This window comes from Shewanella sp. ECSMB14102 (genome assembly GCF_000813075.1).
Lineage (GTDB): Bacteria > Pseudomonadota > Gammaproteobacteria > Enterobacterales > Shewanellaceae > Shewanella > Shewanella indica.
This window is the reverse complement of record NZ_JWGX01000004.1, coordinates 1-115,343: the sequence shown is the minus strand read 5'-3', so window position 1 is coordinate 115,343 and position 115,343 is coordinate 1. Positions and strand designations below refer to the sequence as shown.

At 51.3% G+C, this 115,343-nt stretch carries 110 protein-coding genes, 2 tRNA genes and 1 pseudogene (1 of these 113 running past the window's edge); 60 read left to right on the top strand and 53 right to left on the bottom strand.

Annotation, left to right across the window (positions count from 1 at the left end):
• From fldA to RC73_RS01740, 4 genes are all read right to left on the bottom strand, one after another.
• Window positions 1-82, bottom strand: the beginning of a protein-coding gene (gene fldA / locus RC73_RS01755; protein ID WP_039033015.1) for a flavodoxin FldA. The gene continues 446 nt to the left of window position 1, outside the view; 82 of the gene's 528 nt are visible here — the first part of the coding sequence; it begins with the start codon at window positions 80-82; its stop codon lies beyond the left edge, outside the window.
• A gap of 54 nt (window positions 83-136) precedes the next feature.
• Window positions 137-406 carry a LexA regulated protein gene (ybfE, locus tag RC73_RS01750; RefSeq protein WP_025010403.1) on the bottom strand — a complete coding sequence of 90 codons (270 nt, stop codon included), beginning with the start codon at window positions 404-406 and terminating at the stop codon, window positions 137-139.
• A 14-nt stretch (window positions 407-420) separates the two neighbouring features.
• Window positions 421-642 (bottom strand): DUF2788 domain-containing protein, encoded by a 222-nt coding sequence (locus RC73_RS01745; RefSeq protein WP_039033014.1) that lies wholly within the window; start codon window positions 640-642, stop codon window positions 421-423.
• A 99-nt stretch (window positions 643-741) separates the two neighbouring features.
• Window positions 742-1,518, bottom strand: a complete 777-nt coding sequence (locus RC73_RS01740) for an alpha/beta fold hydrolase (RefSeq protein WP_039033013.1) — start codon at window positions 1,516-1,518, stop codon at window positions 742-744.
• Window positions 1,519-1,818: 300 nt separating this feature from the next.
• On the opposite strand from RC73_RS01740, the gene seqA reads away from it, so the two are divergent.
• Window positions 1,819-2,373, top strand: coding sequence for a replication initiation negative regulator SeqA (seqA, locus tag RC73_RS01735; protein WP_039033012.1), 555 nt, complete (start codon window positions 1,819-1,821; stop codon window positions 2,371-2,373).
• 37 nt (window positions 2,374-2,410) lie between these two features.
• Window positions 2,411-4,060 (top strand): phosphoglucomutase (alpha-D-glucose-1,6-bisphosphate-dependent), encoded by a 1,650-nt coding sequence (pgm, locus tag RC73_RS01730; RefSeq protein ID WP_039033011.1) that lies wholly within the window; start codon window positions 2,411-2,413, stop codon window positions 4,058-4,060.
• Between the two features lie 70 nt (window positions 4,061-4,130).
• Here pgm and msrA read toward each other — a convergent pair whose 3' ends face one another.
• Window positions 4,131-4,610, bottom strand: a complete 480-nt coding sequence (gene msrA / locus RC73_RS01725; RefSeq protein ID WP_039033010.1) for a peptide-methionine (S)-S-oxide reductase MsrA — start codon at window positions 4,608-4,610, stop codon at window positions 4,131-4,133.
• Window positions 4,611-4,940: 330 nt separating this feature from the next.
• Here msrA and astE point away from each other — a divergent pair, with 330 nt between their 5' ends.
• The 7 genes from astE (at window position 4,941) to RC73_RS01690 (ending at window position 13,567) form a co-directional block, all read left to right on the top strand.
• Window positions 4,941-5,978, top strand: a complete 1,038-nt coding sequence (gene astE, locus RC73_RS01720) for a succinylglutamate desuccinylase (protein WP_039033009.1) — start codon at window positions 4,941-4,943, stop codon at window positions 5,976-5,978.
• A 163-nt stretch (window positions 5,979-6,141) separates the two neighbouring features.
• Window positions 6,142-7,320: a thiamine pyrophosphate-dependent dehydrogenase E1 component subunit alpha gene (locus RC73_RS01715; RefSeq protein ID WP_039033008.1), complete on the top strand. Its 1,179-nt coding sequence runs from the start codon at window positions 6,142-6,144 to the stop codon at window positions 7,318-7,320.
• Window positions 7,321-7,322: 2 nt separating this feature from the next.
• The gene (locus RC73_RS01710; protein WP_039033007.1) at window positions 7,323-8,300 is read left to right on the top strand and encodes an alpha-ketoacid dehydrogenase subunit beta; all 978 of its coding nucleotides are present in this window, start codon (window positions 7,323-7,325) and stop codon (window positions 8,298-8,300) included.
• Between the two features lie 10 nt (window positions 8,301-8,310).
• Entirely contained in the window at window positions 8,311-9,915 is a 1,605-nt protein-coding gene (locus tag RC73_RS01705) for a dihydrolipoyllysine-residue acetyltransferase (protein ID WP_039033006.1), read from the top strand.
• 167 nt (window positions 9,916-10,082) lie between these two features.
• Window positions 10,083-11,150 (top strand): quinolinate synthase NadA, encoded by a 1,068-nt coding sequence (gene nadA, locus RC73_RS01700; protein WP_039033005.1) that lies wholly within the window; start codon window positions 10,083-10,085, stop codon window positions 11,148-11,150.
• A 162-nt stretch (window positions 11,151-11,312) separates the two neighbouring features.
• Entirely contained in the window at window positions 11,313-13,313 is a 2,001-nt protein-coding gene (locus RC73_RS01695; protein ID WP_039033004.1) for a methyl-accepting chemotaxis protein, read from the top strand.
• Window positions 13,314-13,479: 166 nt separating this feature from the next.
• A tRNA-Ser gene (locus tag RC73_RS01690) sits at window positions 13,480-13,567 on the top strand.
• Window positions 13,568-13,756: 189 nt separating this feature from the next.
• Here the strand turns inward: RC73_RS01690 and RC73_RS01685 are convergent.
• Complete coding sequence (locus RC73_RS01685) at window positions 13,757-14,389, bottom strand: YchE family NAAT transporter (RefSeq protein WP_039033003.1); 633 nt, start codon at window positions 14,387-14,389, stop codon at window positions 13,757-13,759.
• 342 nt (window positions 14,390-14,731) lie between these two features.
• Here RC73_RS01685 and adhE point away from each other — a divergent pair, with 342 nt between their 5' ends.
• The 6 genes from adhE to RC73_RS01655 all read left to right on the top strand — a co-directional run bounded on the left by adhE (window position 14,732) and on the right by RC73_RS01655 (window position 22,369).
• The gene (gene adhE, locus RC73_RS01680) at window positions 14,732-17,335 is read left to right on the top strand and encodes a bifunctional acetaldehyde-CoA/alcohol dehydrogenase (protein ID WP_039033002.1); all 2,604 of its coding nucleotides are present in this window, start codon (window positions 14,732-14,734) and stop codon (window positions 17,333-17,335) included.
• Between the two features lie 470 nt (window positions 17,336-17,805).
• Window positions 17,806-19,593 (top strand): DUF885 domain-containing protein, encoded by a 1,788-nt coding sequence (locus RC73_RS01675; protein WP_039033001.1) that lies wholly within the window; start codon window positions 17,806-17,808, stop codon window positions 19,591-19,593.
• A gap of 227 nt (window positions 19,594-19,820) precedes the next feature.
• On the top strand, window positions 19,821-20,501 hold the full coding sequence (locus tag RC73_RS01670; RefSeq protein WP_039033000.1) for a response regulator transcription factor: 681 nt from the start codon (window positions 19,821-19,823) through the stop codon (window positions 20,499-20,501).
• 135 nt (window positions 20,502-20,636) lie between these two features.
• On the top strand, window positions 20,637-21,764 hold the full coding sequence (locus tag RC73_RS01665) for a M14 family metallopeptidase (protein ID WP_039032999.1): 1,128 nt from the start codon (window positions 20,637-20,639) through the stop codon (window positions 21,762-21,764).
• 9 nt (window positions 21,765-21,773) lie between these two features.
• Window positions 21,774-22,091 carry a hypothetical protein gene (locus RC73_RS01660; RefSeq protein ID WP_039032998.1) on the top strand — a complete coding sequence of 106 codons (318 nt, stop codon included), beginning with the start codon at window positions 21,774-21,776 and terminating at the stop codon, window positions 22,089-22,091.
• Window positions 22,088-22,369, top strand: a complete 282-nt coding sequence (locus RC73_RS01655; RefSeq protein ID WP_039032997.1) for a YeaC family protein — start codon at window positions 22,088-22,090, stop codon at window positions 22,367-22,369. Before RC73_RS01660 ends, RC73_RS01655 begins: the two co-directional genes overlap by 4 nt.
• 66 nt (window positions 22,370-22,435) lie before the next feature.
• On the opposite strand, the gene ansA is transcribed toward RC73_RS01655, so the two are convergent.
• Window positions 22,436-23,452: an asparaginase gene (gene ansA / locus RC73_RS01650; protein WP_039032996.1), complete on the bottom strand. Its 1,017-nt coding sequence runs from the start codon at window positions 23,450-23,452 to the stop codon at window positions 22,436-22,438.
• 107 nt (window positions 23,453-23,559) lie between these two features.
• Window positions 23,560-25,413 (bottom strand): signal peptide peptidase SppA, encoded by a 1,854-nt coding sequence (gene sppA, locus RC73_RS01645; RefSeq protein ID WP_039032995.1) that lies wholly within the window; start codon window positions 25,411-25,413, stop codon window positions 23,560-23,562.
• 196 nt (window positions 25,414-25,609) lie between these two features.
• Between sppA and RC73_RS01640 the strand changes: the two genes are divergently transcribed.
• Both RC73_RS01640 and RC73_RS21355 read left to right on the top strand, forming a co-directional pair.
• Window positions 25,610-27,631, top strand: coding sequence for an oxidoreductase (locus RC73_RS01640; protein WP_039033038.1), 2,022 nt, complete (start codon window positions 25,610-25,612; stop codon window positions 27,629-27,631).
• Window positions 27,632-27,749: 118 nt separating this feature from the next.
• Window positions 27,750-27,941 carry a YciI family protein gene (locus RC73_RS21355; RefSeq protein ID WP_082014214.1) on the top strand — a complete coding sequence of 64 codons (192 nt, stop codon included), beginning with the start codon at window positions 27,750-27,752 and terminating at the stop codon, window positions 27,939-27,941.
• Between the two features lie 30 nt (window positions 27,942-27,971).
• On the opposite strand, the gene RC73_RS01635 is transcribed toward RC73_RS21355, so the two are convergent.
• The 10 genes from RC73_RS01635 to ubiG all read right to left on the bottom strand — a co-directional run bounded on the left by RC73_RS01635 (window position 27,972) and on the right by ubiG (window position 38,433).
• Window positions 27,972-28,937 carry a hypothetical protein gene (locus RC73_RS01635; protein WP_039032994.1) on the bottom strand — a complete coding sequence of 322 codons (966 nt, stop codon included), beginning with the start codon at window positions 28,935-28,937 and terminating at the stop codon, window positions 27,972-27,974.
• Window positions 28,937-30,157, bottom strand: coding sequence for a glycosyltransferase family 4 protein (locus RC73_RS01630; protein ID WP_052247923.1), 1,221 nt, complete (start codon window positions 30,155-30,157; stop codon window positions 28,937-28,939). The genes RC73_RS01635 and RC73_RS01630 overlap by 1 nt, the downstream gene beginning before the upstream one ends.
• Window positions 30,147-30,566 (bottom strand): hypothetical protein, encoded by a 420-nt coding sequence (locus tag RC73_RS01625; RefSeq protein WP_052247922.1) that lies wholly within the window; start codon window positions 30,564-30,566, stop codon window positions 30,147-30,149. Before RC73_RS01625 ends, RC73_RS01630 begins: the two co-directional genes overlap by 11 nt.
• 1 nt (window position 30,567) lies before the next feature.
• On the bottom strand, window positions 30,568-31,425 hold the full coding sequence (locus RC73_RS01620) for a hypothetical protein (RefSeq protein WP_039032992.1): 858 nt from the start codon (window positions 31,423-31,425) through the stop codon (window positions 30,568-30,570).
• 29 nt (window positions 31,426-31,454) lie between these two features.
• Window positions 31,455-32,684 carry a glycosyltransferase family 4 protein gene (locus tag RC73_RS01615; RefSeq protein WP_082014212.1) on the bottom strand — a complete coding sequence of 410 codons (1,230 nt, stop codon included), beginning with the start codon at window positions 32,682-32,684 and terminating at the stop codon, window positions 31,455-31,457.
• A 98-nt stretch (window positions 32,685-32,782) separates the two neighbouring features.
• A complete protein-coding gene (yfaE, locus tag RC73_RS01610) occupies window positions 32,783-33,118 on the bottom strand; it encodes a class I ribonucleotide reductase maintenance protein YfaE (protein ID WP_039032991.1) in 336 nt (111 codons plus the stop codon).
• On the bottom strand, window positions 33,087-34,217 hold the full coding sequence (nrdB, locus tag RC73_RS01605) for a class Ia ribonucleoside-diphosphate reductase subunit beta (RefSeq protein WP_025010421.1): 1,131 nt from the start codon (window positions 34,215-34,217) through the stop codon (window positions 33,087-33,089). Before nrdB ends, yfaE begins: the two co-directional genes overlap by 32 nt.
• Window positions 34,218-34,276: 59 nt before the next feature.
• A complete protein-coding gene (gene nrdA / locus RC73_RS01600; RefSeq protein WP_039032990.1) occupies window positions 34,277-36,565 on the bottom strand; it encodes a class 1a ribonucleoside-diphosphate reductase subunit alpha in 2,289 nt (762 codons plus the stop codon).
• Window positions 36,566-37,049: 484 nt separating this feature from the next.
• Window positions 37,050-37,718, bottom strand: a complete 669-nt coding sequence (locus tag RC73_RS01595) for an HAD family hydrolase (protein WP_039032989.1) — start codon at window positions 37,716-37,718, stop codon at window positions 37,050-37,052.
• A gap of 4 nt (window positions 37,719-37,722) precedes the next feature.
• Entirely contained in the window at window positions 37,723-38,433 is a 711-nt protein-coding gene (gene ubiG / locus RC73_RS01590; RefSeq protein WP_039032988.1) for a bifunctional 2-polyprenyl-6-hydroxyphenol methylase/3-demethylubiquinol 3-O-methyltransferase UbiG, read from the bottom strand.
• Window positions 38,434-38,791: 358 nt separating this feature from the next.
• On the opposite strand from ubiG, the gene gyrA reads away from it, so the two are divergent.
• A complete protein-coding gene (gyrA, locus tag RC73_RS01585; RefSeq protein WP_039032987.1) occupies window positions 38,792-41,431 on the top strand; it encodes a DNA topoisomerase (ATP-hydrolyzing) subunit A in 2,640 nt (879 codons plus the stop codon).
• Between the two features lie 60 nt (window positions 41,432-41,491).
• A complete protein-coding gene (serC, locus tag RC73_RS01580; protein ID WP_039033035.1) occupies window positions 41,492-42,586 on the top strand; it encodes a 3-phosphoserine/phosphohydroxythreonine transaminase in 1,095 nt (364 codons plus the stop codon).
• An 86-nt stretch (window positions 42,587-42,672) separates the two neighbouring features.
• Here the strand turns inward: serC and RC73_RS01575 are convergent, their stop codons facing one another.
• Window positions 42,673-43,869, bottom strand: coding sequence for an amino acid aminotransferase (locus RC73_RS01575; protein WP_039032986.1), 1,197 nt, complete (start codon window positions 43,867-43,869; stop codon window positions 42,673-42,675).
• A 462-nt stretch (window positions 43,870-44,331) separates the two neighbouring features.
• Here RC73_RS01575 and aroA point away from each other — a divergent pair, with 462 nt between their 5' ends.
• The 9 genes from aroA to RC73_RS01530 all read left to right on the top strand — a co-directional run bounded on the left by aroA (window position 44,332) and on the right by RC73_RS01530 (window position 52,313).
• Complete coding sequence (aroA, locus tag RC73_RS01570) at window positions 44,332-45,612, top strand: 3-phosphoshikimate 1-carboxyvinyltransferase (RefSeq protein WP_039032985.1); 1,281 nt, start codon at window positions 44,332-44,334, stop codon at window positions 45,610-45,612.
• A 155-nt stretch (window positions 45,613-45,767) separates the two neighbouring features.
• The gene (gene cmk, locus RC73_RS01565; protein ID WP_039033034.1) at window positions 45,768-46,463 is read left to right on the top strand and encodes a (d)CMP kinase; all 696 of its coding nucleotides are present in this window, start codon (window positions 45,768-45,770) and stop codon (window positions 46,461-46,463) included.
• 99 nt (window positions 46,464-46,562) lie between these two features.
• Entirely contained in the window at window positions 46,563-48,230 is a 1,668-nt protein-coding gene (gene rpsA / locus RC73_RS01560; RefSeq protein WP_025010414.1) for a 30S ribosomal protein S1, read from the top strand.
• A gap of 70 nt (window positions 48,231-48,300) precedes the next feature.
• Entirely contained in the window at window positions 48,301-48,588 is a 288-nt protein-coding gene (gene ihfB / locus RC73_RS01555; RefSeq protein ID WP_025887377.1) for an integration host factor subunit beta, read from the top strand.
• Window positions 48,589-48,710: 122 nt separating this feature from the next.
• Window positions 48,711-48,980 (top strand): LapA family protein, encoded by a 270-nt coding sequence (locus RC73_RS01550; RefSeq protein ID WP_039032984.1) that lies wholly within the window; start codon window positions 48,711-48,713, stop codon window positions 48,978-48,980.
• Between the two features lies 1 nt (window position 48,981).
• Complete coding sequence (lapB, locus tag RC73_RS01545) at window positions 48,982-50,142, top strand: lipopolysaccharide assembly protein LapB (protein WP_039032983.1); 1,161 nt, start codon at window positions 48,982-48,984, stop codon at window positions 50,140-50,142.
• A 21-nt stretch (window positions 50,143-50,163) separates the two neighbouring features.
• Window positions 50,164-50,859 (top strand): orotidine-5'-phosphate decarboxylase, encoded by a 696-nt coding sequence (gene pyrF / locus RC73_RS01540; RefSeq protein WP_039032982.1) that lies wholly within the window; start codon window positions 50,164-50,166, stop codon window positions 50,857-50,859.
• 71 nt (window positions 50,860-50,930) lie between these two features.
• The gene (locus tag RC73_RS01535; RefSeq protein WP_039032981.1) at window positions 50,931-51,749 is read left to right on the top strand and encodes an SDR family oxidoreductase; all 819 of its coding nucleotides are present in this window, start codon (window positions 50,931-50,933) and stop codon (window positions 51,747-51,749) included.
• An 18-nt stretch (window positions 51,750-51,767) separates the two neighbouring features.
• Window positions 51,768-52,313, top strand: coding sequence for a DUF2058 domain-containing protein (locus RC73_RS01530; protein ID WP_039032980.1), 546 nt, complete (start codon window positions 51,768-51,770; stop codon window positions 52,311-52,313).
• 3 nt (window positions 52,314-52,316) lie between these two features.
• Here RC73_RS01530 and RC73_RS01525 read toward each other — a convergent pair whose 3' ends face one another.
• Window positions 52,317-52,517, bottom strand: a complete 201-nt coding sequence (locus RC73_RS01525; protein WP_039032979.1) for a CPXCG motif-containing cysteine-rich protein — start codon at window positions 52,515-52,517, stop codon at window positions 52,317-52,319.
• A 271-nt stretch (window positions 52,518-52,788) separates the two neighbouring features.
• Between RC73_RS01525 and thrS the strand changes: the two genes are divergently transcribed.
• The 4 genes from thrS (at window position 52,789) to rplT (ending at window position 55,919) form a co-directional block, all read left to right on the top strand.
• Complete coding sequence (gene thrS, locus RC73_RS01520) at window positions 52,789-54,717, top strand: threonine--tRNA ligase (protein WP_039032978.1); 1,929 nt, start codon at window positions 52,789-52,791, stop codon at window positions 54,715-54,717.
• Between the two features lie 3 nt (window positions 54,718-54,720).
• Window positions 54,721-55,263, top strand: coding sequence for a translation initiation factor IF-3 (gene infC / locus RC73_RS01515; RefSeq protein WP_039032977.1), 543 nt, complete (start codon window positions 54,721-54,723; stop codon window positions 55,261-55,263).
• A gap of 84 nt (window positions 55,264-55,347) precedes the next feature.
• Window positions 55,348-55,542 (top strand): 50S ribosomal protein L35, encoded by a 195-nt coding sequence (gene rpmI, locus RC73_RS01510; RefSeq protein WP_025009728.1) that lies wholly within the window; start codon window positions 55,348-55,350, stop codon window positions 55,540-55,542.
• Between the two features lie 17 nt (window positions 55,543-55,559).
• Window positions 55,560-55,919, top strand: coding sequence for a 50S ribosomal protein L20 (gene rplT / locus RC73_RS01505; protein WP_025009729.1), 360 nt, complete (start codon window positions 55,560-55,562; stop codon window positions 55,917-55,919).
• Between the two features lie 141 nt (window positions 55,920-56,060).
• Here the strand turns inward: rplT and trxB are convergent, their stop codons facing one another.
• Together trxB and ald are read right to left on the bottom strand one after the other, a co-directional pair.
• Window positions 56,061-57,014 (bottom strand): thioredoxin-disulfide reductase, encoded by a 954-nt coding sequence (gene trxB, locus RC73_RS01500; RefSeq protein WP_039032976.1) that lies wholly within the window; start codon window positions 57,012-57,014, stop codon window positions 56,061-56,063.
• A 143-nt stretch (window positions 57,015-57,157) separates the two neighbouring features.
• A complete protein-coding gene (gene ald, locus RC73_RS01495; protein ID WP_039032975.1) occupies window positions 57,158-58,273 on the bottom strand; it encodes an alanine dehydrogenase in 1,116 nt (371 codons plus the stop codon).
• Between the two features lie 180 nt (window positions 58,274-58,453).
• Between ald and lrp the strand changes: the two genes are divergently transcribed.
• From lrp to RC73_RS21350, 7 genes are all read left to right on the top strand, one after another.
• On the top strand, window positions 58,454-58,957 hold the full coding sequence (gene lrp, locus RC73_RS01490; RefSeq protein ID WP_025009731.1) for a leucine-responsive transcriptional regulator Lrp: 504 nt from the start codon (window positions 58,454-58,456) through the stop codon (window positions 58,955-58,957).
• A 206-nt stretch (window positions 58,958-59,163) separates the two neighbouring features.
• On the top strand, window positions 59,164-61,737 hold the full coding sequence (locus RC73_RS01485) for a DNA translocase FtsK (protein ID WP_039032974.1): 2,574 nt from the start codon (window positions 59,164-59,166) through the stop codon (window positions 61,735-61,737).
• Window positions 61,738-61,754: 17 nt separating this feature from the next.
• Complete coding sequence (lolA, locus tag RC73_RS01480; RefSeq protein WP_039032973.1) at window positions 61,755-62,369, top strand: outer membrane lipoprotein chaperone LolA; 615 nt, start codon at window positions 61,755-61,757, stop codon at window positions 62,367-62,369.
• Window positions 62,370-62,371: 2 nt separating this feature from the next.
• A complete protein-coding gene (locus RC73_RS01475; protein WP_039032972.1) occupies window positions 62,372-63,703 on the top strand; it encodes a replication-associated recombination protein A in 1,332 nt (443 codons plus the stop codon).
• The gene (gene crcB, locus RC73_RS01470) at window positions 63,696-64,070 is read left to right on the top strand and encodes a fluoride efflux transporter CrcB (protein ID WP_039032971.1); all 375 of its coding nucleotides are present in this window, start codon (window positions 63,696-63,698) and stop codon (window positions 64,068-64,070) included. Before RC73_RS01475 ends, crcB begins: the two co-directional genes overlap by 8 nt.
• Window positions 64,071-64,088: 18 nt before the next feature.
• Window positions 64,089-65,375 carry a serine--tRNA ligase gene (gene serS, locus RC73_RS01465; protein WP_039032970.1) on the top strand — a complete coding sequence of 429 codons (1,287 nt, stop codon included), beginning with the start codon at window positions 64,089-64,091 and terminating at the stop codon, window positions 65,373-65,375.
• A 13-nt stretch (window positions 65,376-65,388) separates the two neighbouring features.
• On the top strand, window positions 65,389-65,511 hold the full coding sequence (locus RC73_RS21350) for a hypothetical protein (RefSeq protein WP_025009737.1): 123 nt from the start codon (window positions 65,389-65,391) through the stop codon (window positions 65,509-65,511).
• Between the two features lie 62 nt (window positions 65,512-65,573).
• Here RC73_RS21350 and RC73_RS01455 read toward each other — a convergent pair whose 3' ends face one another.
• The 6 genes from RC73_RS01455 to punR all read right to left on the bottom strand — a co-directional run bounded on the left by RC73_RS01455 (window position 65,574) and on the right by punR (window position 68,699).
• Window positions 65,574-65,912, bottom strand: coding sequence for a TusE/DsrC/DsvC family sulfur relay protein (locus RC73_RS01455; protein ID WP_039032969.1), 339 nt, complete (start codon window positions 65,910-65,912; stop codon window positions 65,574-65,576).
• Window positions 65,906-66,187, bottom strand: coding sequence for a sulfurtransferase complex subunit TusB (tusB, locus tag RC73_RS01450; RefSeq protein WP_025009739.1), 282 nt, complete (start codon window positions 66,185-66,187; stop codon window positions 65,906-65,908). Before tusB ends, RC73_RS01455 begins: the two co-directional genes overlap by 7 nt.
• Window positions 66,187-66,543 (bottom strand): sulfurtransferase complex subunit TusC, encoded by a 357-nt coding sequence (gene tusC, locus RC73_RS01445; RefSeq protein ID WP_039032968.1) that lies wholly within the window; start codon window positions 66,541-66,543, stop codon window positions 66,187-66,189. Before tusC ends, tusB begins: the two co-directional genes overlap by 1 nt.
• Entirely contained in the window at window positions 66,543-66,932 is a 390-nt protein-coding gene (tusD, locus tag RC73_RS01440; RefSeq protein WP_039032967.1) for a sulfurtransferase complex subunit TusD, read from the bottom strand. The genes tusC and tusD overlap by 1 nt, the downstream gene beginning before the upstream one ends.
• A 58-nt stretch (window positions 66,933-66,990) precedes the next feature.
• Window positions 66,991-67,650, bottom strand: coding sequence for a Bax inhibitor-1/YccA family protein (locus RC73_RS01435; protein WP_039033033.1), 660 nt, complete (start codon window positions 67,648-67,650; stop codon window positions 66,991-66,993).
• Window positions 67,651-67,796: 146 nt separating this feature from the next.
• Window positions 67,797-68,699, bottom strand: a complete 903-nt coding sequence (gene punR / locus RC73_RS01430; RefSeq protein ID WP_039032966.1) for a DNA-binding transcriptional activator PunR — start codon at window positions 68,697-68,699, stop codon at window positions 67,797-67,799.
• A 128-nt stretch (window positions 68,700-68,827) separates the two neighbouring features.
• Here punR and punC point away from each other — a divergent pair, with 128 nt between their 5' ends.
• On the top strand, window positions 68,828-70,069 hold the full coding sequence (punC, locus tag RC73_RS01425) for a purine nucleoside transporter PunC (protein WP_039032965.1): 1,242 nt from the start codon (window positions 68,828-68,830) through the stop codon (window positions 70,067-70,069).
• A gap of 81 nt (window positions 70,070-70,150) precedes the next feature.
• Window positions 70,151-70,241 (top strand) — tRNA-Ser (locus RC73_RS01420).
• Between the two features lie 503 nt (window positions 70,242-70,744).
• On the opposite strand, the gene bcp is transcribed toward RC73_RS01420, so the two are convergent.
• On the bottom strand, window positions 70,745-71,212 hold the full coding sequence (gene bcp, locus RC73_RS01415; protein WP_039032964.1) for a thioredoxin-dependent thiol peroxidase: 468 nt from the start codon (window positions 71,210-71,212) through the stop codon (window positions 70,745-70,747).
• 40 nt (window positions 71,213-71,252) lie between these two features.
• Window positions 71,253-71,801 carry a glycine cleavage system protein R gene (locus RC73_RS01410; RefSeq protein WP_025009712.1) on the bottom strand — a complete coding sequence of 183 codons (549 nt, stop codon included), beginning with the start codon at window positions 71,799-71,801 and terminating at the stop codon, window positions 71,253-71,255.
• A gap of 174 nt (window positions 71,802-71,975) precedes the next feature.
• Here RC73_RS01410 and dapA point away from each other — a divergent pair, with 174 nt between their 5' ends.
• The 4 genes from dapA to RC73_RS01390 all read left to right on the top strand — a co-directional run bounded on the left by dapA (window position 71,976) and on the right by RC73_RS01390 (window position 78,565).
• On the top strand, window positions 71,976-72,860 hold the full coding sequence (gene dapA / locus RC73_RS01405) for a 4-hydroxy-tetrahydrodipicolinate synthase (RefSeq protein WP_039032963.1): 885 nt from the start codon (window positions 71,976-71,978) through the stop codon (window positions 72,858-72,860).
• Between the two features lie 4 nt (window positions 72,861-72,864).
• Window positions 72,865-73,965, top strand: coding sequence for an outer membrane protein assembly factor BamC (gene bamC / locus RC73_RS01400; RefSeq protein ID WP_039032962.1), 1,101 nt, complete (start codon window positions 72,865-72,867; stop codon window positions 73,963-73,965).
• A 425-nt stretch (window positions 73,966-74,390) separates the two neighbouring features.
• Window positions 74,391-75,476, top strand: coding sequence for an efflux RND transporter periplasmic adaptor subunit (locus RC73_RS01395; RefSeq protein WP_039032961.1), 1,086 nt, complete (start codon window positions 74,391-74,393; stop codon window positions 75,474-75,476).
• Window positions 75,473-78,565, top strand: coding sequence for an efflux RND transporter permease subunit (locus RC73_RS01390; RefSeq protein ID WP_039032960.1), 3,093 nt, complete (start codon window positions 75,473-75,475; stop codon window positions 78,563-78,565). The genes RC73_RS01395 and RC73_RS01390 overlap by 4 nt, the downstream gene beginning before the upstream one ends.
• A gap of 55 nt (window positions 78,566-78,620) precedes the next feature.
• On the opposite strand, the gene RC73_RS01385 is transcribed toward RC73_RS01390, so the two are convergent.
• The gene (locus RC73_RS01385) at window positions 78,621-79,691 is read right to left on the bottom strand and encodes a hypothetical protein (protein WP_039032959.1); all 1,071 of its coding nucleotides are present in this window, start codon (window positions 79,689-79,691) and stop codon (window positions 78,621-78,623) included.
• 136 nt (window positions 79,692-79,827) lie between these two features.
• Entirely contained in the window at window positions 79,828-80,901 is a 1,074-nt protein-coding gene (locus RC73_RS01380) for a DUF3080 family protein (protein WP_082014211.1), read from the bottom strand.
• A 550-nt stretch (window positions 80,902-81,451) separates the two neighbouring features.
• On the opposite strand from RC73_RS01380, the gene RC73_RS01375 reads away from it, so the two are divergent.
• Both RC73_RS01375 and RC73_RS01370 read left to right on the top strand, forming a co-directional pair.
• A complete protein-coding gene (locus RC73_RS01375; RefSeq protein WP_052247918.1) occupies window positions 81,452-81,724 on the top strand; it encodes a hypothetical protein in 273 nt (90 codons plus the stop codon).
• A 125-nt stretch (window positions 81,725-81,849) separates the two neighbouring features.
• Window positions 81,850-83,316, top strand: coding sequence for a transporter substrate-binding domain-containing diguanylate cyclase (locus RC73_RS01370; RefSeq protein WP_082014210.1), 1,467 nt, complete (start codon window positions 81,850-81,852; stop codon window positions 83,314-83,316).
• Window positions 83,317-83,385: 69 nt separating this feature from the next.
• Here the strand turns inward: RC73_RS01370 and dgt are convergent, their stop codons facing one another.
• Window positions 83,386-84,843, bottom strand: a complete 1,458-nt coding sequence (dgt, locus tag RC73_RS01365; protein WP_268814483.1) for a dGTPase — start codon at window positions 84,841-84,843, stop codon at window positions 83,386-83,388.
• A gap of 190 nt (window positions 84,844-85,033) precedes the next feature.
• On the opposite strand from dgt, the gene RC73_RS01360 reads away from it, so the two are divergent.
• Entirely contained in the window at window positions 85,034-85,495 is a 462-nt protein-coding gene (locus RC73_RS01360) for a hypothetical protein (protein WP_152608403.1), read from the top strand.
• Between the two features lie 174 nt (window positions 85,496-85,669).
• Here the strand turns inward: RC73_RS01360 and ttcA are convergent, their stop codons facing one another.
• The 11 genes from ttcA to ccoN all read right to left on the bottom strand — a co-directional run bounded on the left by ttcA (window position 85,670) and on the right by ccoN (window position 95,656).
• On the bottom strand, window positions 85,670-86,632 hold the full coding sequence (gene ttcA / locus RC73_RS01355; RefSeq protein ID WP_039032956.1) for a tRNA 2-thiocytidine(32) synthetase TtcA: 963 nt from the start codon (window positions 86,630-86,632) through the stop codon (window positions 85,670-85,672).
• 77 nt (window positions 86,633-86,709) lie between these two features.
• Window positions 86,710-87,636, bottom strand: coding sequence for a universal stress protein UspE (gene uspE, locus RC73_RS01350; RefSeq protein ID WP_039032955.1), 927 nt, complete (start codon window positions 87,634-87,636; stop codon window positions 86,710-86,712).
• A gap of 89 nt (window positions 87,637-87,725) precedes the next feature.
• Window positions 87,726-88,478: an electron transport transcriptional regulator EtrA gene (gene etrA / locus RC73_RS01345; RefSeq protein WP_025010389.1), complete on the bottom strand. Its 753-nt coding sequence runs from the start codon at window positions 88,476-88,478 to the stop codon at window positions 87,726-87,728.
• Between the two features lie 55 nt (window positions 88,479-88,533).
• The gene (locus tag RC73_RS01340; RefSeq protein ID WP_039032954.1) at window positions 88,534-89,226 is read right to left on the bottom strand and encodes a sulfite exporter TauE/SafE family protein; all 693 of its coding nucleotides are present in this window, start codon (window positions 89,224-89,226) and stop codon (window positions 88,534-88,536) included.
• Window positions 89,216-89,443 carry a cbb3-type cytochrome oxidase assembly protein CcoS gene (gene ccoS / locus RC73_RS01335; RefSeq protein WP_039032953.1) on the bottom strand — a complete coding sequence of 76 codons (228 nt, stop codon included), beginning with the start codon at window positions 89,441-89,443 and terminating at the stop codon, window positions 89,216-89,218. Before ccoS ends, RC73_RS01340 begins: the two co-directional genes overlap by 11 nt.
• Window positions 89,440-91,836: a heavy metal translocating P-type ATPase gene (locus tag RC73_RS01330; RefSeq protein WP_039032952.1), complete on the bottom strand. Its 2,397-nt coding sequence runs from the start codon at window positions 91,834-91,836 to the stop codon at window positions 89,440-89,442. The genes ccoS and RC73_RS01330 overlap by 4 nt, the downstream gene beginning before the upstream one ends.
• 8 nt (window positions 91,837-91,844) lie before the next feature.
• The gene (locus RC73_RS01325) at window positions 91,845-92,324 is read right to left on the bottom strand and encodes a FixH family protein (RefSeq protein ID WP_039032951.1); all 480 of its coding nucleotides are present in this window, start codon (window positions 92,322-92,324) and stop codon (window positions 91,845-91,847) included.
• A 104-nt stretch (window positions 92,325-92,428) separates the two neighbouring features.
• Window positions 92,429-93,409 (bottom strand): cytochrome-c oxidase, cbb3-type subunit III, encoded by a 981-nt coding sequence (gene ccoP, locus RC73_RS01320; protein WP_039033029.1) that lies wholly within the window; start codon window positions 93,407-93,409, stop codon window positions 92,429-92,431.
• 5 nt (window positions 93,410-93,414) lie between these two features.
• The gene (locus RC73_RS01315) at window positions 93,415-93,591 is read right to left on the bottom strand and encodes a CcoQ/FixQ family Cbb3-type cytochrome c oxidase assembly chaperone (protein ID WP_039032950.1); all 177 of its coding nucleotides are present in this window, start codon (window positions 93,589-93,591) and stop codon (window positions 93,415-93,417) included.
• A 10-nt stretch (window positions 93,592-93,601) separates the two neighbouring features.
• Window positions 93,602-94,207 carry a cytochrome-c oxidase, cbb3-type subunit II gene (ccoO, locus tag RC73_RS01310; protein ID WP_025010382.1) on the bottom strand — a complete coding sequence of 202 codons (606 nt, stop codon included), beginning with the start codon at window positions 94,205-94,207 and terminating at the stop codon, window positions 93,602-93,604.
• Window positions 94,208-94,219: 12 nt separating this feature from the next.
• Window positions 94,220-95,656: a cytochrome-c oxidase, cbb3-type subunit I gene (ccoN, locus tag RC73_RS01305; RefSeq protein ID WP_028779894.1), complete on the bottom strand. Its 1,437-nt coding sequence runs from the start codon at window positions 95,654-95,656 to the stop codon at window positions 94,220-94,222.
• A 265-nt stretch (window positions 95,657-95,921) separates the two neighbouring features.
• Between ccoN and RC73_RS01300 the strand changes: the two genes are divergently transcribed.
• Window positions 95,922-96,383, top strand: a complete 462-nt coding sequence (locus RC73_RS01300) for a hypothetical protein (RefSeq protein ID WP_039032949.1) — start codon at window positions 95,922-95,924, stop codon at window positions 96,381-96,383.
• Window positions 96,384-96,419: 36 nt separating this feature from the next.
• On the opposite strand, the gene RC73_RS01295 is transcribed toward RC73_RS01300, so the two are convergent.
• Window positions 96,420-97,997, bottom strand: a complete 1,578-nt coding sequence (locus RC73_RS01295) for a response regulator (RefSeq protein ID WP_039033028.1) — start codon at window positions 97,995-97,997, stop codon at window positions 96,420-96,422.
• A gap of 225 nt (window positions 97,998-98,222) precedes the next feature.
• Between RC73_RS01295 and RC73_RS01290 the strand changes: the two genes are divergently transcribed.
• The 5 genes from RC73_RS01290 to RC73_RS01270 all read left to right on the top strand — a co-directional run bounded on the left by RC73_RS01290 (window position 98,223) and on the right by RC73_RS01270 (window position 102,919).
• Window positions 98,223-98,411 carry a hypothetical protein gene (locus RC73_RS01290; RefSeq protein ID WP_319619576.1) on the top strand — a complete coding sequence of 63 codons (189 nt, stop codon included), beginning with the start codon at window positions 98,223-98,225 and terminating at the stop codon, window positions 98,409-98,411.
• Between the two features lie 93 nt (window positions 98,412-98,504).
• On the top strand, window positions 98,505-99,782 hold the full coding sequence (locus RC73_RS01285) for a tyrosine-type recombinase/integrase (RefSeq protein ID WP_039032948.1): 1,278 nt from the start codon (window positions 98,505-98,507) through the stop codon (window positions 99,780-99,782).
• Window positions 99,783-100,775: 993 nt separating this feature from the next.
• Window positions 100,776-101,033 carry a hypothetical protein gene (locus tag RC73_RS01280; protein ID WP_039032947.1) on the top strand — a complete coding sequence of 86 codons (258 nt, stop codon included), beginning with the start codon at window positions 100,776-100,778 and terminating at the stop codon, window positions 101,031-101,033.
• Window positions 101,030-101,317, top strand: a complete 288-nt coding sequence (locus RC73_RS01275; protein ID WP_028779881.1) for a hypothetical protein — start codon at window positions 101,030-101,032, stop codon at window positions 101,315-101,317. The genes RC73_RS01280 and RC73_RS01275 overlap by 4 nt, the downstream gene beginning before the upstream one ends.
• A complete protein-coding gene (locus RC73_RS01270) occupies window positions 101,318-102,919 on the top strand; it encodes a PepSY-associated TM helix domain-containing protein (RefSeq protein WP_039032946.1) in 1,602 nt (533 codons plus the stop codon). It begins immediately after the preceding gene.
• 112 nt (window positions 102,920-103,031) lie between these two features.
• On the opposite strand, the gene RC73_RS01265 is transcribed toward RC73_RS01270, so the two are convergent.
• The gene (locus RC73_RS01265) at window positions 103,032-103,658 is read right to left on the bottom strand and encodes a LysE/ArgO family amino acid transporter (protein ID WP_039032945.1); all 627 of its coding nucleotides are present in this window, start codon (window positions 103,656-103,658) and stop codon (window positions 103,032-103,034) included.
• A 156-nt stretch (window positions 103,659-103,814) separates the two neighbouring features.
• Between RC73_RS01265 and RC73_RS01260 the strand changes: the two genes are divergently transcribed.
• Window positions 103,815-104,708: a LysR family transcriptional regulator ArgP gene (locus tag RC73_RS01260; RefSeq protein WP_039032944.1), complete on the top strand. Its 894-nt coding sequence runs from the start codon at window positions 103,815-103,817 to the stop codon at window positions 104,706-104,708.
• A 102-nt stretch (window positions 104,709-104,810) separates the two neighbouring features.
• On the opposite strand, the gene RC73_RS01255 is transcribed toward RC73_RS01260, so the two are convergent.
• Window positions 104,811-105,902, bottom strand: coding sequence for an AI-2E family transporter (locus RC73_RS01255; RefSeq protein WP_039032943.1), 1,092 nt, complete (start codon window positions 105,900-105,902; stop codon window positions 104,811-104,813).
• A 61-nt stretch (window positions 105,903-105,963) separates the two neighbouring features.
• Window positions 105,964-106,227: a sulfurtransferase TusA family protein gene (locus RC73_RS01250; protein WP_326490816.1), complete on the bottom strand. Its 264-nt coding sequence runs from the start codon at window positions 106,225-106,227 to the stop codon at window positions 105,964-105,966.
• Window positions 106,228-106,311: 84 nt separating this feature from the next.
• Between RC73_RS01250 and RC73_RS01245 the strand changes: the two genes are divergently transcribed.
• From RC73_RS01245 to RC73_RS01235, 3 genes are all read left to right on the top strand, one after another.
• On the top strand, window positions 106,312-107,781 hold the full coding sequence (locus RC73_RS01245) for a M48 family metalloprotease (protein ID WP_039032942.1): 1,470 nt from the start codon (window positions 106,312-106,314) through the stop codon (window positions 107,779-107,781).
• Window positions 107,782-107,903: 122 nt separating this feature from the next.
• A complete protein-coding gene (arsC, locus tag RC73_RS01240; RefSeq protein WP_039032941.1) occupies window positions 107,904-108,254 on the top strand; it encodes an arsenate reductase (glutaredoxin) in 351 nt (116 codons plus the stop codon).
• On the top strand, window positions 108,255-108,632 hold the full coding sequence (locus RC73_RS01235; protein ID WP_039032940.1) for a DUF2069 domain-containing protein: 378 nt from the start codon (window positions 108,255-108,257) through the stop codon (window positions 108,630-108,632).
• Between the two features lie 301 nt (window positions 108,633-108,933).
• Here RC73_RS01235 and RC73_RS01230 read toward each other — a convergent pair whose 3' ends face one another.
• The 5 genes from RC73_RS01230 to RC73_RS01210 all read right to left on the bottom strand — a co-directional run bounded on the left by RC73_RS01230 (window position 108,934) and on the right by RC73_RS01210 (window position 114,437).
• The gene (locus RC73_RS01230) at window positions 108,934-109,758 is read right to left on the bottom strand and encodes a DUF4198 domain-containing protein (protein WP_235369945.1); all 825 of its coding nucleotides are present in this window, start codon (window positions 109,756-109,758) and stop codon (window positions 108,934-108,936) included.
• Window positions 109,759-109,761: 3 nt separating this feature from the next.
• On the bottom strand, window positions 109,762-110,295 hold the full coding sequence (locus RC73_RS01225; protein ID WP_039032939.1) for a DUF2271 domain-containing protein: 534 nt from the start codon (window positions 110,293-110,295) through the stop codon (window positions 109,762-109,764).
• 69 nt (window positions 110,296-110,364) lie between these two features.
• The gene (locus RC73_RS01220; RefSeq protein WP_418355800.1) at window positions 110,365-110,898 is read right to left on the bottom strand and encodes a PepSY-associated TM helix domain-containing protein; all 534 of its coding nucleotides are present in this window, start codon (window positions 110,896-110,898) and stop codon (window positions 110,365-110,367) included.
• A 165-nt stretch (window positions 110,899-111,063) separates the two neighbouring features.
• Window positions 111,064-112,902, bottom strand: a complete 1,839-nt coding sequence (locus RC73_RS01215) for a VRR-NUC domain-containing protein (protein ID WP_160289553.1) — start codon at window positions 112,900-112,902, stop codon at window positions 111,064-111,066.
• A 29-nt stretch (window positions 112,903-112,931) separates the two neighbouring features.
• Window positions 112,932-114,437, bottom strand: coding sequence for an EAL domain-containing protein (locus tag RC73_RS01210; RefSeq protein WP_039032936.1), 1,506 nt, complete (start codon window positions 114,435-114,437; stop codon window positions 112,932-112,934).
• Window positions 114,438-114,693: 256 nt separating this feature from the next.
• Between RC73_RS01210 and RC73_RS01205 the strand changes: the two genes are divergently transcribed.
• Window positions 114,694-115,167 carry a mechanosensitive ion channel family protein gene (locus RC73_RS01205; protein WP_052247916.1) on the top strand — a complete coding sequence of 158 codons (474 nt, stop codon included), beginning with the start codon at window positions 114,694-114,696 and terminating at the stop codon, window positions 115,165-115,167.
• A pseudogene (locus RC73_RS01200) lies at window positions 115,164-115,343 on the top strand (class I SAM-dependent methyltransferase); the annotation flags it as partial. The gene RC73_RS01205 and the pseudogene RC73_RS01200, both read left to right, overlap by 4 nt.

Here is a 115,343-nt window from a genome sequence, read left to right as displayed (position 1 = left end):
TGCCCAGTTTCTTCTGGATCATCTTGGCTACAGCTTCGGTGTTACCTGTATCGCTACCGAAAAAAAGACCTACAGTTGCCATTGTCTTTCCTTTAATGTCTAGTTCGCTATCTACTTCGATCTTTCCTGACAGGGGCTAACCTAGCTGCTCCTGAAGGATCAATTCTATTAACTGGCTGCGGCTGATGTTACTGGCCAAAGCCTTCTCATTCAAGGCGTCATATAAATCTTGTGACACTTTTAACTCTATTCGTTTCAGACCTTTCGCCCGATCCCGCATGATCTGGTTACGTTTATTCACCTTGAGCTGCTGCTCGCGGGGCAGAGGGTTGCTTCTAGGCCGTCCGCGGCGCTTTTCAGTGGCAAAAAGGTCTATGGTTGTTCTATCTGTTGCTTCTTTTGCCATTTGAAATCTGATGTTTAACCTATACCTGAGCCTTCCCAGGTCATTTGAATTATCCCCTTGACGACAAAGCCTGCACAACCAAGGAAGAGTACCAACCAAACAATAAAGCGACCAAACTTAGGCACGTTACCCTGATTGAGTACATCCCTGATGGCCATACCGATAAAAAAGAAAATTGCTGCGAAAAACAGATCCAGTCCAACGGCTTCTATCTGTTGCATATACTGGTTCAACACGCTGCAGCCTCCCGGTGTTCCCTAGCCAAAAAGAGGCGCGAATATAGCATATTGGTTCGGGGGCTGCTACCGCCTTTACCCACGCCCTGGCCTTGGATTTTAATCGTTACTGTCAATGAAGTCGGACACTATACGGTTGAATATCGCAGGTTTCTGGGCGTGCAACCAATGTCCACACCCCTCAAGGGTCTTGGCTTTGACCTGAGGAAACTGAGTCACAATCTCTTTTTTGTAAGCGGCGGTCACATAATTTGACTCACTGCCGCGGATCATCAAGGTGGGCCCTTGATAGCTCAGTTGGCCGTCGCAGCGCTCAGGGCCGTTATGCCAACCTATGATAGCCGGATAACTGTCAATCAGCCCCGGTAAATTCATCTTCCACTCAAAGCCGGATTCGGTGCGGCGTAAGCTCTTGAGCAGAAACTGCGCCGTCGCCTCGTCGATGCCATGGTTCAAAAGATGTGCCAGCGCCTGACGTCTGTCTTTAATATCCAGCGGCATACTGCTTAGGCCGGCAAACACCTTTTCATGTCTCGGCAAATAGGCCACAGGCGCAATATCGGCGGCGGTCAAAGACTGTACCCGCTGCGGATAAGCCAGCGCCGTTGCCATGGCAATCTTGCCGCCCATGGAATGGCCCACCAGGTGCACCTTGTCTATCGCCAGTTTATCAAGCAGGGACACAAGCGCGTTTGCAAGCCCTGGATAATCCATTTGCGGCCAATGTTCGCTCTGGCCGTGATTGGGGCAATCGACTCTTATCACTTGGTGATTTTGCTCAAGCAGGGTCCCGAGCGATTTAAGATTATCCAAATCACCGAATAAGCCGTGGATCAGCAATACCGGACTACCGCTTCCGGTCGAGATAAAGTGCATACAGCCCCCTTCACAGTGAGTTTGTTGCCGGTATTTCAGCAGGGGGCAAATTCTGCGACAAAGGCCGGTATTTGACAAGGATGGATGCGGATTAAACATCGCTTTGATTGCTTTTTCAACAAATTGCAGTGCAAGTCTTAGGTTTGTAAGCCAATTATCTCATTTTGGCGCGATTCAGCCTTCCCCCGCAGGCGAGTTATGGCATACTTTGAGCCAAATCTCGTAGCCGCGACCACGGGCGCTGTGACGGCAATGTCATGATGGCTACATAGAACAAGTTGAAACTAAAGGAATCGGGCCATGAAATATATTGAGGTGGATGAGGAACTGTATCGCTTTATTGCCGGGAAAACCGAAAGGATAGGTGAAAGTGCATCGGACATTCTTCGTCGACTGCTGGGCTTGGATGCGACGGCTGTTGAACCCAAGGCACCGGCTGACATCAGCCAGCCAAGCATGGAGCAGGGTTATCGTCCCAATACATTACCCGAGGCCGAGTCAACCCTGGACTTTGACAATCTATTCAGCAGTGCGGCTATCGAAGCTCAAAAGGGGGCTGTTGGCCGTTTTTTGTTTGCCCTCGAATGCCTCTATAACCAGGACCCAAAAGGGTTTGAGCAGGTGCTGCAGGTTCAAGGGCGCGACCGTCTTTACTTTGCCACCTCGAAGGAAGCGCTATTGAAGGCCAGTAAATCGGCCAACCCCAAAGAAGTCGGCAGCAGTGGCTTTTGGGTAACCACCAATAACAACACTGCCAAGAAGCACACCATATTGACCGAAGTACTGGAAAAGATGGGCTGCGACGGCGACAAGGCCAAAGTGATAGCCGATCTGGCGCTGCCGATTAAAGCGTAAATCTGTTTATCAACATCTGTCATCAAGGAGTACTATTTTGGCTATTCATGAGCGGGCCGGTAAAAGGGCCATACAGAAGGATCTGGTTAATATTCCGCGGCTGATGAGCCATTATTATCGAATTGTCCCCAACTGTGATGACCCTGCCCAGAAAGTGAGCTTTGGCACCTCTGGGCACAGGGGCTGCTCCTTCAATGGCAGTTTCAATCAAAATCATATCTGGGCCATTACCCAGGCAGTGGTAGATTACCGCCAATCTCAGGGGATTGAAGGTTCGCTTTATTTGGGCATGGACACTCATGCCTTGTCCGAGGCTGCTTATATATCAGCCATTGAAGTCTTGCTGGCCAACGATGTTAAGGTGGTGGTGCAAGAGAGGCAGGGCTTTACGCCAACGCCTGTTATCTCCCATGCCATAGTTAGCGCAAACCGAAATGCCGCCGAGCTCAGTGATGGCATTATTATTACCCCGTCCCACAATCCACCGCAAGATGGTGGAATTAAGTACAATCCGCCCCATGGTGGGCCAGCTGAAGGTGAGATTACCGCCTGGATTGAGCAGCGAGCCAATGATTATCTCAAGGCGCAGCTGGAAGGGGTCAGGAAACTCAACTATGGCGTAGCCGCCAGTATCGGACTCATCAAAGAGACCGATCTTATTGAGCCCTATGTTACCGATCTCGCCTCTGTGGTGAATATGCAAGCCATCAAAGATGCCGGCGTTCGTATAGGTGTCGACCCCCTGGGCGGCTCAGGCATCCATTATTGGTCACATATTGCCGACCGTTATGGGCTGAATATCACAGTGGTCAACGATCGAGTCGATCCCAGTTTCGGCTTTATGCCACTGGATAAAGACGGCAAGATCCGTATGGACTGCTCGTCACCTTTTGCCATGGCAGGCTTGCTTAAGCACATGGATGAGTTTGATATCTGTCTTGGCAACGATCCTGACTACGACAGACACGGGATAGTCTGCCCAGAGACTGGGTTGATGGACCCCAACCACTTTTTGGCAGTGGCGATAGATTACCTGCTGGAACACAGACCCGATTGGCCACAGACGCTGCAAATAGGCAAGACCTTGGTTTCCAGTGGCATGATAGACAAGATTGTTGCCTCACACGGGCGCAAGCTTTGTGAAGTACCGGTTGGTTTCAAGTGGTTTGTCAGTGGCTTGAGTGAAGCCAGCCTGGCCTTTGGCGGCGAGGAGAGCGCCGGCGCCGCCTTCCTTCGCCGTAACGGTACAACTTGGTGCACGGACAAAGACGGTTTTATTCTCGGGCTGCTGGCCGCTGAAATCCTCGCCGTTACCGGCAAAAATCCAGCCGAGCGTTATGCAGAGCTGGCTGCCATACACGGTGATTGCTTCTACAAACGGATAGACAGCCCCATCAATCCCAAGCAAAAGGCGCGTTTTGCCACCCTCAATGCAGATACCTTGGGGGCAGAGACTTTGGCTGGAGACAAGATTGAGGCGGTACTGACCAAGGCTCCCGGCAATGATGGTGCCATTGGCGGTATTAAGGTGTTAACTGACAACGGCTGGTTTGCCGCCAGACCATCAGGCACTGAGGCACTCTATAAAATTTACGCCGAAAGCTTTGTCAGCGAGCAGCATCTGCAGCAGATATTGGAACAGGCGAGAGCGCTGATAACCAGCGCCCTAAAAGGCAAGCCGAACTGAGCTTAAGAGATTGCCAGTTCAGTAAAAAAGCGCAGCCGTGAACACAGCTGCGCTTTTTTATTCCCGGGGTTCAATATTCCAGATGGCAACTGGGCAGGTTATTCTTCTGGATATAATCCTGATGATATTCTTCCGCACGATGAAACTGTTTCACTGGAACAATTTCCGTCACTATGTGCCGCTGCCCCCACTTCCCACTACGAGCTAATGCCAGTTTTGAGGCCTCAGCCTGCTCCTTTTGCTCTTTGCTGTGAAAAAAAATCACGCTCCGATACTGAGTGCCGATATCGCCCCCTTGGCGATTTAGGCTGGTAGGGTTGTGATTACGCCAGAAAACTTGCAGCAACTCTGTAAATGAAACCTGGGCTTCATCGAACTCCACCTGAACCACTTCGGCATGGCCGCTGTTGCCCTGTTTTACCTCTTCATAGCGATTGATTCTATCATCACCGCCCATATAACCACTGCTGGCGTTTTTTACGCCGGGTACTTGGCGAAAGAAATACTCTACTCCCCAAAAACAACCGCCACCGAATGTTGCTACCGCCATTTAATTTACCTTCTAGATGTCCAGATGGCTAAAATTATGTGCAATAAGTTTTCCTGTCAAGTGTCGTGTTTGACTGATTTTGACTTGTGCATATAGCTAGCTCTCTTTTGAATAGGCCCTGGCCAGCTCGAGGTGGCTTTTGGCGACAGCCGTTTTGATAAAACTCCTGCGAAGCGAGGTATTTAGTCACATAGCCAACAGGTTAAGCTGTGATACTATGAAACCTTGCTCTCTGGCGCTGGTCTCAACAAGCAAACGCATTTTGACAAGTTCCCAGGAGGCAGCGTTAATGGAAACAACAGCCAAAGCGGCAATAAGAAGGAGTATTTCGTGTTACAAGCCTTGAAGGATAATCCTGACTTCCTGTCATTGACTCTGGATAACCCCAATTCTCTGGAAAGTGTTAGCGGCACGCTTGGCGACCACACCCGGATAGCGATTTGGGACACAGGAGTCTTGCTGTTCGAGCCTCTGGATAACCAAAGTGATAAAGATATTGTGCTGTCATCCGGGGTACACGGCAATGAAACTGCACCTATCGAGCTGTGCAATGGCATTATCAAGTCGCTGTTGAAGCAAGAGCTACGGGTAGGGCAGCGAGTACTTTTCATATTCGGTAACCCGGCGGCAATTAACCGTGGCACCCGTATTGCCGATGAAAACCTCAACCGACTGTTCAGTGGTGAGCATTCCAATCCCCCCGGGCTGGTGAACCCGGAGCGGATCCGCGCCAAGAAGCTGGAAACTTATGTCACACGTTTCTTCGAAGACGCACCACAAGGGGCAAGACAAAGGATCCATTACGATTTGCACACCGCCATTCGCGGCTCCAAACATGAAAAGTTTGCCATCTATCCCTATCGACCGGGTAAGGCTTACAGCCGTGAACAATTGATGTTCCTGGAGGCGGCCGGAGTCGATACCGTGTTGCTGCATCACGAACCCACAACCACTTTCAGCTATTTCTCGTCAAATCAGTTTGGCGCCGACGCCTTTACCATTGAGCTGGGCAAGGTTTACCCCATGGGACAAAACGATATGACACGTTTTATCGCTACCCGGGAGATGCTGAGTCGTTTGATCTGCAAACAATCGCTGGAACTCGAGGAGCAGGCGCTTGAGCGGGTCAATATCTATCAGGTCTGTAGGGTCATCAATAAGCAGGCCGACGACTTTGAATTTACCTTCGCCAGTGATGTGGAAAACTTCAGCGCTTTCCCCAAGGGTTATGTGCTGGCGCGGGAAGCGGGCAGGGATATTCGAGTAGAACAGGACTCGGAAGCCGTGGTGTTTCCCAACGCCAAGGTGCCCATTGGCCAACGTACAGTAATCTGCCTGGTTCAAGCCAAAGAGGTGCCATTGGCCTGAATTGTAAACCAATATATACGCGCCGATCCCATGCTAGTTGGCAAAGCACCCATGGTGGGAGTTGCTTGCTAGTTTACGTTAACGTAATGTTCGGGGCGCGTACTGAAAAAATCGGTAGGGCCGGTTTCGAGCCGGACAAACCCAGAGACAACAAGAGCACACTATGAGCAACGCAACAAATATGAACGAGACGGTGCATCGGGTGAGTTTTTTGAACAAGGACTCGCTGCATATCCCTGTACTCAAAATACTTCAGGCCGACGGCACCACCTATGAAGAGGCGGTATTGCCCGTCATAGATGAAGCCCTGTCACGCAAGATATTCGATACCTGTGTCTTTACCCGTGTCCTGGACGAACGTATGTTGGGCGCCCAGCGTCAGGGAAGGATCAGTTTTTACATGACCTGTATCGGTGAAGAAGCTGCCGTTATCGGCAGTGCCGCCGCGCTGGATGACAAGGATGTGATCCTTGCCCAGTACCGCGAACATGCCGCACTGCGTTATCGCGGCTTTAGCACAGAGCAGTTTATGAACCAGATGTTCAGCAATGAGAAAGATCTGGGCAAAGGCCGGCAGATGCCTATTCACTACGGCAGCCGTGAACTCAACTACCAAACCATCTCTTCACCGCTGGCGACTCAGATCCCGCAGGCATCCGGTGTAGGCTACTCGCTGAAGATGCAAGGCAAGCGTAATGTCGCCATCTGTTACTTCGGTGAAGGTGCTGCCTCTGAAGGCGATTTCCATGCCGGTCTCAATATGGCCGCAGTTCATAAAGCGCCGGTTATCTTCTTTTGCCGTAACAACGGCTACGCCATCTCAACCCCTACGGAAGAGCAGTACGCCGGTAACGGCATAGCCAGCCGCGGCGTTGGTTATGGCATGCACACCATCAGAGTCGACGGTAACGATATGTTGGCGGTTCTGGCCGCAACTCAGCAAGCCAGAGCTTACGCGCTTGAAAACAACGCGCCTGTGCTGATTGAAGCCATGACCTACCGCCTGGGTGCCCACTCATCTTCCGACGATCCATCCGGTTATCGCTCCAAAGAGGAAGAAGCCAAGTGGCAACAGCACGACCCTGTGAAACGCTTCAAGTTGTGGCTGATCAACAAAGGCTGGCTCAAGGAAAGCGACGAGACCGAGCTGTATGAGAAGTATCGTGAGGAAGTGCTGGCCGCGGTAAAAGTGGCCGAAAAGGTTCCGGCACCAGCCATAGAAGCCATCATAGAAGACGTTTTTGATCAGCCGACTGCGGCGCTCAAGCAGCAATTAACCGAGCTTAAGGCCCATGTTGCCAAGTATCCGAAAGCCTATCCTAAAACAGCAGGGAGATCATAAGCGTGGCACAGATGAATATGTTACAGGCCATCAATAATGCCCTGACCATAGCGATGGAAGCCGACGACAAGATGCTGGTTTTCGGTGAAGACGTAGGCCATTTCGGCGGTGTGTTCCGGGCAACTTCCGGTTTGCAGGAAAAGTTTGGCCGTGAGCGCTGCTTCAATACTCCACTTACCGAGCAGGGGATTGCCGGCTTTGCCAACGGCCTGGCTTCCAACGGCATGACGCCGGTAGCGGAAATCCAGTTTGCCGACTACATCTTCCCGGCGTTCGATCAAATCGTCAACGAAGCAGCCAAGTTCAGATACCGAAGCGGCAACGAGTTTGATGTCGGCGGCCTGACCTTCAGAACCCCCTATGGCGGCGGCATTGCCGGCGGTCATTACCACTCCCAGTCACCGGAAGCCTACTTTACCCAAACGCCCGGTCTCAAGGTGGTGGTTCCCCGTAACCCCTACCAAGCCAAGGGTTTGCTGCTGGCTGCCATTCGCGATAGCAACCCTGTGGTCTTCTTCGAGCCCAAGCGCTTGTACCGCGCCTCTGTCGGCGATGTGCCGGAAGGCGATTATCAACTGGAGCTGGGTAAAGCCGAAGTGGTTCGTGAAGGTAAAGATATCACTCTGCTGGCCTGGGGCGCGCAGATGGAAATCATAGAGAAAGCAGCCGATATGGCCAAAGAGGAAGGTATTGACTGCGAAGTCATCGACCTTCGTACTCTGGCCCCTTGGGATGTGGAAACCGTGGCCGAGTCGGTGAAAAAGACCGGCAGATTGCTTATCAACCACGAAGCGCCACTGACCGGTGGTTTTGCCGGTGAAATTGCCGCTACCATCCAACAGGAATGTTTCCTGTATCTGGAGTCGCCCATCAGCCGGGTTTGTGGTCTGGATACGCCATATCCCTTAATCCATGAAAAAGAATATATGCCGGATGCGCTTAAAACCTTTGAAGCCATCAAGGCCTCGGTGAATTTTTAGGAGAGCCAGGATGATTAAAGATTTTATTTTGCCCGACATAGGCGAAGGTGTTGTCGAGTGTGAACTGGTGGAATGGTTGGTGGCAGAGGGGGATACAGTCGCCGAAGATCAACCTGTTTGTGATGTGATGACAGACAAGGCACTGGTGCAAATTCCTGCGCCTTTCCCGGGTGTTATCAGTAAGCTTTATTACGCCAAGGGTGAAATTGCCAAGGTGCATGAGCCTTTGTATGCCGTGGAAGTGGATGTTGCAGACAGCGAAGCGCCTGTACCTGCAGCCAGCGCCGATACTGCCGCATCGTCTAGCACTAACACTACGGCTAGCGCCGGCAGCCAGGTGGAAGACTTTATGCTGCCGGATATCGGCGAGGGCATAGTCGAATGCGAACTGGTGGAGTGGCTGGTCGCAGAAGGCGACACTGTGGTTGAAGATCAACCTATCTGTGATGTAATGACTGATAAGGCGTTGGTGCAAATCCCGGCGATGAAGGCCGGTAAAATTGTCAAGCTGCACTACCGTAAGGGCCAGTTGGCCCAGGTGCATCAGCCACTGTTTGCCATTGAAGTTGCCGCTGAATCCGGTAGTGCAGCCGTGGCTCAAACCGCTGAAACAAGTGCTCCATCAGGCTCAGCATCTGCCGTCTCTCAAGCACAGGCTCAAGCCCAGAGCAGCTCGCAAACTGCCGCCTGCAGTATGGTGCCCCAGGGCAAGGCACTTGCAAGCCCAGCGGTAAGACGTATGGCTCGCAGTCTGGATGTCGATATCGCCAAAGTGCCTGGCAGCGGCAAAAATGGCCGGGTCTACAAAGAGGATATCGAACGTTTCCTTAAGGGGGCGACTCCTCAGGCACAAGCCCAAACCCAAACTTTGGCAGAGGGCCAAGTGCAAGCCAGCAAAGCGGCAACGGCAAGCGATAGGGTAGAGCCTATCAAGGGCGTTCGTGCCGTGATGGCGCGGATGATGACAGAGTCCGTCTCCAGCATTCCGCACTTTACTTATTGCGAAGAGCTGGACTTGACCGAGCTTATCGCCCTTCGTGAAGCGATGAAGGCCAAGTACTCCAATGACGAGCTCAAGCTGACCATGATGCCTTTCTTTATGAAGGCCATGTCGCTGGCGCTGACCGAGTTTCCGGTGATCAACAGCCGAGTGAACGCAGATTGTACCGAACTCACTTATCTTGGTCGTCACAACATAGGGATGGCCGTCGACTCCAAGGTCGGTTTGTTGGTGCCTAACGTCAAGGATGTACAGGATAAATCGATTCTGGATGTTGCTGCCGAAGTCACCCGTCTGACCCAGGCCGCGCGCTCAGGTAGAGTGGCGCCTGCCGATCTTAAAGATGGCAGCATCTCCATCTCCAACATAGGCGCGCTGGGCGGCACTGTGGCAACGCCCATTATCAATAAACCCGAGGTGGCGATTGTGGCCTTGGGTAAGGTGCAAACCCTGCCGCGCTTTAATGCCAAGGGTAAGGTGGAAGCTCGTAAACTGATGCAGGTCAGTTGGTCAGGCGATCACAGAGTGATAGATGGCGGCACCATTGCCCGCTTCTGTAATCTGTGGAAACAATATCTCGAGCAGCCGCAGGAAATGCTGTTGGCGATGAGATAAGATTGGAGGCCCCGCAATGCGGGGCCTTGTTTTAGGTGTGTTTCGGGAGCAAGATTACTCCTGCCTGCTTAAGGCAATGGCTTTATTTGATCCTGAGCACAAAGTGGTTACGATTTGATGGCAGATTTCGTATAATTGCCAACAGTATTAGTCGCATTGGGTCTGTTATGAGTCAGGTAGCACCAAGCATAGAAAATATTCAATATCCTTTCCCGCCAAAACCGGTTCCCTTGTCTGAACAGGAAAAAAGCGAATACAAAGCCAGGATCAAGCAACTGCTCAAAGAGCAGAATGCGGTGCTGGTTGCCCATTACTATACGGACCCTGAAATTCAGGCTCTGGCCGAGGAAACCGGTGGCTGCGTTTCCGACTCGCTCGAAATGGCGCGTTTTGGGCGTGATCATCCCGCCAAAACGCTCATCGTTGCCGGGGTTAAGTTTATGGGGGAAACCGCCAAGATCCTGAGCCCGGAAAAAACCATTCTGATGCCGACTCTGGAAGCCACCTGTTCTCTGGATGTTGGTTGTCCTATTGAGCAGTTTAGTGCTTTCTGCGACGCGCATCCGGATCACACGGTAGTGGTCTATGCCAATACTTCGGCTGCGGTCAAAGCCCGGGCCGATTGGGTAGTGACTTCCAGCATAGCGCTGGAGATCGTGGAACACCTGGACAGCGAAGGCAAGAAGATCATCTGGGGGCCGGATCGTCACTTGGGCAGTTATATTGCCAAGCAAACTGGTGCCGAGATGTTGATGTGGCAGGGCGAGTGTATTGTGCACGATGAATTCAAGGCCAACGCCTTGCGTCAATTAAAGGCGCTGCACCCGAACGCCGCCATTCTGGTTCACCCTGAATCTCCGGCGAGTGTTGTGGAAATGGCCGATGCCGTAGGTTCAACCAGTCAGTTGATCAAAGCTGCCCAGACCATGGACAATGATACCTTTATCGTGGCCACCGATAGAGGCATCTTCTATAAGATGCAACAGGCAGCGCCGGGCAAGACCCTGATTGAAGCCCCAACCGGCGGTGAAGGTGCCACTTGCCGCAGCTGTGCTCACTGCCCCTGGATGGCAATGAATGGTCTCAAGGCGATTGCCAGCGCGCTGGAAAACCAGGATAACAGTCAACATGAGATTTTCGTCGATGAAGCGCTGCGTCAAGGCGCTTTGGTGCCTCTGACTCGAATGTTGGATTTTGCCAAAACCCTCAACATGCAGGTCAAAGGCAACGCCTGAATAGCTTAAACTGTTTTTTATTCGACAAGCCAATAAAGAGCCTACATTTGTAGGCTCTTTTTCCATTGACATCCATTGGCATCGACTATACTTGCCAACGTATGCTGAAAAATAAATTTCATATTAATAAATGAATTAGTTAGCTGCTTAAAGGATGCATCAATGAAATGGCAATGGATTGAAAATCTTCCTCTGAAACACAAATTTCTCTTGGTTATCCTGCCGCCTTTTATCGCGGCAACCCTATTTGGTATTTTATTGTTCAGCGATCGACTGTCGCTCGCCAATGGTCTGGAAGAGGTGCTGGATCTCAGCGAGTTGGCGGTGGTCAACTCGGCGCTGGTACATGAACTGCAAAAAGAGCGCGGCATGAGCGCGGGTTATCTCGGTTCCAAGGGCAAGAGTTTTGCCGATAAACTACCGGGCCAGCGGCAACTCACAGATAAACAACTCCAGCAATTTAATGATTTCTTGAATAATCATCAGCTTCCCGCCGATTTTGCTACCGATTTAACGAAGGCAAGAAGTAGCATTGCCCGTTTGCAAGACATTCGCAATCTGGTAGATATACAAGGGATAAGCGTTGCCGAAGAAGTGGCATTTTACACTGAGCTGAATAAATTACTGCTGTCGATAGTCGATCTTAGTGTGCAGAAGGGCGGCGATCAACAGATTGCCATCAAGGCCGCCGCTTTTTCGGCGTTTTTGCAGATGAAGGAACGCGCAGGTATCGAGCGGGCGGTACTCAGTTCAACCTTCGGACAGAGTGAGTTCAAACCCGGTGTCTACCGTAAATTTATCACTTTGGTCTCTGAACAAAACGCTTACCAGGAAAGGTTTGTGGCCTTGGCTGATGAAACCGCTCGCAAGGATTTACAGGCATTGCAAACCCAAGCTGCTGTCGCCGAAGTCGCTCGCTTGAGGGAGTTGGCTTATGGCCAGAAAGCCGAGGATCTCAAGTCCCAATCTCCGGAGATTTGGTTTAATCAGTCGACAGCACGCATCAATCTGTTACATGAATTTGAGCAGAAGCTGTCGAATAAACTCCTGGCCGAGACCTTGAACAAACAGCAAAATGCTACTAACCAGACCTGGATAGTACTTGGGGTTATGGTGTTTGGTTTAATCATTGTCAGTCTGGTCTCCAGCATCATACTCAAATATCTGCATGGCAGCTTGCGGGAATTGCATCAGGGCGTTACCCGAGCCCGGGCTCACTATGACTTAAGTGTGCGTTTGCCCCATACGGGTAAAGATGAGTTTGGTGAGCTGGCCGAATCCTTCAATAGTATGATGGCCGACTTTGAGCTGGTGATACTGCGGGTTCGCTCCAGTAGCAAGACCTTGCTGGGAGTGGTACAACAGATGGAACAGCATTCTACTCAGATGCAGGCCGATGTAGCGGTTGGCTCCAGCGAGACAGAGCAAGTGGCATCTGCGATGACAGAGATGAGTTCAACCGTACAGGAAATTGCCTCCAACGCGGTACGGGCCTCTGAAGCATCCAATCAAGCCAGCACTGAGGCCAGGGAAGGGAGCCTGGAAGTGGGGCGCACGGCATCGGCCATCAATGAACTGGCTGAAGAAATTAGTTATGCCGCCGATGCAATATCCAAACTGGATAAAGATATTCACGGTATTGTCAGTGTGTTGGAGGTCATCAGTGGCATAGCCGAGCAGACCAATCTCCTGGCGCTTAATGCCGCCATCGAAGCCGCCCGGGCCGGCGAAATGGGCCGCGGCTTTGCCGTGGTGGCCGATGAGGTGCGCAATCTGGCGCAGCGGGCACAATCTTCCACTGAAGATATCCGTAATATGACAGAAAGGCTCAAACAGGGCGCCGAAGTAGCGGTAGCCGCTATCACCAAAGGTAAGGCTCAGGCCGGCATCAGTGTCGATGAGGCAAACCGCGCCGGTGAGGAGCTCAGGCGCATAGTTGAACACGTGGAAGTTATTGATAGCATGAATGAACAGATAGCTGCCGCAACCCATGAGCAGTCGGCCGTATCAGAAGAGGTGAATCGCAATGCGATGCAGATCAGTGATATCTACCGCAATACCCAAGATATAGCCAATGAGCTTGGCAAACTCAACGAACTGCTGATTAAAGACGCCAACAAAATGAGCGATGAGGTAAGTAAATTCCGCTTAAACGAACACTGATTGAAGTATTTTTCATCGCCTTTGCTCAGCAAACACGCAAACGGAGATTAAGGCGGATTTTTGCTTGACCGGCATTCGCCTTTTGCGTAAAGTACCGCTCCATCAAGGGGATAGAGATATTACTCCTGATAGATGTGTTGATACCCACAGTAAAAAGTATCGAAACGGTGAGGTGTCCGAGTGGCTGAAGGAGCACGCCTGGAAAGTGTGTATACGGCAACGTATCGAGGGTTCGAATCCCTCCTTCACCGCCAGATTAAAAAAACCCGACCATAAGGTCGGGTTTTTGCGTTTCTGAGCATAGTCCTTTGAATGATAGCGGCTGCGCGGTCAAGATTCCCAACCTTTCTGCAGCAAATTAGCTTTGTACGACTAATCCTGACGTATGCGGCACAGTTTGTGAGAGGGGTATCCATAATATCAACACATTAGCCGATTTGATTTTATCCCAGTAAGTTGGGAAACAGCCCCTTAAAACCTGCGGCTATTACCTCAATGCCAATGGATAGCATCAAGAGTCCCATCAGACGGGTGATCACGTTGATCCCTGTTTTACCGAGGAGCTTATTGATGACCGAAGCCATTCTGAACAATGCAAAGCTGAGCAGACCAAACAGCGCTACAGTCACCGACATGGCCAGCAGATTAGCCAGGCCTTTATGCTCGGCGGCAAAGACGATAACTGAGCTGATAGCCCCTGGGCCAGCCATTAGAGGCAAAGCCAGCGGTACCACAGCCACAGATTCCATCGCCGAGGCTTCTCTGTCTTCTTCCTGGTTGCGTTTCACCTCGCCAAGCTTTCCTTGCAACATGGACATGGCGATGATGGCAATCAGTGTACCGCCGGCAATTCGGAACGCCGACAGCGAAATACTGAACATATTCAATATATACTGACCCGCCACTGTGGTAATCAAGAGGATTACCACCACGGCAAAGTTGGATATTTTAGCGGTATGGTTACGCTCAGCCTCAGTCTGGTGACTGGTCAGGCTGACAAATACCGGCAACAGGCCCACCGGGTTGATGATAGCCACCAGTCCGAGGAAAAATTTAACGTACAGGGTCAAATCCAATTTCGTATCCTTCCAGTGTAGGGAACTCACCGGGAAACAGTAACTTGAGACGGTGCATACTCTACCCTAAGTTAACAAACCCCAGAAATGAGATTTTCTATACTTGGTCACAACTTCGAATAAATTTTCGTAATATCAGTGCAGTCAAAGCTGCAGTATAGTCGATTCTAATACAAAGATTTTTTCTATGCTTGAATCTGATTTAACGTTGTTGAATTACATAAAACGCCATGCCTGTGGCCAAGATCACAGATGTCCACCCGGTTTGGATGTAATTTTATTTCATGTGAGAGAGTTTAACCAAGATGAGCCTTTGTTAAATTTTTTTACGGGAAACTGATTATGAAAGTCACCAATACTCAGGAACTGGATCTGCTACTGGAAAGAGTCAGCCAGGCTCAGGCGAAATTCGCAGGTTTCAGTCAGCAGCAAGTCGATAAGATATTTCGCGCCGCCGCGCTGGCTGCCGCCGATGCCAGAATAGCGTTGGCAAAACAGGCCGCCGCCGAAACCTCCATGGGAGTGCTGGAGGATAAAGTGATTAAAAACCACTTTGCTTCCGAGTATATCTATAACAAGTACAAAGATGAAAAGACCTGCGGCATTCTGGAAGAAGACGACACCTTCGGCACCATCACAATTGCCGAACCCGTGGGGATCATCTGCGGCATAGTACCGACAACCAATCCTACTTCCACCGCTATCTTCAAGGCGCTTATCAGCCTGAAAACCCGTAATGCCATCGTCTTCTCCCCGCACCCCAGAGCCAAGGCATCCACAGTCGCAGCCGCCCGAATAGTACTGGATGCCGCCATTAAGGCCGGAGCTCCCGAGGACATTATAGGCTGGATAGATGAACCCAGCGTCGCACTTTCCAATCACCTGATGACCCACGAAAAGATAAATCTTATTCTGGCCACCGGCGGCCCGGGTATGGTGAAAGCCGCTTACTCTTCCGGGAAACCTGCCATAGGTGTCGGCGCAGGTAATACACCTGTGGTTATTGATGAAACCGCGGATATCAAACGCGCGGTGGCTTCCATATTGATGTCAAAAACCTTTGATAACGGTGTGGTATGCGCCTCTGAACAAGCGGTAGTGGTACTCGATAGCGTCTACCAAGCAGTACGGGAGCGTTTTGCTCATCATGGCGGTTACCTGCTCAATGACGAAGAATGCCTTGCCGTGAAACAGGTTATCCTCAAAGATGGCGCGCTCAATGCCGCCATTGTTGGCCAGGGTGCGGCGCGCATTGCCGAAATGGCCGGCTTCAGCGTACCGAGCTGGACCAAGGTACTGATCGGTGAGGTGGATGAAATCACCGAAGCCGAAGCCTTCGCCCATGAAAAGCTTTCGCCGCTGCTTGGTATGTACCGCGCCAACGACTTTGATGAGGCGCTGGATAAGGCCGATGCCTTGGTGAAACTCGGTGGTATCGGTCATACCTCTGGACTCTATACAGATCAAGATACCCAGGTGCAGCGGGTCAAGCGTTTCGGTGAGCGGATGAAAACAGCTCGAATTCTGATAAACACCCCGGCATCTCAAGGCGGGATTGGCGATCTCTATAACTTCAAGCTGGCACCTTCTCTCACTTTGGGCTGTGGCTCCTGGGGGGGGAACTCGATTTCGGAGAACGTGGGCCCGAGTCACCTTATCAACAAGAAAACTGTCGCCAAGAGGGCCGAGAATATGTTGTGGCACAAACTTCCATCCTCCATTTATTTCCGCCGCGGTAGTCTACCTATTGCCCTGGAGGAGTTGGCCGACAAACGCCGCGCCTTGATAGTGACAGACAAGTTCTTGTTCAATAATGGCTACTGTGATGAAACCGTCAAGATCCTCAAGGGCTTGGGGCTGGATACCGAAGTGTTTTATGAAGTGGAGGCCGATCCTACCTTAGCAGTAGTTCGCGCCGGCACCAAGGTGGCCGAGAGTTTCCAACCGGATGTGATCATCGCACTGGGCGGTGGCTCCCCTATGGACGCTGCCAAGATCATCTGGGTGATGTATGAACATCCTCAGGTGGACTTTGCCGATCTGGCGCTGCGTTTCATGGATATTCGTAAACGTATTTACAAGTTCCCCAAACTTGGGCGCAAGGCCAAGATGGTCGCTATCCCCACCACGTCGGGCACAGGCTCTGAAGTCACACCATTTGCCGTGGTGACTGATGAGCAGACAGGTGCCAAGTATCCTATCGCAGATTATGAACTGACCCCCAACATGGCGATTGTGGATCCCAACCTGGTGATGAACATGCCCAAGTCCTTAACCGCCTTTGGCGGGATAGATGCCATTACCCATGCCTTGGAAGCCTATGTCAGCGTGATGGCCAATGAGTACAGTGACGGCCAGGCATTGCAGGCCTTGGATCTTCTGGTTACGCACCTGCCCAAGGCCTACGAAGAGGGCGCCGCGGCGCCGATTGCCCGCGAAAAAGTGCACAACGGCGCCACCATTGCCGGTATCGCCTTTGCCAACGCTTTCCTGGGCATATGTCACTCTATGGCTCACAAACTGGGCGCCGAGTTCCATCTGCCACACGGCTTGGCCAATGCACTGCTCATAAGCAATGTCATCCGTTTCAACGCCACCGACCTGCCGACCAAGCAAGCCGCCTTCAGCCAGTATGACAGGCCCAAGGCGCTCTGCCGCTATGCTGCCATTGCTGATCATCTCAAGCTGACAGACGCCGAGCTGAGTGACACCGAAAAAGTCGAGCGTTTGATAGCCAAAATTGAGCAGTTGAAGCAGGCCTTGGGGATCCCGGGGTCGATTCAGGAAGCCGGTGTCACAGAAGCCGATTTTCTGGATAAGCTCGATGAACTGGCTGAAGATGCTTTTGATGATCAGTGTACAGGTGCCAACCCCAGGTATCCTCTGATCAGTGAGTTAAAAGCCCTGTTGCTGGCAAGCTTCTACGGCGAGGTTTACCGCGACTAACAATAGCCTTGTCCTAGAAGCAAAATACCGCTCACTTACAATGAGCGGTATTTTTTAGCGTGACACAGAATTTTGAACACTCTCTGTTCAACCTATCTGGAAGCACGGCGCCCTAGCACACAATCATCCTTTATATTCCGGTTGCCCAAAAAGTTAAAATTAAACAATATAAAAACTCGTTTAAGAAGCTTCTTTATGCCAGATACTCTTTGTTTTTCCGCGCGTGAAATGCTTCTTCTGTAATTAGTTACTTTTCCATAGCAGCTTGAAATGGCTTCACTATTGTCTTCACCGTTGTCTTCACTATGGTCACATGCAATTCATGCCAGCTTGCAAACTGTAACAAAGCATGTTTCTTTACTAACAATTGCTGAAAAGTTCCTGCTTCCATGATTTACTAGCAAACTATGCACCCGAAAAACCGATAAAAACTCAAATTTCCAACATACGGGTGCCGGGAAGGAAATCATATGAAAAAACTCACCCTGTGCCTGGCGGTGTCACTGGCGCTGACAGGTCTGTCCGCATGTCAAACCCAAAGCTCGCCAGAGGCGATGGCATCTAACGTTTCTGCTATCGTCAAACAAGATCAGAACCAAACCTTTACTGCATTCAGTCAAAGTTTTATCGATTCTTTGTGGCAAGTTGCACCGACTTGGGCGCTCTATAATGGTTTTCATCAATATGATGCCAAACTCCTGGTACCGGATGCGGCCAGCCGCACCGTGACGCTGAACTTTATTCAGCAGCAGCGTGCCAAGATGGCGAGCTTTGATTTTGCGGCGCTTACCGCAGCCAACCTGATTGACTATCGCTTGATTGAAAACGTCCTCGGCAGCATGGAGTGGGAAATCAAACGCTTCAAGTCCTGGCAGTGGGACCCATCCAGTTACAACGTGGCCGGAGGTTTTGCGCAAATCATCAATGAGGACTTTGCACCTCTGGATCAAAGGTTGCGCTCTGTATTGGGCCGATTGGAAAATGTGCCGGCCTATTACCGGGCGGCGCAGCAAAACATAGATAATCCCACTCTGGAGCACACAGAGTTGGCCATCATGCAAAATCAGGGTGCCTTTACGGTATTGTCCGATGAACTGCTCGTCAAGGTGAACGCCTCCGGCCTGAACGCTGATGAAAAGGCGTTGTTCAAGCAAAGACTGGCTAATGCCGTGGCAGCCATCGAAGGGCATATCCAGTTTCTAAAACAGCTTGAGCAGCAACTTAAGCGCGAAGGCAGCCGTAGCTTTCGGATAGGAGAAGCACTTTATGAGGAGAAGTTTGCCTTCGATATTCAGGCCGGTATGAGCGCCAAGGCCCTTTATGAAAAGGCGCTGGCCGATAAGGCCAGGGTTCAGGGCGAAATGGCGAAAATTACCGATAAGCTCTGGAGCAAGTATTTCCAAGAGCCCAAGCCGCAAGACGAGAAGAAGGCTATCAGACAGTTGATCGACAAGCTTTCGGCCCGGCATGTAAAGCGGGAAGATTTTGTGGACGAGGTGAGGGCGCAGATCCCCGAGCTGGTGAAGTTTGTCAATCAACACGATCTGGTGACTCTGGATCCGAAAAAGCCTTTGGTGGTCAGGGAAACACCTGAATATATGCGAGGTTTTGCCGGTGCTTCCATCAGTGCTCCCGGCCCTTATGAAAAGGGCGGCAACACCTATTATAACGTGACTCCCCTCGATGGTATGACTGACGAGCAGGCCGAAAGTTACTTGCGCGAGTACAACCACTGGATATTGCAGGTACTGAACATACATGAGGCTATCCCCGGCCATTACACCCAACTGGTGTACTCCAATGAATCACCGAGCCTGGTCAAGAGCCTGTTTGGTAACGGCGCCATGGTCGAAGGTTGGGCCGTTTATGCCGAGCGTATGATGTTGGAACAGGGCTATGGCAACTTTGAGCCGGAAATGTGGCTGATGTACTACAAGTGGAACCTCAGGGTGATTTGTAACACCATTCTGGACTACAGCATTCAGGTCAAGGGGATGACTGAAGAGCAGGCTATCAAATTGATGACTGAAGAAGCCTTCCAGCAGCAAGCCGAGGCGGAAGGTAAATGGCGCCGGGCAACGCTGAGCCAGGTACAGTTAACCAGCTATTACGCCGGATATCGTGAAATTTACGACCTCAGGGAAGAGCTTAAACAGCAGCAAGGTAAGGCGTTTGAGCTCAAGGCATTTCACGAAAACTTCCTCAGTTATGGCAGTGCTCCAGTCAAATACATCAGCCAGTTGATGCAAGACAAGTAAGGTGGACAGCAAAAGGCAGGGATAAAGTTTGCTGCCCAGTGGCGGTAAACTTAACTTATCCAGTTGACTATAGGGACAGTTTGACCGGCTGTCCCTTTTTCATAACTCGTTATATGTGACTCTGTGCACCTTACATCATTATAACCAGTGAATTTTTCTGGCTCGGTCAGGATAATTATGTTAACGTTAATGGTAATGGTTCTTATTTGAGAATTGTATTAACGAAAATGACGAAAATTTTATTGGTGGACGATGACCTGGAGTTCAGGGACTTGCTCAAGGAAGCACTGGAGGGCGAGGGGCACGATGTTGTTTGTGCCGCTGATGGTTTGGATGCACTGATGAGACTCGACACTTTTACCCCGGATGTTATCTTGCTCGACTTAATGATGCCCAAACTCAATGGTTTTGAAATGTTACTTGCCCGTAAGGACAGTACACCTGTGATAGTGATTTCGGCTGTCGATAGCGAAGAGGAAAGGATTAAAGGTTATGAGCTGGGGGCTGATGATTTTCTGAGTAAGCCATTTAGCGTCAAAGAGTTGTTGGTCCGTATTCAGGCGCTCATAAGAAGGATCAATATCAGCAAGGGGCAGGAACCTACCGATCTGGCGCTCAATAAGCATATTCAGTTTGATGAGACGGATTACACAGTAGCCATTGCCGATCAGCAATTGGCATTGACTCAGACAGAGTTTCGTTTGTTTAAATATCTGTTTGAGCGTAAGGGCCAGGTGGTTACCAAGCAGGAGCTACAGCGACGGGTGTTAAAAAAAGAGTTGGGGCGGTTTGACCGAAACCTGGATATGCATATCTCCAACACCCGACGTAAACTGGAGCAGACCCGTTTGCCAAGAAGCCTTATTAATACTGTGCGCGGCCAAGGATACAGTTTCAGCCTTTGGTAAACTCCACTGATTTTTCCCCGAATATCAAGCCAGAGTCGGCCGCGTTTTCAAGCGCGGCCGATTTGGTTTATCCTATAGCCCACTTGCGCGAGCCTTTCGGCTCCACACCCTATAAAAGCAATGAAGGAAAACATCATGCGGATCAGCGCGAATTTTGATGGTGGCAATATTCAGGTCATCAGTCTTGATAATAAGGACGACATCAGACTGGCGATCCGCCCGGATCAGGGCGGAGAGTTCTACCAGTGGTTCAATTTCCGTTTTGAAGGCCAGGTAGGAAACAGTTACACCCTCAATATCATCAACGCCGGCAGCGCTTCTTATCCCAAAGGCTGGGAAAACTACCAGGCGGTTGCCAGCTATGATCGCCAGCACTGGTTCCGCCTGCCGACCAAGTATGATGACGGCAAATTGAGTATCAATGTGGAATTGGACGCCGATGCGATTCAGATAGCCTATTTTGCACCTTACAGTTACGAGCGCCACCTGGATCTGCTCAGCGCTGTGCAAGTGCATCCTGAAGTGAGCCTGGAGCACCTGGGTCTGACCTTGGATGGTCGCGATCTGACGCTGGTCAAGGTGGGTGACGGCGATAACAGCAAGCGCAATATCTGGATCACAGCCCGTCAGCACCCAGGGGAAACCATGGCCGAATGGCTGGTGGAAGGTTTGCTGTATCGTTTGCTGGACTCGGATGACCCTGTCTCCAAACAGTTGCTGGATAAGGCCAACTTCTATGTTGTACCCAACATGAATCCCGACGGCAGCGCCCGCGGCCATCTGCGTACCAATGCCGCCGGTGTTAACCTAAATCGTGAGTGGCAAACGCCAAGCCTGGAGAAGAGCCCCGAGGTGTACCATGTGGTACAAAAGATGAAAGAAACCGGTGTGGACCTTTTCTATGACGTCCACGGTGATGAAGGTCTGCCTTATGTGTTCCTGGCAGGCTGTGAAGGCATTCCTTGTTGGGATGAGCGTTTGACTCAGCTGCAGCAGGAATTTGCCTCGGCGCTCTTGCTGGTTAGCCCAGATTTCCAAACCGAACATGGCTATGAAAAGGACGAGCCCGGCAAGGCCAACCTGACCATAGGTTCCAACTGGGTCGGCGAAACCTTCAACTGCCTGTCAAACACCTTGGAAATGCCATTTAAAGACAATGATAATCTGGCCGATCCGCTGGTGGGCTGGTCCCCCGAGCGTTGCCTGTACCTGGGTGAAGCCTCTTTGACCGCCATGCTGGCCGTCGTGGACAAACTCAGGTAAGGAGCAGTTATGGCACTGGTTGAATGCCCTTTATGCCGCAAGCGGATCTCCAGTAAGGCACCCAGTTGCCCGCACTGCAGTTCGAAATTGGGACCCAACACCGAGTCGCTGTCGAGGATTAGTCATATTCAGCAGTCGACCAAACTGATGAATCAGAGCTTTCTGGCCTTGACCCTGTTTATCGCCGGGGTGGTTATCTGGTTCTGGGGTGGCGAAGTCGCCGAAGGCAATCGAGCCATCGCCGGTGCGGTCTGCTTTACGCTCGGTTTCGTAGGTTACCTGATAACCCGGGTACGTATTATTTTGCACAAGCGGAAAAGTGTATGACAGATATCAACAAAGTGATTGAAGAGATGCCGGTTGAGGTCTATGAGAGACTGCGCAGCGCCGCCGAGATAGGTAAGTGGGAAGATGGCACTGTGCTGACCGAGGAACAGCGGGAAAACACGCTGCAACTGGTGATGCTCTATCAGGCCAGACGTTTGGAGCAAACCGAACACTTTACTATAGGTGCCGGTGGCCAACTCAACGAGTTGTCCAAGGCGCAGCTGAAAAAGCAGTTTCGCGGTGAGAGCATTGCTGAGTTCAAAGAATCTGATCTTTAATTAAGTTTCTGGATTCGAATGATAAAAAAGCCCTGTATAAACAGGGCTTTTTACTATCAATTAAATTCAATCCGAAGTGAGTTCGCCACAGAGGTTTTGTTGCATCTGCCGTCTTATCTCTTCTGTACTCAGCCCTTGGGAGAGCAGGTAATGCAACTTGGTCAAGGCGGCTTCCGTGGTCATATCGGCGCCGCTGATAACGCCGGCTTTTGCCAGGGCGTTGCCTGTGGCATAACCGCCCATATTGACTTTTCCCTGCAGGCACTGGGTCAGATTAATAAGCACTGTGCCCTTGTCGTTGGCCCGCTTGAGAGTTTCCAGCAATCCTGGGTCCTGCGGCGCGTTGCCGACACCATAGGTCAGTAATATCAGTGCTTTTACCGGCTGCTGCAATATGTTGTTGAATACCTCGGTGGAGATCCCGGGATACAAGGTAACCACACCAATAGGATGAGGGGTAATGGGCGCCACTTTCAGGGGCTTATCGCTGGGCGGAGCAATTTTACCGGCGCGCAGGCGAATCTTGATCCCGGCTTCCAGCAACAAGGGGAAATTCGGCGAAGCAAAGGCATCGAAGCCGTCGGCATGAGCCTTGGTGGTACGGTTGCCGCGGAACAACTTATTGTTGAAGAACAGGCAAACCTCGGCAACTGGGTAATTTGCCGCTATATACAGCGCATTAAGTAAGTTGGTTTGACCGTCTGAACGCAGCTGCGCCAATGGAATTTGCGAGCCGGTGACGATAACCGGCTTACCGAGATCTTGCAGCATGAAAGACAGCGCCGAGGCGGTAAACGCCATGGTGTCTGTGCCGTGAAGAATAACAAAGCCATCATACTTGTCATAGTTGGCCTGAATGTCGTCGGCTATCATCTGCCAGTGGCTGGGAGCCATGTTGGAGGAGTCTATCAGCGGACTATATTCCTGGATCACGAACGTCGGCATCTCTTCATGGAAAAACTCCGGCATGGAGTTGACGCATTCCGTCAGGAAACCGGCGACCGGGGCAAAGCCATTACTGGTTTTTTGCATCCCTATGGTGCCGCCCGTGTATGCGACATAGATGGACTTTTTTTTGTTCATAATCTGGCTTTATTTATCATTGGAGCAAAAGAGAGGCCGGATTATAGCAAATCAACCCCGACAGCATAAGGCACAAAAAAGCCCGGCGAACCGGGCTTTCAGGATTATCAGTAACTGCAGTTATCGCAGTAGAGATAGACGCCGTTGGGGTCGTCAAAGGCGGCAAACTCTTCCAGTACCTGGCTCCATTGAGTCAGCAGCTTTTCCAGTACGCTGGACTGCTTGACGCTGTGAGGCAGATAAGCTGAGACACTGGCGAACATCTCCTGAATGAAGAGTTGCTCAGGTGTCAGTTCCTGTTCTATCACTCGGCTGTCGAACTTATCGAGCTCGGCCAATTCGGCCGCTTTGGCGATAGCGTTATCGAGATCGCCAAGCTCATCCACCAGACCCAGCTCCAGCGCTTTCTTGCCGGACCAAACGCGGCCTTGGGCAATCTTATCCACCTGCTCGAGTGTCATATTGCGCTCGTTGGCCACCAGTGAGATAAAGTCTTTGTAGCCACGTTCGATATGGCGCTGGATCACCGCCTTGACGCCATCGGAAAGTGGCCGGGTAACAGAAAGACCGGCCCAGTCAGAGGTGGCCACCCCATCGGTATTGACGCCGATGGAAGACAGGGAGTCCTCGAAGGTGGTTATCATGCCGAAAATACCGATGGATCCGGTCAGGGTAGTGGGGTTGGCATAGATATAGTCGGCGCTGGCCGAAATCCAGTACCCGCCTGATGCAGCCATGCTGCTCATGCTGACCACCACAGGCTTACCGGCTTTCTTCAATGCCAGCACTTCCTGACGAATTTGCTCGGAAGCAAAGGCGCTACCGCCGGGGCTGTCGACCCTGAGTACTACGGCCTTGATAGTGTCGTCGAAGCGCGCCTTACGCAGCAGGGCGGAGGTACTTTCGCCGCCGATATCACCGGCCGGTTGACTGCCGTTGAGAATATTGCCCTTGGCCACTATAACGCCAATCTCTTCTGAGGGGACCAACTCGGGCAGCGGTGCCATCAACTTGGCGTAGTCATAGTAGCTGATCTGCTTGAAGCTATCGCCTTCCTTGCTTTTGCCCACCAAGTCCAACATCGCCAGGCGGAAGTCCTCGGCGCTGGCAAGTTTATCGACCCACTTGAGGTTAACTGCCATGGTGCCTGAATCGCCGTCGGCTTGCTCCAGCTCTGCCAAATAAGCGCTAGCATTAAGGCCTAGGTTGGATTTGTCTATGCCACGATTGGCTGCCACTGTGTCTGTATAGCTGCCCCAGATGTCGTTGAGCAGAACAGAGTTGGCTTCCTTGGCGGCTTCTGACATGTCGTCACGGATAAAAGGTTCAACCGCTGACTTGAAAGTACCAACACGGAAAATGTGCGCCTTGATTTTTAACTTATCCAGTGCCGACTTATAGTACTGACGGTAGCGGCTCAAGCCATCTACCGCCACCATACCCTCTGGGTTGAGGTAGACAGTATCGGCAAAACTCGCCAGGAAATACTGGTTCTGATCATAATAGTTACCTATGGCGACCACAGGCTTGCCACTATCCTTGAATTCATTGAGTGCCTGGCCTATGGCGCTCAGCTTACTCAGGCCGCCATATTGCAACTCGGACAGATCCAATACCAGGGCCTTAATTCGCTTGTCATTGGTAGCGCTGTTAATGGTATAGAGCACATCACTCAATAAGATTTCGCCGTTGACATCGGGTCCTTTGCCTTGGTTTAACATCGCCTCGAACGGGTCAATCTGGCGTTTCTGATCCACTATGCCGCCGGCCAGGTTCAATACCAACGCCGAGCCATCCTCAACTTGGATTTCATCACTGCTGACCATGGCGATGACCACGGCTATCAAAGCGATAAAGAACAGCGGGAAGAACACTAGGTTCAACACCAGCTTGCGAATGAAGTTGATCACATTCCAGATCAACATCAGGGTATTCTTGGTTGTCAGGGGTTTTGCGGACATAGCCACTCCATTTTTCCATGCATTCCGCTAATGCTAACTGAAAATAACAGCAACGGGAAAACACATTTGTAAGTGATTTTATACGCGTGCTTTTACCGGCTTAGCCGAAGGGAGATCGCAATGCATGCTTTATGTTGAGCTTGATGGCGGCTCAGGTTATGCTGATTTAAATCACTTGTTTAAAAAGGATGTTTTAATGTCGGGCTTTCCTCATTTATTAGAACCCTTGGATCTGGGGTTTACCCAGCTGAGAAACCGGGTACTCATGGGTTCCATGCATACCGGGTTGGAAGAAGAAAAGGGCGGTTTTGAGAAACTGGCACACTTCTACAAGGAGCGGGCGCTGGGTGGTGTGGGTTTGATTGTCACCGGCGGCATAGCGCCAAACTTTCGCGGCCGTTTGGCCCCCAACGCCTGTCAGCTGAGTTTTCCCTGGCAAGTGGGCAAACACCAAATCGTTACCCGCGCCGTGCATGAGGGCGGCGCCAAGATTTGTATGCAGATCCTTCATGCCGGTCGTTATGGCTATCATCCTTTTTCACTGGCACCGAGCAAGGTCAAGTCACCCATTACCCCATTTACGCCAAGCGCCATGTCTTTGCGGCAAATCCGTGGCACCATAAAGGATTATGCCACCTCTGCCGAATTGGCCAAACGGGCCGGTTATGATGGCGTGGAAGTGATGGGCTCTGAAGGCTATCTCATCAATCAGTTCATCTGTGAGCGGGTCAATCAGCGCAGCGATGAGTACGGCGGCAGTTTTGCCAACCGTATTCGCCTGCCACTGGAAATTGTTCGCGCCATCCGCGCCAAGGTCGGACCCGAGTTCATCATTATCTTTCGTTTGTCTATGCTGGATCTGGTTGACAAGGGCTCAAGCCTTGAGGAGGTCATAGAGCTCGGCAAAGCGCTGGAACAAGCCGGTGTCACTATCATCAATACCGGCATAGGTTGGCATGAGGCCAGGATCCCGACCATAGCCACCAGCGTACCCAGAGGCGCCTTTGCCTGGGTCACTGAACGTTTGAAAAAAGAACTCAGTGTTCCTTTGGTGGCCACCAACAGGATCAATACACCTGAGATAGCCGAGCAGATCCTCTCCTCGGGGCAGGCGGATATGGTTTCCATGGCCAGGCCTTTCCTGGCCGATCCTGAGTTTGTCAACAAAGCCGCGGCCAATCAAAGCGAAGCCATCAATACCTGCATCGGCTGTAATCAGGCTTGTCTCGATCATACCTTCTCGCTCAAGCGTGCTACTTGCCTGGTTAATCCAAGAGCCTGCTATGAGACAGAGATTAATTTCCCCAAGACTGAGTCACCCAAACGCCTGGCTGTGATGGGCGCGGGCCCGGCGGGGATGGCGTTTGCCGTCTACGCCGCTGAGCGGGGGCACAAGGTGACTTTGTTTGAAGCCCGAGATGAAGTCGGTGGCCAGTTTAACCTGGCGCGCAAGATCCCCGGCAAGGAGGAATTCAACGAAACCATACGCTATTTCAAGAATCGCCTCGCACACTTTAAGGTGGACCTGCGTTTGAATACGCCGCTCAACGCCTCTGTGCTCAGGGATGAGGCTTTTGATGAGTTGGTGGTCGCCAGTGGTGTTGTACCAAGAGAGCTCAACTTGCCCGGATTTGATTCTCCCAAGGTGGTCAGTTATCAACAGGTGCTGCGGGGAGAGGTGGAAGTCGGCCAGCGGGTGGCACTTATCGGCGCCGGTGGCATAGGTTTTGACTTGGCGCATTTCCTCGGCGAGCAGGAGTCCAGCACGCTGGAGCCGGAGCGCTGGTATCGTCAGTGGGGGATAGACACAAGTTACGCCGAGCGCGGCGGATTGGCCAAACAAGCCCAGGCGCATGCCCCGGCCAGAGAGCTGTATTTGCTGCAACGCAAGAAGAGCAAGCTGGGTAAAGGTTTAGGTAAGACCACGGGCTGGATCCATCGCATGGTGCTTAAGCAGCACAAGGTGACAGAGCTCAGTGGGGTCAGCTATGAGCGCTTTGACGACCAGGGATTGCACATACTGATTGATGATAAGCCGCAACTGCTGCCAGTGGATACTGTGGTGATCTGCGCAGGCCAGGAATCCAACCGTGTGCTGTTGCCGGAACTGGAAGAGTGCGGCTTGCCAATGCACCTCATTGGCGGCGTTGATGTCGCTGCCGAGTTGGATGCCAAACGCGCCATTCGTCAGGGTGCAGAATTGGCGATGCGGATCTAGTCTCTAACCGGGTTTAGGGAAGGTGCGAATAAGTCCTTTTGGCCTTCTCTTTTGTAGAGAGTGGCTTATTCAGCAATTGGCGTTCAAGGTATCTAACTGAAGGCATGCCGGGCCCTTTATCGATGGTGGCGAGTGGCGGGGGATTTATATCTTTGATGTCGCCAGTCTGGCTGAGGCTGAAGCCTTGACGGCCAGCGATCCTGCGGTTCGGGCCGGTAGCCTTATTATGGAACTTAAAGCTTGGTACGGCAGTGCAGCTTTGCTGGAGGTCAACCGTATTCACGCCCGGATAGCCGAGTCACAGCCTTGAGTGACAAGCTTTCAACACTAAATGAGCGTTTCAAAGCCGCTTGAGAATATCGTTTGGTACTGAGCTCAACCCGGGCGGCGGTAAAAAACCACCCAAGCCGCGGTCGATACGCAAATGCTGCAGATCCAGCGCCCGGGTCAGGGGCACGAAGAGGGCGCCTGGATGAAGGATATATTCGCTCACCAGGTTGAAGCCGCCGCCACAGATAACCCTTTGATAATGCCAGCCAATATCTGAGGCCGGGTACAGCTGCAGCCGGGTTAATCCAGGTTTGTGCTCTTTGTTGTTGCAGTTGTTGAACTCGCTCAGAGCACGCTTATCAAGGGATTTGCTATCAAGGGGTTTGTTATTAAAGCCTGCATCGGCGCTCGGGCGCGGCGGCGCAATAATATCTATCGCTTCTCCCGCCTTTGTGGCGTGTTCAAGCAGCAAAGCCTGCTCGGCAAGGCTTCCCGAGTGGATCACCAGAGTCTGTTTAGGCTTTTCAAGACCCTTTGGGGTTGCGCCTTTGGACTTGTCTTCGCCGAGTAACGGCAGCCAGAAGCGTTGGCCCGTTTGATTGGAGAGCGCCAGCTCTTGCTCCGGGGTCGGCCATTCACAAAACCAGATTTGCTGAAAACGGGGAATATGGGCAATACGCTGGCGATAGACATTCCAGTTGAGCAATCTGGCGATATAGACAAGTTTACCAGGCAAGGGGATATCACCAAGCTCGCCCCAAATGCCCCCGGGAAAGGCATCTATCAGCATGAGCCGACACGCTTGTTGCTTGTTGAGCGATGCCAGTAACTGCTTGAGCCAGGCGCTGAGTTCGGCTCGGCTTTGAAGCCCGGGCGGCAGGCTTATGTGTTGAATGCCCTTTGGTAGCAGCGCATCGACCGCTAACGGCAGTGGACTTGTGATCACCAACGCTTGCTGCGCCTTGATAAAGCCGAGCACTTTAAGTGCCCGGCTCAAGTGCCCGAGTCCGCCGCCGGGGGCGTAATAGATAAGCATCAGTGACTCGCCGTTTGAGCGACCAGAGACTTGATGACAGAAAAATAACGCTCGGCTTCAGCCTCGGCGCTGCACTGACTCAGTACTGTTTGGTACAAAGCCTGGCTCTTGGCGGCGCGAATCGAAGCGGTATCGGTTTGCCAACGCACCAACGCATCCAAAAGCGAATCCGCCGAAGTTGGATGAAACAGATAACCTGAGTCCGTTTGGCCGCGGAGATTATTTGCTGCGTCACTGTCAGTCAAACGGCCATCGAAGAGATGCTTTTCGCGCTCATGCAGGCTGTCGAAGATAAGATCGGCCATACCGCCGCAGCAGGCGCCGAGCACAGGGATGTTGAGCGCCGCCGCCTCCAGCAATACATTGGGGGTTCCCTCATAGAAAGAGGGAATGGCGATAAGGTCGCATACCAGATAACGGCTTATCAGTTGATACCTGTCAAGAAACGGCTCCAGGGTGTAACTGCCCTCGGGCAGGGTTTGCAATAGCTCGGCGGCGCTTTCATCCAGCTCGCCAATCAACAACAGATGGCAGTTGTGTACCAAGGGGCTGCGTTTGAAGGTCTCGATAAAAAAGGTCAAACCTTTTTTCTCTTTCAAATGGCCGAACAGGCCAATCACAGGCTGACTGGGATTTTCCAGGTTATTGGAACGCCAGGCTTTGGCTTGCTCTTTATCCAGCGGCAGTGGTCGCCAACGTTCGCTATCCAGGCCATTACTCATGTTGTGCACTCTGACTTGCGGCCACAGGGCTTTGACCCGTTTTGCCTTGTCGGCGCTGACGGTCAATACCAGCGCGCTGGCTTGCAGCGTATCCTGCAGCACTTGATAGCGACGATGATCGAGAATACTCAAGTCGAAGTCATTGCCGCGCAGCAATGTGATGAGCGGTAGCCCAAGCCAGACGGCAAAGACCCGCCCGGCATGCATGGAGAAGGGATAGCCATAGGCAACGACAGCATCATATTCACCTTCCAGCTTGTGCCACAGAAGATTGAGCGAGTGCGCCGGGTTTGTACCCATGGGAAAGCTGAGATCGCAACCCTGCTCAGCAAAATAGCCGGTCTCCTTTTCCAGGCCGCCGGAGCGTAAATGATAAAGGGTGATATGTACCCCGAGCCGCCGCAAATGGCGCACCAGTCTATCGCAGGACAATGCCATGCCGCCTTTGGCCGGCGGGTAGTGTTGAGTCAGCCACAGTAGCCTGGGGTTAGCTGTCATAGATATCCCGGTACTCGTAATCCGGCAACTGCTGATCATCTTCGTCGACAGGGAGCTCAAAAGCGGCAAAGTCCTCGGCATCAAACTCTTTATTGTAACTGCCGTGTTTGGTGTGCAGTTGGTACCAGGCACTGCCGAGATACAGTTGCTTGAGGGCGAAACCGGCAAGCGGATCCTCAGGTTTAACGCCTTGTAGGCTCAATTGCTCATACTTGGTGCCTGAGTGTGGATCTTCATAGACTTCCTTGCCGACCTTCAAGGGTTTGGCGGCGCACTGGAAACACAGACAGGTTTTGGGATCCAGATGATGCTCGCAGACACTGGCTTGGCACTCACTGCAACTGCCAACGGCAGGTTGGCCGCAAGGGCTGAGGGTGAAAAAACCGACTTTTAACTGACACTGACTCATATTATCCCCTGGCTCGAATACTGGTCTGTTGATAGGACTTGGCGATGGTTCTGAGAATATTCTCGGCATCCATCAAACGTGACTCACCGATAAATTTAAAGGTGGAGTTGGATTTCACCTTGGTGATGCCGTTTTGAGTCTGTGCCTTGCTCGTTGGTGCCAGTTTACCCTGGCGTAGATGATAATATTCAGCATTCAGCGTCAGGCAGCTGCGAATGCTGCGCCGTCCCTTATACTTGATCTTGGTTTTGACTTTGCCTCGGGCGTTGCGACGGGTGCGTTTACGACGACAGATAACATCATCCACCCGCAGTTGCAGCTCATTGCCGTCCTTGAGTTTGGCCCTGAATTGCAACAGTGGCACTTCAAAGTAGGCCAGTTGGGTATTTTTCTCAGGCTTTTCGGTTCGGGCCGGCTTACGCTTGTGTATGGAGTCGAGATCCAGTTTCAGTTGCACGCTGTTGGTCTCCATCGCCAGTACCTGCATCAATTTGATAAGGCCGGTGCGCACATTGTCGTTGACGTCCATATTGTTGCAGCTGTGAAGCAATAATATCGAGGCCAGAGTCAAACCCACCAAGGCATACACCACCAGGTGAGGTACGGGCAGGAATATGCTGACAATAGTGAAACCTATTAACCAATTGCGGCTGCGGCGAAACTGGCGTCTCAATGGGCTGCCCATACGATCCAATCGGGTCAGGCGCTTGAGAAACAGTAACCAGTGCTGGGTCGAATGGGTTGCATCCAACTTCCTGGTGCGGATAAATTCTTGCTCCACCGGGGTTAACTGCTTGAACACTTTGCGCATTCGCCAGTAGTGAAGCGGGGCGTTAAAAGGGTTTATGGCTGTTTCCATATCGTTTCCTTGACATTAAACAGGTGCTATTAAGCGGTAGCTTGCATGGGGCCTTGGCTCAGCTGTTGATACAAGTCGCTGAGTTGAGTGCAGATCTGTTGCCATTGGAACTGCTCTGTCACCCTTTGTTGGCCCTTGAGGCCCAAATCTTTGGCCTTGGCCGGTTGACTGAGCAGCTCAATACAGGCTCTGGCGAGCTCGGAGGGCCTGGAGGGGGGAACCAAGAGCCCATGCTCTTCATGGGTTACCAGTTCACGAATGACAGGTAGATCCGAGGCGATAACTGCGGTGCCACAAGCCATGGATTCGAGCACTTTCAAAGGGCAGCATCCCTGAAGCATGTTGCGCCTGCAGGGCGTGAGCGGCGCCAAAGATGCGCTCGCGGTCTGGATTTTTTGCCTGAGACTGGCTTGGTCCAACCCGAAATGCAGCGAAACACAATCTTCCAGTTCCATGGACTTGAGCCAGGCCTTTACCTGCCGGGCCTGGCGATTTTCGAGTGACAGGCAGAGATCCAGCTCGACCTCCAACTGCTGACGCACCAAGGCAAAGGCTTTGAGCAGATCCCTAAGCCCCTGCCAGCGCTGGGCGGCACCAAAATAGATGAGCCTGGGCAGACTCGCATCCTCTGCTTGCCTCAATGGCTCGGCAGGCGGCAACTCGGCGCCGTTTGGCAGATAGACTACTGGAGTGGTAGTGCGTTTTTCAAGGCCGGCAGCCGTGAGTTTTGAAGGCGTCACAATCAGATCGGCACCATCCAGGCAACGCTGCTCCCAGGCGCTGATTTTGGCCAGGGTTTTTCGCGGCAGCGACAGGTGAATAGGCAGCTCTATGCTGGGCAGGGCATTAACCTCATAGACAAGCTTGAGCGCTGGATTGTCCTTGCGATGATCCAGCAATGGCACCCCCGCCCAGGGGTCGCGAAACTGCGCCAATGTCAGGGTATCGCGATTTTGCCTGAGCAGCGCCCCAAGCTGATTGGCATAGTCCAGCGCCTTGGCAAGCACGTTATTGCCCGAGCTTGGGTTTAGCTGGTGCCTGACGATACTGACCTCACTGGGATTGCTGCCGAGTGACAGGGTTTCCTGCTGCCAGGAAGGCATCTGGGGATCACCTTGTAGATAGAGCATACCAGGGGACTGGAAGGCAAACAGGGTTGACGCCATATAACGTATATGGGTCGAAGCGCCTTTGGGCAGAGGGTAACGATCAAAAGCGCAATAAAGACTTTTGAATGAATAACTTGAGTCTGATTTCATAAGTCCGGCAGAGTACCGGAGTCAGGCAGGATTTACAACGAAAAAACGCTTGTTTAACTGTAGGAGATCTGCCATTGACGGTGTTTTTTGCGCTTGTTTCAGGCCAAGTGTTTAACCCGCAGCAGCGGCATGTCGGCACCTTCGCTGGAGAGGTCCAAGTCCAGATCTTCCGTGGGCACACAGCAGCAGGGCAGACATTCATCCGCCTTTAACTCGGCCAATGGCGTGGTCAGATAAGTGACCGAGCCACTGCGCACCCGGGTCTTGCAGGCGCCGCAAAACCCGCTGCGGCACTCGGAAAAAATGTTCACCTTACGGGCTTCAAGCGCTGCCAGGAGAGTCCTGTGCTCTGTGGTATACAGCAGCAAGGGCTCTCCGCGCAGCAGCACGATAGGGGCTTTGTTAAAGGTCAAAGTCGGAGAACTCATCGTCATCGACAGCCGAATCTATCTGGCCGACCAGGTAGGATGATACTTCCACTTCCTGAGGCGCCACCTGTACGGCATCGCTCTCCAGCCAGTTTTTCATCCAGGGCAGGGGATCGCTCTGCTCACTGTATGGTGCGCCCAGGTTAACCGCCTTCATTCTCTGATTGGTAATGAACTCCACATATTGGCAGAGAATGGTTTCGTTCAGGCCTATCATGGAGCCATCCTTGAACAGGTACTTGGCCCAGGCTTTTTCCTGCTCGGCGGCGCGCAGGAACAGATCGTAAGCTTCCTGCTGGCACTCTTTGGCGATTTCACCCATCTCAGGGTCATCCTTGCCGCCTTGCATCAGGTTGATAATGTGTTGGGTCGAGTTCAGGTGCAAAGCTTCATCGCGGGCGATCAGGCGAATGATCTTGGCGTTGCCTTCCATCAGTTTGCGCTCGGCAAAGGCAAAGGAGCAGGCGAAACTGACGTAAAAACGTATCGCTTCGAGCGCGTTGACCGACATCATGCACAGATAGAGGGCTTTTTTGATGGTGCGGGTAGTGACTTCTAGCGTGCGACCGTTAACGTCGAACTTGCCTTCACCATGCAGGTGATACAGCTGGGTCAGCTCGATAAGGCGGTCATAATACTCGGCAATATCGCCGGCGCGCTTGAGGATCTCCTCATTGACCACTATGTCATCGAACACCACGGATGGGTCGTTGACAATATTGCGAATGATATGAGTGTAGGAACGACTGTGAATGGTCTCGGAGAAGGACCAGGTTTCAATCCAGGTTTCCAGCTCAGGCAGGGACACCAGCGGCAGGAAAGCCACATTGGGGCTGCGGCCCTGAATCGAGTCCAACAGGGTTTGGTACTTGAGGTTGGAGAGGAAGATATGCTTTTCATGATCCGGCAGGGCGCCAAAATCGATTTTGTCGCGGCTGACATCCACTTCTTCCGGGCGCCAGAAGAAAGACAACTGCTTTTCGATCAGTTTCTCGAATACTTCGTACTTCTGTTGATCGTAACGGGCCACGTTAACCGCTTGACCGAGAAACATAGGTTCGCGGGTGGCATCGTTGGGGGTTTGACAAAAAATTGAATAAGCCATGATCTACTCTTTCCAAACAACGGGGCCACCTGGGCCCCGAACTTGTTACTTAATCCTGCTTAAATCTTGCAGGCGCCGCCGGCACAACCGTCGTCTTCCTTCTCGATGCTGGTAATGTCATCGAATTTGTCGGAAGCACCGTCCCGGGTGTTGTGGTAATAAAGGGTTTTGACCCCGAGTTTGTAGGCGGTCAACAGATCCTTGAGCAGCAGCTTCATTGGAACTTTGTTACTTTCAAACTTGGATGGGTCATAGTTGGTATTGGCCGAAATCGCCTGATCGACAAACTTCTGCATAATACCCACCAACTGCAGGTAACCGTCGTTGCTGGGCATCTGCCACAGCAACTCGTACTTGTCCTTGAGCTCATCAAAATCGGGCACCACTTGCTTGAGCTGGCCATCTTTACTGGCCTTGACGCTGATAAGGCCGCGTGGAGGCTCAATACCATTGGTGGCGTTGGAGATCTGCGAAGAGGTCTCGGATGGCATCAGTGCCGACAGAGTTGAGTTACGCAGGCCATGCTGCTTGATATCGTGACGCAGGGCATCCCAATCCAGGTGCAGCGGCTCATCACAAATCTTGTCCAGATCCCGCTTGTAGGTATCTACCGGCATGATCCCCTGAGAATAAGTGGTCTCATGGAACAGCGGGCAGGCACCCAGCTCTTTGGCCAGATTCATCGAGGCTTTGAGCAGGTAGTACTGTATGGCTTCAAATGTTTTGTGAGTCAGGCCGTTGGCGCTGCCATCAGAGTATTTCACGCCGTTCTTGGCCAGATAGTTGGCGAAGTTGATGACCCCGATACCCAGAGTGCGGCGGTTCATCGATGCCGTCTTGGCAGCGGGAATAGGGTAGTCCTGGTAATCCAGCAGGTTATCCAGGGCGCGCACGGCCAAATCGGCAAGGCCTTCCAGTTCGCCCAAGTCTTTTATCGCACCCAGGTTCAGCGCTGACAGAGTACAAAGGGCGATTTCGCCATTGGGATCGTCAATGTTGTTCAGTGGCTTGGTTGGCAGGGCAATCTCAAGGCACAGGTTGGATTGACGCACAGGGGCCACTTCGGCGTTGAAGGGGCTGTGGGTGTTACAGTGATCCACGTTCTGCACATAGATGCGACCTGTGGAGGCGCGCTCCTGCATCATCAGCGAGAAGAGCTCGACCGCTTTAAGGGTCTTCTTGCGAATGCTCGGATCTTGCTCATATTTCACATACAGGCGTTCGAATTCGTCCTGATCGGCAAAGAAGGCATCATACAAGCCGGGAACGTCCGATGGGCTGAACAGAGTGATATTTTGGCCCTTGATCATCCGGTGATACATCAGCTTGTTGATCTGAACGCCATAGTCCAGGTGACGGATACGGTTGTCTTCAACACCACGGTTGTTTTTCAGTACTAGCAGCGATTCAACTTCCAGGTGCCAGATAGGGTAGAACAGGGTTGCAGCACCGCCGCGAACGCCGCCCTGGGAGCAGGATTTCACCGCAGTTTGGAAATATTTGTAAAAAGGCAAACAACCTGTGTGGAAGGCTTCGCCGCCACGAATAGGGCTGCCCAGGGCGCGAATACGGCCGGCGTTCACACCGATACCGGCTCTCTGGCTGACATATTTGACGATGGATGAGGCCGTGGCATTGATAGAATCCAGGCTGTCATCACACTCGATCAGCACGCAAGAGCTGAACTGACGTGTCGGCGTACGCACACCGGACATGATAGGGGTCGGCAGAGAGATCTTGAAGGTAGAAACCGCATCATAAAAGTCTTTGACATACTGCAGCCGGGTTTCTTTCGGATAACGGGCAAACAGACAGGCGGCGACCAGAATGTAGAGGAACTGGGCACTTTCGTAGACTTCATGAGTCACACGGTTTTGTACCAGATACTTGCCTTCCAGCTGTTTGACGGCAGCATAGGAGAAGTTCATGTCGCGCCAGTGGTCGATATAGCTGTCGAGTACATCCAACTCTTCACGGCTGTAGTCTTCCAACAGATGCTTGTCGTACTTGCCCATGGCAACCAACTTGCTGACATGATCAACCAGTTTTGGCGGCTCAAACTGACCAAAGGCCTTCTTACGCAAATGAAAAACAGCAAGGCGGGCGGCCAGGAACTGATAGTCCGGAGAGTCGGGAGAGATCAGATCGGCTGCGGCCTTGATAATGGTTTCATGGATGGCTTCAGTGGGAATACCATCGTAAAACTGCAGGTGAGAACGTAACTCCACCTCGGAGACCGAGACGTTGTTTAATCCTTTGGCTGCCCAGGTGATAACGCGATGGATCTTATCGAGATCTATGGTCTCGCGTGCGCCACTGCGTTTGGTAACTGTCATAGTGCTATTCATTGAAGATAGGCCTTGGTTGTAATATCTGTGACAATGACGCGTCGGCGTCATTAAACCTTCCCTTGTAAAACAATCAACCGAACAGTTAACGACGGCGGCCCGAGTGGGCTCTGTTAACCGGGAGTTTTCAGTGCAAGACTAGTATGTTTGATTGCGACTGATACACAAGATATGGTGTTTTTCTATATCTTGGATAACAAGATAGTGAGGTATGGCACTTTTTGCAAGCCTGAGTTTTGGGTATATCTTGTGGATATCTTGAGGATATTGAGTGGCCGATTCCGCAAAGCTGCATCATTGCTGGCGCACAGTCGTCATGGTTAAAAATCAAGCGATCTCACTCAAGGTGATCGACTGCTAAAATAAGCAGCGATCCGCGATCTTGCGCAGATCCGCTCGGTTAAAGTAGCATCCGGACTGCGACTTTCACTAAGGCCTTGTCCCCCCGGGAAAACAGTGCCGATTTAGCGTTTTTCTTACCTTGTTACCACAATGGCAGAGACATTACTGCCTGTGGATGGTTCAACTGCCAATCTGCGCCCCAGTCTGCCGGTTTATCCTCTGCCGCCAGATATCCCCACATGGCGATGGCAGAGGGCATATTAACCGCCTGCGCCGCGGCTATGTCGCGCTCTGCATCGCCAAGATAGAGAATACGTTCAGGAGCGCAGTTAAGCTGCTGGGCCCCCAGTAACATAGGAGCCGGGTGGGGCTTGCGATAGAGGGTAGTATCGGCACTGATCACAGCATCAAAGCGTTTAAGCAGCCCGATGCGCTCTAACAAGGGACGGGTAAAACGCGCTGGTTTATTGGTGACAATCCCCAGCGGCATAGCTCTTGAACGGGCACTGTCCAGCAAGGCTTCTATGCCTTCAAACAAACAGGCTTTTTGGCCGTTGACCGCATCATATTCCCTGAGCATCGCTTGCCGGAGATGCTCCTGCTCTTCGGCTGAGGCTTGGGGCACGGCGGCTTGCACCATGGCAAGCGAGCCGTGAGAGGCCAGAGTGCGCAAAAGTTTGCGCTTATCTTCTATCGATACCCCATGGGATGCCAGCGCCAAGGCCAGCGCTTCGGTCAGGTCCTCGGCGGTATCCACCAAAGTTCCATCCAAGTCGAACAGAATCCCTTGAAACGGCAGCTTAGGCGTCATGGCATCAGTCCTGGCGCTGACAGGCAATCATGTAGTTGACGTCAACGCTCTTGGTGTAACTGAATACGCCACTCAAAGGGTTGTATTTTATGCCCAGCGCGTCACGACACAATAGTTCAGTGTTTTCTGCCATGGCGATTAACTCGGATGGGCGGATAAACTTACTGTGGTCATGGGTTCCGGCCGGCAACATTTTCAGTACATACTCGGCACCGAGTATGGTTTGCACCCAGGACATGATGTTGCGGTTAATGGTGGAGAAGAACACCCAACCACCGGGCTTGACCATATCGCAACAAGCCTGGATCACAGATTGCGGATCCGGTACATGCTCGAGCATTTCCATACAGGTAACTGTGTCGTAATGCCCCTGATGATTCTGGGCATGCACTTCGGCAGTTTCTTGCAGGTAGTCTATGCTGACGCCGGCTTCCAGCGCATGCAGCCTGGCGACTTCCAACGGCTCAAAACCCATATCCAGCCCGGTGACCTTGGCGCCGATGCGGGCCATGCTCTCGGAAAGAATGCCGCCGCCACAGCCGACATCCAGCACCAGTTTGTCAAAGATACCGCCGGATTGGGCATCTATATAATTAAGGCGCAGTGGGTTGAGTTCATGCAGCGGCTTGAATTCACCGGCAGGATCCCACCAACTGGCGGCCATACTTTCAAACTTGGCAATTTCCTGAGGGTCGACATTGGGTTGAGAAGACATATTCGGACCTGAAACAGCAATATTAAGGATGCGCCTATTATAACCATATAAGCCATAGGGAAGGGCAGTATAAATTGGCGCCTCAATGTGATCGGCGGCACTAAAGGCCAAAAGCTGGACAAAATATCAGCAAGATTCGGTTTTTGATGATAAAAACAACAACGGAACTCATGTCTATGACAGTGATATCAGCCCCTGCTCGCGACTTGTATCATGCCCTTGGCGTTTTTGGCTGCAAAGGCGGCTTTAAGGACTTCCGACATTAAATAACTGTGTTAGAATGCCAAATCACGTTTGTTGGGCTCGACAATGACACGGATTACAAGTTGTCAGCTAATTTAAGGGGATCGAGCAGTTTATGACTGATCTGGCTTTATCAATTTCGCCAATAAATATTGAAGACGAACTAAAGAACTCCTATCTGGATTACGCCATGAGCGTTATCGTCGGGCGGGCATTGCCAGACGTACGCGATGGCCTCAAGCCGGTGCATCGCCGCGTACTCTTTGCGATGAACGAGCTGAAAAACGATTGGAACAAACCCTATAAGAAGTCGGCACGTGTTGTCGGTGACGTGATAGGTAAGTATCACCCTCATGGTGATAGCGCCGTATACGACACCATAGTGCGGATGGCACAGCCTTTCTCGCTGCGTTACACCCTGGTAGATGGTCAAGGTAACTTCGGCTCCATCGACGGCGATGCCGCGGCGGCCATGCGTTATACCGAAATTCGTATGGAAAAGCTGGCGCATCAACTGCTGGCTGACCTTGAGAAAGAAACCGTCGATTATGTCCCCAACTACGACGGCACCGAAATGATCCCGGCCGTATTGCCGACCCGGATCCCCAACCTGCTGGTCAACGGTTCCTCCGGTATTGCGGTGGGCATGGCCACCAATATTCCGCCGCATAACCTGAACGAAGTGGTTAAAGGCTGTTTGGCGCTTATTGAAGAACCTGAGCTGTCTATCGAACAGTTGATGGAGTATATCCCGGGCCCGGACTTCCCGACTGCCGCCATTATCAATGGCAAGAAAGGCATAGAGGAAGCGTACCGTACCGGCCGCGGTAAGGCGATTATGCGCGCCCGCGCTGAGGTGGAAACCGAAGACAATGGCCGCGAGCGGATCATTGTTACCGAGATCCCGTACCAAGTGAACAAGGCTCGTTTGATTGAAAAAATTGCCGAGCTGGTAAAAGACAAGAAAATTGAAGGCATCAGCGGCCTGCGCGATGAGTCTGATAAAGACGGTATGCGTATTGTGGTTGAGGTCAAGCGCGGCGAAGTCGCCGAGGTGGTACTCAACAACCTCTATGCCCAGACCCAGATGCAAACTTCTTTTGGTATCAACATGGTGGCTTTGACCAATGGTCAGCCCAAGTTGTTTAACCTCAAGGAGATGCTGGAAGCCTTTATTCTGCACCGCCGTGAAGTGGTCACCCGTAGAACCGTGTTTGAACTGCGTAAAGCCCGCGAACGCGCGCATATTCTGGAAGCCCTGGCTATCGCCCTGGCCAACATCGACCCTGTGATTGCGCTGATCAAGGCCTCTCCAACACCGGCCGAAGCCAAGGTAAAACTGGTGGAAACCGGTTGGCAGCTCGGCAACGTGCAGGGCATGTTGGAAAAAGCCGGTGATGACGCCGCCCGTCCTGAGTGGCTGGAGCCGGAGTTTGGTATTCGCGATGGTCTCTACTATCTGACTGAGCAGCAAGCCCAGGCTATCCTAGAGCTGCGTCTGCACCGTCTGACCGGTCTTGAGCACGAGAAGATCCTCCAGGAATATGAAGAACTGCTGGAGTTGATCGCTGGATTGCTGCATATCCTCAGAAGCCCAGAGCGTCTGATGGAAGTGATCAAAGAAGAGTTGGAAGAAGTACTTGAGCAATATGGTGACGAGCGCCGCACCGAGATCAATGCTTCAGCCGTGGATATCAGCCTCGAAGACCTTATTTGCGAAGAAGATGTGGTAGTGACCCTGTCGCATTTGGGCTATGCCAAGTATCAGCCGCTGAGCGATTACCAAGCGCAGCGTCGCGGCGGTAAGGGTAAGGCGGCTACCAAGGTTAAAGACGAAGATTTCGTTGAGAAACTGTTGGTTGCCAATACCCACGACACCATTTTGTGCTTCTCCGACTTCGGCAAGCTCTACTGGCTCAAGGTCTATCAGTTGCCGCTGGCCAGCCGTCAGTCGCGCGGTAAACCTATTGTGAACCTGCTGCCATTGTCTGAGGGCGAGCACATTACGGCGATTCTGCCGGTTCGTGAATACGAAGCCGACAAGTATATCATCATGGCGACTTCCCACGGCACAGTGAAGAAGACATCGCTTATTGAGTACAGTCGTCCAAGAGCCAACGGCATTATCGCCGTTAACCTGAAAGACGGTGACCAGTTGATCGGCGTTGACCTGACCGATGGCAGCAACGAAATCATGCTGTTCTCCAACGAAGGTAAGGTTGTACGCTTCAGCGAAGATCAGGTGCGCGCCATGGGCCGTACCGCCACCGGTGTTCGCGGTATCAAACTCGAAGATGGTCAGGAAGTGGTTTCACTGATAGTGCCAAAAGAAGATGGTGCCATTCTGACAGTGACAGAAAATGGTTTTGGTAAGCGTACCGAGCTGAGTGAGTACCCAACCAAGAGCCGTGCTACCAAGGGTGTGGTTTCCATCAAGGTCAGCGAGCGTAACGGCGCCGTAGTCGGCGCGGTTCAGGTTGGCGACAATGATGAAATAATGCTGATCAGCGACAAGGGCACACTGGTGAGAACCCCGGCGGCCGGCGTTTCTATCATAGGCCGTAATACCCAGGGCGTGACCATTATCCGCACTGCCGGTGACGAGGCCGTGGTGGGTTTACAGCGTATCGATGAAATCCAGTCTGATGAAGACGAAGTGGAATTCGACGAAAACGGCGAGCCCATAGTGGCCGAACCTGCCGCCGAGGATACAGAAGGCCAAGCGCCCGAAGCACCTGAAGCCGAGCAGGAATAACAGCATCAAGCATATATGAGCGTCCAGTTGGACGCTCTTTTTTTCAAGGAGAACAATGAAGTGAGCACGATTTATAATTTCTGTGCCGGACCAGCCATGTTGCCGGCCGCGGTAATGCAAAAAGCCCAGCAGGAATTACTGGACTGGCAGGGGCACTGTGTCTCCGTCATGGAGATCAGTCACCGCAGTCAGGCCTTTATCGATCTCACCAAGGCTGCCGAGTCCAGATTACGCTCGCTGATGAATATTCCCGAAGATTACCATGTACTGTTTATGCATGGCGGTGGTCGCGGTCAGTTCTCTGCTGTCGTGAATAATTTTTTGGGCAATAACGGCAGAGCCCTGTATTTGGAGAGCGGTCAGTGGTCAAGATCAGCCACGGCAGAGGCCAGGAAGCTGGCCGGAGATGACAGGATTGATAGCCAAAGCATAGTTGAAAAGATCAATGGACTCAACAAAGTAACCTTGCCTAAGCTGGAAGGTGATAGTGGCAAGTATCGTTATGTGCACTATTGCCCTAACGAGACGGTAGATGGTATCGAAATTTTTGAAGAGTTGGAGTCTCCTTGGCCAATTGTGGCGGATATGTCATCCACTATCATGTCCCGTGAAATCGATGTCAGTCGTTACGGGCTCATTTATGCCGGGGCGCAAAAAAATATCGGCCCTTCCGGTTTGGCCATAGTGATAGTGCGTAAAGAGATGCTGGCTTTGCCGGCCATGCCGCAATCGTCCATCATGGATTATCGCTTGGCGGCCGAAAACGATTCCATGTTTAACACTCCCCCTACTTTTGCCTGGTATTTGGCCGCCGAAGTGTTTGAGTGGCTGCACCGGGTGGGCGGTATCGAGGCGATGGCAGAGCTCAACAAAGCCAAGGCCGAACTGCTTTATGCCTGTATCGATGAACTGGACTTTTACCGCAATGGTGTGGCGACGCCAAACCGCTCGCGGATGAATGTGACTTTCCAATTGGCCGATGAGTCGCTCAATGGTGAGTTCCTGAAAGAGGCGGAGGCCGCAGGTTTGGTGGCTCTTAAGGGGCACAGAATTGTCGGCGGGATGCGTGCCAGTATCTATAACGCCATGCCTTTGGCCGGCGTTGAGGCCCTGGTTGCCTTTATGAAAGCGTTTGCGGCCAAGCACAGCAGCTGAACCCCGGCGAAAATCGTTTTATTGCAACAAATCCCATAAAAAAGCGAATGCCTCGGCATTCGCTTTTTTCATCTCACTCTCCAATTTTAACCTTGCAACACCTTGGCGATAGACTTGGCAAGGTAATCGACATTGCTATCGCTTATCCCGGCGATACTGATCCGGCTTGAGTCCACCATATAGATACCGAACTCCTGCTTAAGTTGTTCAACCTGCTCTGGCGACACCCCAAGGAAGGAGAACATCCCTTTTTGGCGGGCGATAAAGCTGAAGTCCTGCTCGACGCCTATCGCCTTTAAACGCTCAACCAGAATGGCACGGTTACCGTTTATCCTGTCACGCATCACCTTGAGTTCATCCAGCCACTGCTGCTTGAGCTGATTGTCGCCGAGAATGGTTTCCACCAACGCGGCTCCATGTGCCGGCGGCATGGAGTAGAGACAACGCACCACATAAAGCAGTACCGACAAGGCGACATCGGCGGCAGCACTGCTGTTGGCTATGATGCTGCAAGCGCCGATACGTTCGCGATAAAGGCCAAAATTCTTTGAGCAAGAGGAGCAGAGCAACATGTCTTCCACGGCCGCTGCCATCTTGCGAACGCCGTAAGCATCCTCTTCAACACCGTCACCAAAGCCCTGGTAAGCCATATCGATAAGCGGGGTAAAACCGCGTTTGACGGCGACTTGTACCACTTGGTCCCACTGCTCGGTGCTGAGGTCCTGGCCCGATGGGTTGTGACAACAGGCATGCAGCAGCACCACATCGTTTTCCCCAAGAGTGTTGAGTTTGGCGAGCATTTCATCAAACTTCAGCGCCTTGGTGGCGTAGTCATAGTAAGGGTAACGCTCAACCTTGAGACCGGCCGCCTCAAAAAGTCCGGTGTGATTGGCCCAGGTAGGATCGCTGACCCAAATGGTTGCGTCTGGGCGACAACGTTTAATAAAGTCGGCTGCGACCCGCAGCGCGCCGGTGCCGCCGGGAGTGGAGACACTGCGAATGCGTCCTGCGCTCAGGGTAGGGTGCTGCTCACCGAATGCCAGCTCGGCAATGAGACGATTGAAATCACTGCTACCGGCAGGGCCGATATACACCTTAGTGGTTTCTGTGGCGGTGCGGCGCTGCTCGGCGGTCTTAACGCAGTCGAGGATGGGGGTATTTCCCAAGATGTCTTTATAGACACCAACGCCCAAATCAATTTTTTCATGGCGAGGGTCGTCGCGATATTGACTGAGCAGCCCAAGAATGGGATCGGCTGGCATCGCCTTGAGTGTGCTGAACATAGGGTTCCCTGGATTGAATACTTGTTGAAGAAGATTAGCATAACGATATTTAGGTTATTTGTTAACGGCTGGTGAGGTTGCAGTAAGCGATAGTCTGAGTGGTGCAACTGGCAAGCTGGGCTTCCAGGGTGTAAAGCTCTGTTGCAAGAAAGCAGAGTCGTTTCTCTGTATCACTTGTTGGAACGTCTATCGGAGAGTTAAAGAGCTATTTAGCGCTAGTTGAATAATTTTCCGCTGAAATCGGCTTTTTTCAGCAAAAAACGGTTGAATCCCTGTGGCGCTCAGGTAACTTTAATGCCACGAACACTTAATTCAGGCCTATCAGCACTCGCTGTATCTAATCTTTTGTCTTGATTTACCGGTTTTATCCCATAATCGGTGACAAGGTCTTTTAACCCGCTTTGGCGGTATGTGGCGTAACGCTGCAATGCCGTCAAACACAGATGCAAGAATCCAAAAAAGATGAAGCAATTGCGACTGGATCCCATAAGTAGAATGCATGGGGAGGTCAACATCCCCGGCTCCAAGAGTATCTCCAACCGGGCGCTGCTATTGGCAACCCTGGCCAAGGGCAGCACAGAACTGACCAATCTGCTCGACTCAGATGATATTCGTCACATGTTGGCAGCGCTGAAACAGCTCGGCGTTCAATTTGAGCTCTCCGAAGACAAAAGCCACTGTAGTGTGCAGGGCCTTGGCGGCGCAATCAACAGCGACAAGCTGCAAGAGCTTTTTCTCGGTAATGCCGGCACCGCTATGCGGCCATTGTGCGCCGCGCTGACTCTGGGGAACGGTGAGTTTGTTCTCACGGGTGAACCCAGAATGGAGGAGCGGCCAATAGGAGATTTGGTCGACAGTCTCAAGGCCTTGGGCGCAGATATTCAATATCTGAAACATCCCGGCTTCCCGCCATTAAAAATCAAGGCAACGGGCCTCAGTGGCGGGGATGTGGAAATTGCCGGTAATCTCTCCAGCCAGTTTCTTACCGCGTTACTGATGGTTGCGCCGCTGGCCGGTACCGCTGTCAATATCAAGGTCAAGGGTGAACTGGTTTCCAAGCCCTATATTGATATTACTTTGGCCTTGATGGCGCAATTTGGTGTTAAGGTCATCAACCACGACTATCAGCGTTTCGAGATCCCATCCGGTCAAAGCTATCTGTCACCGGGCAAGGTATTGGTGGAAGGCGATGCCTCATCGGCGTCTTATTTCCTGGCCGCAGGCGCTATCGCCGGCGGTGAAGTGAAAGTTACCGGAGTTGGCCGTCTCAGCATTCAGGGTGATGTCAAGTTTGCCGATGCGCTGGCGAGCATGGGCGCCGAGATTGAATGGGGAGATGACTATATTATTGCCAGGGGCAGCCAGCTCATGGGCATAGATATGGACATGAACCATATTCCCGATGCGGCAATGACCATAGCCACAGCTGCGGTTTTTGCCAAAGGGCCGACTCGTCTTAGCAATATCTACAACTGGCGTATCAAGGAGACAGATCGTCTCAGCGCCATGGCCACAGAACTGCGTAAAATTGGTGCCGAGGTGGAAGAGGGTGAGGATTATATTTTGGTAAATCCACCGCTTGCGCCCACGCATGCCGCCATCGATACCTATAACGACCACCGCATGGCCATGTGTTTTTCGCTGCTGGCGTTTGCTGATTGCGGCGTCACCATTAATGACCCGGATTGCACCTCAAAAACCTTCCCGGATTACTTCCAACGCTTTACGGCCTTGGCCGGTTAAGCGGCTGAATTTCGGGCTGTTGACAACAGCAGTCCGAAATTGACCTTGAATTCAGCATACGGAAAGCATGCAGTTGATATATAATATTGGCCGCTCATTTTCGGTGAACTCATACTGTGTCCTCATGGAAGATGATAATTACTGCGGAGGAATTTATGTCTGAACGGGCGCCTGTTGTCACAATTGACGGCCCAAGCGGTGCGGGAAAAGGCACTATAAGTCAGTTGCTTGCCAACAAACTTGGATGGAAACTGCTCGATAGTGGTGCCATATATCGAGTGCTGGCACTTGCCGCTATTCACCACGATGTGGAACTGGATAACGAAGAAGCCATCACCCTGTTGGCCGCGCACCTGGATGTACAGTTTCTGGCGGGAGCCGGAAATGAAGCCATAAAAGTGGTGCTGGAAGGCGAAGATGTCAGCCATGCCATTCGCACTCAAGAATGTTCTGACGCAGCCTCAAGAGTGGCGGCGTTTCCCCGGGTGAGAGAAGCCTTACTCAGAAGGCAGCGCGCTTTCAGAGTTGCCCCCGGGCTTATAGCTGATGGCCGGGATATGGGAACCGTTGTTTTCCCGCATGCACCGGTCAAATTATTTTTGACAGCCTCGGCTGAAGAAAGGGCCCAGCGGCGCTATAATCAGTTGCAGGACAAGGGCTTCGATGTTAATATCGAGCGTCTTTTAACCGAGATCCAGGAAAGAGATCACCGGGATATGAATCGCGCAGTAGCGCCTTTGGTGCCCGCTGAAGATGCCCTGGTGATAGATACTACTGGACTCGGAATTGAGACTGTGCTGGAGCTGGCGCTCAGGCACATAGTTGACAAATTATCTGACGTCAGTCTCTGAGACTGGCGGGATAGGCATTCGCCACAGGGAAGAGGCGAGTTATTTTACTGACTCCACGTTCAGGATAGATACGTGGTTTATTACTTAAAGTTAATTAACATGACTGAATCTTTTGCTGATCTGTTTGAACAATCCCTTCAACAACTGGAATTCCGCCCAGGTTCTATCGTTCGTGGTACTGTAGTTGCCATCGAAAACGGTATGGTACTGGTTGACGCCGGTCTGAAATCTGAGAGCCCAATCCCAGCTGAGCAATTCAAAAATGCTCAAGGTGAACTGGAAATCGCCGTTGGCGACCAAGTTGACGTTGCGCTGGATAGCGTTGAAGACGGTTTCGGTGAGACTCAACTGTCTCGCGAAAAGGCTAAGCGCCACGAAGCCTGGATCGTTCTGGAAAAAGCTTACGAAGATGCTGAAACTGTAATCGGTGTCATCAATGGCAAGGTTAAAGGCGGTTTCACCGTTGAGCTGAACGGTATCCGTGCGTTCCTGCCTGGTTCTCTGGTTGACGTTCGCCCAGTACGCGATACTGCTCACCTGGAAAACAAAGAACTGGAATTCAAAGTTATCAAGCTGGACCAGAAGCGCAACAACGTTGTTGTTTCTCGTCGTGCTGTTATCGAATCTGAAAGCAGCGCTGAGCGTGATGCTCTGCTGGAAAACCTGCAAGAAGGTCAAGCAGTTAAAGGTATCGTTAAGAACCTGACCGACTACGGTGCATTCGTAGATCTGGGCGGTGTTGACGGCCTGCTGCACATCACCGACATGGCTTGGAAGCGTGTTAAGCACCCATCTGAGATCGTGAATGTTGGTGACGAAATCAACGTCAAAGTACTGAAGTACGATCGCGAGCGCACTCGTGTATCTCTGGGTCTGAAGCAACTGGGTGAAGACCCATGGCTGGAAATCAGCAAGCGCTACCCAGAAAACACTCGTCTGACTGGTCGCGTAACCAACCTGACTGACTACGGCTGCTTCGTTGAAATCGAAGAAGGCGTTGAAGGTCTGGTACACGTTTCTGAAATGGATTGGACCAACAAGAACATCCACCCATCCAAGGTTGTTAACCTGGGTGACGAAGTTGAAGTTCTGGTTCTGGACATCGATGAAGAGCGTCGTCGTATTTCTCTGGGTCTCAAGCAGTGCAAGACCAACCCATGGGAAGACTTCGCTAACCGTTATGCCAAGGGCGACAAAGTTACCGGTAAGATCAAGTCTATCACTGACTTCGGTATCTTCATCGGTCTGGACGGCGGCATCGACGGTCTGGTTCACCTGTCTGACATCTCTTGGAACGGTAGCGGCGAAGACGCTGTTGGCGAGTACAAGAAAGGCGATGAAATCACTGCAGTGGTTCTGTCTGTTGATCCAGAGCGTGAGCGTATCAGCCTGGGTGTTAAGCAGACTGAAGACGATCCATTCAACGCCTACCTGGCCGACAAGAAGAAAGGTACCATCGTAGTTGGTACTGTTACTGCTGTTGACGCCAAAGGTGTTACTGTTGAGCTGGCTGACACTGTTGAAGGTTACATCCGTGTATCTGACATCAGCCGTGACCGTGTTGAAGATGCATCAAGCGTCTACAATGTAGGTGACAGCGTTGAAGCCAAGTTCATGGGCGTAGATCGCAAGAACCGTGCAATCAGCCTGTCTGTACGTGCTAAAGACGAAGCTGAAGAAAAAGAAGTGATGGCTAACCTGAACAAGCAGGATGACGCTATCATGACTAATGCAATGGCTGAAGCGTTTAAAGCAGCTCGTAAGTAAGTGCCTGTAGTACAGGGGGCTTGCCCCCTGTTAGGTGACTGTGTTTGGCTTGATAATAGGGGTAGCTAGGATGACTAAATCCGAACTGATCGAAAAACTCGCCAGTGGGCAGTCGCAACTGTCGGCGAAAGAAGTAGAAGGCGCCATCAAAGAGATGTTGGAGCAAATGGCTAAAACATTGGAAAGCGGTGATCGCATAGAGATCCGTGGCTTTGGCAGCTTTTCACTTCACTATCGTGCACCTCGCACTGGTCGTAATCCCAAAACGGGAACATCAGTCGAGTTGGATGGCAAGTACGTCCCGCACTTTAAGCCAGGCAAAGAACTGCGCGAACGCGTTGACGCTTATAACCGTTAATCGCTGTTGTATTAAAAGCCTCCGAAAGGGGGCTTTTTTATGCCCGGAGCTTGGCTAAAGCTGGTCAGCTCAGTCAAATTACTGGATAATCAGAACATTGAAACGCGTTTATGGAGTGCAACGTGAAGTCATTTGTCGCAACCGTACTGGTGGCAATGTTGTTTGTAGTGGCACTGGTATTTGGCTCTCGCAATGAACAGCTGGTCACCATCAGTTATTTTGTGGCACAGGGAGAGTTCCGTTTGCCTGTGGTGTTGGCCGTGGTGTTTCTGGCGGGGTTTATCCTCAGCTGGGTCATTGCTTTCTACTACATAATGAAGTTGAAGTTGTCATTGCGTAATGCCCGTAAGAAGATCCAGACATTAACGCAGCAGCAGGGGCAAGACGCCTAGTATGCTCGAACTTCTCTTTCTGTTGCTGCCTATTGCTGCGGCTTACGGTTGGTACATGGGCCGCCGCAGTTTGAAGCAGAAACAGAATTCAGCACAAAAGAAACTGAGCCGAGACTACTTCACCGGGCTCAACTTTCTGCTCTCCAATGAGTCGGACAAGGCTGTTGATCTCTTTATTAGCATGTTGGATGTCGATGATGAAACCATAGACACTCACCTGTCTTTGGGTTCCTTGTTTCGCAAACGGGGTGAAGTAGATAGATCTATTCGTATTCACCAAAACCTGATAGCCAGGCCCAATCTCGCCACCGAGCAAAGAGACATGGCGATGATGGAGCTGGGTAAGGACTATATGGCCGCCGGGTTCTACGATAGGGCTGAGGAGATTTTCCTTAACCTGGTCAGTCAGGACGATCACAGCGAAGAAGCGGAAACCCAACTGATCTCCATTTACCAAACCACCAAAGATTGGCAAAAGGCGATAGATATCACCAAGCGCTTGCCACGAAAAAGCCAGCAGGGTCTGAAACCCGTCATCGCCCATTTCCATTGCCAATTGGCCGAAGAAGCCGACGAAGAAGCGGGTAAACTCAAGGGCTTTCAAGCCGCACTCAAGCAAGACCCTCAATGTGGCCGCGCCTTGTTGTCACTGGCCAACGCTTACCTCGACGCAGGGCAGTTACCTCAGGCCAAACAGATGCTCAATCAACTGATTGACGCCGATGCCGAGCTTTTTGCCGATGCACTCGCCTGTGCCCGCCAGCTCTATCAAGAGCTCAAGGATATTGAAGGTTATCGCGAACTGTTGGCTCACGCCATAGATAAGGGCGCGGGTGCGTCGGTTGTGGTGGCATTGGCGCAGCGTATGATTGAAGACGGCGATATCAAAGGCGCCGAAGACATGGTGATGCAAGCTCTCTATCGTCACCCCACCATGCGGGGGTTCCAGCACCTTATGCAGATGCACATCAAGCAAGCTGAGCAGGGCCAGGCACGAGATAGCCTGGCGATGCTGGAAAAATTGGTAGAGCAACAAATTAGATTCCGTCCAAGTTACCGCTGCCGGGAGTGTGGTTTCCCGGCACATACCTTGTATTGGCACTGCCCATCCTGCAAGAGCTGGGGCAGTATTAAGCGGGTTCGCGGTTTGGACGGTGAATAACCCTCAGATAACGGAGTAAAAATGACAGAGACACCTATTGTGGTCGCCTTGGACTTTGATAATAAATTCAAAGCATTGCAACTTATTGATAAGTTGGATCCGTCTATGTGCCGCCTTAAGGTAGGCAAAGAGATGTTTACCCTGTTCGGGCCTCAACTGGTGAAAGAGATCCATGACCGAGGGTTTGAGCTGTTTCTGGACCTGAAGTTTCACGATATTCCCAACACAGTGGCCAAAGCGGTAGCTGCCGCCGCCGAAATGGGGGTGTGGATGGTGAATGTCCACGCCAGTGGCGGTCTCGCCATGATGGAAGCTGCCCGCCGGGCCTTATTACCTTACGGGGATAACGCCCCCTTGCTGATTGCTGTTACTGTGCTGACGTCAATGAGCGACGATGAGCTCAAGCTTATTGGTGTTGAAGGCAGTGCTGAAGAGCAGGTTCGAAGACTGGCGTGCCTGACGCAAACAGCCGGTCTCGATGGTGTGGTCTGCTCGGCCCGAGAGTCCAGTATGCTCAAGGCCGAACTTGGCGCTGATTTCAAACTGGTGACTCCGGGTATTCGTCCGGCGGGCAGTGACGCCGGCGATCAAAAACGCATCATGACCCCGGCCGAAGCTATGGCCGCGGGCTCAGATTATCTGGTCATAGGTCGACCCATTACTCAAGCGGCCGATCCTTTGGCGACATTGCAGGCGATACATCAATCGTTGGCATAAACTTGCGACATACCGGCGACTTGCAGTATGGACCGGAATAACGAATGATCAGTGGATAGGAGAGAAGCTCAATGTTCGATTATCAGGGTAAGTATGTAGTGGTCGTCGGGGGTACCAGCGGCATCAACCTTTGTATCGCCAAGGCGTTCGCAGTAGCCGGTGCCCATGTGGCGGTTGCCAGCCGTAACCCGGAAAAAGTGGCAGCCGCAGTGGCGTTATTGAATGAAGCCAATCCGCAAGGTCAACATCTGGGCCTGAGCTTCGATGTCAGGGATTTGCCGGCACTCGAGCAAGGCTTTACCGTTTTGGCCCAGAGTTTCCCGCATATTGATGTGCTTGTCAGTGGCGCCGCCGGCAATTTCCCAGCCAGCGCCGCCAAACTCAGCGCCAACGGTTTCAAATCTGTCATGGATATCGATTTGTTGGGCAGTTTTCAGGTGTTGAAACAAGCCTATCCTATGCTTAAGCGCCCTGGCGCCAGCATTATTCAAATTTCGGCGCCGCAGGCGTATATTGCCATGCCGATGCAGGTCCACGTTTGTGCCGCCAAGGCGGGAGTCGATATGTTGACCCGCACACTGGCGTTGGAATGGGGGCCTGAAGGCATACGGATAAACTCCCTGGTGCCTGGTCCAATTGCCGGTACCGAAGGATTTAATCGCTTGGCGCCGTCGGCGCAGTTGCAACAACAGGTGGCAGAGAGTGTACCGTTAAAACGCAATGGTGAGGGCGAAGACTTGGCCAATGCCGCACTCTTTATGGCCTCGCCAATGGCTTCCTATATTACCGGAACCATATTACCGGTCGACGGCGGTTGGTCGCTTGGCGGTGCCAGTGCGGCCATGAGTCAACTCGGGGCGCTGGCAGCAAAGCAAGAATCAAGTAAGTAGCAAGAGAGAGATTATAAAATGGCAAACGCATTACAGGAACAGTTGCTTAAGGCGGGGCTCGCCAGCAAGCAAAAAGTTCGCGATGTCAAAACCCAGAAGAAACGTAACCGCAAGTCCAATATTGATGATGGCTCTGCTGAGCTGAAGGCGCAAATCGCACAGCAGAAAAAGCAGCAGGCAGAAAAGGATAAGGCACTCAACGAACAACGCTTTGCCGAGGCCACAGAGAAAGGCTTGGTTCGTGGCCTGGTCACAGAGGTTAAGCAAAATGCGGTGGCGCTGCCGAAAGATGGCGAAATCAAGTTCAACTATACGTTGGAGAACAAGATATACCCATTGTATATCAATGAAAAACTCCAGAATCAGCTACTTGGTGGCCGTTTGGGGATAGTGCGAATCGAGCAAAGCAGCTATCTGGTGCCCCATAAACTCGCCGAGCGGGTCAATCTGTTGGTGCCGACTTGGTGTGGCTATTTGTGGCAAGCCGAGAACAACGCGGAGCCAGTGCCGGATGAAGAGGACCCTTACGCAGATTATGTCATTCCGGACGATCTTATGTGGTAACTCTCAGTAGAGCTGTTCGTCATCGCCATCGACGTACAGCTCTATCATATGCCTCTGGTCATTGATGTGCAGCCTCATGTGGATGGGGTTGCAGCATACCCGACAATCATTGTAAAACTCCTGGTCGCCGCCGCTGGCATCGAGCTCTACTTTTTGATGGTGGCCACAATGGGGGCAACAAATAGTTTGACTTTTGAGTTGCATAGTTTCCTCCTCCGCCGTTCAGCACTATGCCTTTGGACGATAGAACCCAAGCTCACAACATAAAGTAAGTATAGCCCCGGCCTGTGAGCCAAAGCTTATTCATTGAATGTTTTTGGGTTGCGTGGGCCGGGCCTTATCCCGTAAAATTACCAGTCTGCCCGGCGGAGACCTTAAGGCTCCTGTACTGCCTTAACCCAAGGGCTAACATACTTTTTTATCATTGATAACCAAGTGGCCCTACGTGTGGGTCACCACTGGACAAGGAATTTTCATGCCTGTAATTACACTTCCCGATGGGAGCAAACGCGAGTTTGCCAACCCAGTCTCTACACTCGATGTTGCTGCTGATATTGGTCCTGGCCTGGCGAAAGCCTGTATTGCCGGACGAGTCAACGGCGAGTTGAAAGATGCCTGTGATCTGATCGAAACAGATGCAGAACTGTCGATCATCACGGCCAAAGATGAAGAAGGGCTGGAAATCCTTCGTCACTCTTGCGCGCATTTGTTGGGTCATGCGATCAAACAACTGTGGCCCGAAACCAAGATGGCGATTGGTCCTGTTATTGATAACGGCTTCTACTATGACATCGACCTGGATCATAAACTGACCCAGGAAGATCTGGAGAAGCTGGAAAAACGCATGCTGGAACTGGCCAAGACCAACTATGACGTAGTCAAGCGCGTGGTTAGCTGGCAGGAAGCCCGTGATACTTTTGAATCTCGCGGCGAGCCTTACAAAGTGGCAATCCTGGACGAAAACATTAGCCGTGATGCCACTCCGGCACTGTATCACCACGAAGAATACACAGACATGTGTCGTGGTCCTCATGTGCCCAACATGCGTTTCTGCCATTTCTTTAAACTGATGAATGTTGCCGGCGCCTACTGGCGTGGTAACTCAGACAACAAGATGTTGCAGCGCATCTATGGTACTGCCTGGGCAGACAAGAAAGCGCTCAAGACTCATTTGACTCGCTTGGAAGAAGCGGCCAAGCGTGACCACCGTAAAATCGGCAAGCAGCTGGACCTGTACCATATGCAGGAAGAAGCGCCGGGCATGGTGTTTTGGCATAATGACGGCTGGAGCGTATTCCTCGAGCTTGAGCGTTTTATTCGCCAGAAGCTGAGCCAGTACGACTACCAGGAAGTGAAAGGCCCGCTGATGATGGACCGTGTGCTGTGGGAACGTTCAGGTCACTGGGATAAATACGCCGAAGCGATGTTTACAACCAGCAGTGAGAACCGCGAATACGCCGTCAAGCCGATGAACTGCCCCGGTCATGTGCAAATCTTCAACCAGGGCCTCAAGTCTTATCGTGACCTGCCGCTGCGGATGGCCGAGTTCGGCTGCTGTCACCGTAATGAGCCTTCAGGTGCCTTGCACGGCCTTATGCGGGTTCGTGGTTTTACCCAGGACGATGCGCACGTATTCTGTACTGAAGAGCAGGTGCAATCCGAAGTCAGTAAGTGTATCAAGATGGTGTACGACACCTATTCCACTTTCGGCTTCAGCAATATCGTGGTTAAGCTCTCTACCCGTCCAGAAAAGCGTATCGGTGATGATGCCATGTGGGATAGGGCAGAAGAAGCTCTGAAACAAGCGCTGCGCAGCAACGATATTGAATTTGAAATCCTGCCCGGTGAAGGCGCCTTCTACGGTCCTAAAATCGAGTTCACTCTGCACGATTGTCTGGACCGTGCCTGGCAGTGTGGTACAGTGCAGCTTGACTACGCTTTACCAGGTCGTCTGGGCGCAACTTATGTTGCCGAAGACAACAGCCGTCAGACTCCTGTGATGATCCACCGTGCGATTTTGGGCTCTTTGGAGCGATTCCTCGGTATTCTCATCGAAGAGTTCGCCGGTCGTTTCCCAACCTGGCTGGCCCCTGTACAGGTTGTTGTTATGAACATAACAGACAAACAAGCTGATTATGTTGAAGAAGTAGTCGAATTCTTCAAGGAACAGGGCATACGTGCCTCTAAAGACTTGAGGAATGAAAAAATAGGCTTTAAAATACGCGAGCACACTTTGAGGCGGGTTCCTTATTTGCTGGTCATAGGTGATCAGGAGATGGAAAATCGGGAAGTCGCTGTGCGTACCCGAGACGGGGTGGACTTAGGTAAGATGCGAATCGATGATTTCGCCGCTAAGGTTAAGCAACAAATTTCGCTCCGTAGTCTTGAATTGTTGGAGGATTAGGTCATAAAGATCAAAAAATCAGCAGGCCGTCAGGCGGCCCCGAATAGAATTAATGAAGAAATTACCGGCGTACCTGAGGTACGTTTGAATGGCGTTGATGGTGAAGCCATTGGTATCGTCAGCATCAAAGAGGCTCAGGAAGTAGCCGATGAGGCAGGTCTGGATCTGGTTGAGATCAGTCCTAATGCTGAGCCGCCTGTATGCCGTATCATGGACTACGGTAAATATCTGTTCGACAAGGCAAAAGCCCAGAAAGAACAGAAGAAGAAGCAGAAACAGATCCAGGTGAAGGAAGTTAAATTCCGCCCTGGTACTGATGAAAACGACTATCAGGTAAAACTACGCAACCTGATTCGTTTTCTAGAAGATGGAGACAAAGCGAAAGTTACGCTGCGTTTCCGCGGACGCGAAATGGCACACCAGAACCTGGGTATGGATCTTTTGAACCGTATCAAGGCCGATCTGGAAGAGTATGCGGTTGTTGAATCCTTCCCGAAAATGGAAGGTCGACAAGCCATCATGGTGCTGGCGCCCAAGAAGAAATAGCAGGGCAACCCTGAAAAGTAGCAAAGGTCTACGGGCCTTTGCTCGCCTTGCGTTTTATTAATATCCCAATGCGGAGTTTTAGTAATGCCTAAAATGAAAACCGACAAGGGTGTAGCGAAGCGTTTTAAGAAAACCGCCAATGGTTTCAAGCGTAAGCAAGCCCATCTGCGTCACATCCTGACCAAGAAGAGCACCAAGCGTAAGCGTCATCTGCGCGCCAAGTGTTTAGTTGCCAAAGCTGACGTGCCAATGATTGCACGCCAACTGCCATACGCTTAATTAGGAGGAATTGAAAAATGCCAAGAGTTAAGCGTGGTGTAACTGCACGAGCTCGTCACAAGAAAGTTCTTAAACTTGCCAAAGGTTACTACGGTGCCCGTTCACGTACTTTCCGTGTAGCGGTACAAGCAGTAACCAAAGCAGGTCAATATGCTTACCGTGACCGTCGCCAGAAGAAGCGTCAATTCCGTCAACTGTGGATTGCACGTATCAATGCGGCTTCTCGTCAGAATGGTCTTTCATACAGCCGTTTCATCAACGGTCTGAAAAAGGCGTCTATCGAAATCGATCGTAAGATTTTGGCAGACATCGCTGTATTCGACAAAGTAGTGTTTGCTACTCTGGTAGAAAAAGCGAAGGAAGCACTGGCAAACTAATCTCTCAGGAGATAAGTTGTAGTTGCTGTTAAAAAGGGACTTAAGGTCCCTTTTTTCATGCCTGTGATTTACTTATATTTTAACGTCTCAGACAAAAAAGCCAGTCATCAATGACTGGCTTTTTCAGTATATCGGCAGAGCTTATTTCTGGGCATCCAGGAAGCGCTCGGCATCCAGAGCCGCCATACAACCGGTTCCGGCTGAGGTGATGGCCTGACGGTAGTGCTGATCCATCACATCGCCGGCGGCGAATACGCCTTTGACGCTGGTCTGGGTGGCATTACCGTTAAGGCCGCTTTCGACCTTGATATAACCGCCATTCATCTCCAACTGGCCTTCGAAGATACCTGTGTTGGGACTGTGGCCAATGGCGACAAATACCCCAGCCACTTCCAACTCGGAAATACTGGCGTCTTTGGTGCTCTTCATCTTGAGTCCGGTAACCCCCATGGCATCGCCAGTCACTTCATCGAGAGTCCTATCCAGATGCAAAATGATATTACCGTTTTCGACTTTATCCATCAGACGGTCGATAAGAATTTTCTCAGAGCGGAAGCTGTCACGGCGATGGATCAAGTGTACTTCAGCCGCGATGTTGGAAAGGTAGAGCGCTTCTTCAACCGCTGTGTTACCACCGCCGATCACCGCCACTTTCTGGTTGCGGTAGAAGAAACCGTCACAGGTGGCACAAGCAGATACACCACGGCCCTTGAAGGCTTCTTCAGATGGCAGACCGAGATACTTGGCCGAGGCGCCGGTAGCTATGATCAGCGCATCACAGGTGTATTCACCGTTGTCACCTTTCAAGGTGAAAGGGCGCTGCTGCAGGTCAACTTCATTGATATGGTCAAAGATGATTTCGGTATCGAACTTCTCGGCATGCTTTTGCATCCGTTCCATTAGCGCAGGACCTGTCAGGCCTTCGGCATCGCCGGGCCAGTTTTCGACTTCGGTCGTTGTGGTCAACTGGCCACCCTGTTGGATACCTGTGATCATCACTGGCTTGAGATTGGCGCGGGCAGCATAAACGGCTGCGGTATAGCCGGCGGGGCCAGACCCCAAGATAAGTAGGTTACAATGTTTGGCTTGGCTCATTTTATTCTCTCCGTGCCTTGGCAAATAGCAGCGATTGTAGGTAATTTCCCCCAAAGGGTAAAGCGCTTGGAACAGAATCTTCAAGATTGGCTTAATCGAAAAAAAGGAGCCCTTGGGCTCCTTTAACGCTATAACTAATTTATTTACTGTAACAGTTCGTTGGCAGCGGTATAAGGCATATTGTGTGCTACAGCGACTTCTTTACAGGTGATCTTACCGTGCATCACGTTAAGACCATTTTGCAAGTGCTTATCAGACAAGAGCGCGTCGCGGTAACCCAGACGGGCCAGCTTGAGAATGTAGGGCAGGGTTGCGTTGTTCAGGGCAAAGGTGGAAGTACGCGCCACAGCGCCCGGCATATTGGCCACACAGTAATGCACTACATCATCGACGATATAGGTAGGATCTTGGTGAGTTGTGGCATGAGAGGTTTCCACACAACCACCCTGATCTATGGCGACATCCACTATCGCGGCACCTGGCTTCATCTTCTTAATATGTTCTCGGGTAACCAGCTTGGGCGCCGCCGCCCCGGGGATCAGCACGCCGCCGATGACCAGATCGGCTTCCAGCACATGTTTCTCAATGGCGTCTGCCGTAGAATAGATAGCCTTAACTTTGGAGCCAAACTGTACGTTCAAACGACGCAGTGCATCAATAGAACGATCAAGCACCACTACATCGGCGCCCATACCGACTGCCATTTGTGCGGCATTGGTTCCAACCATACCGCCACCTATGATCACAACTTTGGCTGGCTCAACTCCGGGAACACCACCGAGCAACATGCCCAGACCACCCATGGATTTTTCCAGCGCCATTGCTCCGGCCTGGATGGACATACGTCCGGCTACTTCTGACATGGGAGCCAGCAAAGGCAAGCCACCACGATCATCGGTAACTGTTTCATAGGCGATACAAACAGCGCCGCTGCTAATCAGTTCTTCTGTCTGGGGCAGATCAGGGGCAAGGTGCAGATAGGTAAAGAGGATCTGATCATGGCGCAACATGGCACGTTCTACGGCCTGTGGCTCTTTGACTTTGACAATCATCTCAGCCTTGGCAAAAACCTCGGCGGCCGTGTCCAAAATGGACGCTCCGGCATTGATATAGTCTTGATCGGTAAAACCGATCCCATTACCAGCATTCGTTTCGATAAAAACCTGATGGCCATGCATAGTGAGCTCGCGTACGCTGGACGGCACCATACCCACGCGATATTCATGGTTTTTGATTTCCTTTGGAACACCAATTATCATTTTCGAGCCTCAATATACTAAAAAACCCACTTTTAATGGGCATAATTGTTATTTTATAGTGACCTGAACGTGATCAATTCAGGAAAGTCTAGTATAGTATTGCCCGGGCAGATTATGCTGCTAAACTTGTGACATACGCAAAATTAAATGTTGTTTTAGTGATAAAACAAGGTTAAAAATATGGTAAATAATAAAAAGAGTCCTGTAAAAGACTTGGATCGTATCGATCGTAATATTCTTAATGAACTGCAAATTGACGGTCGCATTTCCAACGTTGAGCTTTCCAAACGTGTTGGTTTGAGTCCAACACCCTGTCTTGAACGCGTTAAGCGTCTTGAAAAACAAGGCTACATTAACGGTTATACCGCACTGGTCAACCCGCACTTTTTAGGTGCATCTTTACTGGTGTTTGTTGAGATCACCCTTAACAGAGATACTCCCGAAGTCTTTGATAAATTTAACCGTGCAGTACAGCTTTTGGATGATATTCAGGAATGTCATCTGGTATCCGGCGATTTCGATTATCTGCTCAAGACCCGGGTGTCGGATATGTCTGCTTACCGTAAATTATTGGGCGAAACCCTATTGAAATTGCCTTCCGTATCCGATACCCGTACCTATGTGGTAATGGAAGAAGTGAAGCAAACCAGTAAAGTAGCCATCAGTATTTCAGCCGAAGCTTGATCCCGATATCGTCCTCGAAAAAGGAGTCTATTTGGCTCCTTTTTCACCACTGCTGTTTGCTTTTTAATCCGGAATAGAAAGTCTAATACACAAAGTCTCCTTATCCACTTGCTTTTAGTGGCTTTCGTAGGCTTATTCGCTGCACATTCAGGTTGATTCTGGTATCTTAAATCCATCCGTTTTTCGTTTGCTTATGGAAATCGCATTTGTCTCAGGGAAATAGTGTCAGAACCCTCAGTGGCTTGCAACGCCTGCTGGAAGGGGGGCTTATTCTGTGCTGCATGATCGCCATCTATATACTGTTGGCGCTGGGCAGCTTTCATCCGGGCGATCCCGGTTGGAGTCAGTCTAACTATCAAGGGGAGATCGAGAATGTCACCGGTGCCGTAGGTGCCTGGCTGGCCGATGTCCTGTTCTATTTCTTTGGCTACACCGCCTACTTAATCCCTATCATCATTGCCGGAACCGGTTGGTTGATCTTCAGGCGCGCTCACAAACTGTTGGAAGTGGATTATTTCTCGGTCGGCTTGCGCTTGATAGGCTTTCTGTTGATGGTGCTCAGCCTGGCTGCCTTGGCCAGTATGAATGCCGGTGATATCTATGAGTTTTCTGCCGGTGGCGTGGCCGGCGACGTGATAGCCCAAGCCATGCTGCCTTACTTCAACCAGTTGGGTACCACACTGCTGCTACTTTGCTTTGTCGGCGCGGGTTTCACTCTGCTGACAGGAATAAGCTGGCTTACCATAGTCGAGCTCACAGGCTTGGCAACTATCTGGTGTTTTCTCAAGCTCAAACAGTTGCCGGCACGTCTGTCTGGTCCGAAAGAAACCGAAGATACCCGCGGCTTTATGTCGGTAGTGGACAAGTTCCGCCGTGAACGCGATGAACTTGAGCCGGAAGAAGTGCTCGAAGACGATGAAGATGAGGTCATAGAGCCGCCCGCCAAGAAGCCTGGACTGCTGAGTCGTTTCCGTAAAAAGGATCCGCAAACTCTGGAGCGGGAAGACGCGGAAATGGCCGATGAGAACACTGATACTGAGCACAAGCGTCAGGGCAGGGTAGAACCTGTGCTTTTTGCCGGGGTTGCCGGAAGTGCGACCGATAATGCTGCTGACACGCCGCCTTGGCAGACGAGTAATACCGCAATAGACTTCGACAAGCGTGCTTCTACTGGGGCTATCAGTCATAAAGAGCGGCAATTGCAGGCCCAGAAAGCCAGGGTTGAAAACGGCATTATTATTTTGCCCGGTGAAGAGGGCACTTCCAAAGAACGTAAGCAACCTATGGATCCCTTGCCGAGCATCTCGCTGTTGGATGTGCCCAATCGCAAGAAGAACCCCATCAGTGAAGAAGAACTGGATCAGGTTGCACGCTTGGTGGAAAGCAAACTCGCTGACTTCAATATTACCGCGCAAGTGGTCGGAGTCTATCCTGGCCCTGTGATTACCCGCTTTGAGCTGGACTTGGCCCCCGGGGTCAAGGCTTCAAAAATTTCTAACTTATCCAAGGACTTGGCGCGCTCTCTGCTGGCTGAAAGTGTGCGGGTGGTCGAGGTTATTCCGGGTAAGGCCTATGTGGGGCTGGAACTGCCCAACAAGTTCCGCGAAACCGTATTTATGCGTGATGTGCTTGATTGCCAGGCATTCAAGGACAGTAAATCCAATCTCACCATGGTGCTTGGACAGGACATTGCCGGCGATCCGGTCGTGGTGGACTTGGCCAAGATGCCGCACCTTTTGGTGGCTGGTACCACAGGTTCAGGTAAGTCGGTCGGGGTCAACGTGATGATCACCAGTCTGTTGTACAAATCCGGCCCGGAAGATGTGCGTTTTATCATGATAGATCCCAAGATGCTGGAGCTTTCTGTCTATGAAGGTATTCCGCATCTCTTGTGTGAAGTGGTTACGGATATGAAAGAGGCCGCCAATGCCCTGCGCTGGTGTGTTGGTGAGATGGAGCGGCGCTACAAACTGATGTCGGCGCTCGGGGTACGTAACCTCAAGGGCTTCAACGCCAAAATCGCCGAGGCCAAGGCCGCTGGTACGCCAATATGCGATCCGCTGTGGAAGTCCAACGAAAGCATGGAAGATACGGCGCCTGAACTCGACAAGTTGCCCTCTATCGTGGTTGTCGTGGACGAATTTGCCGACATGATGATGATAGTCGGTAAGAAGGTGGAAGAGCTGATTGCCCGTATCGCCCAGAAAGCCCGCGCTGCCGGTATACACCTGATTCTGGCGACCCAGCGCCCGTCTGTGGATGTGATAACAGGCCTTATCAAGGCCAACATTCCCACCCGCATCGCTTTCCAGGTTTCTTCCCGCATCGACTCGCGCACCATTTTGGATCAGCAAGGCGCCGAAACCCTGCTCGGGATGGGCGATATGCTTTATCTGCCCCCGGGTACCGGCGTGCCCAACCGGGTTCACGGTGCTTTTGTGGACGACCACGAGGTGCATGCGGTCGTTGCTGATTGGCATGCCCGCGGTAAGCCTCAATATATTGAAGAAATTCTTCAGGGGGCCAGTGACGGCGAACAGGTGTTGCTGCCCGGTGAAGCACCGGAAGGCGGCGAGGAGGAGCTGGATGCACTCTACGACGAAGCCGTGGCTTTTGTTACCGAAACCCGCCGGGGCTCTATCTCCAGTGTGCAGCGTAAGTTCAAGATAGGTTATAACCGCGCCGCTCGCATCATAGAGCAGATGGAACTTCAAGGGGTGGTCAGTGCCCAGGGCCATAATGGCAACCGCGAAGTCTTGGCGCCACCGCCGCCAAGATAAGACAGATTGAGGTACAGATGAAAAAAAGCGTTATGTTTCTTGCTCTGGCAATGAGCTTACCGGCCGTGGCCGATGATGCCGGACAACTCAAAGCTAAGTTAGATGCCATTGCCGGTCTGAAAGCCGATTTCCAGCAGCAGGTTACAGATATTAATGGCAAACTTATTCAGCAAGGCACTGGCGAGCTCGCCTTGGCGCAGCCCAATCAGTTTTACTGGCATCTACAGCAGCCGGATGAATCTGTGATAGTGGCAGATGGCAAAGATGTTTGGATCTATAACCCGTTCGCCGAGGAAGTGAGCGTGCTAGCGCTGGAAAATGCCATTGCCGCTTCGCCCATGACGCTTTTAGTGCGCCGCGACGAGGCCAGTTGGGCCCGCTATAACATCACTCTGGACAAAGAGTGTTTCCAGATAGCACCCAAGACTGAAGAGGCCGGAGTACAGCAGGTCAGCGTCTGTTTCAATGATAATACTTTGACCCAACTGGCACTGAAAGACACTCAGGGTAATCTCAGTCAGTTCAACCTGAGCGGGCAACAGCCGTTGACAGATAGCGACAAGACACTGTTTAAATTTGAGGTTCCCGAAGGCGTTTCCATTGACGATCAGCGCCCAGGGCGGGAAGGTTAACCTTGTCCAGCCTGAGCTTTGATTTCGCCCCCGACTTTCGCCCTCTGGCTGCAAGAATGCGCCCGGCGACGCTTGAACAGTACGTAGGTCAACAACATCTGCTGGGACCAGGGCAACCGCTGAGACTGGCACTGGAGGCAGGAAAGGCCCATTCCATGATGTTCTGGGGGCCGCCGGGTACCGGAAAGACGACACTGGCAGAGCTGGTCGCTCATTATGCCAACGCTCACGTGGAACGAATATCTGCGGTCACATCCGGGGTGAAAGAGATCCGTTCGGCGATAGAACATGCCAAAAATGTGGCGCAATCGCGCGGCCAGCGCACCTTGCTGTTTGTCGATGAGGTGCACAGATTCAACAAGAGCCAGCAGGATGCTTTTCTGCCTTTTATTGAAGATGGCACTGTGATTTTTATCGGCGCCACCACAGAAAACCCTTCGTTTGAAATCAATAACGCTTTGCTTTCCAGGGTGCGGGTTTATCTGATTAAGCGTCTCGATGAAGACGAGATTGCTACCATAGTGACCCAGGCGCTCGCTGATGAAGAGCGTGGCCTTGGCAAACGCAGGTTGCAGATGCCGCAGGAGCTGATGGCCAAGTTGGCGACTCTCGCCGATGGTGATGCCCGCAAGGTTCTCAACCTGGTGGAGCTGATGAGTGACATGCTGCCGGACGGCGGTAGTTTTACCGAGGCCATGCTGGTGCAGGTAGCCGGTGAACAGTTGGCGGGGTTTGATAAGAATGGCGATCAATATTACGACCTGATCTCTGCCGTGCACAAATCGATTCGCGGCTCGGCGCCAGATGCGGCGCTCTATTGGTTTTGTCGCATGCTGGAAGGGGGCTGCGATCCTCTGTATGTCGCAAGACGCCTGCTGGCGATAGCCTCTGAAGATGTGGGGAATGCCGACCCTACCGCAATGACAGTCGCTCTCAACGCCTGGGACTGCTTTCACCGGGTCGGCCCGGCCGAGGGCGAGCGCGCCATCGCGCAGGCAATTGTTTATCTGGCCTCGGCGCCCAAGAGCAATGCGGTGTATACAGCCTTTAAGGCGGCCAGACAACTGGCCCGGGAAACCGGCCAGCAGCCTGTTCCCATGCATTTGAGAAACGCGCCGACCGAACTGATGAAATCCATTGGTGCCGGTGAAGGCTATCGTTATGCTCATGATGAGGCCAATGCTTACGCCGCCGGTGAATGTTATTTCCCCGAAGCCTTGGCCGAGAGTCGTTTTTATTATCCGACCGAGCGGGGATTCGAGAAACGGATCCGCGATAAGTTGGCGCAGCTTTGCCAACTCGACCGCCAAAGTGAGAACAAAAGGTATGATTAATCTGACCGTTGTCGCCCTTGGTGGTGCAACCGGCGCAGTTTTGCGCTACCTGATATCGATATTTGTGCTCCAGCTATTTGGCAGTGGTTTTCCTTTTGGTACACTGGCTGTTAATGTACTTGGCTCATTTCTGATGGGGATGCTCTATGCACTGGGAGAACTCAGTCATATCAGCCCTGAGATCAAGGCGCTGGTCGGTGTCGGATTTCTTGGAGCACTGACAACCTTCTCGACTTTCTCAAATGAAACCTTACTGCTGATACAGGGAGGTGAGTTGCTAAAGGCATTTCTGAATGTGGCGTTGAACCTGGGACTGTGCCTGGCCATGGTTTACCTGGGACAACTGCTGATTTTTTCACGCGTATAACTGATAAGACAAGTAGACATGTTAGATCCAAAATATCTGCGTAATGAACTCGCAACAACTGCGGAGCGCCTGGCGACCCGCGGTTTTATCCTCGATGTAGACAGGCTGACCAAGCTGGAAGAAAAGCGCAAGTCGCTGCAGGTGGAAACCGAAGAGCTGCAGGCCAGTCGCAATGCCATCTCCAAGTCCATAGGTCAAGCCAAGTCCCGCGGTGAGGACGTTGCTCCAATCATGGCGCAGGTAGGCGATCTCGGCAGCCAGCTGGACAGTAAAAAGCAGGAGCTGAGTGCGCTGCTCGAAGAGCTGGATGCTATTGCCATGAGCATTCCCAATTTGCCGGATGAATCTGTACCTGTGGGTTCAGACGAGAACGACAACGTGGAAATCCGCCGCTGGGGCACACCAAGGGAGTTCGACTTCCCGGTACGGGATCATGTGGATCTCGGTGAACAGCTCAAAGGATTGGATTTCAAGAGTGCCGTTAAGGTAACGGGTTCACGCTTTATCTTTATGCAGGGCCAAATTGCCCGTATGCACCGCGCTCTGGCGCAGTTCATGCTGGATTTGCATACTCAGGAGCACGGCTACACCGAATGCTATGTGCCTTTACTGGTCAACGAAGCCAGCCTTAAGGGCACAGGCCAACTGCCCAAATTTGGTGAAGATCTGTTTCACACCAAACCGGCCACAGAGGAAGGCCAGGGGCTTAGCCTGATCCCAACCGCCGAAGTGCCGCTGACTAACCTGGCCCGCGACACCATACTGGATGAGGCCGAGTTGCCTATCAAGTTGACTGCTCACACGCCATGCTTCCGCAGTGAAGCCGGCTCTTACGGTAAAGATACTCGCGGCCTTATCCGCCAACACCAATTCGACAAGGTCGAAATGGTGCAATTGGTGAAGCCGGAAGATTCTGAAGCCGCATTGGAACAGTTGGTCGGTCACGCCGAAAACGTACTGAAGAAGCTGGGTCTGCCACACAGAACTATCGTCCTGTGTACCGGTGATATGGGCTTTGGTGCCGCCAAGACCTACGACGTTGAAGTCTGGGTTCCGGCTCAAAATACCTACCGTGAGATCTCTTCCTGCTCTAACGTGCGTGACTTCCAGGCGCGGCGAATGCAGGCCCGTTATCGCTCCAAAGACGACAACAAGCCAAAGCTTATCCACACTCTGAACGGTTCTGGTCTGGCAGTTGGTCGCACGCTGGTAGCCATTTTGGAAAACTACCAGAATGCCGATGGCAGTGTCACAGTACCTGAAGCACTGCGCAGCTATATGGGTGGCATTGAAAAAATAGGTTGATGGGTGAGGTCATATGGATAAAGGTCAGCGCTACCTGCGCTGGCTTGCCTACGTGGCCGTCATCGCAGTTTTTTCTGCCCTGTTTTTAGCCACGCTCGGCAAGGCAGCCATGCTGGTATATGAGAATTTAAAATAGTTATTCTGCATAGTAAAAAGCCCCGAAGTTCGGGGCTTTTTTGTGTGCGAAATCGAGTTGCTCTAAATACACTTGGCCGGTTTGGGCAACCCGGCAATCTTGGTTGCCTGCTTGGCCGGCCCCATAGGGAACAGGGTGTAGAGGTACTTGGAGTTGCCTTTCTCCGGCCCCAGCGCCTGGCCGATTGCCTTGACCAAAACCCGGATAGCCGGGCTGGTCTTGTATTCAAGATAAAAGTGACGCACAAAGTTAACCACTTCCCAATGGGCAGCGGTCAGCTCTATATCTTCACCTGCGGCGATAACGGGCGCCAGCTCGGGCGTCCAATCGGAAACCTGCTTCAAGTACCCTTGAGGATCGGTCGCTATCTGCTTGTCATTGAATTGAATGAAATCTACCACGAAATAACCTTTGTATGAGCCAATGTCAGCGCTACCAGCGCCGGATAATCCAACTGTTCATAATTACCAAGAAAGTCTTCCAGCCCGCGGGCCTTAACATCATCAGCCACCAGCACCACTTTAAATGGTGATAGCGCCATGGCCCATTGACGTTTCAGCAGGGCGCTTACTGCATCGCCGGCCAGCAGAAACACATCTGTCTTACCGGCATATCTCAGTGCGCAGGACAGCGCAGTATCGCGCGCCGCCGATGTTTGTATTTGGTGTAATATCATCAGAAAACCATGACCTCATCGGCATCAAGCAGAGTCTGGCGGATCTGCTCGTTATCACAAATGGTGGCAGGAATAACCAGTTCGGTGCGGCCAAGTCCCAATTCCTGCAGCGATTGCTTGCAGACCAGCACAGTGTCTATGTCATAGAGCGGCAGCGCACCTAAGGTGGCGATATAATCCTTGCAGCCGATAAGCTCAGGTTGCTGCTGCTTCAGCAGCGTAAGCACGCCTTCATCGGTAAATATCAGGCTCACCTCTTGCTCGAAACTGGCGCTCAGCAGCGCCAGATCCAGGCCTTCGCGCCCGGAAGCCGAACCATGCGGAGCCCGGCGAAAAATAATGGCTATTTTCTTCATTAAAAACTCACCAGACGATCACTCTTTTCAAGCCCGGTGACCAACTCGCCAAGCCCTCCCATGGTAAAGCCAGCGGCCAGATTGGCACTCGCTTTGGCGTTGTCCTTGGCGTCCTGTGCTGAAAGCACACCGCGGCGCAGGGCGGCAGAGACGCAGTTCACCAGATTAAGCTGCCACTCCTTTGCCAACTGTTGCCATGCGGCAGTTAAGTCCAATTCGTCCGATGCCGGCGCGCATAGGGCATTGGACTGACTTACGCCGTCCTGATAAAAGAATACGCAGTGAACCTCATGGCCCGCTTGCAGCGCAGCCCGAGTATATTTGAGTGCATGGAAGCCGGCCGCCGGGCCGTAGACACTGCCATTCACCATAATAATAAGTTTGCTCATACCAAAAAAAATGACCCTGAATTAGGGCCATTTTAACCTATTTTCCATCCCGTGGGGATCAGTCATCGCCACCAACACCCATAAGGTGCAGCAGGCTGATAAACAGGTTGAGGAAATCCAGGTAAAGGGCGATAGTAGCGCGGATATAGTTGGTCTCACCACCATTAACGATACGGCTGGTATCAAACAGGATAAAACCTGTCATCAGCAGGGCGATACCCGCATTGACCGCCATAAATACTGCGCCGTTACCGACAAAGATATTGATCACTGCTGCGGCAATGACGACCACCAGACCAGCAATCAAGAAGCCGCGCATAAAGGAAAAATCTTTCTTGGTGGTCACGGCATAGGCCGACAGGGCGACGAAGATGGCTGATGTCAGACCAAAGGCCTGAATAATCAACTCAGGACCGTTACTCATGCCGGCGTAATGGTTGAGGATATAACCCAGAGACGCACCTTCCATACCGGTAAAGGCAAATACCCAAAAGATCCCGGCAGCGGAATCGGCTTTTCTCAGGGTAACGAACAGCAACACCAAGCCACCGATGGAAAGTCCCAGTGACATCATGGGGCCGATTCCCATCGCCATGGCGATGGCGGCACATACGGCTGAAAACCCTATGGTCATTGCCAGCAGCATGTAGGTGTTTCTGAGCATTTTGTTCACTTCCATAGTGGAAGTTTGGCTCGAATAAAGGGTTTGCTGAGTCATTTGCTTCTCCGAAGGTTGACTGACATAGCCAGGGTTAATGGCCCGGCTAGTTTCCATGTTAGAGCAGCTTAAACCTTATATGGTTCCGCTGCAGGTTTCCTGTTATAGATTGTGCCATTAAACACTGAATCCTTTATGAATTAAAGTCAGGCGAGCCACTCTCTGTGCAGTTTTTCGGTATCGCCCAGATAATCCAGTACCCATTTGAGCGCCGGTGACATCTTATTGGCATTCCAAGCCAGACAGCAGGAACTGGCCGGTAGCGGCGTTGCTAACTGTTTTTCCACCAAGGCTCCGGCGCGAATAAAGGGGCTGGCAAGGTGCACCGGCATATAGCCTATCCCCAAGCCTTCGCGGAAGCAGTTGATGGCACGGATCCAATCCGGCACCACCAAGCGGCGCTGATTGTCCAGCAACCAGGTGTGGCGCTTGGGGATCTCTCTGGAAGTATCGTCCAGGCAAATAGAGGGGAAGGGCCTGAGCTCTTCATCCTCCAGAGGCCGGTCTATGGCCGCCAATGGGTGAGACTTGCTCACCAAAAATGCCCACTCGATGTCGCCCATGTCTCTGTGATGGTAGGCGCCGCCGACCGGAATGGCGGTGGTCGCCCCTATGGCAACATCGCTGCGCCCGGTAGACAAGGCTTCCCAAACACCGTTGAACACCTCAATGCGAATGATCAGCTCCACATCGGTGAAGTGGCGATAGAAGTCGGCAATTAACACACTGATCCTGTCTGCCCTGACTATGTTATCCAAAGCGATGGACAGCGTCGGTTGCCAACCATTGGCCACCCGCTGGGTTTCCCGTTTCAGATCGTCCAGTTGCTTGAGCATGATCCTGGCTTCCTTGACGAAGTGAGCTCCGGCGGGCGTCAAACTGACGCTGCGGTGGTGGCGTTCAAATAGCACAACCCCCAGCTCTTCCTCAATCTGCTTAATGGCATAACTCACAGCGGAGGGCACCTTATGCAGCTTGTTGGCTGCGGCGGTGAAACTGCCAAGGTGAGAAACAATATCGATAAGTTGTAACGACTGTTCAGAAAGCATGGCGATTCCTTGCTGTGAGAATATTTGAAGGCATAAGTCAAAAATAAACGTTTCACCTCGATAGAGCAAGGCTTTAGACTGCACCGGCATTCATATTACTTTTATCTTAAGTTGTAACCAGGTTGTATATGACTCTTAAATATTTCATGTTTTTATGCTATCTCGCGCTTCTGAGCATGTTGGCTTTCATCGCGACCGACATGTATCTCCCAGCATTCAAAGCAATTGAAAGCTCTCTTGATGCCAGCGCTTCTCAAGTAGCCATGTCCTTGACCTCTTTCCTGGCCGGATTGGCCTTGGGGCAACTGCTCTACGGCCCTCTGGTGCAGCGTTTCGGTAAACGCAACTCACTGCTCGGTGGTTTGGCGTTGTTTGCCCTGGCGACAGTCAGTATAGGTTTCAGTGACAATATCATCATGCTCAACTGTGCCCGTTTCTTCCAGGCGATAGGCGTCTGCAGTGCTGCCGTCATTTGGCAGGCTTTGGTGGTAGAGCAGTATGATGCCAAAGACTCACAACGCATTTTCTCCAACATCATGCCCTTGGTGGCCTTGTCACCGGCATTGGCGCCTATTCTTGGTGCCAAGGTGCTTGGGCATCTGGGCTGGGAAGCGATATTTTTCATTTTGGCAGCGACGGCAACGGCATTGATGGCATTGACCATGGTGTTGGTTAAGCCGGCAAGCGAAGGCTCGGCCAAAGCTGAAGAAAAAGTGGCTTACAAGACCTTTTTCAACAACACAGGTTATTTGGGCAATGTACTCATCTATGGTGCATGTTCCGGGGCTTTCTTCGCCTACCTGACACTCTGGCCGATAGTGATGGAACAGCACGGCTACCAGGCAGATGCCATAGGTTTAAGCTTTATTCCGCAAACCATCATGTTTATCGTCGGTGGCTATGCCAGCAAGTTGCTTATCCGCAGGGTAGGCAGTGAGATGACGCTTAAACTGTTGCTGGCGCTGTTTGGTTTGTGTGTGTTGGCGATTGCCTTGGCGACTTTGGTATTCAAGGCGCAAACCATCTATCCACTGCTAATTGCGTTTTCTGTACTGGCCGCGGCCAATGGTGCCATTTATCCGATAGTGGTTAACAGTGCGCTGCAACATTTCAGTCAGTGCGCCTCCAAAGCGGCCGGTCTGCAAAACTTTTTACAGATCACCTTGGCATTCGGAGCATCAAGCCTGGTTGCTGTGTGGGCCACGGCCGGGGAAACTGCTATTGCCTGGGGGATCCTGGGGTGCAGTGTGCTGGTATTTGCTGGCTATAAACTGCGTCAGTTTGCCGACTGGTCGCAGGTGAGGGCAGGTTTTACCAAGCCGGATCCGGCGCGTTTGGCGCTGCATGCAGAAGAAACACCTAAGGACTGAGTGCAGATTGAGCAAATAGATAAGACCATGACATTTTCTACTTTACAGTCTCAGACGCTCACTATAGTATTTGCAGCGTTCGGAGGGGTGGCAGAGTGGTTGAATGCACCGGTCTTGAAAACCGGCATGGGTTTATAGCCCATCCAGGGTTCAAATCCCTGCTCCTCCGCCATATTCAGAGAAGCCCGCTTGTGCAAACAGGCGGGCTTTTTCGTATCTGAGTTTTGATGATTGTTATTCGTTTGGTGTTGGTTGTGGGGATTTCCGAGGGATTGCTGGGTTTATAGCGCCGTTATGCAGGGTTCAAATCCCTGCTCCTTTGCCATATTCAGAGAAGCCCGCTTGTGCAAACAGGCGGGCTTTTTCGTATCTTAGTTTGATGATTGCCATTAGCCTGGTATGGGCGGTTAGAGGATGGTGGGTTTATAGCGCCGTCATGCAGGGTTCAAATCCCTGCTCCTTTGCCATATTCAGTGAAGCCGGCTTGTGCAAACAGGCGGGCTTTTTCATTTTTTGATTAAGCAATAATGACGCCGATGGATTAATGCCGTTCACATTAAGTGAACGGCATTACGCATTGCGGACTTTTTTAGTATTTCAGGCTCGGAGCTACAGAACTTAGGTTAGCTATGTAGCAAGTGCCCGCAATAGAAGCCGGCAAACTAGCCACGGGATTTATCCCTTGAGATAGTCCAGCACCACTTGATGGTGATCTTTGGTCTTGAACTTGTCGAATCTGTGGCTGATGGTGCCGTCCTGGTCAATCAGAAAACTCAGGCGGTGCAGACCATCATAAACTTTGCCCATAAATTTTTTCTCGCCCCAGACGCCGAAGGCATCGGCTACTGCGTGATCTTCATCGCTGAGCAGAGTGAAGTTGAGCTCATGCTTATCGATAAACTTGCCCAGTCTCGCCACGGGATCAGTGCTTATTCCAAGCACGGTTACATTGAATTCGTCCAGTTCCGTCTTGCTGTCTCTGAGACCACAGGCTTGCACTGTGCAGCCCGGCGTCATCGCCTTGGGGTAGAAGTACACCAGTACCCGGCCTTTTTTCAGGCAATCTTGCAGTGAAACATTTTCATCGTTTTGGTTTTTAAGGGTGAAGAGTGGCGCTTTATCGCCTGCATTTAAGGTGTTCATGCGTTCAATCCTTTTGATCTTTATTTGGTATAAGTGGGATTCAATCGGCCTTGGGAACCGCAATTCCTTGCATACGTTTGATGTTGCAGGTCAGGGACATCTCTTCGGCCAAGGCTTGAATGCTGGTTTCCAGCTTATCCAATTCGACTTTTTCCGGGATATTGATGGCCAGGAAAACGTGCTGAGTCTGGCTGCCGTCCGGCAACTCTTCCGAATATGAGCGTACCGCACCGAGATCCAAAGATCTGTCTGCCAAAAACTGCGAGATGCGCTTCATGGTGCCACGCTGATCCTGACCATTGAAAGTCACTTCAATACGCGAGATATAATTTTGCGGCGTGTGCTTGGAGGTGCGCTTCATCACTGTCATCAGCTCAAGCTCGACACTGAGACTGGGAAGGCTGGTTTCTATCTTGGTAATGGATGCCCAGGAGCCGGACAACATCATAATTAGAGTAAACTCGTTGCCGAACAGCGCCATGCGGCTGTCGACTATGTCACAGTCGCAATCACTGGCTAATCTTGCCAGTTTGCTGACCAGGCCGGGACGGTCGGCGCCCATAGCGGTAACGACCAGGTAGTTGGTCATGAATTTTCCTCATATTTCCGGTATCATAGAGCGAAAACTCAGCCACTGTGAGCTGAGTTTTTTGTGCAGTCAACCATGCTACCACAACTTATTCGATTTGTTAGCCCTGACAGTGCTTGTCATTGGCTGGCTGCACCAGTACCATAGCGAATCCTGAAATCTTGGGGACATAAGATGATAAACGGAAGCATCGTAGCCTTAATTACGCCCATGCAAGGCGATGGCTCAGTGGATTTTGCAAGTCTCGAGCGTTTGGTGGAATTTCATATCAAACAGGGGACTGATGCCATAGTTGCAGTTGGTACCACAGGCGAATCAGCCACTCTGCCCATTCACGAACACCTTGAAGTGGTGTCGCAAACCCTTTCTTTTGCCGCAGGTCGTATTCCCGTCATAGGCGGTAATGGTGCCAATGCCACCGCCGAAGCCATAGAACTGACCCGGGAATTGTCGAAACTCGACGTGGCCGCCATGTTGGGGGTTACTCCTTACTATAACAAGCCAACACCTAAAGGCTTGGTTGCCCATTATAAAGCGGTTGCAGCCAGCACGGATGTTCCCCAAATTCTGTATAACGTTCCCGGCCGCACTTCGGTTGACATGAAGCCGGAAACCGTTGCCCAGCTTTGTGATGTGCCCAACATCATTGGGGTGAAAGAAGCCACTGGCGACCTCTCCCGGGTGAAGCAACTGCGTGAGCTTTGCGGTGACGATTTTCTGCTGTTCAGTGGCGACGATGCCACGGCGCGTGAATTTTTGGCTCTTGGTGGCAATGGGGTGATCTCGGTTGCCAATAATATCGTCCCTAAGGCATTCAAGGCTATGTGTGATGCGGCGCTGCAAGGAAGATCCGTAGAGGCAAAAGCCATTGATGAATCCCTGAGCGGCTTGTACAGCGCACTCTTTTGTGAGGCAAACCCAATACCGGTTAAATGGGCGGTTCACCGTATGGGACTCATCAGCGAAGGCACAATTCGTTTGCCTCTGACTGAACTTTCCGAAGAGTTTCATGGTCTGTTGCTTAACGCAATGCAAAAAGCCGGGATAGAGGTTGAATAATTTAATGCTAAAGCAAGTTACCCCCTTAGTGATGGTTGTCGCTGTTACAGCCTGCAGTACGCCGATTGATCGTCGCCAGGCCAATGGCGACTTCGAATACGTAGATGCCGGCACTTCAGCACCTTTGGTGATCCCGGAAGGTTTGGACACTCCAAGATTCAGTAAAGAGTTTGAGATCCCGCAAGCGGGCGCCAAAAGCAATCCCGAGTTTGTCGGTGAAAAACTCGATATTCGTCCGCCTTTGCAAGTACTGCCTATGGCGGAAGGCACCCATGTGGAAGAGGGCAGTGACAACATTAAAGTGGTGGTTGAGTCCATTGACAACAGTGTTGATCTCAAACAGGAGATTTACAGTACAGTTAAGGGTTATCTGCAAAAGCAAAGCTATGGCGTTGTCTCTGAAGATTATGATAAAGGCTCTATCGAGACCGACTGGATTGAGACAGAGCAGGTGCTCGATTCTTCCTGGTTTGGCAGCGATAAAGTCTACCAACTGCGGCAGCGTTTTCGTTTTGATGTTGAAGTTCGCCCTCATGGCCGTACCGGTAATTTGCTGATCACACTTATCGACCACGAAGAGCATTATGACGGCTCAGAGCTGCCGGTATTGCTCAGCGGTGAAGACAAGCGCCGTTACACCATAGACATGCTCAACAGTGCTGTGGCCTATATGAGCCTCAAGCGTGAACAGATGATCAAGGCCAACCGCATCAAGCAGAGTCTGGGCATTGATATGTCACTGTCTCAGGGTGGTGACAGTGAGAGCTACTGGGTGGCCGATGCGCCCTTCAAGCGCACCTGGGATCGTCTACGGATAGTACTGCCTGAGCTTGGCTTGGAAGTCGTGGACATGGACTCAAGCAAAGGCTTGTTCTACGTTAATCTGAATGACAACTCCGGCTTCTGGAGTTCCTTGTGGGGCGATAACAAGTTGGCGCTCAAAGAGGGCAGTTATCGTTTGTTGCTGAAAGAAGATGCTGCCAACAAAGAACAGACTGAAATTCGTCTGCACGATGTGGCCGATCAGCCACTCGCCAATGAAACCATTGAAGCCGTTTATCAGAATCTGGCGGAGTTAATGCGCGAAGATCGCAAGGTGCGTTAAGCGCTTCTAGTTTATTGCTGCCGGTTTGATTGGAAAGGCGCCGAATTCGGCGCCTTTTTTATTGCTTGCCAGGTAATAGGGACTTTTAGCCACCAGAGCCCTTCGGCAGTATCAACTAACTCTTCTCTATAACCACTTAATTTGTAATGTTTTTGTGTAATCTTTATGCTGTGCATTCAGTTATACAGAACGAATGATGAAATAAGTCAGTCACTGCTTATATGGCCTTATGCAGAACACTCTTTGTTTTCTGTGGAATTAGGCGGCCGGTATCTCTGGCTGGTAGTGGTTAATGCAGATGTTTTGACTGTGTGTCTATCTATGTCAAATAAATGTAATTTGTAAGTAAAAGTAAAACGTATTGAAGCCGATAAGTCGCAGGGTAAACTGTTTTACCCATAAAACTCTGTACCTTCGGACAATCAATGAAAAAAACAATACTCCTAGTGGTACTACTGGCGGCCGCTGCCATTGGTTATCAGCAATGGCATCAGCAGCAAGCCCCGGCGGAGAAAAAGGCCCGCCCGGTACCCAATGTTGTGGTGTATAAGGCCGCCATTCAGGCCGTAAGGGATGAAGTGGAAGCACTTGGTACCTCCAAGGCTTATGAATCAGTAACCATCACCCCCAAGGTCAGCGATGTGGTGACCTTGATTCGTTTCGATGATGGTCAGATAGTCAAGCAAGGACAGCTACTTGCTAAACTGCAGGACGCCGAGCAGCAGGCCAGGGTGGAATTGGCCAGGATCAAGGTGCGGGAGAATACCCGTGAGTTTGACCGCATCAGCTCGCTTGTCACCAGCAAGACAGTGGCTGAAACCGAACGCGACCGACTGCAAACCCTGATAGAAAGTGCCAGGGCCGAAGTCGAACAGGCCCAGGCGGCACTGCGGGACAGGCAGATCACCGCCCCCTTCAACGGTCGCCTGGGATTACGCCAAGTCTCGGTCGGTAGCCTGGTGACCCCGGGCGTGGTGATCACCACCCTGGATGATATCTCGGTTATCAAGTTGGACTTTTCGGTTCCCGAGCGGTTTATTCAGGACTTGTTGCCGGGCAAAATCGTGGAAGCCCGTGCGGTAGCCTATCCGGATAAGCTGTTTCGCGGCAAGGTTGTTTCTATCGACAGCCGGGTTAACCCTACCACAAGGGCAGTCGTGGTGCGCGCCGAAATCCCCAACCCGGATGGTCAACTGCTGCCGGGTATGTTGATGAAAGTGAAGCTTATCAAGCAAAACCGTGAGGCATTACTGCTGCCAGAGTCGGCTATTATTCCTATTCAAAACCGCCACTACCTCTATCTGGCCAACAGCGAAGGTGTGGTAGAACAGCGACAGGTCACCATAGGGCTGCGCAGCCGTGGCTGGGTGGAAATTCTCGAAGGCGTCGAGCTGGGTGAGCAGGTGATCATTCGCGGGATCCTCAAGGTCCGTCCCGGTGACAAGGTCAAGGTGGAGTTCAAGGAACATTTCAGCTTCCTGACGGCTGAAGAGGCGAAGACCACAGCATGATACTGACAGACATTTCCGTTAAACGACCGGTTTTGGCTTCGGTCATCAGTCTTTTGTTGATCGCTTTCGGTCTGGTGTCCTTCGGTAAGTTGCCACTGCGCGAATATCCGGATATTGACCCACCGATAGTCTCGATAGATACCAGTTATCGCGGCGCCAGTGCCTCCGTGGTGGAAAGCCGGATCACTCAACTGATTGAAGACAGGATCAGTGGCGTTGAAGGCATACGCCATATCAATTCATCCAGTACAGACGGTCGCTCTTCCGTGGTGCTGGAATTTGATATCGACCGCGATATTGAAGCCGCGGCCAACGATGTCCGCGACCGTATTTCAGGTTTGCTCGATAACCTGCCGGAAGAGGCCGATCCGCCGGAAGTACAAAAGGCCAATGGCGGTGATGAAGTGATCATGTGGCTTAATCTGGTGTCGGATCAGATGACCACTTTGCAACTCACCGATTATGCCCGTCGTTACCTCACCGACAGATTCTCCGTCATCGACGGGGTAGCCAATATGCGTGTCGGTGGCGGCAAGGTCTACGCCATGCGGGTCTGGATTGACCGCCAGGCGCTGGCAGCCCGTAACCTGACGGTGGCCGATATCGAAGCGGCGCTACGATCGGAAAACGTCGAACTGCCGGCCGGCTCCATCGAATCCAAAGAGCGCCACTTTACCGTGCGGCTTGAGCGTAGCTTTCGCACCGCCGAAGACTTTGCCAACCTGGCGCTGACCCAAGGGGGCGACGGTTACCTGGTTAAGCTCGGAGATGTAGCTCAGGTCGAAATCGGCTCGGAGGAAGAGCGGATCATGTTCCGCGGTAATGGCGAGGCCATGATAGGCCTGGGGGTCTCCAAACAGTCTACCGCCAATACTTTGGAAGTGGCGCGGGCAGTGAATAAACTGGTGGATGAGATCAACCCGATTCTGCCCCAGGGGATGGAGATCAAACGCTCCTACGACAGCTCGGTGTTTATTGAAGCCTCTATCGACGAGGTTTATCAGACGCTGTTTATCGCCATTATTCTGGTGATCATCGTCATCTACCTGTTCCTTGGCAGTGTGCGCGCCATGTTGATCCCGGCGCTAACTGTGCCCGTATCGCTACTAGCCACTTTTATCGTGCTTTACGCCTTGGGATACACAATTAACCTCTTGACCCTGCTGGCGATGATCCTGGCCATCGGCATGGTGGTGGATGATGCCATTGTGATGCTGGAAAACATTCACCGCCGTATCGAAGAGGGCGACAGTCCACTGAAAGCCGCTTTCCTCGGCGCCCGAGAGGTGGCCTTTGCGGTTATTGCTACTACGGCGGTATTGGTGGCGGTATTTATGCCGATCACCTTCCTTGATGGCGATCTCGGCAAGTTGTTTAAAGAGTTTGCCGTCACCATGAGTGCTGCCGTGTTGTTTTCCTCGATAGTGGCCCTGACACTCAGCCCCATGATGTGTTCCAAGCTGCTTAAACCCGCGAGCCAGGATACCTGGCTGATGCGCAAGGTCGATAAGGGAATGAACGCTCTGGCAGGCTTTTACAGCCGCAGTCTTACCGGCGCCATGAAGCATCCCTTGTTGGCTTCCCTTTTGGTGGTGGTGGCTCTCGGGGCCAGTGCCTACATGGTTAAACAGATCCCGCAGGAGTTTGCTCCTCAGGAAGACAGAGGCTCAATGTTCCTGATGGTCAATGGCCCGGAGGGCGCCAGCTATGAATATATTGAAGCCTATATGAACGAGGTGGAACAGCGTTTGATGCCTTTGGTCGACAGCGGCGAAGTCAAACGTTTGTTGATCCGTGCGCCTCGCGGTTGGGGCGGCTCGGCCAACTTCTCCAACGGTATGGCGATCATAGTACTCAATGATTGGGGCCAGCGCCGTCCCGCCAAGGAGATCATCAATGATATCCGTGGCAGGCTTGCCGATCTCGCCGGCGTCAGGGCATTTCCCGTGATGCGCCAGGCCTTTGGCCGCGGTGTCGGTAAACCTGTACAGTTTGTCATTGGCGGCCCCAGTTATGAGGAGCTCGCCAGATGGCGCGACATTATGCTGGAAAAAGCGGCGGAAAACCCCAATCTGGTCGGTTTGGATCATGACTACAAGGAAACCAAGCCTCAGCTCAGAGTCGTCATCGATAAAGACAGGGCGGCGGATCTCGGGGTCTCCATTGCTCATATCGGGCGTACGCTTGAGTCCATGTTGGGTTCGCGCCTGGTAACCACCTTTATGCGTGATGGTGAAGAGTATGATGTGATCATTGAAGGCAACCGCGAAAGCCAGAACACCGCCTCGGATATGCAGAATATCTATGTGCGCTCAGATCGCAGTAAGCAGCTGATCCCGCTCTCGAATCTGGTGACCATTGAGGAGTTTGCCGACGCCAGTCAGCTCAATCGCTACAACCGGATGCGGGCGATAACCCTGGAGGCCAGTCTGGCGGAAGGTTATAGCCTGGGTGAGGCGCTCGATTATCTCAATGATTTGGCCCACACCTATCTACCGGCAGAAGCCTTGATAAGCTACAAAGGCCAGTCGCTCGACTATCAGGAGTCCGGCAGCTCCATGTACTTCGTGTTTCTGTTGGCGCTGGGAATTGTGTTCCTGGTATTGGCGGCGCAGTTTGAAAGCTATATCCACCCCATGGTGATCATGCTGACTGTGCCGCTGGCAACCGTGGGCGCCTTGGTGGGCCTGCTGCTGACCGGCCAAAGTCTGAATATCTACAGCCAGATAGGCATCATCATGTTGGTAGGGCTGGCGGCCAAAAACGGCATTCTTATCGTCGAGTTTGCCAATCAGCTCAGGGATAAAGGACTTGAGTTCGACGCCGCTATTTTGCAGGCAGCCAACCAAAGGCTCAGACCGATACTGATGACAGGCATAACCACGGCCGCCGGCGCCGTTCCTCTGGTGCTTGCCGAAGGTGCCGGCGCCGAGACCCGTTTTGTTATTGGTGTGGTGGTGCTCTCCGGCATCTTGCTGGCTACAGTGTCTACCCTATTGGTGATCCCTGTGGCTTACTCACTATTTGCCCGCCGGTCCAGCTCACCGGAAGCTGTGGCTCAACAGTTGGAAAAGGAACTGGCAGAATAACTCTATAGAGCCCAAGTGCCGACTTGGGCTCTGCAGCGCTTGAAGAATAAAAGCCTCAAGGTCTTGTTTTTGTTATTGGAAAGGCCGGTGAAATACAGGGGATTACTTCAAAACGATAACCATAAAGGGTTTGGTGATCCTGCTGGATTTGCAGTAACTCATAATCATTAAGCTCAACAGCATGGGCTGACTCAGCCAACTGACAGCGGCTACGGCCATCTGCCTCCATACCGAAAGCGAAATCCGCTACCAGTTGTCTCACTTTTTGGCGATAGGCCGCGGTAAACCTTGAATAAACTGCAGCTTCCTCCTCGGCTTTAACCGACTCAGGACGATCAGCGTTATCCTCATTAATGGCGTTTCCCTCGTGAGTTTCATCCTTCAAATTCACATGGTCAGTGTTATCAGCATCAGCTTTCGATTGGTTAGTATTACTCAATTGCTTATTGTCCGGTTTGAATTGACCATTGAAGGAGAAACTCACGCCATCATCATCAAGTCGAACACGGCTCTCAATAAAATGTTCCATATCTATCAATAACATAAGATGATGAAGGATTAAAAAAGACAATGTGAGTCTGACAAATGCTGTACTGACGGGATAAGCGTATTTCGGCTGCCACTTGAAACCAATGAGCCCTACCAATTTAAGCAATAATAGGCCTGCCAGATAGAAAGGTAACAGCATTTGTAATAATAACAAGGCGATACTACTGGTGATAACCATCCAAACCGGGAGTTCAAGTAACAGGGCAAAGTTATGCGTATAGTTAAAATGTGCCGCAGAAACCCCTGTGACTTCATTAACTATGGCACCACTGCTGGCCAGGGAAAAGTTGGCAATGGTGGCATAAAATAGCAGTATCATGGCTTTGCCGGCTAATGAATGCCACAGCTTGTTAAATAATGGCCAAAACTCAATAATCAATGCACTTACCGTCAGCAAAGTTGGTAATGCCGGATGGTCTTCATAAAACGGTAAGCTGAAAAGGGCCAGCAGATAGAGCTTTTGAGCTATGGTTAATTTGGCAAGTCGCTGGCTTATCTCTGAGTGAAGTCGACGGGTAAAAGCTAAAAACTGATCTATTAGTGGACTGAACCACCGACTAACCTGAAGTATTCTCATTAAAACTCACTGATTGAATAGCATAGGATATTGTTGCAATGCTACCAAAATACAACCATTGAGCAACATAACTCTTTGAGGGCACGTCAAGTAATTAAATTATAAAAGCCTATTATTCAATTGTTTATGTTATTAATTAACCTGCCGGAGTACTGTTGCAGGAGTCTCTTAATTTTTGCCACCAATGTACATGACGTTTGAGTTCATCATTGAGACGTGCATTTAGGAGGTCTTTCGGACCACCTGTGGTTTCGGCAAAGAAATATTCAATGCGTTCAGCATGAGGTGTTCCTTGATAGAGACTTTGCAACATGTTGCCCAAGCGTCGCTGTATGTGACGACTGTGACTCAGTTGCTGCTGTATCGGTCCGGTGAAGTTTCGTACTAGTATTCGCTGCAATATCTCCTGACGTTGTTTGCTATGGCCGGGACGGCATAAAAGAAGAGCTAGCTGTGGTTCCAACCAATCGTTAAGCTGCATTAACCAAAGAAGGCTGATCGACTGGCTTCGCATGTTACGGGCGATAATCCGGCTGCGCGCCAATTCAGTCAGTGCAGAGTCAAGGTTTGTGACATCCAATGCGTGCCAGGAAATACGGCCAGATTGTGCCAGCTCTATATCGGTTTTGAGTTTCACCAAGTTGGCTAGCGCCAATTCGGTTTCGGTTAGTCCGGCAAGGGGGGATCTACGTGAAAGTGAATCATGGCTGATGAACAGGAGTTTATCCAAAGCTCTGTCTTTTAATAACATCCAGTAGAACCAATCCATCAGCTCTCTTTGTTTCTGTAACTTGGCTTCCGTCAACAATCGTCTGCTTTGATCATCAAGGCTGAGGCTTTGCAAACAAGCCGGTGCAGCCTGAATAAAGGCCAGTTGATACTTAAACTGTTCGCTGGGCTCGGCTACTTTACCAAGAATTGAGTTGTGGTCTGCTATGAGCTCACCCAGACGACAATGCATCAACCCCAGGCTGTTCAGCAATGGCAATGACATTCTTGTGGAGGGAGCTTGTATCTCGCCGACGCTATTCAAGAGGCGATTATCCTTGGGAAGATAATCAGGGGCGATAAAGCTTTGTTCAGTGACTCGGCTAAGACGCTCCGCGTAGTCATGCCATAGCGCTTGTGTGTTATCTTGACAAGCGGTCAGGCCCAGCGCAATCCCAATTAGAAGACTGCAACATTTGGAAAATCTGACAGGAACCAACATGGTAATCACCTTGAGAAAGGGAGCGGCTTATCGACCTTAAGCTGTTCATATACCTTAGGCTCTCCATATAACGGTGACTAGCAATGATTTTGAGTCATCAGGAGACAAGTGGCCATAAACAGGGGTAAAAGCTATCCGGGGGGATTAGTCTTTTAGAATGATACCTCTTATTAATGGGGGCTGCTTTAGCTGAAAATTTGGTTTAACAAAATATCAGTCTCTTTTTTCACCAAGATCTTTCTGTGCAAATTTGCTACAATGTTTGCTCACCTTGTATTGACCTTTCCTCGGAGACTATACGTCCGGGGGGATTCTGTTTGCCCAGACCCGACTGAAAAGCTACCGCCAATCTGCCGCGGCAGGAATACTTTTCCCTGCCGCTATCGCCACTAAAAGCGGAAGCGACTTTACAGCCAGGTCTCTCGCATTTGCTTCTTAAAAGGAAATGGAAGCAAAAGGTGAAGCTACTGCCCGAGCTGGACGGGCAAGGTCGGGCCCGTCAGGACCTTGGATACATAGTCAGAAGCGACCTATCGGAGGTAAATGCATTATGACAATAGCTGACGTATTGACAGAGAAACACTCACCACTTTATCACACCGAAGATAAGACGGTTGTCTCCCATACCCAAAGGGATGAAGGCGACTGGATCCAACACACACTGATGTTGGAAAATTGCGATGCACCATTTCGTTTCAAACGCCCCAAAAAATACCGTTCGCTCAAAGGCGCCAGAGTATCGGTCGATTATTATCCCCAAACCACTATAGTAGCCGGATTTGAGATGGAAACCATGAAAGTGGTACGGATCCGCCGTTGCTGAAAGTTGATGCCGGAATGCCTGCTCCAATGTTAGTATTTTGTGTTTCTGGTGGCCGTCTTTGAACCCGGGTGTCCAACCTGGGTATGACCCGCCAATGTCGCGCCTTGAAAGGATATTCCGGCCTGATGAAACTTGCTGTTATTGTCTCTCTTACTCCTTGGCTTCAGCTGTTGTCGATTACTCTGTCTCGGCTATGTCAAAGTCAAACAAGGCTTGTTTTTCTGCCTCTGTTATTGGTAGTTGGCCAAAGCTTGGCTGCAGAGCAAACGAATAAGGGTCAGATTGAAGTTCCGATCAGAGAGCTTGTTGTCACCAACTCAGGTTCCTGGAAACCGTTTTCTTACCTGAATGATGCCGGTGAACCCAGCGGCATGTTAGTGGATATTTGGCGTGAATATGCCAAGGCCAATCGAGTCAAAATCCGATTCATATTGACCGATTGGCAACACTCGCTGGATTTGGTTCGCAGCGGTCAGGCCGATATTCATGCCGGATTGCTTTGGTCTCAGGAAAGAGAGCATTATCTCGATTATGCCCAGGGGCTACTTGGCATAGAGAGTCAACTGTTCTTCAACCAGGCATTGCTCGGTACAGAGCCTGGCCGTTATCTGGATAGCGGTGGTGAAGTGGGAGTGGTGAGCGGCGGCTATGAAGAGGCTTTCGTTCGTCGAGAGTTTCCAAATACCAGCTTAATTGTTTATGCCAGTAACGAGCAGATGCTCAAAAGTGCAGTAGCGGGAAGGTTAAAAGCCTTTGTTGCTGATCTCCAGGTTGCCAATTTCTACCTTTACACCTCGCAAGAACCTACACTTTTTGTTCCGGTTCGTCATCTTTACAGTGCTCAAGTTCGCTCGGCCGTCAAAGAGGGGAACATCACTTTACAGGAAGAAATTCGGCAAGGATTGGCGCGCATTCCTGATGCCGAATACCAAAGGATCCTAAATCGTTGGATGTATGTGGAAACGGTTTATCCACGCTATCTATTGCAAGTTGTTTTGGCTTTGCTTTTTCTGGCTGTCATAAGCTACGTATTTATGCTTCGTCGCACTGTGGCTATCCGCACTGCAGAACTGGAAGCAGTTAACGCAGAGTTGCTTCATTTGGCGGCAACCGATAGCCTGACAGGAATAAGCAACCGACGGGCATTTATGGAGGCATTGGAACAAGCTTGCGACAGCCGCAGTTACGATAGTTTAACCCTGTTGCTGTTTGATATTGATGATTTTAAAAGGATCAATGACAGTTATGGTCATCTTGTAGGGGATGAGCTCATCTGCCAACTGGTACAGAGGGTGGCAACTCTTTTGCCAGAAGATGCCGTATTTGCCCGGGTAGGCGGAGAGGAGTTCTGTATCCTGCAATTGGGGATGACAGAGAGCGGAACCCAAAAGCTGGCAAGGAGTTTATTGTTGTCCGTAGGACAAGCACCATTTTCGACCAAAGTGGGCGAACTGCCACTCAGTATTAGCATAGGAGCCGTCTACGCAGATCCGGGAAGTCGAGATCCGCTTTCGGTACTTGCCGATGCCGATCGCTTGATGTATCAGGTTAAGGCGTCCGGACGTAATGATCTGCTGTTCCGACGTTTCTGATAATAACTGATTGTCGCCAGAGGCCAGGTTCTTATGCAGTTATTTTAATAGTCTTTATCAAGCTCAGACTCAGTCAAGTACCATAAGTAGTCTGTACTCATCCAAAGCGTATTGGTCTGTCATGCCGCTGATATAATCCTGCAGTAAACGGCACCTATGATAAAATTCAGGATACTGATTGGTTTCAATGGCTCTTTTATAGGTGGCCAGGTGTTTACCAGGCAGCTTATGGAATAGCCGGGTTTCGATAAGCGCAGTTTTGGGCTGCCCTTGTACCAGTTTGCTAAACTCGTCCTCGCTCAATGCCAGCAGGGAACGATAGTTATCCAGTAAGCCTGTTATGATCCTGTATCCCTGCAGCTCAAGTTTCTCCACTTCCCGATGGCAAAATACCTGTTTAATAGCGACTTGCTTGAGCGTTTCTGTAATGGCGTGCTCATAGCCGCCATCTTCAAGCAGCGACTCGTTCAGGTTGCCGTGGTACACAGCATCAATATTGTCGATAAAGCGCTTGGCGGCATGATTGACCAAAGGGTGTATCAGCCGAACCCGGAGGAAAGTAAAGAACTGGCTTTGTTGGTTGATTGCCAGGTGACGGGCGCTGCTGTCTGCCGCTTCAATCGATTTACTCATAAAGTCCTGGTGTCCGAGAGCGTCTTGCTTGACTGCAATTTGCCGCTGGTATTCGGCTATCAGACTCTGTTTTAGGATATCCAACTCTATAATGCCTTTTTCCACCGCATCTTCAATGTCAGCAAGGCAGTATGAAATATCATCGGCGGCCTCCATGATGTAACTCACTGGGTGACGACAACCGGGCGCCATTTCCATGGCTTGTGTCAGTTCGGCAACAAAGCTGGACTCACTGGCGTAATAACCAACTTTTTTCATCAAATAGCTATGCTCAGGACTGGCTTTATCTTTCACTAGCGTGCCCGGGCGAGTGTATTTCAAAATGCCGGCCAGTTGACTGTAGGTGAGGTTGAGCCCTAACAAGGTGTGGATTAAGCGTATACCTTGGGCATTACCCTCAAAATGAGATAAATCTTGAATTAATTCAGGATACTCGGAATCAAACCCTGAAGGAACAAGAGAAGTAAGATTACGACTGAACCAATGACTGATAGCGGCTTCACCGAAGTGACCAAAGGGAGGATTACCGACGTCGTGCATCAGACAACTCATTTCCACCAGGGTTTCCAGTTGCCGCTCCAATTCTTGCAGACCGTATAGCTCAGCATCCGGCCCCAGGTATCTAAATATCCTCTGTGCGATAAAGCGTCCAACTTGTTGTACTTCCAACGAATGTGTCAAACGACTTCGTACCGCGGCATTGCGCTCCAGCGGGAATACCTGAGTCTTTTGCTGTAGACGGCGAATGGCGGCCGAGTTAATGATACGGCCGCGATCACTCTCCAGTGCCAACTGCAGTTTTTCTGGATTATCGACCCGAGCGTCCACTTTGCCAAAGGGGCGTTGTGCTGTAATTTTACGACGAAAATCTATCTCAGAAAATGTGGATGACACCGAGAAAACCTCCAAATAAGTGGTTGCCTGAAAAAGAAAAAACTCAGCAATTTGTAAGTACTTTCAATGTGCCACAGTTTATCCCATGGAGCCAATTTGTGACACTCTATGTAAATTTGCGATGAGTTCGATAGCGTCTTTGGCGATCGCAGAGTACTATCCTGACAAATCCTTTGTCAGAGAAGTGTTAATGCTCAAGTCTTTAAGTGTGATGTTGCTGCTTATTTTAGCGGCGACCCTCGGTTTCCTGATGTTCCATGGCGATGATACCCTGCCGGACAGACTCCAAGGGGAGTGGACAACCGGTTGTCTCAGTGACGAAAAATTGGGTAAGGAGTTTATCATGCGCTTTGAGGAAAACCGCTACCATAGTGTGGCTAATCTCTATGATAATAACCAATGCACAGGCGTGCCGCTGAGTCAGATAAAGGGCAGTGCTTATGTTGAATCCATTGGGGATAAAATCACGACTTGTGAAGGCCTTGAAGCAGATGAAGCCATGCTGTATTGGGATGAACTGGGGGATGCCAAAGCGTTTGTCTATTACATCAATGAACAAGGAGAACTGTTGACCGGACGGCCCAATGAAGACAAGAGTGCAGCGGCTCAGTGGTGTCTCGATCAGGACGCCAAGTTCCACCGTAGTAAATAATCCAACCAAGCTGCAAGGGATGGGGCAGATTTGTTCCAGCCCCATCTGCGCTGACATTCGCCATTCGACGAAAAGCCATTCAGATCCTGGCAGTATTTCGTATTTTAATGGCCGTCGTAATATGCGGTAATGGTTCCGAACAAGCAATGGCAGCTTGTTCGGATAATAGCGTGATCAGGGCTGATAAACGCCCACTACTTCAATACGTTGACTCGAGTCTGCATGTTTTGCTGCATTATCGAGATCGATATGGCCGCTGTTGCTGACATCCATAAAGTCAAAGGCTGGTAAATCTGCTTCGGCAACTTCACCGCTGGCAGGAGCATCCGGATTACGCTCCAGAGCCAAAAAGTCAAACACGTTTCTATCAACGCCTTGGGATGGTGCAGTATTTTGCATCGCAGTAAAAATGGTTTCGATGCGGCCGGGGAACTGTTTGTCCCACAGCTTGAGCATATTTTTGACCTCGGCGCGCTTGAGGTTTTCCTGGGAGCCGCAAAGGTTACATGGAATGATAGGGAAGGCTTTCAGCTTGGCGTATTCGGCAATGTCTTTTTCTCGGCAATAGGCGAGGGGACGGATCACCATATTGGCTCCGTCATCCGATAGCAACTTGGGTGGCATGGCCTTCATCTTGCCACCATAGAACATGTTAAGGAACAGGGTTTCTATGATGTCGTCTCTGTGGTGGCCGAGTGCTATCTTGGTGGCTCCTATTCGCTGGGCAAACCCATAAAGGGTACCGCGGCGCAGCCTGGAACAAAGCGAGCAGGTGGTCTTGCCTTCGGGGATCTTATCTTTGACTATCGAATAAGTGTCTTTTTCTAGAATATGGTAGGCCACGCCTAGGCTATCCAGATACGCCGGCAGCACTTCTTCCGGGAAGCCGGGCTGTTTCTGATCCAGATTGACGGCGACAATTTCAAACTGCACAGGTGCACGCTGCTGCAGGTTCAACAAAATGTCCAGCATGGCATAGCTGTCTTTGCCGCCGGAGAGGCAGCACATCACGCGATCGCCTTCTTCAATCATGTTGTAATCAGCAATGGCACTGCCGACTTCGCGGCGTAAACGCTTTTGCAGTTTGTTGAGACGAGTGATTTGTTTCTTATCCAGCTCTTGCATAACTTCAGACATAAAAAATAAGCGCCCAGTAACACTATGGTTCAGGGCGCGTATTATTCCAGCTAAAGCCGGTCGGGTAAAGGGGCGACTCAGGCCAGAGGCGACTTATAACCGTCGGGTTTGACCGCCAGCAGATCGCAGTTGACCGAATCTATCACATGTTCTGCTGTGTTGCCGATAAGCGCGGCAGAGAATCCGGTACGACCCACAGTGCCGAGAACGACCAATTCGGCGTCCAATTGCTCTGCCAGCTCAGGGATAACATCCTCAGGCAGACCTTCTTTCACGTGACAGTGGGCGGTATCAACCCCGTAGCTGTTGGCCAGATAATTGACCCGTTGCTCGTGCTGCATGCGAATGGTTTCGTTGTAAGTGTGGGCATCAAAGTCCGGCAGTTCAATCGCCAGGTTGACCGGAGTTCCCGGATAACCGTTAACCAGGTGCACCTCGGCATCGAACTTGGCTGCAAGCTCTTGAGCATGTTCAATGATCTTGCCGTTCAGGGATTGATGTTCTTCATCTTCAGAAGCAACGTTAACGGCGCAGAGAATTTTACCTTTTACCGGCCAGTCATGCTGTTTTACCAGCAACACAGGTACGGGAGCCTTACGCAACAAGTGCCAGTCGGTGGGGGTGAAAATAACCGCTTTGAGTTTGTCGTGCTCATGGGTGCCTTTGACTATCAGGTCATATTCTCCCTGAATGGCAAAGTTGATGATGCTCTCAAACGGGCGGTTGTGCCACAGTACTTCACTGTCTATCTCGAGTCCGGCTTGCTGGTGCGGTTTGAGCAGATCAGCGATCCAGGCTTTACGTTGGTTAATCACCCCTTGACGCATGGCCTCACGTTCCTGATTGGAAAGAATTGAGGTCATTTCATAGGAGAAATCAAAGATAGACAGAAAGACAGTGATCTTGGCCTTGCTGCGGGTGGCGAGTTCCACCGCGCGGGCAAGAGCAGGTTGCTGTTCTGATGTAGGGTCGACTACGACCAATAGCTTTTGATAGTCCCTCATGGCTTTTTCCTTATTCCGCAGGATATACCTATATCATGCGATATTGGCTGTGATTTGTATTGCTTGAGATCAATATATTGAATCGCTTGCTATCTTGCTATCCGGGCAGCTCCAGCCAACCTGTCGAGCTCTTCCAGATCCAGTATAGTGATATATTTGCCTTTCACTTCAATTAGTCCGGCCTTTTGGAACCGTCCCAGCAAACGACTGATAGTTTCTACCGTCAGGCCAAGATAGTTGCCTATATCACCACGGGTCATGGTGAGGCGAAATTCCCTAGGGGAGAAGCCACGGCTGCCAAAACGAGCGGCCAGGTTACTGATGAAAGCGGCCAAGCGTTCCTCGGCATTCTTTTTGCTTAGCAGCAGGATCATCCCTTGGTCACTCATGATTTCATTACTCATCAAGCGCATGATCTGTTGTCTGAGTTTGGGCATGGTACCTGAGAGCTCATCCAGAGTATTGAAGGGGATTTCACAGACCATAGAGGTTTCCAGGGCCTGGGCAAAACTCTGGTGTGACTGGGCATGGATACCGTCAAAGCCTATGACATCACCGGCCAGATGGAAGCCGGTGATCTGCTCATCACCCTGTTCTGTGATGGTATAGCTTTTAATCGTTCCGGAGCGAATAGCATATAGAGACTTTAGCGGATCTCCGGACTTGAACAGCTGTTCACCTTTCTGAATGGGTTTCTTGCGTTCGATAATGTTGTCAAGCTGATCCAACTCATTAGTGTTGAGCGTAAAGGGAATACACAAGGTCCCCATGCTGCAATCATGACAATGAATGGTACAGCCCCCGGCAGCAGGGCGACGATGCTTGTTGTTGTCTATTGTCATAGTCTTTCTCAAGTAAAGCGACTCTTCCCATGTTAAACCAATTCACTGACCCCGGCTAGTCGAGCTGAGCCAAGGCGATATAGAGTGTTTGGATCCCGAATCCAACCAAGAGTAAACCGGCAATTAAACGCACGGCGCGCTTTTGAGCCCAGTCGGCCAGCGCCTTGGCGGCAACCCCGGCGCTGAGCAGGGCAGGTAATGTTCCCAAACCGAAACAAAGCATAATAAGCGCGCCCTGGCTGGCGCTGCCGCTGGCCACGGCCCAGGTAAGAGTGCTGTATACCAGCCCACAAGGCAACCAGCCCCAGACCATACCAGCCAATAAAGCCTGCCCGGGGTGAGTCACGGGTAACACTTTTTGGGACAATGGTTTAAGTAAATGCCACAATCCCTGACCCAGGCGCTCAATCTGCACCAGCCCTACCCAGATGCGGGCAATATAGAGCCCCATGGCGATCATCATCACACCGGCAATGAGCCTGAGCACCAAGAGGTAAATATCGATATCAAACAGCATGCCAAGCCCAGCGGCAGAACCGCCCACCAAAGCGCCGGCCAGGCTGTAACTGAGAATACGGCCAAGATTATAGGGAAGCAGAAACGAGAGTTGTTGCGCCAGCGGATTCTGGCCTCGACGGGCAGCGGGAAGCTGGCTCGAAAAGGCGCCCACCAAACCACCGCACATACCAAAGCAGTGTCCGGCTCCCATTAGGCCCACTAAAAAGGCACCTGTGAGGTTATATTCCATTGCCTCTATCCTGAGGAGCTTGAGTGACTTCAGTTTCAGCCGTTTGAGATTGCTCCTGTTGCGTCTTGCTGTCCATAGGTTCCTCATCAAACAGAATCGACACACTGTGGCGCTCAAGATCGTCAAATTGATCCGATTTTACCGCCCAGAAAAACACACCAACAGCAATCAGCACAAACAGCATGGCGATGGGGATTAGTACGTAAATAATACTCATAAGCGGACCCTGAGAAGTCTGAGGCTGTTGCTGACAACGATCAGCGAACTGGCCGACATGCCGATGGCGGCGATATATGGTGCGACATGACCTGTTACGGCCAGAGGCAGTATAAGAAGGTTATATCCCAAAGCCCAGGCAAGATTTTGACGAATGATACGATTGGCTTTGCGGGCAACGGCTATGGCTTGGGTAAAGCGCCACAGATGATCGCCAAGCAGAATCAGATCAGCACTGTTTTTCGCCAGCGCGGTGCCACTGCCCATGGCGATAGAGAGATCGGCGCCGGCAAGCACTGGGGCATCATTGATGCCATCGCCGAACATGGCTACCTTATGTTGTTGTTGCAAACTGCGTACATAGTCGAGCTTGTCTGCCGGGCTCATGTCTGCGTGCACTTCAGTTATGCCAACTTGCCGGGCCAGAGATTCGACATGGGGCCGGGTATCACCGCTGGCAATCGCCAGACGGATATTGTTTGCCTTGAGTGCCTCGACCGTATCCTTGGCGTCTTCTCTCAGCCTGTCTTGCAAAATAAAACTGGCCACCAAACCTTGCTCATCGGCGAGGAACACCTGTTGCTGCTGACTTGGCGCAAACTTGATACCGACAAACTCGGCGTTGCCTATCTTAAAATCGCGACCATTGATTTGGCCGCTGATGCCGCGAGCCACTTGATGATGCACGTTTTCAGCCTCAAGTGTGCCCCCATAAGGGCTGAAAGCCAGAGCTATCGGGTGCAATGAACCGGCTTCGAGCGCTGCCGCCAATTGTTTTACCTGCAACTCGCTGTACTCAGCTTCACGGCCTTTGTTGATGCGGGTTTCCAATAAGGTCAGATTACCGCAGGTGAGGGTGCCTGTCTTGTCAAAGACGACAGCATCAATTTGTGGCAATTTTTCAAATACCCCCGCTTTACGGGTAATCACCCCGAGGCGGGTAAACAGTGCCGTAGCACAGGTCACAGCAGTCGGGGTTGCCAGGGCCAGCGCGCATGGGCAGGTAGCTACCAATACAGACAGCGTGACCCAGAAAGCATCTTCGGGTGAGAACTGGTGCCACACCAGATAAGTGATAGCCGCTATGCTGAGTATGGTGCCGGTGAAATAACGCGACAGCTTGTCGGCCGTCATGGCGACGGCGGGTTTGTTATTGGAGGCCAGTTCCTGCAAGCGGATGATTTCTGCCACCAGTTGATCTTGGCCTATGGCGTTCACCCGTACTTTCAGTGGTTGATCCTGATTGATGGTACCGGCATAAACCTGGTCTCCAGGCTGTTTGCTCTGCGGCATCTGCTCGCCGGTAAGCATGGCCTCGTTGACCGCAGAATGGCCGTGCTCAACCGAGCCGTCGGCGGGGATCACTTCCCCCGGTCTTACCAGCACCAAGTCGCCTATTTGCAGACGTTTGGCGGGGATCTCTTCGTTGCTGCCATCTTCCGCAATACGTTGGGCGGTCAAGGGCACCAACTTATGCAGGTTACTCGAACTGACCGAGGCTTTCTGCCGCGCCGCCTGTTCAAAATAGCGCCCAAGCAACAGGAAGAAGGTGAACATGGACACAGACTCGAAATAGACTTCGCCAGTGCCTTGTACTGTCGCAATACAGCTGGCGATATAGGCGCCGCAGATGGCGATGGAGACAGACACATCCATATTGAGCCTGCCGGCAAGCAGGGCCCGCAGCGCACTGAAATAAAAAGGCTGCGCCGAATAGAACACCACAGGTGCGGCAAACATCATGCTTACCCAGCGGAAATAGTCGCGATATTCCACTTCAAGCCCGGTAAAGTAACCGGCGTACAGCGCCAGGGCAAACATCATCACCTGCATGGTGGCAAAGCCCGCCAAGCCAAGCCTCAGCAGAAACTTACGGCTGTTCTTTTTACTCTGAACTTCCTGATCATCCAACTGATAAGGCGCCGCCTGATAACCGATACGGCCGATTTGATTAAGTATTTCAGACAGCTTAATGTCGGCCGGACGCCAACTGATGAGGGCTCTTTGGGTGGTGGAGTTAACCTGCACCGAATCTATGCCGGGCAACTGTTTAACTTTATGCTCGATGAGCCAGGCGCAGGCGGCACAGGTAATGCCGTCAATCGATAGCGAGACTGAGGTTTGATTGCCTTGATCATGCACAAAATCCTGCTGCACTTCGGGAAGATCGTAGGCACTGAAGGTCTTGAGCTCGTCCGGCACCAGAGCGTTTTGCCTGCTGCCGGGTTCGGAGCGAAATTTATAGTAATTGGTCAGTCCGGCATCCATGATGGCCTGAGCCACTGCCTGACAGCCAAGACAACACATGGGCTGAGCCTGACCATCAATCACTGTACTGAACTGCATACCCGTGGTCACGGGCTCCCCACAATGAAAACAGACTGTATGTGTCATGACAGCACTCAATTGAGCCAGTAGGTTTTATCCGCTTCTATTTGCAGTCTTTGCTGCAAACGCCATTTACGGTCAAATCCTTCGATTCGCACAACCCAGGCGCCATCAAGCGACTCATTGGGGATATAGCGATAGACCTTGGAGGCATCAGCCGTCAGCATTTGGGTAAAATCCTTTTCTGCCAGAGTTGGGTGGTAAAACTCCAGATTCATTGCCGCGAGATATTCCGGGCCGCCGTGTTGGGTTATCAAAAGTTCACCATTATGCCATTCAAGGGAAAACTGCATCCCCAGTTGACGGGCATATTGAATTTTGTGGATGTCCTGGTTAATTGCCTTACCGTTTTTATAGTAGTCGTCGGCAACCAGGGAATCGGAGTTGGTGAGGGCAATACGCAGAGTGGCAAAACTGGCTATAACGGCGCACATGGGCAAAACGATAAGAAACCAAGGCCAGAACTGCTTATACCAGGCTTGTGGAGCGCTCATACTGTTTACCTACTATTCTATTTGGGCGGCTATTCTATCGCGAAAGCGGTTTTTTAAAAACAAAGGCCCCGAAATTATCGAGGCCTTTGAAAAGTCAAGCGAACTTACTTCTCTGCCTGATGTGACAAGCTGTATACGTAAGCGGCGATAACGTGAACTTTCTCTTCACCGAGAACGTCTTTCCAAGGTGGCATAACGCCACTGCGGCCGTTCTTGATGGATTCCATTATCACGCCACGGCTGCCGCCGTAGAGCCAGACATTGTCGGTCAGGTTAGGGGCACCCATCAGCTTGTTGCCTTTGGCGTCCATACCGTGACAGGCAAAACAGCCCTTCATGAATGAACCCTGGCCTTTGGCAGCCAAAGCCGCGTCGTGTTCACGACCGGACAGGCTAATCACATATTCGGCCAAACCTTCAATCTCGCTGTCATCGATAGGCAGACCACCTTTAGGTGGCATCATACCGTGACGACCGTTCATTATGGTGGTCTTGATGGTTTCCAACTCGCCGCCGTACAACCAGTCACCGTCGGTCAGGTTAGGGAAACCTTTGCCACCACGACCGGCAGAGCCGTGACACTGGGCACAGTTCTGCAGGAACAGACGGCCACCTACTTTGAGAGCTTCTTCGTTCTTAACCAGCTCGGCCAATGGCGTTGCTTTATAGGCTTCGAAGATAGGGCCGTACTTCTCATCGGCAAGCTTCACTTCCTGATCGTACTGCACCCAACGGCCTTCTTCTGTTGCGTCGGCAATCGCCTTGGCAGAGTCGGCCTTGATGCCTTGCTCTGTACCTATGCTCTGGTTGGAACTACTCCAGCCGAGCAGGCCTTTGTAATTACCCAGGCCTGGGTAGAGTACCAGGTAGAGCAGACCAAAGATGATGGTGATATAAAAGAGATAGCTCCACCATTTAGGCAGTGGGTTGTTGATCTCCTGGATACCATCATAGCTGTGGTCCATCAGGTCGCCTTCTTTAATCTCCGGCGTGGTGTTTTTGGAGCAGAGCCGTAGCAGAATAAAACATCCTGCGATCACCAGTAAGCTGAGTACGGTGATCCAGATACTCCAGAAGTTACTCATTAACATTATTTGTGTTCTCCTGAGTCCTTCGCATTCTGGTGTTGTTCTTCATCGGAAAACACCAGGTTAGCCGCTTCGTCGAATTGCTTTTGACGACGCGAGCTATATGCCCAAGCAAATATCCCGACAAAAACCAGGATCAAAACCAGCGTTATAATCCCTTGTATAGTGCCGTAGTCCATATTTGCCTCCTTATTTCAGTGCGTGTCCCAGCGACTGCAGATAGGCGATCAGCGCCTGCAACTCTGTCTTGCCTTCAACGGCTTTTTGGGCGCCTTCGATATCTTTATCTTCGTATGGCACACCAAAACCACGCATCACTTCCATTTTCTTGGCTGTGTATTCACCTGTTAGGGTGTTTTCAGCAAGCCAAGGGAAGGCAGGCATGTTGGACTGAGGAACAACGGCACGGGGATCGATCAGGTGAACTTCATGCCATTTGTCACTGTAACGACCACCCACACGGGCCAGGTCGGGACCGGTGCGCTTGGAGCCCCACAGGAATGGGTGATCCCAAACAGATTCACCGGCAACCGAATAGTGGCCGTAACGCTCGGTTTCGGCACGCAGCGGACGGATCATCTGACTGTGACAGTTGTTACATCCTTCACGGATATAGATATCACGGCCTTCCAGCTGCAGGGCTGTGTAAGGCTTGAGACCGGCAACCGGCTCAGTGGTATCTTTTTGGAAGATAAGCGGCGTGATCTGCACCAGGCCACCAATACTGATGGCAATCACAGTGAAGATACCCAGCAGGCCGACGTTCTTCTCAACTATTTCATGATTGAATTTCATCGTTACTGCTCCTTATGCGGCTTTGGCTTCTGCGATGGCAGGCAGAGAGTCTTTAGGGGCATAAACAGTGCGCAGCACGTTGTAAGCCATGATCAGCATACCCGTTACGAAGAAACAACCACCCAGGAAGCGGACGAAGTAGAACGGATAAGAGGCTTCCAGACTTTCAACAAAGCTGTAAGTCAGGGTGCCGTCTGCGTTCACAGCGCGCCACATCAGACCTTGCATTACACCGGAGATCCACATGGCAACGATATAAAGTACGGTACCGATAGTCGCCAGCCAGAAGTGCAGGTTCACCAGCTTGGTGGAGTACATGCGGCCATGACCAAACAGCACAGGGATCAGGTGGTACAGAGAACCGATAGACACCATCGCAACCCAGCCAAGTGCACCAGAGTGAACGTGACCAATGGTCCAGTCGGTGTAGTGAGACAGTGCGTTTACTGTCTTGATGGCCATCATAGGGCCTTCGAAGGTAGACATACCGTAGAAGGACAGAGATACCACCAGGAAGCGCAGAACCGGATCGGTACGCAGTTTATGCCAAGCACCGGACAGGGTCATGATACCGTTGATCATGCCGCCCCAAGAAGGTGCGAACAGGATCAGTGACATCACCATACCCAGAGACTGAGTCCAATCGGGCAGGGCGGTGTAATGCAGATGGTGAGGACCGGCCCAGATGTACAGGGCGATAAGTGCCCAGAAGTGGACAATCGACAGACGATATGAGTAAACGGGACGCCCGGCTTGTTTGGGAACGAAGTAATACATCATTCCGAGGAAACCGGCAGTCAGCAGGAAGCCTACCGCGTTATGGCCGTACCACCATTGCACCATAGCATCGACGGCGCCACTGTACAGCGAGTATGATTTCCACAGACTGACAGGAACAGCCATGGAGTTCACTATGTGCAGTACGGCTACTGTGATAATGAAGGCGCCAAAGAACCAGTTGGCCACATAGATGTGGGAAGTGGTTCGTTTGATAATGGTACCGAAGAACACGGTCGCATAAGCGATCCAGACTACGGCGATGGCGATATCAATCGGCCATTCCAGTTCGGCATATTCTTTACTGCTGGTGATACCCAGCGGCAGAGTGATTACGGCCGAAAGGATGATGGCTTGCCATCCCCAGAACGTGAATGCAGCCAGCTTAGGTGCAAACAGACGGGTCTGACAGGTGCGTTGAACGACATAATAGGATGTGGCGAAAAGGGCTGATGTGCCGAACGCAAAGATCACAGCATTGGTATGTAACGGTCTTAAACGACTGAAAGTTAACCAAGGAGTCTCAAAGTTCAGCTGTGGCCAGATTAACTGAGCCGCGATAAGTACACCTAATGACATACCAATAATGCCCCACAAAACTGTGGTTAAGGCAAATTGGCGGACAACGGTGTAATTGTAATCAGCGCCTGTTGGCTGGGAATGGTTCATCATATTGCTTCCACTGCTTATTACTTTTACTTGTTGTTCAGTAAAGGACTGGCCTTTACCTGTTATAAAATGACTCGAGTGAAGGCGTCCCCTATGAGAGTCACACTCTTGTGTCAATGGCTTGGCCTGCATATTTGGAATAAAACGTCAGGCGATGCAATGATACTTGAGCTACATCAAAAAAGATACCAATCTGCCGGACACAATGTTGATCCAGATCAAACTTGACCATAGAATGTTAACACCTTGCAGCATAAGGTGAAATTTTATGCATAGCGTGACTCTTTCCAAGCTATTTTGCGTCGTTTTCAGCCTGTTCGCGCTTCTTGGGTGTGACCAGGCTCAAGTTTCCAGCGCAACCCAATCTGCCAGCGATCCCAGTTTGTGTGATTTTTCCGTGTCTGCTTGTGTTAAAAAATTGGGCGAGCAGCAGATCTCTCTGATGTTAAACCCAGAATATGCCCCCAGCGAAAAGCCTATTCACTGGCAGCTTGGCTTTGATCGCCCAGTGTCCAATCTCAAACTTCGTGTAGAAGGCAGAGATATGTTTATGGGCGTCATTCCTATGACGCCATCTGCCACCGAAGGGGAATCATTTGAGGGCCAGCTGATTTTTGGCTCCTGCAGCAGTGGTTATATGGTATGGCGGGTGTTTGTCAGTTGGCAGCAAGGTACTGAACAGTACTCCACTTGGTTCGACTTTCTTGCTGATAGTCACAAGCAAAAGTAATAAGAATCACCTTATTGACGCGCCATTGGCAACAACTCAAGATCTCGCGTCATCGCGCCAGCTGTTTTTGATTTTGATGAAAACATCTATGTTATCGATAAACAGCTTTAAAAAGTTCGGATCAAAATGGTTGCCGCTACAGGATTGCATCTCACTCAGTACGTCATCGAGCGGCCAGGCCGGCTTATAGCAGCGGGCATGGGATAGCGCATCGAACACATCGGCAATGGCAACGATTCTGGCAAAAGGGTGGATCTCTTTGCCCGAGAGACCTCTGGGATAGCCACTGCCATCGTATTTCTCATGATGTTGCAAGGCTATGGTGCCGGCAGCCTTTAAAATGGGCCTTTCAGAATTAGCCAGGATCTGATGGCCGATTATCGGGTGTTGGCGCATTACATCCCATTCAATATCGTCCAGTTTCCCCGGTTTGAGCAGCACATTGTCGGGAATGGCTATTTTCCCTATATCATGCATAGGTGCTGCCCGCTTGAGCAGATCGGCTTCAGGCTCCGGCAAACCGGCTATCAGCGCCAGCGCGTGGCAATATTCGGCCATGCGTTTTACATGATTGGCCGCTTCCTTGGAGCGGCTTTCCACCACATCACCAAGACGTAGAATAAGCTCCGACTGAGTATCTTCCACCTCTTGGTTCAGCAACAGGTTTTCAAACGCCATCCCGACATTGATGGCAAAGATGTCGATAAGCTGTTTATCCAGATCGGTCAACTGGCTGACAGAATCCATATAAAGCAGGTTGACCCAGTTATTCTTGGCCGGAAAGTAGCCCACAAAGCAGTTATCCCGATAAAGGCAGCGCTGCTCTTTCAGGGCTTCTTCCATCAGTGAGCGGATCTCTGCAGGCAAGGGCTTTTCGTGGTGGTTGGTAAATTCACCTGTGGCGGCAATGATTTGAATTTTTTTGTTTTCACCAGGCTCAGTCACTGCATCCATAGCGTTACAACCGAGTATGGTTGTAGTGCCTTTTAACTCCAACAAGTTGGCGACCTGAGTCAGTAAGCCATCGGCAAATTTGTGCAGAGTGCGCAGTTCAAACAGGCCAGAAGTCGCTCCGAGTACTCGCTCCAGTCCGCGACGATGATTGAGCTGCATCTGCCGCGCCTGCTCAATTTCGGTAATGTCCCTGAAAGAACGAAGGGCAGAGTAGACACAGGTTGTCAGTTTACGGGAGTCCAGCTCGGCCTTGGCTTTATAGTCATTGATGTCATAGTTGACTATCACGTCCTCTTCCGGCGCTTGCCCGGGTTGGCCGGTGCGGAGAATCAGCCTGATAGCTTTATTTTGCAGCCTTTCACGGATCCAACGTACCAATTCAAGCCCGGCATGATCACTTTCCATCACCACATCAATAAAGGCGACGGCGACATCCTCTTCGCCTTGCAGTAACTCTTTGGCTTGTTCGCCACTATAGGCGTTGATAAAGCTCAAACCGCGGCCATCGAGCTTGAAACGGGAGAGGGCAAGTTTAGTGACTGTGTGCACATCAGGTTCATCATCCACCACAAGTATTTTCCAAGGGGGCAGATTATCTGTGGGGGTTGAAGCTGTCTTAGAGGCAAATAAAGGGCCTTTCTTGGCCGTGTCGATCAGCATCAGTCTGACTCCAATCATTTGAATAGTTTTGATTTACCAATCAAAAGTGTAGTCCAAGCCTAGAGAAGGGCTAGCAATTGTTCACAAAATTGGCTCACGGTGGGATAGGGGGATTTTCAGCAGCGTCAGGATCTACTATATTGAGAATTATTCTCATTAACGAAGGGTGAAAGAATGAAAGCCAACAGCAGAACAATAGCGTATAAAACTGATCAGGAGGTCTGCATGGCGATACCCGTCGCCAAACTGGCTGAGTTGATCCACAAGGGCGAGTTATGTGCCGCGGACTTTCGTTGTCTCGACAGTCAATCCAAAAAGCAGGTTTGGCAATTGTGCCTTTGGTGCTGTAAGCAAAGAGTCCATTGCGATCACCAGTGCAGCCAATGTGAGACAGAGATTAGTGCCGATAAATAACATTATCGGCATTAGTGAAAAAAGGGTAAAATCTATAATAATCATTGCTATAGAATAGGCTTTACCTTGGAAGACAATCAGCCGTTATCTGCCATGCCGTTGTTTGACCGCGCAGACTTACTTTTGCAGGGCAATCCTGTGGTCAACAGCTATATAACCCATTTAAGCCTGGGTAAAGTGGCCGATGCGGGTCTCTTGCTTGAGCATGCAACAGACTGGCTTTACGAACAAAGAGACAGTGAAAACAACTACAAGGCTTACCGGAGTGAACTGACAACCTTTTTTCATTGGTGTTTCGATGTTGCAGGTATATCAGCAGCCAAGGTAGGCAGACGGGAAATAGGACGTTACGTGGCTTATTGTCAGGCGCCACCGACAGAATTAGTGGGTTATTTCAACGTCCCACAATTCAAGACGGATAAGCTCAGTCAGAGCCGGGAACCCAATCCCAGCTGGCGACCGTTTATTGGGCGCAAGGCGCTTGGAAAACCTTTGCCATACAGTCTGAGCGATAATGCCTTGAAGACGAAAATTGCCATACTTTCATCATTTTATACTTATCTTATGAGCGAAGAGTATTGCGAGCGCAACCCGGCGCAACTCTGGCTCAATCACAGCCGCTTTGCTAATAAGAGTAAGTTCAGGTTAGATCCTGCCGAAGAGCAACTTAAGGTGTTCAGTGAGTTGCAATGGTCTTATCTTGTGGCTTGCGTACAGCGACTGGCGGAAACGCTGCCGGCACAACACCAACGCAGTCTGTTCTTGATTAACCTGATGTACGGCTGTTATCTGCGGATCTCGGAAATTGCCGCCCGCGCCGGTTATGCACCAACCATGAGTCAATTCAAGCGTCATAATCACAGTGGCATCTGGTATTTTCATATTCCCAGGAGCAAAGGCGGCAAGGCCAGAAACGTAGCCGTATCCAAGGCGTTGCTGCAATCACTGCAATGTTACCGGCGCCACCTGGGACTGAGCGATTATCCCGAAGCCAATGAAACCACGCCGCTGTTTATACGGCATCGCGCCGCCGGCCGAGGGCGGGAAAGCGGCGTGCTCAATGCCAACCTCGGTATACGTCAACTGCGGGATGAAATTCAGTTTCTGATAAACTGCGCCGCCGATGATGCCGAGAAGGATGGCTTTATCCGTGAAGCCAATGAAATGCGGCAACTCACAGCGCACAGCATTCGTCATACTGGGATCACCCATGACATCAATCTCAACGGGCGACCTTTATCACACGTGCAAGCTGACGCCGGTCATGAAAGCATAGACACAACATCGCAGTACCTGCACACCAGTCAGGAAGAAAGGCACCAGAGCGCATCCGCCAAACCATTGGATCGACTGCAAGGAATTGAGAGTTAATCCAAGGATATTGCACAGAGGTTAAGGTGGCTTAGGAGCAAAAGTTGCCTTAAACCTGGAATTACCGGTAATAACACTCCAGATTTCAAACAGCTGCACATAAAAATGCGCACAATGTATATTATGTTAAATAGAGTCTGAATGAATCTATCTACATATATTCTTTTATTCTTTCTGCTTTCTCTACAAATCCATGCCCCCGCACCCTGCATTATGGATGCCTGTATCATGTAAAACATACAATAACCAAGAATGTCCTGAGTTGAGTTAAGCCCAACCGCCGTTGCGTTAACTCGGATTTTTACGTCAGCCTTTAGTCTACTTCCTCATATTGCTTATCTTGCAACTACGCCAGATAGTTACTGACGTCATTAAGACTAAGTACTTGCCACCGATTTGCCCCATCAATTTAATTAATTTGTCCCACTTAGCTTATGAGTTGCTTTCCCCATAACCCTTGCTTCATCGCGATTGTCTCTACACCTTATAGCTGGCTGGTCTGAAATAACCAGGATCTCGGATGCTTTACTCTATTCAACATAGTTATCAAGAGGCATAGTTATCAAGAGGCATAGTTATCAAGAGGCTAAGTTTCCATTTGCCGGTCAAATGGCTCCGGTAATTCCAGTGACCTCAACAATGCATTGAGCTATGAACGACATCCCTGAATACCAGTTCTTTCCACATTAGACCCTCCATTGGAGATGTTCCCAAGAAAGGCTTACAGCGCCTTTAAACAACAGCTGTCAATCAAAAATGCAGTGCCAGTCCACATAGCGGCTTAACTTCCTGGCCACGACCATATGTGGGGTCACATCCCCAGTATCATTTCAAAGGTTTGATGTGAGTTGTTCATAGGTTTAAGCATTAATATCAGTAGCCTGTGTTTAAGCCAGCCCTAATTGTAAATGCGAACAAATATCATTTAACGGGTCTGATACTTGTGCTATGTTGCGATTCTTTATCAAACTAATTCTTCGGACATCGCAACTCATGTGGTACCTCCTGTTGATCCTGGCGATGACCCTGGGTTCACTGCTTATCTATTTAGGCAGTAAACACCAGGCCTTGCTTGCCAAACCTTTGCCCTGGCAGGCCAATCTACTGGGCACTTTATTATTGCTGCTGACTCTGCTCGGCTGGGGTTTACTGCTGACGGCTTCGGCCGCACTGTTCTTTTGGCTAATGTTGCTTTCCATGCTGCTGGGCTCCCTGCCCTTTATTTCCCTGCTCAAGGGAGACAACGAATGACAACCATTAAAAAAGATAAAATCCGCCCTGATTGGCTGGGGAAAACCCTTGCCGGCGCCTTGCTGGGCTTTGCCCTGGCAGTAGCACTCAGTGGTATCTTTGCCTGGGTGGGGCCTGGTGGAATAGATGCCAAAGATAAGGTGCAATTCAATATGTGGCTGATAGCGCCACTCTGGCTTTCATTCTTCAGCTTCAGCTATTTGTTCTACAGTGCCCGCCGCGCCATTTTCTGGCTAATGGCGGCCAACGTGCTTGCATGGCTGCTACTATGGTGGGTTAAGTAAATGCAGATCCGCAGCGATATTCTCAGAATTTATCAAACACTTCATACCTGGGTGGGCATACTCGCCGGGATTTTACTGTTTATCGGTTTTTATGCCGGCGCCCTGACCATGTTCAAGGAAGAAATTGCCGCCTGGTCATCACCGCCGCAAACCATTTTGCCACAGGTGAAACTGGAACAGATGGACCAACTACTCAGTGAAGCCAGAGCGCAACACCCTGAGTTAAGTAAGGGCTTCAGCCTTCATCTTGCCAGCGACAAGCATTCGCCTTTGAGTTGGTACGCCTCCGGCAGTGAGCGGCAATGGGGTCTGGGCGATGAGCTTTGGCATGCCAGTTTAAGCAATCAAGGTGAGCTCATCTCCCATAAGGAACCCAAGAGTCAACTGGCACGCTTGATAGATGAGCTGCACCGCACCGGCGGTATTCCTGGTGATATGGGACACGAGCAGCTCGGTGCTTATTTTATGGGGGTTGCCGGCATTCTCTATTTTCTGGCGTTGGTTTCCGGGGTGATCTTCCTGCTGCCAACTCTGGTGAAAACGCTGTTTGCCTTAAGGCGCAAGAAAGGCCCCAATCGTTTTTGGCTCGACATCCACAACCTGCTTGGCATCACAGCACTGCCATTTCATATCATTATCAGTTTGACCGTAGTGGTGTTTGTGTTTCACGATCAATTGTACGGCGCCTTGGGGCAGTTTGTTTATGGCGATAAGCCGATGTTCAACCGCGAAGCGCCCAAGGGCGAAGTGCGCTCACTGAGCACCCTGCCCCCGGTAACTGAACTGGTTGCTCGGGCCGAAAGCTTTGCGCCCGGTTATCAGGCGCTCAGTTTGACCTATATGGGTATGGATACTCCGGCTCCCATGGTCCGGATGGCCATGTATAACGAAGAAGCCTTGATGCGCGGCCCCATAGGAGACTTCCTTTATATCAATCCCTACACCTTTGAGGTGGGCAACAGCACCTTTACTCCGGGTGAAGAAGGCGTTTGGGGCCGGATGGTTTCGGTATTCTTTGGGCTTCACTTTGGCTCCTACGGCGGCTATCCCGGTCGCTGGCTCTATTTTTTCCTCGGAATGAGTGGTGCCATGCTGTTTTACAGCGGTAATCTGCTATGGCTGGAAAAGCGCCGCAGTAAACAGCGCAAGGGAGAGCCTATTCCACAGCAACCAAGAAGAGTCAGGTTTCTCGGGGCCGCTACTGTGGGAATTTGCTTGGGTTCAATGTTAGGCGTGGCGCTGGCCATGTTGCTGGGCAAATGGGGATATGCTCATGTAGAGAATATCAATCATCTCTATCTATGGAGTTACTACGCCAGTTTCCTTTTCGCCCTGACTTATGCTTTCTGGCGTGGTGCTGCCAGAGCCGCAGTAACGCTGCAAGCCCTATCGGCGCTGGTCTGTGTGGCAATGCCGCTGACATCCATGCTGGCGTTGCTGGCACCCGGCCTTGGAATTTGGGCACCGCAGACCCCGGGCACCTGGGCGGTGGATCTTACTGCATTCGGTTTTGCCGCCATCTTTGCCTTTGGCGCACTCAAAACCTTTAAACGAGGGACCCAGGGGCCGGCTGACAGTATCTGGGCCATACCGCAAAAATAGCCTGTTGCTGGGCTGCAAACCAGCATTCAGTCTTAGTCCATTCGTTTGAATCAAACCATAACAAAAGCCCGCGATGCGGGCTTTTGTGTTTTGCAAAATACTTAAGCTTGCCTCAGAAACCCCTACCCTGAAAATAGGGCCACAGGATAGCCAAGGCGATTGACCACATGGTCAACCAGATAAATCTGTCCAGATAACGCCAGGCCGCGGGACGGCTGAACACGGGAGCCAACAGGCGCGCACCAAAGCTCAAACTAAAGAACCAGATAAAGGAAGCCAGTACCGCACCGGCACCAAACCAGCCCCTGACCTCGGTATCAAACTTTGTGCTTATGCTGCCCAGTAAAACCACGGTATCCAGATACAGATGCGGGTTCAAAAAGCTTATCGCCAAGGTGGTGATCATCGCCTTGCGAAACGAATCCGCGGCTTCGGTATCCCCGGTCTGCAACCCCTGACTCTTGAACGAGGAACGTAGCGCATTAAAGCCGTACCACAGCAGAAAGGCTGCGCCGCCAAAGCTCGCGAGATGTTTAATGGCCGGTGCGGCCAAGATCAACTGACCAAGCCCGGCAACCCCAGCAGTAATCATCAGGGCGTCTATCAAAGAACAGGTCAAGGCGATAGGAAACGGATAGGCACGTTTGATGCCTTGCTTCAATACAAAGGCGTTCTGAGCTCCCACGGCAATGATCAGACTGGCACCTATCCCCATGCCCTGAATGAAAGCGGTTTGCATAATCTCTCCAACAGCAGGTCGTCGCAATAATCGGCGACCAATAAAGGTTTTCAATGGCGGCAGTTTACTCCCGGCAAGAAAATTAATATAACTAATGTTTTTTATTGGTCATTAGCAAAACTTATAATCGAGCAAGGATTAACCCAAGGAGTCGTTATGCTGGACTACAGTCATCTCAAGGCTTTGTCAGTAGTGGTCGCCGAAGGCGGTTTTGAGCGGGCCGCCAAACGGCTGCATGTGACCCAATCGGCGGTATCACAGCGGATAAAGCAGCTGGAAGAAAGAGTGGGACAAGCGCTGCTCATCAGAAGTAACCCTGTAGTGCCGACACCAACAGGCAAACGGCTCTTGCGCCACTATGCTCAGGTCGAATTGCTGGAGACTGAACTCAGGGCCGAAATGGACGCCGACGATCCGGCCATGCCCACTGTAGTGAGAATTGCGGTGAACGCCGACAGTCTGGCAACCTGGTTCCTGCCGGCTATCAGTGCTATGTTCGCCCGCCGCGGTTGGCTGTTGGAGCTGATTGTGGATGACGAGTCTTACACTCATCACCTACTGAAAAACGGTGAAGCGGTTGGCTGCGTGACCACCTTAGGGCAAGCGATGAATGGCTGCTCCAGCGAGTTTCTCGGGGTGATGGAGTATGCCTGTGTGGCTACGCCTGAGTTTGCCGAACGTTATTTCGACGGTCTGCCGAATACCGACTCACTTGCCTCGGCACCGGCAGTGGTGTTCTCCACCCGCGACAAGCTGCATGAAAAGTACTTGAAGCGCTACTTCGAGATGCTGCCGGGACAATGGTGGCAACACACAGTACCTTCATCGGAAGGCTTTCTGGAAGCGATTTTACAAGGGTTGGGTTATGGACTGGTAGGCCATCTGCAAGCACAGCCGCTGCTGGCATCCGGGCGCCTGATAGAGCTGACACCCATGATGCGGATGCGGGTGCCACTCTATTGGCAGCACTGGAACCTCAAGGCCAAGCAGACCACGCTGGTATTCAGGGCATTGGCGGCGAGTGCCAGAAACTACCTGCTGCCGGAATAAACTGGCTTATCAATAGCAATAGACATTGGAATAACCACTGCCGCAACTTAAAACACAGGCGACCTTAGGCCGCCTGTGTCGGTTAACTTGAAATTGACTGCCTTATTCGGCTTGCGCCTCTAAAGCGGCTTTGGCAGCATCGGCTTCGGCATTGGGCCAGGCGTTCAGTACAGCCTTGACCAGCGAGGCCAACGGGATGGCGAAGAACACGCCCCAAACGCCCCAAAGGCCGCCGAAGACCAACACTGCTGCGATAATGATCACCGGATGCAAGTCCACCGCATCGGAGAACAACAAAGGCACCAGCAGGTTGCCATCCAGCGCCTGAATGATGCCGTAACCCAGCATCAAATAACCGAACTCGGGGCTGACACCCCACTGGAAGAAGGCAACCAGGGCAATCGGTAAGGTCACCAAGGTGGCACCGACATAAGGAATGAGCACTGAAAGTCCAGTCAACACCCCGAGCAGCGCCGCATAACGCAGATCCATCAGGGCGAAGAACACGTAACTCACGACCCCGACAATCACAATTTCAATCACCTTGCCGCGAATGTAGTTAAAGATCTGTTGATTCATCTCGAACCAAACCTTACGGGCCAGCTCACGATTGCTGGGGAAGAAGCGCTTGCTGCCGCGGATCAGCTCATCTTTATCCTTGAGGAAGAAGAATACCAGCAGCGGCACCAGGATGGCGTAAACCATCAATACCAGCAAAGAGGCCGAATAGCCGAGGAGCTGAGTGGCAATATCCAAAAGATGCTGGGTATCGAGCAATTTTTTGAGTTCGGACACCATGGTATCGAGCTGATCTGTTGAGATAAACTGCGGATACTGTTGCGCCTGCTCCTGTAGCAGGATTATTCCCTTATCGAGCATGTTGGGCAGATCGCTAAGCAGTGCTGCCCCCTGGCGCCAGATGCTGGGGATCAGGCCAAATGACAACAGGATCATTAAGCCGATAAAGAGGACCAATACCAAAGAGGCGGCCGCAGTGCGGCTTACCCCTATCCTCGCCATTTGTGCCACCGGCCACTCCAGCAAAAAGGCCAATACCAGAGCGACCAGCAGCGGCATCAACAAACCACCGGCAAAGTAGATGGTCAACGCAATGCCAAGCAGAATAAACAATAGTGTCAGAGCCTGAGGATCACTGAAGCGGGCTTGGTACCAACGACTCAAATAGCTAAACATCCGGGATTCCTGTGCTGATGATGGCTGCGCCATCTTGATTATCGCTTCATCAAGAAGCTGTCTAGTTAGATTCTGCGCTTCTACCCTGTTGGGCAACTGAGACATGTAAACGCAAAACGGCCGACTCATCGGACGCTATCCGACAATCATAACCCTGTTTTTTGGCGAAACGGGGAACATCCTGCCGCGATCCTGGGTCTGAAAGCAAGAGACACAGAGTTTCACCGGGCAGCAAACGTTTCATCGCCATCTTGGCCTTGACCAGGGCTTCGGGACAACGACTCTGAGTTAAATCAATTAAAACCATGATGAGCTTGCTAAACATAAACCTCGGCTATTATCCTAAGTTGCAACTGAAACCACAAGCCAGGCAGTTATGCATTAGTGGCATACAGGAAATCTAATCAGCTTGAGTACTTTGACTTTTTCCAAGTTTCGACAATCCATTCTGGCCGGTGCCACTACTCTTTTACTCGCCACCGCCAGCCATAGTTTCGCCAATAACGACCTGCCGGATCTCGGTACCGCCGCCGTCAATACCTTCAGTCTCGAAAAAGAGATGGTCTATGGTGACGCCTATATGCGGGTCATTCGTTCCCAGGCGCCTGTGTTATCCGATCCTGTGTTGAGCCAATACGCCACTGAGCTGGGTAATAAATTGGTGGCGCATGCCACCGGGGTTAAGACCCCCTTCTATTTCTTCCTGCTGCGAAACGATGAAATCAACGCCTTTGCCTTCTTTGGCGGCCATGTGGCAATCCACACCGGATTGTTTCTCAACGCCGACAACGAAAGTGAATTGGCCTCGGTACTGGCGCACGAAATTACCCACGTAACCCAGAGGCACTTGGCGCGCTCACTCGAAGCCCAGGAGAAAGCCAGTCCGGCCACCATTGCCGGACTACTCGGCGCTATCTTGCTGACCATAGCGGCGCCTCAGGCCGGGATGGCGGCGCTGGCCACCACCCAGGCATTATCGACCCAGTCCAAAATAAACTATACCCGGCTGCATGAAAAAGAAGCCGACAGGATAGGCATGCAAATTCTGGTGGAATCCGGTTTCGATCCCAATGCCTCGGCCAACTTCTTCGGTAAACTTGCAGCCCGTTATCGCTTTACCTCCAAGCCGCCGCAAATGCTGCTGACTCACCCACTGCCCGAATCGCGGATAACCGATGCCCGTAACCGCGCGGCTCAGTACCCCCACAGATATGTGGCAGACAACCTTAACTTCCATTTGGCCAAGGCCAGGATCCAGGTGCGCTTTTCCAGCTATAGCGACGATGCGGCACTGTCACTGTTTGAAACCCAGTTAGCCAAGCACAACTACGCCTTTAAAGATGCGGCCCTCTATGGCAAAGCATTGGCACTGTTTCGCCTCAAGGACTTCAAACAGTCTGAACAACTGATAGATCAATTATTGGAAAAAGATCAGGACAACCTCTTCTATCTCGACACCAAAACCGATCTGCTGGTGGAGCGTAACGATTATCAGGGCGCGATAAAGATGTTGGAAGCCCAAAGACGCCTCAAACCCACCTCTCAAGTGATCAACGCCAACCTGGCCAGCGTTTATCTCGAAAGTAAACAGCCGCAGCTGGCTATCCCTATTCTCGAGGATATGGCGTTTCTGGATAAGCAAAATCCCTTACCCTATCAATTGCTGACCGAAGCTTACAAACAAACCGGTAACAAGACGCTGGAACACTTTTCCAATGCCGAATCCATGGCGCTGCGGGCCAATTATAAGGGGGCTATCGATCAGCTCAACTTTGCCTACAAGGCCGCCGATGGCCAGCCTCTGCAGATTGCCAGAATCGAGGCCAAGATACGCCAATTCCGAATCGCCGACAGGGCGCTGGACGAATTGAAGAAATAGTTTGCTTAAACTTTGATTATGCAGGTTTTCATTGGCCCGTTCACCGGGCCACTTTCCCCTGACGTCTGCGCAGATTTTTGCTATCATCGTCGCACTTTTCAGCCAAGGTAAAGAGAAAACCCATGACCCAGGTCACTATTTTCCATAATCCACGCTGCTCCAAGAGCCGCGAAACACTGGCACTGCTGGAGTCCAAAGACGTCGAGATCCAGATTGTCGAGTATCTGAAACAAGTTCCGGATGCTGCCACAATCAGTGAACTGTTGGCCAAACTGGGTATCAGCGCCCGTGAACTGATGCGCACCAAAGAAGAAGAATACAAAGCCCAGGGGTTGAATAATCCTGAGCTGACAGAAGCCCAGTTGATTGCCGCCATGGTAGCCACTCCCAAGTTGATCGAGCGACCAATCGTGCTTGCCAAAGGTAAGGCCGCCATTGGCCGTCCACCGGAAAACGTGTTGGCGATCCTGTAAATGAGCAGTCACGCGCTATTGCAAATCTCACGGAGCGGCTATCTGTTACTGATAGCCTTGTTGGCCTATGCCTTGATCGATAAGGGGCTCAACAGCGAATACTCACTGCTGTTTACCAGTCTTTGGCTGGTGCCCTTGCTGCTGCCGCTACCGGGGATCCTCAAAGGCAATCCCTATACCTTTGCCTGGGCCAGCTTCATTCTTTGCCTCTATTTTCTGCACGGCTTGACCTTGCTCTATATAGCCCAGGGCAATGAATGGTGGTTTGCGTTGATTGAGAGCCTGTTGATCGCATGCTTGCTTATCAGCATGCCCTTCTACGCCCGAAAACGCGGCCGCGAGTTGGGGCTTGGGCTCAAGAAACGCACCAAAAACTGAAAGATCCCCCCCTGAAACCGAGACTTCCAAGGGGGGATTGATAGTTCGAAATGATTCAACGGAAATCTCATCATTCCCTAGCCCAAGAACTGACTATGTTGTCGATAACCAAGCAGGAAAGCTTTCCAAGATAATTGAAGGTTCAAATCATAAGATACAGCGTACAGTTCTTACAAAAACCAGTTCTCACAAAAACCAATGCAGCTTAAAACAGCAGCAATGCAAGCGACACCACAGCTTCACTTTGACAGGCACTCACAAGGTGATAAGCCTTAAAAGTGCCTGCTTCGGGCTATTTAGGTTATTGCAAACCGGCCTCGAAAGTGAGGAAAATTTCACTGACTGTCTTATCCGCAAGGCGAGTATCGGCGTTAAGTTGCTCGAATGATGCATGCAACATATAGCGGCCGGCGCTGGGCAGTTCAAAACTCACCTTGCCTTCTTTGTCTGACTTCAGCGTCAATTGCTGTTTCTGGTTACGATAAAGTGTGCCTTCCTTCACAATCGCGACTTCCACACCGGCAATCACTTTACCCTGGAAATAGAATTGCAGCTCAGTGGGTTCCTGCTCGACTATGTCAGCCGGATGGGTCAAGGGTTTGAGTTCCAGGTATTCCCCTTTCACTTCAAAAGCCTTGTCGCTTGGTTTGTTGAGGGTGACATAGGACTCGACCCGTGAGAAATACAGCGCCCCTTCGAGATCGTACGCCCCTTTGGGCATCATCGCCTTGGTGGTTTGCTTGTCAGTACGGCTGCGGACGCTGTCTTGCTGGCCCTTGAGCTTATAGCGCGACATATATCTTGGCTGGGTCTCTTTCTCGAATCTGTAGGTGCCGTCTTCGGTCAGGCGATAGTCAAACACAGACTTACGGCTGCCGCGATAGCTTGAGGATGGCCGCTCCTTGGTGCCGGACGGCGTGACGATTTGCACATCTTCAGAGCCAAAAGGTTTATCAAACAGGAAGACTTCATTACTGGCGCTGACATCTGAAGTGATCCACACACCTTTGCCGGGATCGGCCGAGACATTGAACTGGCTGGGCAGTATAAATCTGTCATGGGCGTTCGCCGTTTGTGCCAACAGACAGGCCCCCAGGGCCAACAAGAGTTTGCTTGTTTTCATCATCTTTTACTCCACTAGGTATTGAAGGCTAATCGTGCCGGTTTCTATGGTGGGCGCTATTTCAGCTTTGAAAGGCTTGCCGTCGAGCTGAAACTTGTGCCGTACCAAATCCCGGCCACCGTGCTCACGTACCACTTCCACCAGCAAGGTATATTTACCGTTGGCAACCTTAGCCCCTTGGTCATCTTTGAGGTCCCAGCTGATGGGATACTTGCCCGCCGGCCGTGTTGCCGATGCAATGGCATCGACAAAGTTCATGTCATCCCGCCCGGCCTTGCGCCACCAGCGACGAATGTCTTTCAGCCACTTGTATCCCTCGCCTTCCTGCATGACCCAAAGGCTCAAGGTTCGCACGCTCTGCCCTTTGGCATCTTCCACCCACACGGCTGTGTAAGGCCTGTGGTATTGGCCTGTGGTGATTTCCGGCAGTATCAGATTAATCTCCAACGAATCGGCATTGGCCTGCCCCAGAGTTAAGCTGCTACTCAGTAATACCGCCAGAGACAGAGACAATCTGGTTTTCAAAGGTTTGCCACTCATACATTCTCCATTCACAACACACCAAAGGTAGGGGCCCGAGTTCGTGCTTTGCCGTTTGTCACTTTGAACTCAGGGAACAAACAACAGATAAATAAGGGCACAGGCACTGCTGACACCGGCCATGGCCAGTAAGGATTTTTTCAATCTACGGCTCTGAGGCAACAGCAGGAAAGCACCGGTCAGGGAAAACAGGATGATGAGAATTGAGCTGAGATCCAGCAGCCAGACCCACAGGGTGCCACTGTTACGCCCCTTATGCAGATCATTGAGTACTGCGATAACACCATAATCTATCTGCTCGACATAGGCTTTCCCATCCAGCAGATCCAGGGTAATGCTCTGATAGCGCCCCGGCCCCTTGTGCACCAGCGCCACTTCATCTTCACTGAACTCGGCACTGTGACCATCCACTCCCCAGTGGCTACTGAGCCAATGCGCTGTGGCGTCGCGCCAATCCGGATCTTCACTATTCACCGGCAACAAAAATCCCGGCAGGGCTTCTTCCGATGCCAGGCTTTCTCCGCCCTGGCGGATAAACCAATCCGGATGATTGAGAGTGATACCGGTAACGGCAAAGAACAGCATCAACAGCAGCAGTGCCATAGAGACATAGATATGAACGACGCGGGCGAAATGGAGCGATGACTTGCTGACTCTGAACTTCAATTAAGGTTTCCACATAGCGCAGGCCGCCACTGGGCTGCCTGTTAATTGACTGTTATTGGTCAATACTAAATAACAATCATTCTTGCCTTAATGCTATTTACCTTATTTACACTCGCCGGCAGTTGCCCAGTCGACATAGCAAACCCGGGCCTCTCCCAAGTCACTGAGGAAGTTGAGCCAGTATATTTGATGATCGGCCAGCTTATCGCCCGGGCCTTTGACTTCAAGCCAACTGATGCGCCCTTCGGCGTCAAATAACACAAGATCCGGATGGCCACTGCGGTAATGCTTAAGATCGCCAAGCATACGTTCAAATACCTGAGCGAGCCTGGCACCGGAAAGTGCCGCCAGCGTCAGCTCCAGCGCCTGTTGCGGCAGATTTTCCCAGTAAACCCAATCGTTTGCCAGCCCTTGCTTTTGCTGAAAATGGCGCCAAATAACAGCGCCGGGCTCCCGAGCGATTTCATCAAGACGCGCCGTGATGGCCTCTTGGCGGCGGCTAACAAACTCCTCGGTGAACATATCCCGTGGGCTGCGTTGAAATGGGTTATCGAATACCGCCTTAATGGGGGCAAAAATAATGTCCCAAAAGGCCAGCCCGAAAAGGCCACAAAACAAGGTATTCTCCAGAAAAAACACCCGGTAGCCGAGCGCTTCAAAGTGCGCAGCGACACGCATTTCAACTCGTTCACCATTGGGAGTAAGTTGCAGTATTATCGTTTGCAGCGCACCCAGTCTACCCGGCACACTTTCACTCAGCGCTTGCAGCCTTAACATCAAAGATTCAAGCGCCAAGAAATCAAGCGCTTCACCATGGCCTGATGGTGAGGCAAACTTGCTGTCGTTGCCATTTGGCAACTTTTTAAGCAGGCGTTTGCCAATACGTTCTATGATTTGCCACTGACTCTCATTACCGGCAAGGTCGCAAAGGTGCAGCAGCGCATGAGTCAGAGCCTGCCACTGAGCCTGTTTTTCCAGACAGCGACACAGGCGTTCCCTTGCCTGCCAATGTTCACACTGCGAATAGACACTGATGGCAAGAGTGGTTTGGCCTTGCCTTTCGGCTTCGCGGCCTATCAGAGTCAGTAGTTTTTGCCGGCGCCGCTCGAGTAAGGGGTTAGCCTCGGGTACTGCTGAAATGGCGTTAAGCTGCTGAAGCCGCAATGGAATATCCAGCACCTGTTTGGCCTGTATCGCCTCTTCTATCTGCTGACTCATAAGGCCAAATGCCAACGCAGCGTTAAGCTGCTCTGGGCTGTCATAGGCGCGGTGGGCCTTGTCCAGCACTGTGACTTCAAAGCATTGCAAACCCAGATCGCTGAGCACAAACTGGCTCAGATCCTGATAACGGTTGCCAAAATAGAGTAGCAATAGGCCATCGAGAAGCCGCTGGCATTTAAGCTCAAGCCAGTCAATGCCCAGTAGAGAGTTCAGTTCGTCAATCAATAACTGTGAGTCTTGGGGCCCGAGCGCCAGCAGGGTACGTTTCAGCGTCTCCTTTGAGGCACATTTCATGCTTTTACCTAGATGCAGCGCAATATCGACCAGGCCCCCAAGACAGTTTTTGCCCTCCGGGGCTTGACTCTGTTGCAGTTTGAGAAGCGCCCGGCGCAGCTCGGTGAGAGTGACTCCTTTGAGCCAGGTTTCAGTGTTTGGCAGGAATGTGGTGCTGATAAGCTCCGCTTGCTCAAGCCCCTTTATCGCAGGTTCCAAAGCCCCTATTTCCGGGTAGTTAAGCTTATCGGCGCGAAACCACTCGCCCTTACGGGACAAGAGACGCACCAGCAACATCCGCGAAGGCTTGGAGCAGGCAAGGTACGCCGCGCGTAACCTGGCAAGCTCGCTTGGCAAAATATCCAGATAGCGGCGGCTACCCTCCAGCAAGAGTTCAAAATTGCTCAGGTAATAGTCGCTTGCAAGTTCAGGGGCAGCTGGTTTCACTAAGGTTTTTGCCGCTAAGGTTTCTGCCATTAGGAAGCTTCGCCTGATTTCACGGTTTTCAGATCCTCAACCGGCACGGGGCGGGCAAAATAGTATCCCTGCACCAGGAATATACCGCGCTCTTTGAGGTACTCCACCTGCTCCGCCGTCTCCACGCCTTCGACTATCATCTCAAGCTCTGACTCCAAACCAAAGGCGATAATGGCATCCAGCACACCACGCTTGAGATCGTTGGTGCCTATGGTATCGATAAACATCTTATCTATCTTGATGCTGTCAATCCCCAAGGTTTGAATATACTTAAAGCCGCCATATCCGGTGCCAAAGTCATCAATTTTAAAGCTGTAGCCCTTCTCGGTCAGCCTGGCGATTTCCTGCTTGGCGGCATCAATGTCGGCAATGGGCAAGCGTTCGGTGATCTCAAATTTAAGTCTGTCCGACTCTGGCCAATTATGCTGTTGCAGCACGCGACTGACATGAGCCTGCTCCAGATGTTCTGCCACCAGGTTGATGCTAACCCAAGTGCCGCTCTCCAGCTCCGGCAGTTGTTGCAGTACCTGCTGCAGCAAAGATTCGGTAATGGGAATGATCAGGCCACAGGCTTCTGCATGCTCAACAAAGGCAACAGGTGGAATAAACTCTTTGCCCTTCTTCCAGCGCACCAGCACTTCATAACCGACCACTTTATTCTGATTAATATCGACTATGGGTTGATAAAAAGGGATAAACTCCTGCCGGGCAATGCCTCTTTGGATCATGCTCTTGAGCGAACTGTGGTAACTCAGATAAAGCCAATAAGCCCCGGCGAGCAGCGCGCCGAGTAAAATGCTCAAGGGTAAACCGTAAACAAAGATCTTTTCTCTGGCGTAATCATCGAGTTTCTCACCAAACCAGAGTTTTTGCTCCATTTGCTGCTGGTTCATCACGCTGAAAAAATGCACATTGGCTTCTCTGGGTACCGAAGGATTGCCGCGCTCAAATACCAGGCCTTCGGAGCCTGGAGCATGATGCCTAAACTCTATGTAGAAACAATCACTGCAGGGAACGTTAATAAGCTCACGGATCCAACTGCTGTCCAAAATCCAGTAAGCGGTATTGCCATTGCTTTTGAAATAAACCAAGAGCTCCTGCTCGGTATCATACATGGCGCCTGTGGTGGTCAGGCCAAAGCCTTGACCTACATACGTGTCATTGGGAAGATCCGGTAATAGTAAATCTGTGCCAAGCGAACTGCAGCCAAGGCCGGTTTTGGTTTTAATCCCCATCACCCGAAAATAACGATTGTAGTTTTCAGGGGACCGCAATAATTTCGCGTCTTTCGGACCACAATCAAAATGAAACTCAGGTACTTGATGTAGGATAATGTCATTGATGGAGCGTTGTCTCTGGCTAAGATACTCTTCCATGAGTTTGAACTGTTTTTTAACTATCATCGAAGTCACTGGCCTTAACAATAATTCCGATGACAACAGCAAGAGAACTACAGGTAACAGCAATAGCAGCAAAACCCGTTTATTCTCAGATACAGCCTTCATGATTTTCGTCCTTGTAAAATGTTCCCCCCTTATACACAGCCATATTTTCAAATACAATGATGCACTCGGTAATTCAATAAGAAATGACAGTATTAAAGCGGGTAAACAGCTTTATAGCAAGCCCAATTAAGTCACTGAAATTAATGGGTTGACTCTTGTCTCTATCTCGGAATTTGATATTTTTAGCGGTTTGGCATGCCTTTGTGCACCAAGCTGAAAATTTCAGCGATTAGGGTTTTATTATTCGGAGCAGAAAATGAATGAGAATGTCATTCAGGCAATCCTGGTGTTTGCCGCATTTGCAGTGTTCAGCCTGATTATCGACCGTTGCCTGAAACAAGTGGCCGCCCGCTTTGACTCGGCGGCCAGCGAATCGTTTCGCTTGATCTCCAACTCCCAGCGCGTGGTACTGATATTTATCGGCGCTGTCTTGGCCTTATCCAAGTTGGGCTTTGATGTTGGCGCCCTGGTTGCCGGCCTCGGACTCACCGGCTTTGCGCTGGGTTTCGCCCTCAAAGACGCCATCTCCAACCTGATTGCCGGTATTATGATAGTGCTCTATAAGCCGATAAAGCTGGGCAATAAAATCGATATTACCGGCTCAAGGGGGACTGTGGTGGATCTCAATCTGCGTTATATCACGGTGAAGGATGACGGTGTGACACACCTGGTGCCAAACTCTTTGTTCCTAAACAATAAAGTTTCCATTATTGATGAAGATAAGCAATGACGGCGCAGCTTTGGGATAAGGTTGCCAATCAGGTCAATTTCAATCTGGAAATCGATGTGCAGCGCTTCTGCCACTTGGTAAAACCCGACGCCAGAATACTGGACTTTGGATGCGGTTATGGCCGGATAGCCAAGCAGCTGAAACAGTTAGGCTATCCTGAAGTGCTGGGGGTCGAT

Excerpts from the sequence above, each read along its gene's own strand:
- ybfE (WP_025010403.1), bottom strand. The coding sequence starts at position 406 with ATGGCAAAAGAAGCAACAGATAGAACAACCATAGACCTTTTTGCCACT.
- RC73_RS01740 (WP_039033013.1), bottom strand. The coding sequence starts at position 1,518 with ATGCACTTTATCTCGACCGGAAGCGGTAGTCCGGTATTGCTGATCCAC.
- seqA (WP_039033012.1), top strand. The coding sequence starts at position 1,819 with ATGAAATATATTGAGGTGGATGAGGAACTGTATCGCTTTATTGCCGGG.
- msrA (WP_039033010.1), bottom strand. The coding sequence starts at position 4,610 with ATGGCGGTAGCAACATTCGGTGGCGGTTGTTTTTGGGGAGTAGAGTAT.
- RC73_RS01715 (WP_039033008.1), top strand. The coding sequence starts at position 6,142 with ATGAGCAACGCAACAAATATGAACGAGACGGTGCATCGGGTGAGTTTT.
- RC73_RS01705 (WP_039033006.1), top strand. The coding sequence starts at position 8,311 with ATGATTAAAGATTTTATTTTGCCCGACATAGGCGAAGGTGTTGTCGAG.
- nadA (WP_039033005.1), top strand. The coding sequence starts at position 10,083 with ATGAGTCAGGTAGCACCAAGCATAGAAAATATTCAATATCCTTTCCCG.
- RC73_RS01695 (WP_039033004.1), top strand. The coding sequence starts at position 11,313 with ATGAAATGGCAATGGATTGAAAATCTTCCTCTGAAACACAAATTTCTC.
- adhE (WP_039033002.1), top strand. The coding sequence starts at position 14,732 with ATGAAAGTCACCAATACTCAGGAACTGGATCTGCTACTGGAAAGAGTC.
- RC73_RS01675 (WP_039033001.1), top strand. The coding sequence starts at position 17,806 with ATGAAAAAACTCACCCTGTGCCTGGCGGTGTCACTGGCGCTGACAGGT.
- RC73_RS01670 (WP_039033000.1), top strand. The coding sequence starts at position 19,821 with ATGACGAAAATTTTATTGGTGGACGATGACCTGGAGTTCAGGGACTTG.
- RC73_RS01665 (WP_039032999.1), top strand. The coding sequence starts at position 20,637 with ATGCGGATCAGCGCGAATTTTGATGGTGGCAATATTCAGGTCATCAGT.
- RC73_RS01660 (WP_039032998.1), top strand. The coding sequence starts at position 21,774 with ATGGCACTGGTTGAATGCCCTTTATGCCGCAAGCGGATCTCCAGTAAG.
- RC73_RS01655 (WP_039032997.1), top strand. The coding sequence starts at position 22,088 with ATGACAGATATCAACAAAGTGATTGAAGAGATGCCGGTTGAGGTCTAT.
- ansA (WP_039032996.1), bottom strand. The coding sequence starts at position 23,452 with ATGAACAAAAAAAAGTCCATCTATGTCGCATACACGGGCGGCACCATA.
- sppA (WP_039032995.1), bottom strand. The coding sequence starts at position 25,413 with ATGTCCGCAAAACCCCTGACAACCAAGAATACCCTGATGTTGATCTGG.
- RC73_RS01640 (WP_039033038.1), top strand. The coding sequence starts at position 25,610 with ATGTCGGGCTTTCCTCATTTATTAGAACCCTTGGATCTGGGGTTTACC.
- RC73_RS01635 (WP_039032994.1), bottom strand. The coding sequence starts at position 28,937 with ATGCTTATCTATTACGCCCCCGGCGGCGGACTCGGGCACTTGAGCCGG.
- RC73_RS01630 (WP_052247923.1), bottom strand. The coding sequence starts at position 30,157 with ATGACAGCTAACCCCAGGCTACTGTGGCTGACTCAACACTACCCGCCG.
- RC73_RS01625 (WP_052247922.1), bottom strand. The coding sequence starts at position 30,566 with ATGAGTCAGTGTCAGTTAAAAGTCGGTTTTTTCACCCTCAGCCCTTGC.
- RC73_RS01620 (WP_039032992.1), bottom strand. The coding sequence starts at position 31,425 with ATGGAAACAGCCATAAACCCTTTTAACGCCCCGCTTCACTACTGGCGA.
- RC73_RS01615 (WP_082014212.1), bottom strand. The coding sequence starts at position 32,684 with ATGAAATCAGACTCAAGTTATTCATTCAAAAGTCTTTATTGCGCTTTT.
- yfaE (WP_039032991.1), bottom strand. The coding sequence starts at position 33,118 with ATGACGATGAGTTCTCCGACTTTGACCTTTAACAAAGCCCCTATCGTG.
- nrdB (WP_025010421.1), bottom strand. The coding sequence starts at position 34,217 with ATGGCTTATTCAATTTTTTGTCAAACCCCCAACGATGCCACCCGCGAA.
- nrdA (WP_039032990.1), bottom strand. The coding sequence starts at position 36,565 with ATGAATAGCACTATGACAGTTACCAAACGCAGTGGCGCACGCGAGACC.
- RC73_RS01595 (WP_039032989.1), bottom strand. The coding sequence starts at position 37,718 with ATGACGCCTAAGCTGCCGTTTCAAGGGATTCTGTTCGACTTGGATGGA.
- ubiG (WP_039032988.1), bottom strand. The coding sequence starts at position 38,433 with ATGTCTTCTCAACCCAATGTCGACCCTCAGGAAATTGCCAAGTTTGAA.
- gyrA (WP_039032987.1), top strand. The coding sequence starts at position 38,792 with ATGACTGATCTGGCTTTATCAATTTCGCCAATAAATATTGAAGACGAA.
- RC73_RS01575 (WP_039032986.1), bottom strand. The coding sequence starts at position 43,869 with ATGTTCAGCACACTCAAGGCGATGCCAGCCGATCCCATTCTTGGGCTG.
- aroA (WP_039032985.1), top strand. The coding sequence starts at position 44,332 with ATGAAGCAATTGCGACTGGATCCCATAAGTAGAATGCATGGGGAGGTC.
- cmk (WP_039033034.1), top strand. The coding sequence starts at position 45,768 with ATGTCTGAACGGGCGCCTGTTGTCACAATTGACGGCCCAAGCGGTGCG.
- rpsA (WP_025010414.1), top strand. The coding sequence starts at position 46,563 with ATGACTGAATCTTTTGCTGATCTGTTTGAACAATCCCTTCAACAACTG.
- ihfB (WP_025887377.1), top strand. The coding sequence starts at position 48,301 with ATGACTAAATCCGAACTGATCGAAAAACTCGCCAGTGGGCAGTCGCAA.
- lapB (WP_039032983.1), top strand. The coding sequence starts at position 48,982 with ATGCTCGAACTTCTCTTTCTGTTGCTGCCTATTGCTGCGGCTTACGGT.
- pyrF (WP_039032982.1), top strand. The coding sequence starts at position 50,164 with ATGACAGAGACACCTATTGTGGTCGCCTTGGACTTTGATAATAAATTC.
- RC73_RS01535 (WP_039032981.1), top strand. The coding sequence starts at position 50,931 with ATGTTCGATTATCAGGGTAAGTATGTAGTGGTCGTCGGGGGTACCAGC.
- RC73_RS01530 (WP_039032980.1), top strand. The coding sequence starts at position 51,768 with ATGGCAAACGCATTACAGGAACAGTTGCTTAAGGCGGGGCTCGCCAGC.
- RC73_RS01525 (WP_039032979.1), bottom strand. The coding sequence starts at position 52,517 with ATGCAACTCAAAAGTCAAACTATTTGTTGCCCCCATTGTGGCCACCAT.
- thrS (WP_039032978.1), top strand. The coding sequence starts at position 52,789 with ATGCCTGTAATTACACTTCCCGATGGGAGCAAACGCGAGTTTGCCAAC.
- rpmI (WP_025009728.1), top strand. The coding sequence starts at position 55,348 with ATGCCTAAAATGAAAACCGACAAGGGTGTAGCGAAGCGTTTTAAGAAA.
- rplT (WP_025009729.1), top strand. The coding sequence starts at position 55,560 with ATGCCAAGAGTTAAGCGTGGTGTAACTGCACGAGCTCGTCACAAGAAA.
- trxB (WP_039032976.1), bottom strand. The coding sequence starts at position 57,014 with ATGAGCCAAGCCAAACATTGTAACCTACTTATCTTGGGGTCTGGCCCC.
- ald (WP_039032975.1), bottom strand. The coding sequence starts at position 58,273 with ATGATAATTGGTGTTCCAAAGGAAATCAAAAACCATGAATATCGCGTG.
- lrp (WP_025009731.1), top strand. The coding sequence starts at position 58,454 with ATGGTAAATAATAAAAAGAGTCCTGTAAAAGACTTGGATCGTATCGAT.
- lolA (WP_039032973.1), top strand. The coding sequence starts at position 61,755 with ATGAAAAAAAGCGTTATGTTTCTTGCTCTGGCAATGAGCTTACCGGCC.
- crcB (WP_039032971.1), top strand. The coding sequence starts at position 63,696 with ATGATTAATCTGACCGTTGTCGCCCTTGGTGGTGCAACCGGCGCAGTT.
- serS (WP_039032970.1), top strand. The coding sequence starts at position 64,089 with ATGTTAGATCCAAAATATCTGCGTAATGAACTCGCAACAACTGCGGAG.
- RC73_RS21350 (WP_025009737.1), top strand. The coding sequence starts at position 65,389 with ATGGATAAAGGTCAGCGCTACCTGCGCTGGCTTGCCTACGTGGCCGTC.
- tusB (WP_025009739.1), bottom strand. The coding sequence starts at position 66,187 with ATGATATTACACCAAATACAAACATCGGCGGCGCGCGATACTGCGCTG.
- tusC (WP_039032968.1), bottom strand. The coding sequence starts at position 66,543 with ATGAAGAAAATAGCCATTATTTTTCGCCGGGCTCCGCATGGTTCGGCT.
- tusD (WP_039032967.1), bottom strand. The coding sequence starts at position 66,932 with ATGAGCAAACTTATTATTATGGTGAATGGCAGTGTCTACGGCCCGGCG.
- RC73_RS01435 (WP_039033033.1), bottom strand. The coding sequence starts at position 67,650 with ATGACTCAGCAAACCCTTTATTCGAGCCAAACTTCCACTATGGAAGTG.
- punR (WP_039032966.1), bottom strand. The coding sequence starts at position 68,699 with ATGCTTTCTGAACAGTCGTTACAACTTATCGATATTGTTTCTCACCTT.
- punC (WP_039032965.1), top strand. The coding sequence starts at position 68,828 with ATGACTCTTAAATATTTCATGTTTTTATGCTATCTCGCGCTTCTGAGC.
- bcp (WP_039032964.1), bottom strand. The coding sequence starts at position 71,212 with ATGAACACCTTAAATGCAGGCGATAAAGCGCCACTCTTCACCCTTAAA.
- RC73_RS01410 (WP_025009712.1), bottom strand. The coding sequence starts at position 71,801 with ATGACCAACTACCTGGTCGTTACCGCTATGGGCGCCGACCGTCCCGGC.
- dapA (WP_039032963.1), top strand. The coding sequence starts at position 71,976 with ATGATAAACGGAAGCATCGTAGCCTTAATTACGCCCATGCAAGGCGAT.
- bamC (WP_039032962.1), top strand. The coding sequence starts at position 72,865 with ATGCTAAAGCAAGTTACCCCCTTAGTGATGGTTGTCGCTGTTACAGCC.
- RC73_RS01395 (WP_039032961.1), top strand. The coding sequence starts at position 74,391 with ATGAAAAAAACAATACTCCTAGTGGTACTACTGGCGGCCGCTGCCATT.
- RC73_RS01390 (WP_039032960.1), top strand. The coding sequence starts at position 75,473 with ATGATACTGACAGACATTTCCGTTAAACGACCGGTTTTGGCTTCGGTC.
- RC73_RS01385 (WP_039032959.1), bottom strand. The coding sequence starts at position 79,691 with ATGAGAATACTTCAGGTTAGTCGGTGGTTCAGTCCACTAATAGATCAG.
- RC73_RS01380 (WP_082014211.1), bottom strand. The coding sequence starts at position 80,901 with ATGTTGGTTCCTGTCAGATTTTCCAAATGTTGCAGTCTTCTAATTGGG.
- RC73_RS01375 (WP_052247918.1), top strand. The coding sequence starts at position 81,452 with ATGACAATAGCTGACGTATTGACAGAGAAACACTCACCACTTTATCAC.
- RC73_RS01370 (WP_082014210.1), top strand. The coding sequence starts at position 81,850 with ATGAAACTTGCTGTTATTGTCTCTCTTACTCCTTGGCTTCAGCTGTTG.
- RC73_RS01360 (WP_152608403.1), top strand. The coding sequence starts at position 85,034 with ATGCTCAAGTCTTTAAGTGTGATGTTGCTGCTTATTTTAGCGGCGACC.
- ttcA (WP_039032956.1), bottom strand. The coding sequence starts at position 86,632 with ATGTCTGAAGTTATGCAAGAGCTGGATAAGAAACAAATCACTCGTCTC.
- uspE (WP_039032955.1), bottom strand. The coding sequence starts at position 87,636 with ATGAGGGACTATCAAAAGCTATTGGTCGTAGTCGACCCTACATCAGAA.
- etrA (WP_025010389.1), bottom strand. The coding sequence starts at position 88,478 with ATGACAATAGACAACAACAAGCATCGTCGCCCTGCTGCCGGGGGCTGT.
- RC73_RS01340 (WP_039032954.1), bottom strand. The coding sequence starts at position 89,226 with ATGGAATATAACCTCACAGGTGCCTTTTTAGTGGGCCTAATGGGAGCC.
- ccoS (WP_039032953.1), bottom strand. The coding sequence starts at position 89,443 with ATGAGTATTATTTACGTACTAATCCCCATCGCCATGCTGTTTGTGCTG.
- RC73_RS01330 (WP_039032952.1), bottom strand. The coding sequence starts at position 91,836 with ATGACACATACAGTCTGTTTTCATTGTGGGGAGCCCGTGACCACGGGT.
- RC73_RS01325 (WP_039032951.1), bottom strand. The coding sequence starts at position 92,324 with ATGAGCGCTCCACAAGCCTGGTATAAGCAGTTCTGGCCTTGGTTTCTT.
- ccoP (WP_039033029.1), bottom strand. The coding sequence starts at position 93,409 with ATGAGTAACTTCTGGAGTATCTGGATCACCGTACTCAGCTTACTGGTG.
- RC73_RS01315 (WP_039032950.1), bottom strand. The coding sequence starts at position 93,591 with ATGGACTACGGCACTATACAAGGGATTATAACGCTGGTTTTGATCCTG.
- ccoO (WP_025010382.1), bottom strand. The coding sequence starts at position 94,207 with ATGAAATTCAATCATGAAATAGTTGAGAAGAACGTCGGCCTGCTGGGT.
- ccoN (WP_028779894.1), bottom strand. The coding sequence starts at position 95,656 with ATGATGAACCATTCCCAGCCAACAGGCGCTGATTACAATTACACCGTT.
- RC73_RS01300 (WP_039032949.1), top strand. The coding sequence starts at position 95,922 with ATGCATAGCGTGACTCTTTCCAAGCTATTTTGCGTCGTTTTCAGCCTG.
- RC73_RS01295 (WP_039033028.1), bottom strand. The coding sequence starts at position 97,997 with ATGCTGATCGACACGGCCAAGAAAGGCCCTTTATTTGCCTCTAAGACA.
- RC73_RS01290 (WP_319619576.1), top strand. The coding sequence starts at position 98,223 with ATGGCGATACCCGTCGCCAAACTGGCTGAGTTGATCCACAAGGGCGAG.
- RC73_RS01285 (WP_039032948.1), top strand. The coding sequence starts at position 98,505 with ATGCCGTTGTTTGACCGCGCAGACTTACTTTTGCAGGGCAATCCTGTG.
- RC73_RS01280 (WP_039032947.1), top strand. The coding sequence starts at position 100,776 with ATGTGGTACCTCCTGTTGATCCTGGCGATGACCCTGGGTTCACTGCTT.
- RC73_RS01275 (WP_028779881.1), top strand. The coding sequence starts at position 101,030 with ATGACAACCATTAAAAAAGATAAAATCCGCCCTGATTGGCTGGGGAAA.
- RC73_RS01270 (WP_039032946.1), top strand. The coding sequence starts at position 101,318 with ATGCAGATCCGCAGCGATATTCTCAGAATTTATCAAACACTTCATACC.
- RC73_RS01265 (WP_039032945.1), bottom strand. The coding sequence starts at position 103,658 with ATGCAAACCGCTTTCATTCAGGGCATGGGGATAGGTGCCAGTCTGATC.
- RC73_RS01260 (WP_039032944.1), top strand. The coding sequence starts at position 103,815 with ATGCTGGACTACAGTCATCTCAAGGCTTTGTCAGTAGTGGTCGCCGAA.
- RC73_RS01255 (WP_039032943.1), bottom strand. The coding sequence starts at position 105,902 with ATGTTTAGCTATTTGAGTCGTTGGTACCAAGCCCGCTTCAGTGATCCT.
- RC73_RS01250 (WP_326490816.1), bottom strand. The coding sequence starts at position 106,227 with ATGTTTAGCAAGCTCATCATGGTTTTAATTGATTTAACTCAGAGTCGT.
- arsC (WP_039032941.1), top strand. The coding sequence starts at position 107,904 with ATGACCCAGGTCACTATTTTCCATAATCCACGCTGCTCCAAGAGCCGC.
- RC73_RS01235 (WP_039032940.1), top strand. The coding sequence starts at position 108,255 with ATGAGCAGTCACGCGCTATTGCAAATCTCACGGAGCGGCTATCTGTTA.
- RC73_RS01230 (WP_235369945.1), bottom strand. The coding sequence starts at position 109,758 with ATGATGAAAACAAGCAAACTCTTGTTGGCCCTGGGGGCCTGTCTGTTG.
- RC73_RS01225 (WP_039032939.1), bottom strand. The coding sequence starts at position 110,295 with ATGAGTGGCAAACCTTTGAAAACCAGATTGTCTCTGTCTCTGGCGGTA.
- RC73_RS01220 (WP_418355800.1), bottom strand. The coding sequence starts at position 110,898 with ATGGCACTGCTGCTGTTGATGCTGTTCTTTGCCGTTACCGGTATCACT.
- RC73_RS01210 (WP_039032936.1), bottom strand. The coding sequence starts at position 114,437 with ATGAAGGCTGTATCTGAGAATAAACGGGTTTTGCTGCTATTGCTGTTA.
- RC73_RS01205 (WP_052247916.1), top strand. The coding sequence starts at position 114,694 with ATGAATGAGAATGTCATTCAGGCAATCCTGGTGTTTGCCGCATTTGCA.